This is a genomic window from Flaviaesturariibacter aridisoli, assembly GCF_004343705.1.
Classification (GTDB): Bacteria; Bacteroidota; Bacteroidia; order Chitinophagales; family Chitinophagaceae; genus Flavisolibacter; species Flavisolibacter aridisoli.
The window spans coordinates 57,672-169,802 of the sequence record NZ_SKFH01000002.1 but is presented as its reverse complement, the minus strand read 5'-3'; the positions used below and the strand labels follow the sequence as shown (position 1 = coordinate 169,802).

Sequence of the window (112,131 nt, the reverse complement as noted above, 5' to 3'; positions counted from 1 at the left end):
ACGAAGTCCACTGCCCGAAGCTCAATGCTCAAAGCTTATAACAATGGCTGAAACAGTAAATACCACCATCACAGAAGAAACCCGCAATCTTCGCAAGACCCGTATTGGTGTGGTGACTTCCAACAAAATGACCAAGACCATCACGGTGGCCGTGGAGCGTAAGGTGAAGCACCCCATCTATGGCAAATTCGTGAAGAAGACGTCCAAGTTCCACGCCCACGACGACAAGAACGAAGCTTCGATCGGCGACGTTGTGCGCATCATGGAAACCCGTCCCCTGAGCAAGACCAAGCGCTGGAGACTCGTGGAGATCGTAGAGAAGGTAAAATAAGCATCGTGGGTCACCGCTTTTGGCGGTGGCAGCCGGTACTACATTAATAATAATGTTTTTAAAATGGTCGCTCTCTTCCTTGCTGCCGAATGGCGGGAGGGTCGGGGAGGGGCTCAAAGCTTAAGAAAATGATCCAGCAAGAATCCCGCCTGAACGTAGCGGACAACAGCGGCGCCAAAGAAGTTCTTTGCATCCGTGTTCTGGGCAACAGTGGCCAGCGCTACGCCGGAGTAGGCGACAAGATCGTAGTGACCGTTAAGGACGCGATCCCCGCCGGCGGTATCAAGAAAGGCACCGTTGCCAAAGCCGTTATCGTGCGCACCAAGAACAAGCTGCGCCGCAAAGACGGTTCCTATATCCGCTTCGACGACAACGCCGTCGTGATCCTGAACGCTTCCGACGAGCCGCGCGGTACCCGCATCTTCGGGCCCGTTGCCCGCGAACTCCGCGACAAGGGCTACATGAAGATCATTTCGCTGGCCCCCGAGGTGCTCTAAGCCCTCCACGCCCGCCGAACGAATTGTAAACTGAGTTCCTGGCAGTATCAGGAACGAATAAACATCCCAAAGAGGAATAACAATGAAAACAAGATTTAAACCCAAGTACAACATCCGGAAAGGCGACCAGGTAGTTGTGATCGCTGGCGATGACAAAGACCTGACGAAGCCCCGCCTCGTGAAGGAAGTACTGGTGGAAGCCGGTAAGGTTATCGTGGAAGGTGTCGCTATCGTCACCAAGCACACCAAGCCTTCGGCCCAGAATACGAAAGGTGGTATCGTGAAGCAGGAAGCTGCCATCGCCATCTCCAACGTGATGCTGTGGGACGGCAAGCAAGGCACCCGCGTGAAGCGCCAAAAAGAAAACGGTAAAACACTGCGTATCTCTAAAAAATCTGGGGAGGGAATCAAGTAATGGCAACGACAAAAGCAACACCCCGTCTGAAGACGAAATATAAGGAAGAAGTGGCCAAGGCCCTGATGACCCGCTTCGGCTACAAGTCGAGCATGCAGGTGCCCCGCCTCGAGAAGATCTCCATCAACCGCGGCGTCAACGGCGCTGTGAACGACAAGAAGCTGGTGGATATCGCTATCGACGAGCTCACCACGATCTCCGGTCAGAAAGCCGTAGCAACCTTCTCCAAGAAGGACATCTCGAACTTCAAGCTCCGTAAGCACATGCCCATCGGCGCCCGCGTAACGCTGCGTGGCGAGAAGATGTACGAATTCCTCGATCGCCTCATCGCCGTTTCGCTGCCCCGTGTACGCGACTTCAAGGGCGTGAGCGAGAAGAGCTTCGACGGCCGTGGCAACTACACCATGGGTGTTACCGAGCAGATCATCTTCCCCGAGATCGACATCGACAAGGTGAGCAAGATCACGGGTATGGACATCACGTTCGTAACGACCGCGAAGAACGACGAAGAAGCCTACGAACTCCTTAAAGAGCTCGGTATGCCCTTCAAAAACATTAAGAAGTAATGTGCGATTGTGCTGCTCTGCTGATGTTCTGATCAGGAGCGCGGTGCTCAACGACAAACTACAAACAACAAACTACAAACAATTTACAATGGCTAAAGAATCCGTAAAGGCAAGACAGCGTAAGCGCGAAGTGCTGGTACAGAAGTTTGCTGAGAAGCGCGCTGCCCTGAAGGCTGCCGGCGACTATGCTGCCCTGGACCAACTGCCCCGCAACGCTTCCCCGGTTCGCCTGCGCAACCGTTGCCAGCTTACCGGCCGTCCCCGTGCCTACAGCCGCTACTTCGGCATTTCCCGTATCGCCCTGCGCGATATGGCGCTGAACGGTGCTATCCCGGGCCTGAAGAAGGCCAGCTGGTAAAGTAGTAAAGTCGGAAGGCGGAAGTGTGAAGTAAACCTTACTTCCGAGTTCCCACTTCGCACTTCCGACTTATTTCTCTACCTTTGCGCTCCCTTTCCGGAAGGAGAGGGTGCTCTGTAACTTAATTCTAACAATTTAACTTATCCCATTATCCCGCCCCGGCGGGATGTAGGAGGGCCTTAATATGGTAACAGATCCTATCGCAGACTTCCTGACCCGCATCCGTAACGCTCAGATGGCCGGTCACCGTATCGTGGAAATCCCCGCTTCGAACCTGAAGAAGCGCATGACGGAGATCCTGTACAACCAGGGTTATATCCTGAAGTACAAATTCGAAGACGACAACAAGCAGGGGCTGATCAAGATCGCCCTGAAGTACGACGCCGCTTCGAAAACTCCCGCGATCCAGAGCATGGAGCGCGTAAGCCGCCCCGGTCTGCGTCACTACGCCAAGCCGGCCGACTTCCGCCGTGTGAAGAACGGTCTCGGCGTCGCCATCATCTCCACCTCCAAAGGTGTAATGACCGACAAAGAAGCCAAGGCCCAGAACGTGGGTGGCGAAGTTCTTTGCTACATCTATTAATCAACGGTTACCGGTACATTAAGCCCCTTTACCTGGGCTGACCGGCCGGTAACTTTTCTTCATCTTTATAAATAACAGACTATGTCTCGTATAGGTAAAGCCCCCATCACCGTTCCTTCCGGCGTGACCATCACGGTCGGCAGCGACAACATCGTGACCGTAAAAGGTCCCAAGGGCACCCTCACGCAAGCCATCGACCGCGACATTACCGTTTCGGTTGCCGACGGCAGCATCAACATCACCCGTCCCACCGACCAGATCCGTCACCGCGCCCTGCACGGCCTGAGCCGCGCCCTGGTAGCCAACCTGGTTAAAGGCGTTACCGATGGCTACACCAAGAAGCTTGAGCTCGTTGGTGTAGGTTTCAAGGCTGCCAACACGGGCAACCTCCTCGACCTCGCCCTTGGTTATTCGCACAATATTGTGATTGAAGTTCCGAACGAACTGAAAGTCGCCACCCAGCAGGAAAAAGGCCAGAACCCGATCATCACGCTGGAAGGCATCGACCGCCAGCTGATCGGCCAGGTAGCCGCCAAGATCCGCAGCCTCCGCAAGCCCGAGCCGTACAAAGGCAAAGGTGTTCGCTATGTGGGCGAGATCGTGCGCAAGAAAGCCGGTAAAGCTGCTGGTAAGTAATCTTAAACTGTTAATTGCGGCCTTGGCAGTATCAAGGCCCAAAACTGAAATACAATGAGAACAAGTCAAAAGACGACCCGTAGACAAAACATCCGCTACCGCATCCGCCGCAAGGTGAGCGGTACGGCCCAGAAGCCCCGCCTGTCGGTATTCCGCTCCAACTCGGATATCTACGTGCAGCTGATCGACGACGATCACGGCGTAACACTGGCTGCCGCCTCCTCGCGCGATAAAGACATCGCAGCGCAGAGCGGTACCAAATCCGAGAAGAGCCGCCTGGTAGGCCAGGCCGTCGCCCGCAAGGCGAAGGAGCTGGGCCTGGAGACCGTTGTCTTCGATCGTGGCGGTAACCTGTACCATGGCCGTGTGAAAGCTGTAGCCGAAGGCGCCCGCGAAGGTGGCCTCCAATTCTAATCCCAATCAAAAACGAGCAATCGCTATAACTAAATAACAAATGGCAAAAGCAATCTTAAACCGAGTAAAAGCCGGCGACCTGGAACTGAAAGAGAAGGTTGTCGCCATCAACCGCGTTGTGAAGACCACCAAAGGTGGCCGTACCTTCAGCTTCTCGGCTCTGGTGGTGGTGGGCAACGAACAAGGTGTCGTTGGCCATGGCCTCGGTAAGGCAAAAGAAGTACAGGAAGCCATCACCAAGGGTATCGAAGATGCCAAGAAGAACCTCATCAAGGTTCCGGTGATGCACGGTACGATTCCCCACGACCAGCTCGCCCGCATTGGCGCCGCCAAGGTTCTGATCAAGCCCGCCGCTCACGGTACGGGTGTGATCGCAGGAGGCTCGATGCGCGCCGTGCTCGAGAGCGCCGGTATCACCGACGTTCTGGCCAAGTCGCTGGGTTCCGCCAACCCCCACAACGTGGTGAAAGCTACCTTCGAAGCCCTCGCCATGCTGCGTGAGCCCATCGGTGTAGCCCGCCAGCGCAACGTGAACCTGAAGAAAGTCTTTAACGGATAATCCGAGTTTGTAGTTTGTAGTTTGTGGTTTGTAGTTGGCTGACGCCGGAAACTGCAGAGGAACCACAAACGACAAACCACAGACCACAAACTTTTTGCAATGAAAAAGATCAAGATCACACTGGTGAAAAGCCCCATCGACCGCCCCGAGCGCCAGAAGCTGACGCTGCAGGCCCTGGGTCTGAACAAGATGAACGCTTCCCGTGAAGTGGAAGGTACCCCCCAGATCCTGGGTATGATCCGCAAGGTGGAGCACATGCTCTCCGTAGAAGAAGTAGCCTAATTCAGTCAGGAAGTCGGAAGTGGGAAGTCGGAATTGGTTCCGGCCTTTACTTCCGGCTTTCTACTTTCCGACTTTATTATTTATTAATGCGAGGGGCGATTCCCCGAAAGTAAAAATCAAACAGTATGAAACTGCACGAACTGAAGCCTGCAAAAGGCGCCGTACACAAGCAAAAGCGTTTAGGCCGTGGTGAAGCATCCGGTAAGGGTGGTACGTCCACGAAAGGTAACAAAGGTCAGCAGGCCAACGCCGGCTACACCCGTAAGTTTGCCCACGAAGGTGGCCAGATGCCCATCCAGCGCCGGGTGCCCAAGCGCGGTTTCAAGAACATCAACCGCATCGAATACAAAGTGTTCAACCTCGGCCAGATCGATCAGCTGGTGGAGAAATACGGTATCACCGAATTCAGCCTCGAGAACCTGTACATGAACGGACTGATCAGCCAGACTGATCGCGTGAAAGTACTGGGCAACGGCGAACTGAAAGCAAAGGTTACCTTCAAGATCAACGCAATCAGCGAGAAAGCAAAGGCAGCCATCGAAGGTGCCGGCGGTTCCGTAGAGGTCGTGAAGTAATTTTTCCTAAATTGCACAGGCGCATGTTTTCCATGCGCCCTTTTTTTCAATTCGGACCGTAAACATTTCCCGTGAAAAAGTTAACTCAAACGCTGAAGAATATCTGGAGTATCGAGGAGCTGCGCAGCAAGATCCTGGTTACCCTTCTTCTGATTTTCATCTACCGCATCGGCAGCCACATCGTGCTTCCGGGCATCGATCCCACCAAGCTCAATCTAGAGAAGAACAACGGTGGTATGCTGGGCCTGATCAACTCCTTCGCCGGTGGCGCCTTCAACCAGGCTTCCATCCTCGCGCTGGGTATCATGCCGTATATCTCCGCCTCCATCTTCATGCAGCTTATGACCGTGCTGGTGCCTTCCTTCGCGAAGCTTCAGAAGGAAGGGGAGAGCGGCCGCAAGAAGATCAACCAGTGGACGCGCTACCTCACCGTAGCCGTAACGCTCGTGCAGGCCTCTGCCTACGTGGGCTACCTCCATACCATGACCGGCTCCGGAGCCGGCGGCGCCATCCGCCCCGAATACGCGCCCTACTTCTGGACCTCCACCGTGGTTCTGCTCACCGCCGGCACCCTCTTCGTGATGTGGCTCGGTGAAAAGATCACCGACAAAGGGCTCGGCAACGGTACCTCGCTCATCATCATGGTGGGTATCCTCGGCCGCCTGCCGCGTAACTTCATGGAAGAACTCGCCCTTAAGTCGGAACGCACGGGCCAGATCCTGATCTTCATTATCGAGATCGCCATCCTCATCGCCATCATCATGGGTTGTATCCTGCTGGTGCAAGGCACACGCCGCATCGCGGTGAACTACGCCAAGCAAATCGTGGGCAACCGCCAGCTCGGTGGTGGCGCCCGCCAGTACCTGCCCATCAAGGTCAACAGTGCCGGTGTAATGCCGATCATCTTCGCCCAGGCGATCATGTTCCTGCCCACGCTGCTGTTCCTGAACAAGGCGACCACCAGCGGTGTTGCCGACGTGTTCTCCAACCACATGAACCTCGGTTACATGGCCATCTACTCGGCCGTGGTGATCGGTTTCACGTTCCTCTACACCGCGCTTATCTTCAACCCCAAGCAGATCGCTGATAACCTGAAGCAGAACAACGGCTTTGTGCCCGGCGTTAAGCCCGGCCAGCCCACGGCCGACTACATCGGCGCCATCATGGACAAGATCACCCTCCCGGGTGCTATCCTGCTGGCCCTCGTTGGTATCCTGCCCGGTATCGCCCAGCGCCTCGGCGTGTCGGCCGGCTTCTCGACCTTCTTCGGCGGCACCTCGCTGCTGATCCTGGTCGGTGTCGTCCTCGATACCCTGCAGCAGGTCGAAACCCAGCTGCTGATGCGCCAGTACGACGGCCTCATGAAAGGCGGTCGTATCCAGGGCCGTCAGACGGTTTCCCAGGCCCAGATCTGATTGCTCTACCCGCTATTTCGAAAACCCGGTCCGCAAAGACCGGGTTTTCTTTTTACCCCAAGTATCTTTGCACTCCCCATGATCTATTACAAGACAGACGAACAGGTGGAGCAGATGCGCGCCGCCGCCCTCCTGGTGAGCAGCACGCTGGCGGAAGTCGCCGCGCTCCTGAAGCCCGGTATCAGCACGCTTTCCATCGACAAGACCATCGGCAGCATTATCCGCGACAACGGTGCCGTTCCTTCCTTTCTCGGCTATAACGGCTACCCGTTCAATGCCTGCATCTCCGTCAACGACGTGGTGGTGCACGGCTTTCCGAACAGCCACCCGCTGAAGGAAGGCGACGTGGTGACGATCGACATCGGCGTGATCAGGAATGGCTGGCACGGCGACCACGCGTATACCTTCATGATCGGCGACCCCGGTGCGGAGGCGATAAAGCTGGTGAAGATCACCAAGGAGTCGCTGTATAAAGGCATCGAAAAGGCCATCGCCGGCAACCGCATCGGCGACATCGCCTTCGCCATCCAGGAGCATACGGAAAAAAAGAACGGCTACGGTGTCGTGCGCGAGCTCGTGGGCCACGGCCTCGGCAAGAGCCTCCACGAAGACCCGCAGGTGCCCAACTACGGCAAGCGCGGCTCGGGACCGGTGATGAAAGAAGGCCTGGTGATCGCCATCGAGCCTATGATCAACCTGGGCCGCAAAGAAGTGTATACCGACGACGACGGCTGGACCGTACGCACGAAAGACGGGAAGGTGTCCGTTCACTTCGAGCACGACGTGTGCGTGCGGAAGAATAAGGCCGACATCCTGTCGAACTACGCACCCATCGAAGCGGCGGAGAAGGCCAATCAGGAACTGTTCAGTAATTACTAACCCAATTCAGCGCGTCCGTGCGAACGCAGTAAAGCAATCCGTCCCATAGGGAACGGGTTGCTTCGCTTTCCCTTCGCTTCCCGTCGGACGCCTCGTAATGACGGTTTATGGAAGGAGCGCACAAACGACTAATAGTCATCGGCGGCGGCGCCGCGGGGTTCTTCTGCGCCATCAATGCGGCGCGTCTCCAACCGGGTCTGCAGGTGATCCTGCTCGAAAAGAGCAGCAAGCTTTTGTCGAAGGTGCGTGTATCGGGCGGGGGGCGCTGCAACGTGACGCACAGCCTCTTCGAGATCGGCGCATTCAGCCGGCGTTACCCGCGCGGGCAAAATTTCCTGAAGAAGACCCTGCACCAGTTCGATGCGGCCGCTACGGTGGCCTGGTTTGCGGAGCGGGGCGTGACGCTGAAGACCGAAGCGGACGGCCGCATGTTTCCCGAAACCGATTCTTCCGAAACGATCATCGCCTGCCTGCTGCGCGAGGCGGCGCGTTTTTCCGTAGAAATACGGATGAACGCCGATGTGCGCTCGGTGCGGAAAGACGAAGTATTCCACGTGGAATTAGCCGGCGGGCGGCTGCTGGAAGCTGATTTCCTGTGCATCGCCACCGGCGGTGCACCCAAAAGTGCCCAGTTTGACTGGTTGCGTGCACTTGGTCATCGTATCGTGGAGCCCCTTCCTTCGCTGTTCACTTTCAATATACCGGGGCATCCCATTACGTCGCTGATGGGGCTCAGCGTGGAGCGCGCGCGCGTTAAAGTGGAAGGGAGCAAGCTGGCCGAGGAAGGCCCGCTGCTGATCACCCACTGGGGCCTCAGCGGCCCGGCGGTGCTGCGCCTCAGTGCCTGGGGCGCCCGTGAGCTGGCCGAAAAACAATATCACTTTACCGTGCACGTGCACTGGACGCCCGACCTGAGCGAAAACGATCTGAAGGACTTGCTTGCCGATGCCCGTCGTATGCATCCGCAAAAGAAAGTAGCCAATGGAAACCCAACCGATATCCCGGTGCGGCTCTGGGAATTCCTGCTGCAGGCAGCCGGTATTTCTTTGGACCAACGCTTTGCCGACCTGCCGGCGAAGGCCGAGAACGCGCTGATCCGCGGCCTGACAGACTCGGTGTTTATGGTAACCGGCAAGACCACGTTCAAAGAAGAATTCGTGACCGCCGGCGGCGTGCAGCTTTCCGAGGTGGATCCGAATACGATGATGAGCCGCAAAATCCCAGGTCTCTATTTCGCCGGGGAGGTGCTCGACGTGGACGGCATCACGGGCGGTTTCAACTTCCAGCATGCGTGGACCAGCGGGTTCATTGCCGCGAAGCTCCCCTCCTTGCAAGACACTTCCGGCCCCCGGTAATGCGCTTCCGGGCCTGTTTTTCGACCTGGAGTTCCTGCAAATGAACTTGTATGTCCCCGCAGCGCCGCACAACGGCGCGACGACAGGCTTGTGAGCAGTCAATGGCTGGACCAGCGCTAAAAAGGCAGCAAGCGGCCCGTGCTGCGGTAATCCGGCGCCAGCAGGCGCGGACTTCCCCTGTAATACACATTTCCGGTTTGGTATACGATCGTGTGGAGCGATTCGGTGGCCCACACATAGGCGTCGCGGACGCCGGCGTAAGCAAGCGCCATCCGCTTTACCTGGAAGTTTCGGAAGTCGATCGTGCCGCGCGAGGAGCACCAGGCGTAGCAGGAGTCGCTGCGCCCCTCGAACCTGAGGTCGGTCACTTCATTGTTGACCTGCGCCAGCGTGAACAACGCCGCCAGCTTCAGGTGCACATTGCCTGCGCCCCGGTCGGCTTCCACGGAAATATAGTCGGTGTGGAGCGTGTCGGCGCAGGTAACGGTGCCCGAGCCCTGGTAGTCGATCCTTGTCAGGTGGGGCAGCGACACGTAGGCGGTGATCGATTCGCCCGGGCGGCGGATGACAGAACAGGAGGCATCGTTGCGCAGGAACAGCTGGCCGTTGCGCACCTCGGCGCCGACAACCGGCTGCAGGGCCTCGTCGGTTTCTACGGTCACCGAGCAGGGTCCTTCACTCAGTACCACGTTGATGTTGTCAAGGATCACCAGTTGCTCGAAGGAGCCGGTGCTGCGTACCGTGCGCGTGCTGGTTCCTTCTTTTTGTGCGCAACCCGGCTTGCTGCAGGAAGCGACGGCGGCAGCAGATAGTATAACTACGGTGCAGAGGAATGTTTTCATAGTCTTACCATTGGTAACCGATTCCGGCGTGGAAATAGTCGGCCTTGCCCATATGCGTTTTGAGGTGAATCCCGGCGAGCCAGTGCCGGGCGACGCGGTAGCGGACACCCAGTATTTGATACACGCGGTTGGCGTCGCGCGGGTTCCAGGCATAAACACCTGCTTGCAGCGGCACCTCCCAGCGGCCGATCACGACCGCGTAGTGCGCGCCGGCGCCGGCCTGCCAGCCGCCCGCTTCGGGTTGGTGAAACACCGTATCGTTGGGTGAGATGACCGTGGGGTCGTGGAAGACGTGCAGCACGGCGCCCCAGCGGCCATTGCCGGAAAGCTTCCGAGACCATTCGCCGCTGAATGCCTGGGTGACCGTGCGCGGGCTGTTGACCAGCGGCCATTGCTTCAGGCCCAGCGAAGCCCAGGCCGAAAATTGATCACGGCGGGCGGGGAAGGGGGGCGTCCTGGCCTGCAGCGGAGCGCCGGTGCGCCGGTAAACGAGCCCTGTATAGATACAGGGTATGTTGAGCCCGAGGTTGGGCAACGTGGAAAGCCCGTTGGAAAGGTGCAGGAACGAGAGGCCCGTATTCCAGCTCCAGTGGCGGCCAAGGCGCACCTGTTGGTAGAGTGATGCCTGGATGGCGGCGTTGAGGTGGGAGCCGAGCAGGGTGTTCTTGTGATTGGTCACCGGGTCGTAGGGCTTTTCGATCCAGCCAAGGCCAAGGGCAAGGCGCGCGCGGAGACGGTACCAGCCGCTGCCCGCGAGCGGGGCGTCACCGAAAGCGAAAGCGGCGGTAACGGTGCCGAGGTACTGGCGGCCACCCGAGGCGCCGTGCAGGAGGGACGCACCCAGGAAGGTGCCCGGGGCATAGCGCGAGCGGCGGCTCCAGTCGGCCTGCAGCAGGAAGCTGTACGCGTCCTTGGCCAGCTCGGCCTTGCTCATTTTGGTGATGAAGGAGCCCAGGTGAGCGGAAGCGCCGAAGCGGTCTTCCTGCAACGGGGCCTGCGCGGTGGCGGCGTGGCACAGGAGCAGGCATAACAGGAACAGGCAGGACGGTCGGCGCATCGGGGGCCAAACTTAGGCAAAAGGGCGGAGGCGCGGGGCGCGCGGCGGTGAACGGCCGTTTTGTACCGGTGAGAAAGTCCTTTCAAAGCGTAAAAAAACGCGAAAATGGGGTTCTCTGCGCCGGGTGTTTCGGGGCGGATTGGCTATATTTGCCCCCCCGAATAAACCCCTCGGGAAATTTTATGGAAGAAAATATTGTTAACCCAAACGCGGAAGGCCAGGAGCAGGCTGCGGCAACACCGGTTGCTGAAGCTGCTACCGCGACAACAAATGCCCCTGCCGCAACGGAAGCGCCGGCTGTAGAAGCTACTTCGAAGCCCGCTCCCGCGCCGAAAGTGGAAACCGCGCACGACGACTTCGACTGGAGCATCGACAAGCGCAACGTAGCCACCTACAGCAAAGAAGAGCAGGTGAAGTACGACAAGGTGTATGAAGGCACGTTCGTACAGCTCAACGACGGCGAGCTGATCAAAGGCACCGTAGTGGGCGTTACCAAAACCGACGTGGTGCTGAACATCGGCTTCAAATCGGATGGTCTCATCTCCCTCAACGAATTCCGCGACCTCCAGAGCCTCAATGTAGGTGATGAAGTAGAGGTGATGGTGGTTGAAAAGGAAGACCGGGACGGTAACCTGAATCTCTCGCGCAAGCAGGCCCGCATTACCCGCGCCTGGGAGCGGATCGTGGAAGTACACAAGACCGGCGAAATCGTTACCGGTACCGTTACCTCCAAGACGAAAGGCGGCCTGATCGTAGACGTATTCGGCATGGAAACCTTCCTGCCGGGTTCGCAGATCGACGTGAAGCCCGTTACCGACTACGACCAGTTCGTAGGCAAGACGATGGAGTTCAAAGTGGTGAAGATCAACGAAGCCATCAAGAATGCCGTTGTATCGCATAAAGCCCTCATCGAGAGCGATATCGAAGCGCAGCGCGCCCAGATCATCGGCCAGCTCGAGAAAGGCCAGGTGCTGGAAGGTACTGTGAAGAACATCACCGACTTCGGTGCGTTCATGGACCTCGGCGGCCTGGACGGTCTGCTCTACATCACCGACATCAGCTGGGGTCGTATCAACCACCCGAGCGAGGTGCTGAAGCTGGACCAGAAGCTGAACGTAGTGGTTCTCGACTTCGACGACGAGAAGAAGCGTATCTCCCTCGGCCTCAAGCAGCTCACCCCGCACCCCTGGGACGTGCTGCCTGAGAACATTCACGAAGGTGCTGTCGTTAAAGGCCGCGTCGTGAACATCGAAGATTACGGTGCATTCCTCGAGATCATGCCGGGCGTAGAAGGCCTCGTGCACGTTTCGGAGATCACCTGGGCCAACACCCCCATCAATGCCAAGGAGTTCTTCAAGCTCAACGACGAGCATGAAGCCAAGATCGTTACCCTCGACAAAGACAGCCGCAAGATGAGCCTCTCGATCAAGCAGCTGAGCCAGGATCCCTGGAACGACATCGAGGTGAACTTCCCCGAAGGCAGCCGCCACCAGGGCACGGTGAAGAACATCACTCCTTATGGCGTATTCGTAGAACTGAGCCAGGGCATCGGCGGTATGATCCACATCTCCGACCTGAGCTGGCTGAAGCGCTACAACCACCCCAGCGAGTTCACGAAAGTGGGCGAGAAGATCGACGTGGTGATCCTCGGCATCGACAAGGACAACCGCAAGCTCCAGCTCGGACACAAACAACTCGAAGAAGATCCCTGGAACACGCTCCAGGACACCTTCGCCATCGGCTCCGTGCATGAAGGCACTGTTATCCGCAAGGACGACAAAGGCGCTATCGTGCAGATGCCCTATGGCCTGGAAGGCTTCGCGCCCAACCGTCACCTGGCCAAGGAAGACGGCAAGAGCGTAGGCGCCGACGAGGTAGCTCCGTTCATGGTGATCGAATTCGATCGCAACGAGAAGCGCATCGTGGTATCGCACACCCGTACCTGGGAAGCTGCCAAGGCAGAAGAGAAGGACGCTGTTCGCAAGGAAGCCCGCGCCAACGCTGAGCAAACCAGCAAGGCCGTGAAGAACCTGCAGCAGAAAGTCGAGAAGCCGACCCTCGGCGACCTCGGCGCCCTCGCCCAGATCAAGGAGCGTCTCCAGAAAGAAGAGAAGAACCAGGGCGGTAACACGCCCGAAGCTTAATCGCTTCTTTAAATAGCAAAGCCCCTCGCGTGAAGCGAGGGGCTTTTTCTTTGCCCGGATTATCCGCGCGTTCTGCCGGCGTTATTTGAGCGCGAAGACCACCGTCACGTCGTATTTCAATTTGATCTTTTTGAAGTCAGGCTGGTTCGCATCGTCGGGCGATCCGGCTGCGTCTTTCATCACCACGTTGGAGGCCATCGCGGCGCGGTTGTAGATAATCGGCCCGCCGTACTCCACCGGCTCGTTGATGGTAACGGCTACGCTTACCTGCTCGCCGATCGACTGCGCAAGGTACTGTGCCTTTTCCTTGGCGGCCTGGGTGGCTTTTATTTTTAATTGTTTGCGGTAGTCGGCGAGGCGGCTGTGGTCCACGCGGCTGATGTAAAAGTTCTGCGTGGCGTTGTCGTCGAGCCGGGCCACGAGGTCATCCATCAGCTTGCTGCTTTTGAGCTTTACCTGGTAGGTGATGGAGGCGTACAGTTCCTCTTTCTTTTTCTTGCGCTGCCACCAGGGGTTGCCGTTGTTGCCGTCGTAGGCAGCGATGGTTACCAGCGAGTCGGGAATGCCCACGGCGCGGGCGCTGGCGAGAAAGTCGCGGCGGATGACGTCGAGGGCGATCTTGCCCTGGCCCTTTTTCTCGTACTCTTTCAGGTCTACGTTCACATAGATCTCGTCGGGGGTCACTTCTTCTTCCGCGGAGCCCGTTACGGTAATCGTGCGGGGATAGGGGTTGGGGTTCACGTTCTGTGCCGATGCGCCGATGCCGCCAAGGAGGAGTGCGCTGAGTAGTAAGATGTTCTTCATACGTTTCTGCATTTACTTAATAGGACGTACAAAGCATGCAAAAAGCATACGATGACCGGCAAACCCGGCCGATACTTAACAATTCCGAAACACCTAACTTTACCGCCCAATTGCTTACCCGATGGATATCTGGAAAAAACTGGCGGAGTGGACGCTGGTGCGCAAATTCGTTTACGCACTTGTCGGAATCTTCTCGTACCCTGGCCTTATGATCGTCAACCGGCTGCAGATCAGCGGCACGGAACACATTCAGGACCTGCCGAAGCGCAACGTCCTTTTCGTATCGAATCACCAGACCTATTTTGCCGACGTGATCACGTTCCTGCACATCTTCTGCGCGGTAAAATGGCGCAAGAAGAACAAGCTGGGCGTACCCTACTACCTGCTCAACCCGTTTACCCGCGTGTATTACGTGGCGGCCGAAGAAACGATGAAAAGCTCCTGGATCAGCCGGCTCTTTACGCTGGCCGGGGCGCTGACGGTGCGCCGCACCTGGCGCAAGGACGGTAATGAAACCCGCCGCGGCCTCGATCCTTCCGACACCCGCAAGATCCAGCGCGCCCTCGACCGGGCCTGGGTGATCACCTTCCCGCAGGGTACGACGAAGCCCTTTGCGCCGGGCCGCAAGGGCACCGCCTATATCATCAAGCAGATGAAACCCGTAGTGATCCCCGTGGTGATCGGCGGCTTCTGGCGTGCTTTCAATAAGAAGGGACTGCAGTTCAAGAAGAAGGGCACCCTGCTGTCGGTCCGGTTCAAGGAACCAATGCAGATCAACTACGACGATACCCCCGAAGCCATCCTCGAGCAGGTAATGGATGCGATCGAGCAGAGCAAGAAGTTTATGATGCAGGGCGCGCACCATTGGAAGACACCGGAGAAGCTGGCGTCTTGAGAAGTATGTAGTTTGTAGTTTGAAGTTTGTAGTTGCGCGATGCGCGGACTTCAAGGAACCAGATTAGTGCAATAAAGAAAGGTCGCCTCACGGCGACCTTTCTTACTAATATTTCAGTTTGTCTATCACCAGCATTCACCGAGATCAGGAGCAGAGTGGGTAGGTCCTGGTTACCAATAGACCATTAGACTACTAAACCAATTACTGCTAGTCTTTTACGAACAACGCTTTCAGCTCCGCGGCGTCATCGGGTTTCATTTTCCCGCCGAGGATGAGGCGCAGCTGGCGGCGGCGCAGGGCTCCTTCGAACAGCTTGCGCTCCTCGTCGGTCTCGGGCTGCAGCGCCGGCACGGGGCGCGGGTTGCGGTTCGGGTCGAGGGCCACGAAGGTGTAGTAGGCCTCATTGCTCTTGTATTTGAATTGCTGCGTAAAGTCTTCGCCCCACACGCGCAGGTGCACCTCCATCGACGTATTGAACGAGCGGGTCACCTTGGCTTCGATGTGCACGGTGTTGCCCAGCTTGATCGGGTTTTCAAACGAGATATTGTCTACCGAGGCCGTAACCACCGGCGCGTTGCAGTGGCGCTGGGCGGCAATGGCCGCGGCGATGTCCATCCAGTACATCAGGCGACCGCCCATCAGGTTGCCGAACACGTTGGTATCGTTGGGCAGCACCAGCTCGGTCATATTCGTGTAACTGTCGGAAGGTTTTCTGGTCAGCATGCAGGAAATTTTCGCAAAGATACCGGGAAAGGGTCTTGCTGGTTCCGGCGTTCTGAAGGTTCCCTGGCAACCGGCCTTACCGGCAACAGCACGCCGGGTATACTTTAACCAATAGAACCTGAAGAACCTGAAAAACCTTAAGAACCTTTGTATGTACCTTCGCGGTGCATATGAATTCCCCTTTATCCTTCGACAACACGACGATTGCTTTTGCCTCTAAAACCGACAAGGAACTGAAGCAGGCCCACTGGCTGTTCGGCCTCATGGGCAAGCCCTGGCTGGTGCAGATGGGTACGCGCCTTGCGCCCTGGAGCATCCGCGCCGGGCTACCGGTGAAAGGCATCATCCGGAAAACGATCTTCCGCCAGTTCGTAGGCGGCGAAACGCTGGCGCAAACCGCCGATGTGGCCCGCAAGCTGGCCGCTTCCAACGTGCAGGTGATCCTCGACTACGGCGTGGAAGGAAAGGAAGGGGAGGAGGCCTTTGAAGGCGCCTGCCAGGAGTTTATCCGGGTGATCGAATACGCCGCCACGCAGCCCAACATCCCCTACATGAGCATCAAGGTGACCGGCTTTGCCCGCTTCGCCCTGCTGGAACAGATCGACGACCTGATGGAGCGGACGCCCGCGGCATCGCTGGTGGCCCGCTACGAGGCGGCGCTGCCGCAGCTGCCCGCCGCAGCCCGGGAAGAATGGCGCCGCGTAGCGGAACGCATGCTGCGGATCAGCGAGGCGGCGGCCCGCGCCGGCATCGGGGTGCTCGTAGACGCCGAGGAAACCTGGATCCAGGACCCTGTCGACGCGCTGACGATGCTGATGATGGCGCGCTTCAACAAAGACGCCGTGGTGCTGTTCAACACGATCCAGCTGTACCGCCACGACCGCCTTGCTTTCCTGAAAGAATCCTTCGCCGACGCACAGGCGGGCGGCTTTACGCTCGGCGCCAAGCTGGTGCGCGGCGCTTATATGGAAAAGGAACGCCGGCGTGCGCAGGAGCGGGGCTATGCCTCGCCCATCCAACCGTCCAAAGAAGCGTCCGACCGCGACTACAACGATGCCGTGCACTTCTGCATTGAGCACCTCGACAGCATCTCCGTGATCATTGCCTCCCACAACGAGCGGAGCAATGCCCTCGGCGTGGAGCTGCTCCAGAAAAAGGGGCTGCCGCTGAACCACCCGCACGTACATTTCAGCCAGCTATACGGAATGAGCGACAACATTACCTTCAACCTGGCCGAAGCGGGCTGCAGCGTCAGCAAATACCTGCCTTTCGGGCCGATTAAGGATGTGGTGCCCTACCTGATGCGCCGCGCCCAGGAAAACACCTCCGTTGGCGGCCAGACGGGCCGCGAGCTGCTGCTGCTCAAACGGGAGCTGGAGCGGAGAGGGTTGTAGCGGGGAATCTGAAGTTTCCGGTTTCCGGTTTCGGGTTTCAAGTTTGTAATTCGCGTTGAACACCTTACTTTTACCGCCCCTTGGGACGTTAGCTCAGTTGGTTAGAGTACTTCCTTGACATGGAAGGGGTCACCGGTTCGAATCCTGTACGTCCCACAGCCGCCCGCCGAAGCACAAAAGTGCGATGGCGGGCTTTTTTGTGCAGGGTAAAAAAGCAAGAGAGCCCCAGGAATGGGGCTCTCGGTTGGTGTTGAACATAGGTTAGACTCTCATCTTACTATTGCTAAATGAAACGAGTTGACGGCTGGCTGCCGTTGTTCAGAAATGATTTTTTGGGGGAGCGGGTCGCCGCGTTGGCTCCTACCGTGAGCCCGGGTGCGCCGCTGTCGCCGGCCGCTTGCCGCAGCGTCTTGGTGGCGGAATAAAACCGCCCTCCGCTGCGTTCACGGGCCTGGATCCGGTAGTAATTGGTGGGACTTGCCAGTGCCGGACGGTTGTCGCGGAACTGGTAGGTATAGCGGCAATGGTTGCCGCTGCTTCGTACCTCGCCGATTGCTGTAAAGGCGGTGCCATCGGTGCTCCGCTCCACGGTATAACTGGCAATGTCCACTTCGTCGGTAATGTCCCAGAGCAGTTCCACCGTACCGCTGCGCAGCAGGCCGCGGAGGTGAATACGGTGCTGGGGTAGCCCTTGTGTGGCTGTGCAGGGCAACTGGTTTGTGCCGGGAAAAAGGCGGGAGCTGCTGTAGTTCGTCGGGCTGGTTGGCAGGTTGTTGTTGTCGTCATGTGATGCAGTTGCAGTTGGTAGGCTGATCAGGCCGCTGGCGGCCGGTAATATGCTGAGGCAGATCGCTGACGCTCCGATCCGGTGGCGTAGATTTCTGACCATTTTTTGTCGTTCGTTTTTACGGTTAGCAAAATCATTTTTCGCTGTCCGCTCAGGGCCGGCCACAGGCGAAGCCCGTAGCGCTGCCTCCGTGCGGGTGCAACGAGTACCATCGAACAATAGAAGGGTTGGGGAGATTGATGAGAGTGAAGCGACAGGAGCGTTTCGATCCGTGCGCCGCTATTCAATATGCACCAATTCGTATACCACAATTCCGTCCGTCGGTCCTTTTCCATCATTTATTTTTTAGACGATCGCACACGGCTATGCCGGGCCTGCATTCTGACTCCTGAGGTGCGCAGTTGATTTGGCTGCTCGTTGCTTACCGAGGTACACGCATCCCGGGGCGCGCTCCCCAGGACGCGGTCTATTTTTGTAGACCGTTTTTCCACATTCCTGCATGCACCTTCCGTATTAATACGGAGATCGGAAGGTGCCGGCCGAAAAAAAGAAACGCAAATTTTTTTTGGAATGTTGGATTGAATTTCTATCTTTAATGTACTCTCAATTCTCCCCCCACCCTTAATTCAATTGTAGCGCGTAACTCAGGCCTGTGGCGCATTTGAGCTGCGTAGTACAATCTCTACAAGACCCTTTTCCGGGATCGACAAAAGGGTTGCTGAAACTCTGTTTTTTGGTAGCGCCTGGCGCAAGTCATGACGTAAATCAAACTATATGAATAACCTAAACGTAGTGTGGGCCGACGACGACGACGACGACCTTAAGATGTTCAACGAAGCTGCTGAAGAGATCAACCATGAACTCAAAATCACGGGCGTGCATAATGGCCGTGAGCTGCTCAATTACCTCCACCAGGCGGCGCAGCACAACAAGCTTCCTTCGATGATCATCATGGACATGAACATGCCCCTCATGAGCGGGCGGGAAGCCCTGATCGCCATCAAAAACGACCAGGCCCTGCAAGCCATCCCGGTGGTCGTCTTCACCACGTCGAACAGCCCCGTCGACACGCATTTCTGCACCAAATTCCACGTGATGATGTTCACGAAACCCTGGCTTTTCTCCGCCGTAAAGGATATCGTCCGCGAGATCCTGAAGCACCGGGCCACCGCCTGATCTCCCCCTTTCCTTACCGTTCGATGCCGTTCCCTGCCGGGTTATGCCCCAACGGTTTGCGGAATTATGCAGGTATGTGCGTAAAAAAATGCGTTTTTGTTTGGAATCGCCGCTATTTTTGAAACGCCTTACACCCAAAACGAATGCTTAAGCGGGAACGACAGGAGTTTATCATCCATCAGTTACACCTGCACAACAAGGTGCTCTCTACCGACCTCAGCGTGAAAATGCAGGTGTCGGAGGATACCATCCGCCGCGACCTGCTCGAGCTGGCCGAAGCCGGCCGCATCATCAAGGTCCACGGCGGCGCCATCTCCCGCTCGTTCCGCCCCTCGCTTCAGAATTCAGAGATCTATTCGCTTGAAAAGAAAAAGGTGATCGCCCAGAAAGCCCTTACGCTCCTGCGCGACGGCATGTTCTTCTTTTCCACCGGCGGCACCACCATCACCGAGCTGGCCCGCTCTATCCCCGACAGCGTGCAGGCCACCGTCATCACCGGCTCGCTGCCCGCCGCCTTTGAATACATCCGCCATCCGCAGCTGGACGTCATCTTCATCGGTGATCGCGTGTCGCGCAGCGCACAGCTCACGGTGGGCCCCGACGCCATTGCCCGCATCGCCCAATTCAACGCCGATCTCTGCTTCCTGGGCACCAACGCGCTTTCCGACACGAAAGGACTCACCGACAACGACCTCGAAGTGGCACAGGTAAAGCAGGCGCTCATTGCCAATGCGGCCCGCGTAGTGGCGCTCACCATCTCCGAAAAAATCAATACGGTGCAGAAGATCCAGGTCTGCCCGCTCCACGCTATTCATACGATTATCACCGAGCTTCCGCCCGAGGACCCGCTGCTGCGGCCTTACCGCGATGCCGGTATCGAAGTGCTTTGATCCATAAAACCAATAATCACGCTTATGTCTTATTCATTGCTTGCAAACAAAACATGCTATAAGCGGCACGGGCTCCTGCTGCTGCTTATGGCTGCCTCCCTCGCCGGGATGGCACAGGTACAGATCCGCGGCCAGGTAACCGACGAGCGCGGCGAGCGCCGTCCGGGTATAACGGTAACCGTGCGCGGAACTTCCATTGGCGCGGCGACCGACGTGCAGGGCAACTACTCCCTGCAAACCGACCTGAAGCCGGGGCGCTATACGCTGCAGTTCACGGGTGTGAACCTGCGGGCGCAGGAGTCGGGCCTCGACGTCGTGGCCGGCACCAGTACGTATACGGTGAATGCCGTTCTGCGTCCCGACGCCCTTAATCTCGACGAAGTGGTGGTCACGGGTACGTCGGCAGGCACCACGCGCCGCCAGCTCGGTTCCTACGTGAGTACCGTCGGCGCCAAAGACCTTACCCGCGGCGCCACCGGCAACGTACTGGCTGCCCTCCAGGGCAAGTCGGCCGGTGCGCAGATCTCGCAAAACTCGGGCGATCCCGCGGGTGGTATGTCCGTGCGCCTGCGCGGCATCTCCTCGATCAATTCGTCGTCCGAGCCGCTCTACATCGTGGACGGCGTCATTGTGAGCAATGCCACCACGCGGGTGACCAACACGCAGAACAACTACGACGGCGCCGGCTTCGTGGGCACCATCGGGCAGAACCGCATGAGCGATATCAACCCAGATGATATCGAGCGCATCGAGGTGCTGAACGGTGCCGCCGCGGCCGCGATCTACGGCTCGCGCGCTAACGCGGGCGTGATCCAGATCTTCACCAAGCGCGGAAAAACCGGCAAGCCGCAGGTGTCTTTCTCTACCAGCGTGATGCTGTCGGAGCTGCGCAAAAAAGTCGGCGTGAACCAGTCGCCCCAGAAGTTCGGCGGCTCGGTAGATGCCCAGACGCAGGACATCCTGACGCCGGCGCTCACTACCACCACGCCCGTGCAGCGCTACGATTACCAGGATTTCATCTTCCATAAAGGTTACGGCACGGACAACAACGTGTCGGTTAGTGGCGGCACGGACATGACGAAGTACTACCTCTCGGGAGGCTTCTTCTTCAACCAGGGTATCATCAGGAACACGGATTTCCGGCGCTTTAACTTCCGCGCCAATGTTGACCAGACGATCAACAAGTACGTGACCCTGACGATGGGCCTGAACTACATCAATTCCAAGGCGAACGAAAAGCCCGATGGCAACTCGTTCTATTCGCCGATGAACTCGATCAATATCATCGGTAACTTCCACAACATCTTCGAGCGCGATGTAAACGGGAACCTGAAGGCCGTGGGCGAGCGGGGCCGCGTGAACCCCGTGTCGGTGATCGAAGACATCAAGCAGCAGCAGGAGACCAACCGCGTGCTGGCTTCCTTCGGTATCAAGACGAAGCCGATCCGCAACCTCACCGTGGATTATACGCTGGGTATCGACAACTACGGACAGGGCGGCACGACCTACATTCCGCCGTTTGCCTACAACGTGAGCACGGCCTTCTTCGGGGGCGGTGTATCGCTCGACCCCGCGCAGAATGGCTACACCTCGGTGGCCAATAACCAGTTCTTCCAGATCAACCACGACCTCAACGCCAACTATTCGTGGGACATCAACAAAAATATCGGCGCCACCACGCAGGCCGGTTACTCGGTGCAGTATGAGCGCAACCGCTTTGCCCTTGTGCACGGCCGCGGCCTGCCGCCCTTTGTGCAGACCGTACCGCTGGCCAGTACGCCGCAGCCTTCGGGCGACGAGCGTACCGAGCAGTCCATCTCCGGCCTTTACCTGCAGCAGAATTTCCGCCTGTACAACAAGCTGTTCGTAACAGGCGCGGTGCGTGTGGACGGATCTTCGGTTTTCGGCGAAGGCCAGCGCAACCAGACCTACCTGAAAGGAGCGCTGTCTTATGTACTTTCGGAAGAACGCTTTATCCGCGAAGGTGCCACCTGGATCAATGCCCTGAAGCTGCGCGCCGCCTACGGCCAGTCGGGTAACCTCACCGGCATCGGGCCCTATGCCCGCTTCAATTCCTATTCGGGTGCCGGCGGTGCTTTCCTGGGACGTTCGCAGTTTTCGGGCAGTGCCCGCCTCGCCAACGAGGACGTGAAACCCGAGCGCCAGGCTGAACTCGAGATCGGTACCGACCTGTCGCTGTTCAAAGACCGCATCGGTCTTACGTTCAACTGGTACAACAAGCGCGTGACCGACCTGCTGCTGCCCCGCGTGGTAGCGCCGTCGACGGGCTTCTCCAGCCTGCTGGACAACTTCGGCGAACTGGAAAACAAAGGCATCGAGCTCGTACTGCGCGGCACGCCGGTACGCAGCAAGGACCTTTCCTGGGATGCCACGCTGATCTTTAACCGCAACCGTAACAAGCTGGTCGACATCAACCCCTCGTTCAGCCTGCTGAGCACCAACGCCGGCGCACCGGTAGCGCTCCTGCAAGGCTACCCGGTAGGCGTCTTCTACGGTACTTTCTTCGCGACGGACGCCAACGGCAACCAGGTGCATTCCACCACCGGCATTCCGCAGATGGAGCGTGGCACGCAGGTGTCGCCCACCAGCTACGTTGTGGCCCGCGACGCCAATGGCCTGCCGCCGACCACCGGCGCCGGCAGCACACCGCTGCGCCGCGTTATCGGCGATCCGAACCCCGATTGGACCGGCTCGCTCGTTAATGAGCTACGTTACAAAAAGCTGAACCTTCGCATCCAGCTCGACGCTGTTCAGGGTGTTGATGTGTGGAACGCCGACTGGCGTACGCGCCAGGGGGTGGGCAACGGCCTCATCGCCGAGCAGGAACACAACGGCCAGTTGCCCCGCGGCTACATCGCCGGTGTGTACGGCATCGAAGAGTGGCGCGTCGACGACGGCTCCTTCGTGAAGCTTCGTGAGATCGCGCTTTCTTACAGCTTCGGCAAGGTCGGCTTCTTCAACGACCTCACGCTGAGCCTGAGCGGCCGCAACCTCATTTCGTGGGACAATTACAAAGGCTATGATCCCGAAGTGAACGGTGCCGGCCAGAGCACCATCCTGCGCGCCATCGATTTCGGCGCCGTGCCGATCCCGCGTACTTACCGTTTCGGTGTAAATGCCCGTTTCTAACTACAAACCTTGAAAGCAATGAAAAGTAATCTGCATAAATTCCTTTACGGGGCTGCCCTTGCCACGGTCGTGGCCGGCGGCACCTCCTGCAAAAAAGATTTCACCGATCCGTCCGCCATCAGCGCGGCGCAGGCCTTTACCACGCCGGCGAGCATTACCGGGGTAGCGGTCAGCCTCCAGCGGGTGTATACCGCCGGGCGCGCCTCCTCGCTCTACAACAAAGTGGTGATCGACGGCCTGCTGACCCGCCAGGACAGCATTCTCAACGCGGGCAACATTCCCGAAAACCAGCTCTGGCTGGGCGGCGGCAACGTAGATGCCACCAACACGATGCTCGCCGGGCTCTGGACCTCGAGCAACAAGATCGTGTTCGACGCCAACAATGTCATTGCCGGCGCCCGGAACCTGGGCGACCGCAACTACGGCAGCGGACTCATTGCCTACGCCACCCTGTTCAAGGCGCTGGCCGTGGGTGATATGGCCACTTTCTGGGAACAGGTGCCTACGGGTACGGGGCAGAGCATATCCTTCCAGACCCGAGCCGCGGCCCTTACCAGCATCCTATCCGAGATCGACGGGGCACTGGCGGCGATGACCGCTAACGCGCCTTCGGCGGCGGTGCTGGCCAACCTTCCGGCGGGCATCGACCTGCCCAACTCGCTCCAGGCGCTGAAAGCCCGCTACTCGCTCATGCTGGGCAACTACCAGGCGGCCCTTACCGCGGCCAACGCGGTGGACCTCACTAAAAAGTCGGTCTTCAGCTTCTCGCTCGTCAACCCGAACCCGATCTGGGAAACCGTGACTTCCACCAACAACGTGGTGGCGGCTACACCCTACCTCGGGCTGCCGGCTTCACTTCCCGCCGACCCGGCCGATAAGCGCCTGCCGTTCTACCTGCAGAACACGAGCATTTCGGCTACGGCCGGGTTTGCGGCCACGAACATCACTTCCTGGCCCATTTACCTGCCGGGGGAGATCACGCTGATCAAGGCGGAAGCGTATGCCCGCATGAACCCGCCCGACCTGAACAGCGCACTGACGGAGCTCAACAAAGTGATCACCAAGCAGCGCTCGGTAGACCCCTTCGGTGTGGGCGCTGAGCTGCCGGCCGTAAACCTGACCACGCAGCAGGCCATCCTGGATGAGATCTATCGCCAGCGCGCCATTGAACTCACCCAGTCGGGACTGCGCCTCGAAGACATGCGCCGCTTCAACCGCCCCCTGGCCGAACGCAAGCGCAACTTCCTGCCGTATCCCTTCCAGGAGCGCGACAACAACCCGAACACACCGCCCGACCCCCAGTTTTAAAATCCTCATTCAAACCCGGCAAAAGGGAGCCTTCCCGGCTCCCTTTTTGCTACGGGTCGTCCGTATTTATACGGGACCTCCGCATTATGAAAAAAAACCAACCTTCCGGGACGTTTGAAAAAGTAACCGAGTCGGCATCACCCTACCGACACCTGGAGCAGCGTCAGCCTGCCGAGCTGCTGGCGCTCATCAACCAGGAAGACCAAACAGTGCCCGCTGCCGTGGCCCGCGTGCTGCCGTCCATTACGGCCTTCGTGGAAGCTGCCGCCGACAAGATGCGGCTCGGCGGCCGCCTGTTTTATATCGGTGCCGGCACCAGTGGGCGCCTCGGCATTCTCGACGCAAGCGAATGCCCGCCTACGTTTGGCGTGCCCAAAGGCCTTGTGGTGGGCGTTATAGCCGGCGGCGAGCACGCTGTGCAAAATGCGGTGGAAGGAGCTGAAGACGATGCGGAGCAGGGCTGGAAGGACCTCGAATCCTACCACGTATCGCCGCTAGACGTGGTGCTGGGCATTGCCGCCAGCGGCACCACGCCCTACGTGATCGGGGCGCTCGAAGCCTGCCGCGCGCGCGGCATCCTCACCGGAAGCCTGTGCTGCAACCCCAACGCTCCGCTCAGCGCCGCCGCCGACTTCCCGATCGAAGCGGTAGTGGGCCCCGAAGTGGTGACGGGCAGCACCCGCATGAAAAGCGGCACCGCCCAGAAGCTCGTACTCAACATGATTTCCACTACCCTGATGATCCTGATGGGACGCGTGGAAGACAACCGGATGGTAAATATGATGCTGGCCAACAACAAGCTTGTGGACCGTGGCGTGCAAATGCTGATGGAACGCTCGGGCATCGACGACTACGGCCAGGCCCGCGACCTGCTGCTGGAGCACGGCTCGGTAAAGAAAGCGCTCGACGCGCTCGGGCGCTAACCGCCGAGGGCCCGGAGCACCTGCTGCCGGTACAGCTTCCCGATGGGCACTTCGGTATTGCCTATGTCGAGCAACTCGTGCGTATAGGCACGCACCTGTGCCTTCGACACGATGAAGGAGCGGTGGGTGCGCAGGAACTCCGATTCGGGGAGCATCGCCTCCATGGCGGTGATCGACTGCTTTGTTACCAGCACGCCGCTGCGGGTAGTGACTTTCACGTAATCCTTCATGCTTTCCACGTAAAAGATGTCGGCCAGCGGCACCTTCACCATCTTACGGTCTACGCGCAGGTACACGAAAGGCGTGTTGGCCTCAGGCCGCGTTGCGGCCGCCTCCGGTGCCGGCGTACCGTCGATCACCTTGCCTACGGCTTTCAGGAAGCGGTCGAACTGCACCGGCTTGAGCAGGAAATCGGTGATGTCGAGCTCGTAGCCTTCGAGGGCGTATTCCGGATGGGCCGTGGTAAAAATTACGGGCGGCGGGTTGCGCAGGATGCGCAGCAGCTCATTGCCTTTCAGCTGCGGCATGTGGATGTCGAGGAACAGCAGGTCGGTTCCTTCGGTCTGCAGGCGTTCGAGCGCCTCGAGAGCGTTGGCGCAGGTGCCCTGCAGTTCAAGTGCCGGCAGGGCCGCAATGTAGCGGCTCAGCACCTCCCGCGCTGGCGGCTCGTCGTCGACCACGAGACAGCGTATGGGCTTGCGTTCATTCATGGTGTGCAGTAGAAATACGGTTGCGGGCCGGCGCCGGTGCGCCGGGTTCCAGTTCGAGTTTCAGGTTGACAATGAACACTTCCTCGCCGGCCGTGATCGTCAGTTGATGGCGATCGGGGTACAGCAGCTGCAGGCGGCGGGCCACGTTGCTCATACCGATGCCTTCCCGCCGTCCGCCACCACGGGCTACGCAGGCGTTGAGCAGCTTCAGCTTCATCCAATTGCCGTCCAGGCGCACCTGCAGCGAGATCCACGGTTGGTCGAGCAGCTGGCTGGCACCGTGCTTGAAGCAGTTTTCTACGTACGGGAGCAACAACAGCGGTGCGATCTGCAGGCCGCGGGTGTCGCCGGGCAGGTCGATGCTGAGTTCGAGCTTGTTGCCGTAACGCTGTTGCTCCAGGTGCATGTAATCCTGCAGCAGCTTCAGCTCGCGGTCGAGCGGCACCAGCGGCTTATTGCCGTCGTAAAGCATGAAGCGGAGCAGGTCCGACAGTCGCAGCAGCATCGAGGCGGCTTCGGGGGCCGTCGTTTGCGTTTGCGCGTAAATGTTATTCAGCGTGTTGAACAGGAAATGGGGGTGCACCTGCGCTTTGAGCAACTGCAGCTGCGCCTCGCCGGCTTCTTTTTGCAACTGCAGGTTGCGTTGCTCCTTGGCATAGAGGTGCTTCATCAGCTTGATGGCGGCAGCAAGGCCGCCGATGGTGATGGCCCCGCGGAGCCCCGCCAGTAGTCCCAGGAAAAAGTGCGTTTCGTTCGGGTGCGCGTAATCGGGGTTACCGAACACCGAGTGCCGCAGCGGTACCACGATGTTGAGCGAGGTTGCCGCTGACAAGGCGCCTGTGGCGAGGAAGAGACCGGCAACGGCGAATGCGGTGGCGGCATAGCGTCCCTTCAGCAGCAGCCGGGGCACCACCGCGTACATCAGCGAATAGGCCAGGAACATATGCGAGGCCAGGAAAAGAAACGCTTCGGCGGCCGCGAGCGGGAGGCGCTGGGCGTAGGCATATGGACTGAAGCCGGCCACGAAGGAATAAAGGAAGCTTTGGAACGCCCACCAGCAGGCCCAGAAGAGGAGGTGCCGCTTCAGGCGGGTACGTCGTTCGTTGCTGAAGATGAAAGGGTAGGCTTCCATGTATGCTAAGGTAGCCATTGCCCGTGTAGGATACCGGGTACAGCGGGCCATCGTAGACGGAAAGCACCGTTTCGTCGACAAAAGAAAAGTTCCGCCCAGAAGAGGCGGAACGTCGGTTTAGCTCAGGAGAGATCGGTTAGCGTGCCATCTGTTGTGCCAGCAATCCTGTTTCCAGCGCCACCGGTGCCTGGCTTTCCCAGCCGGCAACGGCATGCTCCAGCACGCGGTTGAGGCGCAGCAGCGTCCGGCGCCGGTCGAGGTTGATGCGGCAGGTGACCGTTTCCTGGTACACAAGTACGTTTTGCCGGTTATAGAAATACACGACGGCTTTGCCGGGATTGTTGACGTTGTCTTCCACCACCCAATAACCCTTGGTGGGCACCCAGCGGGGCAGGCGGTCGTCGGGGAGGCTGCGGGCACCGGCCTGGCGGGCCAGCAGCAGGAATGCGCACAGCAGGAGGGCGGCGAGGAACATGCTTTTCATACGTGTTGTTTTTCGATGAACGATCGGTTGACGAAATGAAGCTACCGCGCCCGGCAGGCCTGCCGGGCCGCAAATAGACGCCTGCAGCCCCCGCGCATCCAGACGCCGGTTTGCCGCTGCCGGGCTGCGGGTGTGCCGACGAACGGCGTCCGTGCGCCGACGAACGACTTTTGTAGTGGGAAGGCGGAAAATGTCGTATCCTAGCGCCACAAAACTTATTGCTATGCGTATCATCAAAAGGATCCTGCTGTTTGTCGTGCTGCTGGTTGCGACCGCCCTGGTGGCGGCGGCCTTTATTTCGAAAGAGTTCCAGGTAGAGCGTTCGGTGCTCATTGAAAAGCCCGCCGACTCGGTATTTGCCTACGTCAAGTATTTAAAGAACCAGAACGACTTCAGCAAGTGGGCGCAGATGGACCCGGCGATGCGCAAGGAGTTCCGCGGCACCGATGCCCAGCCTGGCTTTGTGTCGGCGTGGGAAAGCGACAAAGACGACGTGGGCAAGGGCGAGCAAACCATCAAAAGCATCGACGCCGCCGCCCGCCGCATCGACTTTACCATTCATTTCATCAAACCCTACGAATCGAACGCCGCCGCTACCATGGTAGCCGAGCCGAAGAGCGCCGGCAGCAGCGAAGTGCGCTGGAGGTTTCAAACGCATATGGCCTGGCCGATCAACCTCATGAGCCTTTTCATGAAAGGCGCCGTGGGCAACGACCTGCAAACCGGCCTCAACAACCTGAAGACCCGCCTCGAGGCACAGCGCTAAAGCGTTCCCGCCGCATAAAAAAAAGCCCCCGCCACTGGCGGGGGCTTTTTCGTACGTCCCTGGTTACATCCGCACGAGCTGGGCATTGATGGTCACATCCACCGTTTCGGCGATCTTCTTGAACACCATTTTAGGGATCGCGATCTTATGCTCGGCCACTTTGATGGGAAACTTGCTGGAAACCGTTACCTGGCCATTACGCACCTTCAGCACGGCCGGGATGACCCGTTTTTGGGTAACGCCGTGCAGGGTGAGCTCTCCGCTGGTGGTGATTGGGTAGTCGCCGTCCTTAGTGAGGTCTACCGGGCCGGCAAAAATGCCGCGGTAAGTACAGTCGGGGTACCTATCGCTCTCGAGGTAATTTTCGTTGAAATGACTCTGCATGAGTCCTGAGCGAAACTCGAAACCTTTGATCGGGATGGACACGAGGAAGCTGCGTTTTTCCCAGTCCACGACCGCTTTGCTGCTCTTATTGGTCGCTTCGATGTCCTCCAGCGGTGCCGACGAGAAAAAGGTGACCGTGGAAGTGCTGAACTGGGAACGGGTCTGGGCGCCGGCCGGCAGGGCCGCCAGCAGGAGCAGGGCCAGCAGGATGCGAATTCGGCCCGGAAGCTTGTTTACCATGTGTTTTTCTTTTTACCGCGCTTCAGCACGAAGTCGCGTGAAATATTGAAGCCCAAATGTATCCCACCGTTGCCCCAACTTTCAGAAGTTTCTGTTATAAATCCCTTTTCCACCATGGCCAGGGAGTTGGTGAGATGCAGCTGGAATACGTGCCCGCCGGTTTCGATGTCGAAGCCTAGGGAAAACGAGTTGAAATACTTGTTGAAGGAGGGTGAGGAGTGCTCCGGCGGCACCCGGTCGATGTACTCGACATTGAAGGCGATGCGCTTCGTAAGCTTGACGCGCGCGCCCACGCCGATAGCGAACAGGTTGTTTGGATCGGCGTTATAGTCCACCTGGTTTTTGTGGATGAAGGTGGGTGCCAGCTCGATCGAGAAGCGCTCCGACAGCTTGCGGGCCAGCAGCAATTGGTGGGTGTAGGTGAGGCGGTGGTGGGGGCCGTTCTTTTCTCCGGGCAGGTCTTTGAGACCACGCAGCACCACCGAGCCGAAGTAGACGAGACTCACCGGCACGGGCTTGGCGCCGCGCGCCTGCTGCAGCAGGCTGACCTTGGCGTAGCCGTCAAAATTTTTTTCAAGGGTACTGCGGCCGATGCCCAGCGCGAGGTGGCGGTTCAGTCCGTATTCAAGGGCGAAGCGCATCGTGGCCTGGTCGAGGCCGAAGAACTCGTAGCCCCCACCGTTAACCGCGCCGAAGCGGTGCTGGATCAGCAACTGCAGGGTGCCGGGCGCGGCCTTTTCTACCGAATGGAGATGGATGATACGGGTGCCCTTGAACGTGCCCGTTACATAGGTAAGTTGCGGCGGATCGGTAGTCTTTTGCGCGGTCATCAGCGAATCGAGGTTGTCCTGCCCGCGGGCGGCGTGGGCGATCAACACGAAGGCAAACAGGGTTCGTAAGCGTGGATGCATGGGTGTGCTGCGATTTAGTTGTTGGGAGCGCCTGCATCGACCCAGGCCTGGAAGCGGGCGATCGTGCAGTCGTCGAGCATGGGTCCGTTTTTGGGCATGAACGAAGCGGGGGCTTCGTGGCGGATGGCGCTCATCAGGAGCCCGTTCTGTACGTAGATGAGGACGTTGGCGTGTCCTTCGAGAATGCGGCGACTGCCCTGTGCGTCGGCGTTGGCGGCGCTGTGGCAACTGTAGCAGCTATTCTGAAGCACCGGGAGGATATGCGCGCTGTACGAACTTCCGGACGCATTGCAAAGTCCGTTCAGAGCTTCCTTTTTTGAATGGGAGCAGGAAAAGGCGCCCGCCAGTACGGCGGCGGACAGGAACGTAAGGAGCAGCGTTTTTTTCATGTGCGTTTTGATTGGCCCGCGGATGGGAACGTAGCTATATACGGGGAAGGGAAAGGAGCGGTTGCTTGCCTGCACCAGTTCGCTTATTTTTAGGTCATGAAGCCAACCATCTGCATGATTCTTTTTTGCTGCCTGCTCTTTACTGCTCGCAGCCAGGACGCCGCATCGCGCTACATCAACGACGGCGTGGACCTCCACGACCGCGGCTACCTCGAGGAAGCGATTCTCAAATACGATTCGGCACTCCGGCTGGATCCGAAGCACTACCTGGCCAACTACGAAAAAGCCCTGACGCTGACCGAGCTTAAGCGCTACGCCGATGCCGCGGCCCTTTGCGACTTCGTGCTCCGGGAGCATCCCGATTCGGCGGCACGTCTCGTGTATGTGCTTTACGGCACCCTGCTCGACTACCAGGGCCAGGGCGATGAGGCGGTCCGTATTTATACAAAGGGCATCCGGAAAAATCCCGACTCCTATATATTGTATTTCAACCGGGCGGTGAGCTATGCACAGCAGAATAAGACCGATGATGCCGAAGCCGACCTCGCGCATGCCCTTGCGCGCAATCCTTACCATCCCGGCTCGCACAACCTGTTGGCCCGCCTCCAGGAGTCCGCCAACCCCGTATACAGCCTGCTGGCTACCGCCTTTTTCCTCGCCCTGGAGCAGCGCGGCGAGCGGGCCACCGCGGCCCTGCAGCGTCTCGATCGACTGTTGGGTGCGGGCGTGGAGCAGAAGGACGAAAAGAACATCAGTATCTCCGTATTCATGCCTTCGGAAAAAGACAAGAAAAAGAACAACGAGTTCAGCCGGGTGCACCTGCTGATGAGCCTGACAGCCGCCACTGTGATGAGCGGACACAAGAACGATGCGCATGCCGACCGGATCCGCCTGATCATGAGCGGCGCCATCGCGTCTCTGTCCGTACCCCGCAAGGAAGACCGCGGCTTCGGCTGGCGCTTTTACGCCCCGTTGCTGGCCGACCTCGAAAAGGCCGGTCACCTCGAAGCCTGGGCCCACCTGGCCTGCTCCTCCGAAAACGACAGCGCCAACGCCGCCTGGCTGAGCCAGCACAAAGAAGCCGTAACCGCCTTCCGCGACTGGCTGAACGGCTATAGCTGGCCGCGGAACGTGGATAAATGAGCCCTTTCCCGCTGCCGCCGAACGGGCAGCGGTGCTTAACTTGCGGCCATGCAGTCCTACCACGACCTTTTGCGGCATATCTTGGCCAACGGCGTTGCTAAAAGCGACCGCACCGGCACGGGCACCATCAGCACCTTTGGTTACCAGATGCGCTTCAACCTGCAGGAGGGCTTTCCGCTGGTGACCACCAAGAAAGTGCACCTCAAAAGCATCATCTATGAGCTGCTCTGGTTTTTGCAGGGAAGCACCAACACAGCGTACCTCAAGGAACATGGTGTGTCGATCTGGGACGAATGGGCCGCCCCCGACGGCGAGCTTGGTCCCGTTTACGGCAAGCAGTGGCGCAGCTGGGAAGGCGCCGACGGCACCGTGCACGACCAGGTCAAGGATGTGCTGCAGCAGATCCGGACCAACCCCGACAGCCGGCGCATGCTGGTGAGTGCCTGGAACGTGGCCGACCTGCCCAAAATGGCGCTGATGCCCTGCCACGCGCTGTTTCAATTTTATGTGAGCGAAGGAAAGTTGTCCTGCCAGCTCTACCAGCGCTCGGCCGACGTGTTCCTGGGCGTTCCGTTCAACATCGCTTCCTATGCGTTGCTTACGATGATGATGGCGCAGGTGACCGGCCTGCAACCCGGCGACTTCATCCATACCTTTGGCGACGTGCACATCTACCAGAATCACTTGGAGCAGGTACAGACACAGCTGCAGCGAGCGCCCTTCCCGCCGCCCGTGATGCGGCTCAACCCGGCGGTGACCGACCTGTTCGCCTTCCGCTACGAAGACTTCACGCTCGAAAATTACCAGAGCCATCCCGCCATCAAAGCCCCGGTTGCCGTATGACGCTGAGCCTGCTGGTGGCCGCCGACGAGGCCAACGTGATCGGGATCAACAACGAGCTGCCCTGGCGGCTTCCTGGCGACCTGAAATATTTCAAGAACCTCACCTGGGGCATGCCGATCCTCATGGGTCGTAAGACCTTCGAGTCGATCGGGAAACCGCTGCCGGGCCGCCACAGCATCGTCATCACCCGCAACCCGGAGTGGCGGCACGAAGGCGTAGAGACCGTGCATTCGCTCGGGGCCGCGCTGGAAGCGGCCCAGCGACGCTCCGTCAACGAGCTGTTTCTTATCGGTGGCGCGGAGATCTTTCGCAGCGCCCTGCCGCAGGCCGACCGTGTGTACCTGACCCGCATCTATAAGAGGTATGACGGCGATGCCTTCTTTCCCGAGCTCGGCCCCGAGTGGTACCTGGTAAACGAACACGTGGTGGAGGCGGAAGGCGACACGCCGCGCCATAGCTTCCAGCTGTGGGAGCGTGCTTCTCAATCCTCAGAACTATAAGAATCCCGGATGTACTCCGCTCCAATACTGGCCGTAAAATACCTGCGCTATTACCTGACTGCGATGAACGGTAAGGGGCACGGCATGCACTCGCCTTTTATCTACAGCTTTATCCGGAATGTGCTCAACGACTACAGCCGCTACGGCGTGCCGGCCGAAGTGGAGCACCTGCGCTACCAGCTGCGCAGCGACCGCACGGAACTGACGGTGGAAGACCTCGGCGCCGGTTCGCGCACGGGTGCCGCGAAGCAGCGCACCGTGGCCCAGCTCGCCCGTACGGCCGTCAAACCGTGTAAATACGGTCAGCTGCTCTACCGCCTTGTACGGCACTATCGTCCCGCTACCATTGTGGAGCTGGGTACGTCGCTGGGCGTTACCACAGCGTACCTCGTCAAGGGCGGAGCAAGTACCGTGCATTCCATCGAGGGCAGCAGCGAGATCCACCAGGTAGCGCGTCGCAACCTCGAGGCGCTGGGCGCACGCGCACAGCTGCACCAGGGCAACTTCGATACGGTGCTGCCCGCGCTGCTTTCGCGGCTGGAGCAGGTGGACCTGGCCTTTGTGGACGGCAACCACCGCTATGAGCCCACGATCCGTTACTTCACGCAGCTGCTGGAGCATTGCGGCAACGACAGCATCCTTGTGTTCGACGATATTCACTGGAGTGCCGATATGGAACGGGCCTGGGCCGAGATCAAGGCACATCCCCGCGTGCGCTGCACGGTGGACCTTTTCTTCCTCGGCTTTGTGTTCTTCCGCGATGAATTCAAGGTGCCCCGTCATTTCAGTATCCGCTATTAGACCGGGAACGATTTCGTAAACATAATCGGGCCGAAGTGCTGCGTTCCGGGAGGCGGGGCCAATTTTTCTTTACCTTACGCGGGCAACGAAAACAAAAACGCTATGACGATAGGTGTGTTGAAAGAACCGGCGCCGGAAACAAGGGTGTCGCTGCTGCCCGAGGCGGTGGCCGCCCTGGTGAAAAAAGGGATCACGGTGCTGGTGGAAACGGGCGCGGGCGCCGCCGCTTACGCTCCCGATGCCGACTACGAGGCCGCCGGTGCCCGTATTTCTACAATGGATGCTGTTGCTTCCGCATCGGATATTCTCCTGGCCATTCATCGCCCGGCATCGGTGCCGGCAAACGGCAAGGTGCTCATTGGTGTTTTCGGTCTCCTGGCCGATCCGGGCGGCGCCCGCGCATTGCAGGAGGCCGGTGTGACCACCTTCAGCCTCGACCTGCTGCCCCGCACTACGCGGGCGCAGAGCATGGACGTGCTGAGCTCGCAGGCCAACATCGCCGGTTATAAGGCCGTATTGCTGGCCGCCAACCTGTATCCCCGCTACTTCCCCATGTTCATGACGGCCGCTGGCTCCATTGCCCCGGCGAAGATCCTCATCCTCGGTGCCGGCGTGGCCGGGCTGCAGGCGATCGCTACCGCCCGCCGCCTCGGAGCCGTGGTGGAAGTGTTCGACACGCGCCCCGCGGTGAAGGAAGAAGTTATGAGCCTCGGCGCCAAGTTCGTGGAAGTGGAAGGCGCAGCCGATGCTTCGAAAGCCGGCGGCTACGCCGTAGAGCAAAGTGACGAATACAAGCAAAAGCAGCAACAGCGGATCGCCGACAGCGCTGCCAAAGCCGATATCATCATCACCACCGCGCAGATTCCGGGCCGCCGGGCGCCGGTGCTGATCACCGAAGAAACGCTGCAGCGCATGCGTCCCGGATCGGTCATCATCGACATTGCTGCGGCCACCGGCGGCAACACCCCCTTTACGAAAAACAACGCCACCGTCGACCATCGCGGCATCCGCATCGTGGGCGACAGCAACCTGCAGGCTTCGATGCCTTCGGATGCGAGCAAGCTGTACGGAAAGAACATCCTCAATTTCCTGCAGCTGATCACCACGGAAGAAGGTGCCCTGCACCTCAACTGGGAAGACGATCTCGTAAAGGGCAGCTGCGTCACCCACGAGGGGGAAGTGCTGCACGAGCGTGTGGCCGGTGCCCTGCAGGGTGTGTAGCGAGCGCATAGAAATCTGAATTCTGAAATCCGAAAATTGACATATGAACACAGTAGTGGAGTGGATCTCCAATAACCGCGAGCTTTTTTACATCGTCATCCTTATGATCTTCGTCGGCATCGAGATCATCGGCCGGGTGCCCAGCGTGCTGCACACCCCGCTGATGAGCGGCGCCAACGCCATCCACGGCGTGGTGATCATCGGCGCCATCATCGTGATGGGCCGCGCTGAAAGCGACAATTATTTCGCCCTCGTGCTCGGCTTCCTGGCCGTTGTGCTGGGCACGCTCAACGTTGTCGGCGGCTTTGTGGTCACCGACCGGATGCTGGAAATGTTCAAATCGAAAAAGAAGAAATAACACGCATGGAACCGAGCCTGCTTACGATAATCTACCTGATCGCCTCCGTCACCTTTGTCCTGGGCCTGAAGATGCTGTCGCACCCCGAGAGCGCCCGTAAGGGCAATCTCATTGCGGCGGGCGGCATGACCCTCGCTGTCTTCGGCACCATCTTTATTTACCACGACCGCTATACCGACGAAGGGCTGCACAACCTGCCCTGGATCTTCCTCGCCCTCGTGGTGGGTGGCATCCTCGGTGTGCTGATGGCACGCCGCGTAAAGATGACCGCCATGCCCGAAATGGTGAGTCTCTTCAACGGCATGGGCGGCGCCTGCGCGGCCCTCATTTCCATTCTCGAATTCAACCACTTTCTCGCCGAGCACTTCGTGATCCGCGTGCAGGATCCCGGCGACACTTCGGTGCTGTCGGAGGGGCTGCCGGTCAACTACGGCATGCTCGTGACGATCTTCCTCGGGCTCATCATCGGCTCCGTGTCCTTTGCCGGCTCGATGATCGCCTGGGGCAAGCTCAATGGCCGGATCAAGGACTTTTCGTTCCGCGGGCAGCACATCGTGAACATTGCGCTGCTGGCTGCCATCGTCGGTATCGCGGTCATCCTGCTCTCGAACATCAGCACCTCTTTTTCGATCGATGAGGGCGGCCTGACCAACACGGCCAACCGGGTGGTGATCCGGGGGCCGCTCAGTTTCCTCCGTATCAACACCAGCGTGTATGTATTGTTTTATACGCTGTTCTTTTTCTCGCTGGCCTACGGCGTGCTGTTCGTGCTGCCGATTGGTGGTGCCGACATGCCGGTGGTGATCTCGCTGCTCAACTCGTTTACGGGTGTGGCCGCGGCCTGCGGCGGCTTCCTGTATGATAATAAGGTGATGCTCACCGGAGGTATCCTCGTGGGTGCCGCGGGTACATTGCTCACGATCCTCATGTGCCGTGCCATGAACCGCTCGCTGAAGAACGTGCTGATCGGTTCTTTCGGCGGAGGCAACAATACAGCCGCTGGCGCAGGGTCCGGCAAGGACCAGGGACACGTCAAAGAGATCTCGCTCGCTGATGCGGCGGTTGTGATGGCCTATGCCAACAAGGTAATGATCGTACCCGGCTACGGCCTTGCAGTAGCGCAGGCGCAGCATGCCTGTCACGAGCTGGAAAAAATGCTGCAGGAGCGCGGCGTGGAGGTGAAGTACGCCATTCATCCCGTGGCCGGCCGCATGCCCGGGCATATGAACGTGCTGCTGGCCGAAGCTGACGTTTCGTACGAGAAGCTGCAGGAAATGGAGCAGGCCAACGAGGAGTTTCCGACCACCGACGTGGTGCTGGTGCTCGGCGCCAACGACGTAGTCAACCCCGCCGCCAAGCGGGACACGGCCTCGCCCATCTACGGGATGCCCATCCTGGAAGTGGAAGCGGCGAAAACGGTTATCGTCAACAAGCGCTCGATGAAGCCGGGCTACGCCGGCATCGAGAACGAGCTTTTCTTTGAGCCGAAAACGTCGATGCTGTTCGGCGATGCCAAGAAAGTGCTGCAGGACCTCATTGGTGAGATCAAGAACCTATAGCCTAGTGAACCGGAAACAAGGAATTCAGAATAGCGAAGGGCTGCCGCAAGGTGGCCCTTACTTTTGCACGTATGCAGCTTCCCGAACCCTTGCTTCAGTCGCTCGAGGGCGTTCCCGGCTTCGACCGGGACGCGTTCGTTTCGGTACACCAGTCCGGTGCACAGGTGACCTCGGTGCGCTTCAACCCGGCCAAGCCGGTATCCGGAACAGGGGGCCACGGCCTGCCGCTTGCCGGCGCCGTACCTTGGACGCAGCATGGCTACTACCTGGAGCACCGCCCTTCGTTTACGTTCGATCCGCTGTTTCACGCCGGCACCTACTACGTGCAGGAAGCTTCGAGCATGTTCCTGGAGCAGGCGCTGCTGCAACATGCCGAAGTGACACAGCCCCTGCGGGTGCTGGACCTTTGTGCAGCACCGGGTGGCAAAAGCACGCACCTGCAGTCGCTGATCTCGGAAGGGAGCCTGCTTGTGAGCAACGAGGTGATCAAGGCGCGCGCTGCGATCCTCACCGAAAACCTGACCAAATGGGGCGGCAGTAATGTGGTGGTCAGCAACAACGACCCGGCGCACTTCGCGCGGCTGGAAGGCTTTTTCGATGTGCTGGTGGTGGACGCTCCGTGCAGCGGCTCGGGCCTGTTCCGCCGCGATCCCGAAGCCATCGGCGAATGGAGCCCGTCGGCCGTGCAATTGTGCCAGGGCCGCCAGCAGCGCATTCTCGCCGACGCCTGGCCCGCGCTGAGGCAGGACGGGTTGCTCCTGTACTCCACCTGCTCCTATTCGCCCGAAGAAGACGAATCGATCCTCGACTGGCTGATGGAAACGTTCGATTGCGAATCCCTTCCCTTGCAGCGCCCCGATGCCGGTATTGTAGAAATACGGTCGCCGCGCGGCGCCTGGGGCTACCGGTTCTACCCGGATAAAATAAAAGGCGAGGGCTTTTTCCTGGCGGCCATTCGCAAGCGCGATGCCGCTACGGCGCCGCGGCACAAGGTGAAATCCCTGGAAATGCTGTCGCAAAAGGAATCCGCCGCCCTCCACCGCTGGATGGACGGGGACGGCCTGCGCTTCCTGCGCCACGGCCAGCGTGTGTTTGCCTTTCCGGAAGATGCAGTGTCCGACCTGGTCATCCTTCAATCGGCACTCTACCTGCAGAGCGCCGGAACGGTGCTGGGCGAACCGATCCGCGACAAGCTGGTGCCCGACCCCGCGCTGGCACTCAGCCCGCGCGTATCGGAGGAAGTGCTGCGCTGCCCCCTCGATTACGACAACGCCATCCGTTTTCTGCAGCGGCAGGACCTCTCGCTCGACGCCCCGAAGGGCTGGCAGCTGGCAACCTTTGCGGGTGTAGCGCTTGGATGGATGAATGTGCTGCCCAATCGCGTCAACAACTACTACCCGCGTGAATGGCGCATCCGCGCGCAGGCCCCATCCCCGGGCCCCGATCCGGCTGGAGCGCCCGAAGGGACTTTTGAAAAATAATCTTCATATTTGTACGGGCTGCCCGCAGCCCTTCGCCACCTGGAAGAACCCAACCCCGCCACCACCATGAAAAAACTCACACTCCTTTTTCTCAGCATCTGCTTTTCCATTGTTGCATTTTGCCAGGAACTCCTGGTTCAGAGCGGCGACAAAGGATTATATATCGTTCATACCGTAGTACCGAAAGAAAACTTCTATTCCGTCGGCCGCCTGTATGCCCTGTCGCCCAAGGAAATCGCCGCGTTCAACAACGTGGACATGACGCATGGGCTCAGCATCGGCCAGTCGATCCAGATCCCGCTAACAGCCGCCAATTTCTCACAGGCGTCGGCTGCACAGGGCCGCCCGGTGTATTACGTGGTGGGCGAGAAAGAGGGACTGTACCGCGTTAGCCTGAAAAACGGCAAGGTGCTGATGGCCGACCTGCGCAAATGGAACCACCTGAGCAGCGATGCGATCAGCACGGGCCAGAAGCTGATCGTGGGTTACCTGGGTGCGGCACAAGCAGCGCCCGCCACGGTGAGCGCTCCCGCGAGCCATCCCCCGGCTTCGACTCCCGTGACGCATGACCCCGCGCCGCGCCGCGATTCCACGGCGGTGAAGCCCGTTACCCCCGTAGAGCGGCCTATGGCCGACTCGGGTTCTGCCCGGCCGGTGCAGGTAGTACCTACACCCGCACCCAGCAGCCAGGCTCCGCGCACCGCCGTGAAAGACGGCCAGGGCGGCGCTTTCCGCGGCGCGTGGGAGCAGCAGGTGAAGAGTGGTACCTCGCGCGATGCCAGCGTGGTATCGGGGATCTTCAAGACCGCCAGCGGCTGGCAGGACACCAAGTATTACCTGCTGATCGACGGCGTTGAGCCCGGCAGCATCGTTAAGGTATCGAGCCCCTCTACAGGCAAATTCATTTACGCCAAAGTGTTGGGCGGCATGAGCGGCATCCGCCAGAACCAGGGCTACGACATCCGCATTTCCAACGCGGCGGCTTCCGTACTCGAAGCCGGTGACTCCGAAAAGTTCACCGTACGCATCCAGTATTAATACGATCCTGTTTTAACTCCTTACCATGAAAAGAATTTTGACCGCGCTGGCCCTTGCAACGGGCGGCGCACTCGCAGCGCAGAATACGCAGCCGGTGGTTGTTCCGGGCTTTACGCCGCTGACCTATACACCGTCCACGCCCGTCAAAAACCAAGGCGCCAGCGGCACCTGCTGGTGCTTCTCGGCAACGTCGATGCTGGAATCGCAGGCCCTGAGCAAAGGCGCCGGCGAGCTCGACCTCTCCGAAGCCTTCACCGTGCGCAACATCTATATGGAGAAAGCCCGCAACTACGTGCTGCGGCAGGGAAAGGCCCAATTCAGCGAGGGCGGGCTTGGCCACGACCTCGTGCGGGCCGTATCGCTTTATGGAGCCATGCCCGAAACCGCGTTCCCGGCCTACCGCGAACCGCAGAAAGGCATCGACCACCAGAAGCTCGTTGCCGTACTTACCCGCTATGTGGACAGCGTTGTGAAAGCACCGGTGCAGACCGCCTCCTGGGAGATGGGATTCGAAGCGCTGCTCGACCAGTACCTGGGTCATCCGCCTGCTTCCTTTCCTTATGAAGGCAAGACCTATACGCCGCAAAGCTTTGCCAAGGACGTACTGAAGTTCAATGCGAACGATTACGTTTGTCTCACGTCGTTCACGCACCAGCCCTACTATGCGCCGTTCGTGGTACAGGTGCCCGACAATTATTCCAACGGCGCGTACTACAACGTCCCGCTCGACGAGCTCACGGCCGCGGCCAAAGCAGCACTGCGCCAGAAATATTCCATCGTGTGGGATGCTGATGTCAGCAACGGGGGCTTCCGTCAGAAAGACGGACTTGCGCTGTACATTTCGCAAAACAGCAGCAAGCAGGCCTTTGGTCCGGAGATGACCGAAGAAGCCGCCACGCCCGAAGAGCGGCAGCGCCTCTACGAATCGCTCGTGACGCAGGACGATCACCTGATGCATATTGTAGGACTGGAGCGGAATGCTTCCGGCAAAGAATATTTCCTTGTGAAAAACTCCTGGGGCGCGGTCGGTCCTTACAAAGGATATGTCCTCGTATCGGAGCCTTATTTCCGGATCAATACGATCACGCTGGTAGTACCTAAGGCAGGCTTGCCGAAGGAACTGATAGCGAAACTGAAGTTGTAAGTTGACAAAGGGCTCGCACAGCGAGCCCTTTGTCATTGCGAGGGCCTACTGGCTTCAGGAAAAGCGGTATCCCCTCAAAAATTCTTCCACACCCATCCGTTTCTTTCCTTCGAGTTGTAGTTCTACAACCTGCAGCCAGCCGTCGGGACAGGCGAAGCGGAGCATCGATTTGCCATCTGTATCAAAATTTCCGGGCGCCACCGCCGGGGCGCTATTGTCGGTGCGGCTACGGTAGATCTTGAGCGTCTTTCCATTCAGCGTGGTGAAGGCGCCGGGGAAGGGGGCGAGCCCGCGCACGCGGTTGTGCACGTCGGCGAGGGGCTGGCTCCAGTCAATGCGGCAGGTGTCGGTAAAGATCTTGGGTGCGTGTTTGAGCGAGGCCGGGTTGAGGTGCGATTGCGGCGTTTCCGTAATGCTGCCTTCGGCGAGCCCGCGTACGGTGCGCACCAGCAGCGCGGCGCCGAGGTCCTTCATCCGGTCGTGCACGTCGCCGGCGGTATCGTTCGGACCGATCGCCATCCGCTCCTGCAGCAGGATGTCGCCGGTGTCAATTTCGTGTTTGAGACGAAAGGTGGTCACGCCCGTCTCGGGCTCGCCGTTGATGACGGCCCAATTGATCGGGGCAGCGCCGCGGTATTGCGGCAGCAGCGATCCGTGTACGTTGAGCGTGCCCATCGGCGGCATATTCCATACGATCTCCGGCAGCATGCGAAAGGCCACCACCACCTGCAGGTCGGCACGCAGCGCCCGCAGTTCGGCAATAAAGTCCGGGTTTTTCAGCTTTTCCGGTTGCAGCAGGTGCAGGCCCTTTTCCTGTGCGTATTTTTTCACCGCGCTGCCCTGCAGCTGCATGCCCCGCCCGGCGGGTTTGTCGGGCGCCGTAATCACACCTACTACGTTGCAGCCGGCTTCTACAAGGGCATTCAGCGAAGCCACGGCAAATTCGGGGGTGCCCATAAAGACGATTCGAAGATCCTGGAAATTCATGGGGCGAAGTTAGTGTGCCTTTCAAGTTTCAGCAGAATGCAACCAGTGAAAGGTGGCGAAGGGAAAGTGGTTTTTCACCGCGAAGAGAAAAAGAAAAGAAGTTGGCACGCGAAGAGAAAATTAAACAGATTCGCCACAGGCGGGCCATTTTCGTATTCTTTGCGAAACACCTTTTTCTCTTCTTTTCTTCGCGGTTCCGAACCCTATTTTTCTTTACTTTCTTCGTCACTCGAAGTCTTCATAAAGAAGGTACTTCTTGCGGATCGCCTTGAAGTTGCTCAATGCCGGTTCCCAGCTGGCGCGGATATCGTCTTCGGTCTTGCCGTCGCGGATTTGTTGCGCCAGGATCTCGTTGCCGGCAAGGCGCGTGAAGTTAGCCTTGAAGAAAGAGTCTTTCTGCGGGTAAAGGCGATAGGCTTCCAGGAGGTAGCGCAGCTGTAGGCGCCCGGCGTTTTGGGGATGTAGCTCCCTGCGCTCCGCGGAAAGGTCCCAGCCGTAGCAGGTCTGCCCGTTGTACCGCGGCTTCGGGGCACCCTCGGTAGGGCCGGGGGTAAAGGCAAACAGGTGCTTCGGCAGGAGCGGGGCGCCGATAGTAGCAAAGGGGCGTGCTGTGCCGCGGCCTTCGGTAACGGCCGTGCCCTCAAAAAGGCAGGTGGACGTATACCAATAGATCGCCGTCATGTCGGGGAGGTTGGGTGAGGGGCGCACGGGAAGTACGTAGCGGCTCTTATGGGTGTAGCCGGCACAGGGTATGACCTCCAGCCGGAAGTAGCGCGCGCCGGGCGCGTAGCGGGCCCGCTTTGTCACCTCGAATGCGCGGTTAGCGGCATCCGACAGCCAGCCTTCAAGGAGGAGCATCTGCGCATATTCGCCGGGCGTCATGCCATAGGCAATAGGAATCGGCTGCAGGCCCACGAAGGTCTTGAACTTCGGGTCGAGCACCGGGCCGTCGACATAAAAGCCATTCGGATTGGGTCGGTCCAGGATCATCAGCGGAATGCCGTTTTCCAGAGCGGCTTCCAGGTAATACTGCAGCGAGGAGATATAGGTATAGAAGCGCGCACCGACGTCCTGTATGTCGTACACCATGATGTCGATATCCTTCAGGTCTTCCGGTGCGGGCTTCAATTTTTTCCCGTACAGCGATACTACGGGCACGCCGGTGGCGGCGTCTACGTTGCTGCGGATCTCGGCGCCGTCGGGCGCGTTGCCGCGGAAGCCATGCTCGGGACCGAAGATCACCCGGAGGTCGATGCCGGAGTGCTTCAGGAAGTCGGCCAGGTGGCTGCCCTGGGCGCGCGAAGTCTGGTTAACCAGCAAGGCCACCTTCTTACCCCGCAGTTGCGGCAGGTAAGCGGTGGGCTGTTCGGCGGCGGGGAGGATGGCGGATACTTTCGGCGCGGCTACAACGGTGTGGGGCGAACGCTTTTGCCTGAGCTTCGTTTTGATCTTCGTCTTCTGGGCCATCGTGCTGCCCGCGAGCAGAAACAGGAGGGCGGCGGCCAGGGCGCTGCGTACAAACATGGTATTCGTTTTGTGCGCTTCAAATTACCTCATTTTTCACGGGCGAAGCGGTAAAGACTTACCTTGCCGGACTTTGCCCACTCAAAACTCTACTATGCAACAAGTACAAAACGGCGACAAGGTTCGCGTACATTATCACGGCAAGCTGCGCAGCGGCGAAACTTTTGACAGCTCCGAAGGCCGCGAGCCGCTGGAATTTACGGTGGGCAGTGGCCAGGTGATCCCGGGCTTCGACGAAGGCGTGCGCGGCATGCAGGCAGGAGAGAAGAAGACCGTTGAGATCCCTGTAGACCAGGCCTATGGTCAGAAAAGCCAGGAGATGATCATCGAGTTTCCGACGAACCAGTTTCCTTCCGATATGAAGCCCGAAGTAGGCATGCAGCTGATGATGAACAACGGCCAGGGCCAACAGTTCCCCGTCACCATCGCCGAAGTGCGTGAAGATTCCGTGCTTCTTGACGCCAACCATCCCCTCGCCGGTCAGGATCTCATTTTCGACCTGGAGCTGGTGGAGATCGTGCCCACGAGCCGCATCATCATGCCGTAGTTTATTGAATATTGAATAATGTTTATTGAATAGTTCTGTTGAGGCCCCGCATCCGTGGGGCTTTTTCATTAGTACTATTTATCCCCCCATTCTCCCATTCTCCCATTACCCCGTTATTTTTGGCCTATGTTCCAGGATTACTCGTTCACCGCCTCCGAGCGCTTTATGCGCTATGTGCAGGTAGATACGCAAAGCAACCCGCAGTCGCAGAGCCAGCCCAGCACCGAAAAGCAAAAGAATCTTTCCCGCATCCTTGTGGAGGAGCTCAATGCCATGGGCGCGGCCGATGTGGAGCTCGATGAGCACGGCTATGTGTATGCAACGATCCCGTCCAATACGGACAAGGACGTGCCGGTGATCTGCTTCTGCTCGCACGTGGATACGGCGCCCGACGCCAGCGGCACCGGGGTGAAGCCGCTGCTGCACCGTAATTATACGGGTGCCGATATCGTGCTTCCCGACGACAACGCGATCGTCATCAGCCCGAAGGATTTTCCTTACCTGGAACAATTGAAAGGCCACGACCTCATCACGGCTTCCGGCACCACGCTGCTCGGCGCCGACGACAAAGCCGGGGTGGCCGAGATCATGGACGCGGCGCACTACCTGCTGACGCACCCCGGGGTGAAGCACGGCGCCATCCGCATCCTGTTCACCCCCGATGAAGAGGTGGGCCGCGGCACCGCGAAGGTGGATATGCAAAAGCTCGGCGCCCGCTTCGGCTACACGCTCGATGGCGGCGAGGCCGGCTCGCTCGAAGACGAGACCTTCAGCGCCGATGCGGTCAGTATCGTCATCAATGGCGTGATCACCCATCCCGGCTATGCCAAAGACAAGCTGGTAAACGCATTGAAGATCGGTGGCGAAGTCCTGGCCCGCCTGCCCAAAACCGAGCTGTCGCCCGAAACGACCGACGGCAAGCAGGGCTTTGTGCACCCCGTGCGCTTCGAAGGAATCGCCGAGCGCTGCACGCTCGAGTTCATCATCCGCGACTTCGATACGGCGCTGCTGAAGGCGAAGGAAGACTTCCTGCAGGAGCTGACCGCCCTTGTGGTGCAAAGCTATCCCGGCGCCTCCTTTGAGTTCGTGGTGACGGAGCAATACCGCAACATGAAAGAGGTGCTGGACCAGCATCCCGAAGTGGTGGCCAACGCCAAAGAGGCCATCCGCCGCGCCGGCCTGGAGCTGCGCATGGAGAGCATCCGCGGCGGCACCGACGGCTCGCGCCTGTCGTTCATGGGCCTGCCCTGCCCGAACCTGTTCGCCGGCATGCAAGGCATCCATTCGATGAAGGAATTCGTAAGCGTGCAGGACATGAACAAGGCCGTGGAAACCATCGTACATTTATGCAGCATCTGGGCGGAGGCGTGAATCGTGAATCGTCAACCGTGACACGTTGATGAGGCAGTCAGGATACGAAAAGGTTTGCCCGGTTCGTTTTGAAATATGCGGCTAGTTTTCCTGCTCGGTTTGTTGGGTGTGATGATGGCGGCGCCAGCGCAAAGCCTGCTGCTGAACGGCGACTTCGAAGAGGAGAATCTCTGCACAGAATACCAGCAGAATTGCGCGCCCGAAGCCTGGCTTACTACCGTGCCGGCCTATCCCTACTTTTTCGAGGATGCGGAACATGCCTTTCACGGCACCCGCTATATCGGCTTTGTGTCGGGCAACGAGCGCCTGCGCGTGCAGCGCGCCTACGTGCGCAGCCGGCTTGTATGCGGCATGCGCCCCGGCGCCCGCTACCGGTTGCAGCTGCTGGTGCGCGCCGATTATCCCGGGCTGCTTGATAGTTCGGGGGTGCAGTTTTCTTCCTACGACATCCTTTGTAATAAGAAGCGGCCGGGGGAGCTGGCGGCCGACCTGTTTTTCCGCAATGGCGAGCAGCGGCCCGCACGCGACGGGTGGACGCGCATCGCCTTTGAGTATACCGCCCGCGGCGACGAAGGCTATGTTTCCTTCGGCAACTTCCGCCGCGCCGATTGGAGCGCGTCGCTGGGGGGCAAGGCGGAACGCTACCAGGTGTACCTCGACAGCGTGTCGCTGCTGCCCCTCGATCCGTACGAGCGCCTTTGCCCCGACTGGAGGAAGCAGCGCGATACAATCTACAGCGAAGACTACCGGCACAATTACCAGATCCGCTTTATGTACGGCTGCAGCAAGGTGCCTCCGCGCCCGGTTGTATTGCCACCGAGTGTGCAGATACGCGTCGACACGATCATTGTGCCCGACGTGCTCTTTGCCACCGCCCGCGCCGACCTCGACAAAAAAGCACTGCTCCTGCTCGACAGCCTGATGCGGCGCCTGCCGCCCGACGCGCTCGACTCGATCCTGGTGGAAGGCCACACCGACAACGTGGGTAAGCCCGAAGCCAACCAGCAGCTTTCGGAGGCACGTGCGCAGGCCGTGGGCCACTATCTTGAATATGGTCAGAATGTGCCGGTGCAAACGCGCGGCTGGGGTGCCACAAGGCCCATTGCCGACAACCGCGTGCCCGCGGGACGCCGCAGCAACCGGCGCGTGGAGATTTACCTGTACCTGCGCAACCATCCGTAGCTACCGGGAAATGGGTAGGCGCGGATGTGATTGAAGACGCTATCTTTATTCCGTTCAAAAACCACTACTATGTTTTTTCTGCAAACCGACACCGGGGGCATCGCCACCTTTCTGATACACTATTGGTGGCTGCTCGTGTTGCTCTTCATCGTCTTCAGCGGCATTTTCACCATCAACCAGGCACACGTGGGCGTCATCACCATGTTTGGCCGCTACCAGCGCATGGTGCGCCCAGGTCTTAACTTCAAAATCCCGATGCTGGAGCAGCTATACAAGAAGATCTCCATCCAGAACCGCTCCGTGGAAATGGAGTTCCAGGCGGTGACGCAGGACCAGGCCAACGTGTATTTCAAGAGCATGCTGCTCTACGCCGTGCAGAATGCCGATGATGAAACGATCAAGAAAGTGGCGTTCAAATTTATCTCCGACCGCGACCTGATGCAGGCGCTGGTGCGCACCATCGAAGGCAACATCCGCTCCTTCGTGGCCACCAAGAAGCAGGCGGAAGTGCTCGGGCTGCGTAAGGATATCGTGGAGTATGTGAAAGTGGAGATCGACCACGTGCTTGAAGATTGGGGCTATCACCTGCTCGACCTGCAGATCAACGACATCACCTTCGACAAGGCCATCCTTGATTCGATGAGCAAGGTCGTTGCGTCCAATAACCTGAAGGCCGCGGCGGAGAACGAAGGCCAGGCGCTGCTGATCACCAAGACAAAGTCGGCTGAAGCCGAGGGTAATGCCATCAAGATCGCCGCCGAGGCCGAACGCGAGGCCGCGCGCCTGCGGGGCCAGGGCGTGGCGCTCTTCCGCCAGGAAGTGGCCCGCGGTATGACCGAGGCCGCCGAGCAAATGAAGCAGGCTAACCTGGACACCAACGTCATTCTCTTCAGCATGTGGACCGAAGCGATCAAGAACTTCGCCGAATACGGCAAGGGCAACGTGATCTTCCTCGATGGCTCGTCGCAGGGAATGGAAACGACCATGAAGCAGATCCAGGCCCTGATGGTGAAGCACGCGGGGCAATGAGTGATAAATAATGAGTAATCAGTAAGGAGTAAACGCCCAAGGCGTCGCGCAAGCGACGCCTTGGGCGTCTTTGCGATCTACCCCACAGCATTTGTTAAAACGTATCGTTACCGGCACGCCCGCCCTTCATTTTCCGCTTACTTTGGAAAATAAGCAGCGGGCTATCCCGTTAATACGCCATACACTACATTTACGCCCCAAAGAAGAACCTATGTTTCTGCTCCAGACGACCCTCGACACGGCCGCGCACGCAGCGGCGGCCACCGACGCCAACCACGACGGCAGCATCAGCCTGTATGAGCTCCTGACGCTGGGGGGCTGGCTGATGATCCCGCTGGCGGTGCTTTTCCTGCTGACGATCTACGTATTCTTCGAGCGCCTGTCGGCCATCCGCAAGGCTTCGAAGATCGATGACAATTTCATGAACATCATCCGCGACCACATCGTTAACGGTAATGTGTCGGCGGCCCGCAGCTTCGCCAAAAACACCAACAACCCCGTGGCCCGCATCATCGACAAGGGCATACAGCGCCTCGGCAAGCCGATCGATTCCATCGAAAAAAGTATGGAGAACGTGGGCAAGCTCGAGTTGTACCATATGGAGAAGAACCTGTCGGTGCTGTCGCTCATCGCCGGCATTGCGCCGATGTTCGGCTTCCTCGGTACTATCTTCGGTATGTTCAAGCTGTTTTACAACCTTGCTTCCACCGGCGACTTCACTATCCAGACGATGGCCGGTGGTATCTACACGAAGATGATCACGTCGGCATCCGGCCTCATCATCGGCTTGCTGGCCTACATTGCGCACAACTTCCTGTCGACGCAAGTAGACAAGACGGCTAACCGCATGGAAGCCGCCAGCGCCGAATTCCTCGACATCCTGCAGGAACCCACCCGTTAATCCCAGGCGCCATGAACATTCGCAGAAAGCTCAAAGCACATACGGAGATTCACACCGGCCCGCTGAACGACATCTTGTTCATCCTGCTGCTGTTCTTTCTCATCGCCGCCACGCTGGCGAATCCCAACCTGGTGCGGGTAAACAACCCGCGCGCTTCGAAGGATACGAAAGCCAAGCAGGATATCGTAGTGACCATCAATAAAGAACAGCAATTCTACCTCGGCACGTCGCCCGTGCCCGCCGGCCAGATCGACTCCCTGCTGAAGCTGCAGATCGAAGCAGCCCGCAAAAACACCGACACACCCACCGTGGTGGTCAACGCCGATACTTCGGCCTACTACGGCGAAGTATTCCGCGTGATGACCATCGCCAAGCGCAACAACGCCAAAGTTTCCGCACTTGTTAAATGATCAGGCTGACTGAGCCGTTTGAGCAGTTGACCGATTGGTCTGTAATGGATTACCCGCCTGATAACAGCAACGCCCCAGCCGTAGGCCGGGGCGTTGCTGTTTATGATTAACCGGTCAACTGATTAACCGGTCACCTTCACCATGCGGTCCTTCCCCTGCATGTCTTTCCGTACTTCTACGGTACCGAAACCTTCACTCCGGAACAGTTCTTCCACTGCACCACCGAGCTCTTCGTGGATCTCGAGATAGATCGTGCCCTTGCTGTGAAGCCGCTTGTGGGCGAATCGGGCGATCGCGCGGTAGAAAATAAGTGCGTCGTCGTTGGGCACGAAAAGCGCGCTGTGCGGCTCGTAGCGGACTACATTGCCGTGCATGTTTTCCTTGTCGCTCCAGGGAATATAGGGCGGGTTGGATACGAGCACGTCCACCGAAGGAAGCTGCTTCCGCTGCGCTTCGTCGAGGAAGTCGATGCCCTGGAAGTCGACACGGATGCCGGTGTCGGAACCATTGCGGCGCGCGACGTTGAGGGCGATCTCGCTCACATCGCAGCCCCATACTTCGGCCCGCGGTATCGCCGACTTAAGGGCCAGAGCGATGCAGCCGCTGCCCGTGCCTACGTCGAGGATCTTGAGCAGGTCGGTGCGGTCGGCGTCCTCCGGTCCTTTCTCTACCAGGGCGGGATAAGCGCTCCGCAGGTCGCGCACGATCCAGTCCACCAGTTCCTCTGTTTCGGGGCGGGGGATAAGCACTGCGCGGTCCACGTACAAGCGCAGGCCGTAAAACCAGGCTTCACCAAGCACATATTGCACCGGTTCTTCGGCGGCCAGTCGCTCGGCGTGCGCCAGCACCAGCACCTGCTGCTCGGGCGTCAGCTGGCGGTCGGCGTGCAGGCCCAGCACGCCGCGATCGTCGCCGGTAACGGCTTCGAGCACGAGTGTCGCGATGGCGGACGCTTCCGAAGGTTCGTAGCTGCCTGCCAGGCGTTCGCGCAGGGTCATCAGGGCCGATCCGTAATTCATCCGTCAAACATAATCCTTTCTTTATTTTTGGCGCCCGATGAGCACCCCGATCACCCATGAAACCTGGATGGACCGCTGCCTGCAGCTGGCCGCGCTCGGCGAGGCCACGGTTGCGCCCAACCCGATGGTGGGAGCGGTGCTGGTGCATGGCGACCGCATCATCGGGGAAGGCTGGCACCAGGCCTATGGCGGGCCGCACGCCGAAGTGCATTGCTTCGGGTCGGTTGCCGACGACGACCGCCAGCTCATCCCGGAATCTACCCTGTATGTGTCGCTGGAGCCCTGCGCCCATTGGGGCAAGACGCCTCCCTGTGCCGACCGCATCGTTGCCGAGCGTGTGACCCGCGTGGTGGTCGGCTGCCGCGACCCTTTTCCCGCCGTCGACGGCAAGGGCATCGAAAAGCTGCGCGCCGCCGGCGTTGATGTGACCGTAGGAATACGGGAAGCCGAGTGCCTGCGTATCAATGAAGTGTTCTTCACCTTTCACAGCCGCAAGCGACCCTTCATCACGCTCAAGTGGGCGCAAAGCGCCGACGGCTTTATTGCCGGGCCGAGATCGCGCCGTGTGGCCATCAGCAATGCCGCCTCCGCCCGGATCGTCCACCGCCTCCGGGCCGGTCATGGCGCCATTTTGGTCGGCACGAATACGGCGCTCTTCGACGACCCCGAGCTCAGTACGCGCCATTGGCCGGGTCGCCACCCGCTCCGGTTGGTGGTGGATCGACAACTGCGCCTGCCGGCGCAACTAAAGCTGTTCAACGGCGAGCAACCTACGCTGGTGCTCAACGCCCTGCAAAAAAGCGCCCACCACAACCTCGAATACCTGCGGCTTGATTTTTCGCAGGACGACCTTGCTGCCCAGGTGTGCGAGCTCCTGTATGTGCGCGGTATCACCGGCCTGCTCGTGGAAGGCGGCGCGCGTCTGCTGCAGCACTTTATCGACAGCGGCCTCTGGGACCGGGTGTACCGCATTACCGCGCCCTCTTTGCGGCTTGGATCGGGCATCGCGGCGCCGCTGCTTGCCGGCGGGATCGCAACTGGTCGCAGCGGCATTGCCGGCGACTGGTGGGACGAATACCGCGCATCACCCGAAGTTTTGGTAGGTTTGCAGCCCCGATGACGCATTATCACTCGATCGAAAAAGAGGCGCTGGCCGAATTCCGCGACCGCGGAAGCACCTTCCTGGCTTATGCTTTTCCCATCAGCACGACGGATGATTTCAAAAAGCGCCTGAAGGAACTCAAAGAGGAACATCCCAAGGCTGCGCATCATTGCTTTGCCTACCGCATCGGCACCGATGGCAACAACTTCCGTGCTTCCGACGACGGCGAGCCGTCGGGTTCTGCCGGTAAGCCCATTCTCGGCCAGCTCGACTCCAAAGGGGTGACCAACGCAGCCATCGTGGTGGTCCGCTATTTCGGTGGTACGCTGCTCGGCGTACCTGGTCTGATCAATGCTTACAAAACCGTTGCGTCGTATGCGCTCCAGCTGACCCCGCTTATTCAAAAGCCGATGCTGGTCAGGTACGAGCTGCATTTTGATTACACCCTGATGAACGATGTGATGATGGTGGTGAAACGCTTCGGCTGCACCGTGATTGAAAATGAGGCGCAGCTTTTCTGCCGCATGGTTGTCGGCGTTCCTAAGAAAGACGAAGAAGCCTGCCTGCAAAAACTCCGGGACATGCATACGCTGGAGGTACGCGGGCCCCTGTCCCCAAAGGGGGGCACTTAGGTTGATCTTTACTGCTGGTTGGGATCATTCCTAATGTTGTTTATACAAAAGCCCTGAAGATACCGTCAGGGCTTTCTATTCCCCTTCCCTTCGGGAAAGGGTTAGGGGATGGGCTGCGCCCCCCTTTGGGGGACAGGGGGCTTACCATTTCCGTGCGATCCAGGCCAGCAGCAGCGCTCCGGCAATGAACAGCAGGATGTTGATGAGGAAGTCGACGCGCGAAGAGGGCGGCTCGTATTCGGGGTATTCGATGTTCCAGAACCCGGCATTGGCCATCTGCCAAAGGTCTTCGGCGGTGATGATGATGCGGCTCACGCGCTCGTGGGGCGGCTTGTACAGAAGTGCCCCGACGCTGTGGTCTTCTTCGTTGGTGTGGTAATACCATTTATACGCGCTGATGTCCGCACCAAAGCGCATGCTGAAACCTTCCACCAATTTCGTGAAATCCTTTCCCCGGCATTGCAGGTCTTCAAAGATGTCGTCCTGCGCCTCCGCATCCGGCCGGCCGGTCCTGCGGCGCACAAAGGCCAGTACATCCGCAAGCGGGATCCGGATTTCCGGCTCTTCCGGGTTATTTACGGAATCCGGCACTGACCACGAGTTCTTTGGATCCGGGCGTATAGGTGTAGAAGCCTTCACCGCTCTTGGCGCCGAGTTTCTTTGCCGTCACCATGTTCACCAGCAGCGGGCAGGGCGCGTATTTGGGGTTGCCGAAGCCGTCGTAGAGCACGCGCAGGATGCTGAGGCATACGTCGAGGCCAATGAAGTCGGCGAGCTGCAGCGGTCCCATCGGGTGGGCCATGCCGAGCTTCATCACCGTATCGATCTCTTCCACGCCGGCCACGCCCTCGTACAGGCTGTAGATGGCTTCGTTGATCATCGGCATCAGGATGCGGTTGGCGATGAAGCCGGGATAGTCGTTCACTACGCAGGGCACTTTGCCGAGTTGCTTGCTGAGGGCTACGATCTGTTCGGTCACTTCCGCTTTTGTTGCATAGCCGTTGATGATCTCCACGAGCTTCATCACCGGCACGGGGTTCATGAAGTGCATGCCGATCACCAGCTCGGGGCGCGCTGTGACGGCCGCGATGCGCGTGATGGAAATGGAGGAAGTATTGGTGGCCAGGATACAGCCTGCGGGGGCCGCCGCATCGAGCTGGCGGAAAATCTGGAGTTTGAGGTCTACGTTCTCAGTGGCCGCTTCCACCACCAGCTCCACGCCTTCGAGTCCGCCGGTCATTTCAGTGAACGTGCGGATGTTGGCCAGCGACGCGCCTTTCTGTTCTTCGGTCAGCGCGCCCTTGGACACCTGGCGGTCCATGTTCCTGGAGATCGTGCCGATGGCTTTGTCCAGCTGCGCCTGCGAAACGTCGATGAGGGCGACAGAGAATCCGGCCTGGGCAAATACGTGGGCGATGCCATTGCCCATGGTGCCGGCACCGATAACAGCGACTTTTTTCATATAGCGGTTTTGTCTGGGCGCAAATATAGGCGGCAGAAAAGGTTTTGGAAGGATTTGGGAGGTTTTGCCGGGTTTTGGAGGGTCCGTTGAACCGGTATCGGCAGGTAACCGGTTACCAATAAACCAATCGACCAATAAACCAATAAACTACCTTCGCCCGTCCATGGAAAACACCAAAACAGCCGCTGCCTACGTACTGCGCCTGGAAGCCCGTCGGCCGGGCCAGCCGGGGCCGATCTTCGAATGCATGAAGCCCGACCCGGCGCAGAAAATGGCCTTTCTTCCACCCGAAAAAATCACTACACGGATCATCCAGCAGCACTTCGGCAGTGTGCAGCAGGCAGCGCAGAAGGCACTGGTGGCGTTTTCCGAAGAGGCTTTCAAAGCGCGCCGCGACGAGCTGGCCAAAAAACACCGTGCGGGGCGCAGCAGCCAGCTGCTGGCCGACTTTACACGCGAGGGTGTACTGCGCTACCAGCAGGAATGTTTCGCCGCCTTGCGCACCGTGGGCGCCGCGCTCCGCATTCTCCACGCCGTACGCGGCGAAGGTGGACGCCTGCGCCTGCAGGCCTGCCGCTTCCTGCCCGATATCCCCAGGCTTTTCTTTTCCGTGGACCGCAACGGGAGCGTACTGTCGCTTTCCGTAGAAATACAGGTCGGTGCAGAGCGCGGGCCGATCGCGGACTGGACGCGCACGCACTTCCTGCTGGAACGCAACAACGAGTACGCCGTGCTGACGCAGCGCGACTTTGCCACGCTCCGCTGGCTCGAGCGCGCCGACCCGGCGCAGTGGGCCGCCGACCCGGCCGCATTTGCCGCCCAGGTGCTCGACGTGCTCGAGAAAGACTACCCCGTGGCACGCAACCACCTGTTTGGAGAGGAAGTGATTGAATGTGTACCCGATTGCCGCGTCTACCTGAGCGAGATGAACGGGCGCTACCTCGTATTTACGCCAGCCTGGAACTACGAAGGCCTCGAGGTGGACGGCAACTGGGCCACCGAGCAGCGCCGCAAGGGCGGTGGGAAGGAATGGCTGATCCGCCGCCACCGCGCCACCGAAGAAGCGTTCGTGGCACAGCTGCGCGCCCTGCATCCGCGCTTCGACAACCAGCTCAATGGGTACTTCTATCTTTCGTTCGACGAAGCCCAGCACAAGCGCTGGTTTCTCAATACGTTTTACAGCCTCCTGGAGTCGAACGTACAGGTGCTCGGCCTGAGCATGCTCCAGCACTTCCGCTGCTCGCCGCACAAGCCCGAAACCATCACCGAACTGCTGTCGGCGCCCGACGAGCCGCAGATGCGCCTGCGTTTCCAGCTACGTTTTGGCGAAGAAACGGTGCCGCTCATTGCGCTGCAGCGTTCCATCTTTTCGGGCCAGCGAATCGTGCTGCTCCGCGACGGCGCGATGGGTGTATTGCCGGCCGAATGGTTCGACAGCTGGGCCACCCTGCTGCGCCACGCCAAAATTGAAAAAGAGGTGCTGACGGTGCCCCGCTGGCTGGCGCTGACGGGTGAGGGCAGCAGCTGCGAGGGCGATGTGCTCCGCCCCGTGATCCATGCCGGCTGGTGGCGCCGCTGGCAGCAGTGGCAGCGCTCCGACGAGGCCGTGCTACCCCTGCCGAAAGGCCTGCGCGCGCAGCTGCGTCCCTACCAGCAGAAAGGCTACGAGTGGCTCCACCTGCTGCAGGAAGCCGGCGCGGGCGCCTGCCTGGCCGACGACATGGGCCTGGGCAAAACCCTGCAAACGATCGCCTTCCTGTGCAGCCGCCTCGAGGCGGCGCCCGGCGAACGGCACCTGATCGTATGCCCGGCCTCGCTCGTTTACAACTGGAAGCAGGAGTGGATCCGATTTGCACCGGACGTCGCGGTGGCCTTTTTTCAACGCGAGGAAGTGCAAGGCGCTGCCGTTCTGATCGCTACCTACCACCAGGTGCGCGCCTCGGCCGATGCGCTGGCGGAACCCATGTTCGATACCATTGTGCTCGACGAAAGTCACCAGATTAAAAACCCGTCGGCACAGATTACCCGTGCCGTGGGCAGCCTGCAGGGACGATTCCGCATGGCCCTCAGCGGCACGCCCGTGCTCAACAACACCTTCGACCTGTATGCGCAGCTGAACTTCCTGCTGCCCGGCATGTTTGGCAGCCGTGAATTCTTCCGTCAGCAATATGCCGACGCCATCGACCGCAACGGCGACGCCGAGAAAATTGCCGCCCTGCGTCGCCTGACGGCCCCGTTCCTGCTGCGCCGCACGAAGGAGCAGGTAGCCACCGACCTGCCCGAAAAAACGGAGCAGGTGCTGTGGTGCACGCTCGGAACCGAACAGCGCATGGCTTACGAAAGTATCCGCGACAAGGTCCGGAGCAACGTGCTGCTCGATATCGAAGCGAAAGGCATCGAGCAGGGCCGTCTCAGCGTACTGGCCGGCATCACGAAACTGAAGCAGGTATGCTGCTCGCCGGAACTGGTGGCAGACGAAGACGTGTTCACCAGTGAATCCGTAAAAATACGGGTGCTGCTGGAGGAGCTCGAAGGCCTGGTGGCCACGCACAAGGTGCTCGTTTTTTCCCAATATACCGGCGCGCTGGACCTGCTGGGCAATGCGTTGAAAGACGCGCGGTTGCCCTTCCTGCGCCTCGACGGCAGCACGCCGACAGAGCAACGGCAGGCGCTTTGCAACCGTTTCAACGAAGCGGAATCCGAAGAACGGGTATTCCTCCTGAGCCTCAAAGCCGGGAACGCCGGGCTCAACCTGATGGCGGCCGACTACGTGTTCCTGTTCGACAACTGGTGGAATGCCGCCGTGGAGCAGCAGGCCATCGACCGTTCGCACCGCATCGGGCAAACGCGGCCCGTGTTCGCCTACCGCATGATCTGCAAAGACACGATCGAGGAGAAGATCTGGCAGCTGCAGCAGCGCAAGGCGAAGTTGTCGAGCGAGCTCATCCAGGCGGAGGAAGGGTTTGTGAAAAGCCTGACGCTGGCCGATGTGCAGTTCCTGCTGGGGTAAGCGGCTGTATCGGGTATTGGCACTTCCCAAAAAGCGGGATGACGGCCGCACGGGGCCTTGAAGCTGCACGGCGCTTAACGCGGCTTGCCGGGCCTATCCCCGGACCAAAACAGGTTCTAAGGACAACCGAGGGCTGACTCAAGCTCCCGGTTCCCACAGCCCGGCTGAAGGGTTGTGGCACTATGTTTTCTGCAAATCAGAAAAACACGGAATGGAACAGCGAAACGAGGAAAGCAACCACGCGCGCATCCGGACAGTGAGCCATGGAGAGGCTCGTCTACCGGAAAGTGGCCGCCCGGGATTGGGGCAGCAGGGTCCATCGCAGGGCTCCCAAAGCCAGGCGTACCCGGAGCGGGGCCGCCAGACCCGGGAACCAGACCAGCGGCCGGAGTGGAACCCGGAAGATGAGATCTTTTAAGTAGGAAAAATAGCCCTAGTCCGTCTTGCGCTTGAAATCGCCGCGCTTCCAGGCTTTGATGAATTCGGCCCAGGCGGCCGGGTTAAAGAGGTTTTGCGGCGGCAGTTGTCCCGAATAAACAGCGCGGTTGGCAATGTTGCGGAACTGGAGGCTGGTAGCCTCGCGGCCGTCGGCGGGCAGGGTCTGCATCAGCACCCGGCGCTTGGCCACATCGTTGTTGCGGCGGGCTACTTCAATATCGTCGTCGGGAACTTTCAGCTTGACGAAGTCGCGCCCGAACTGTTCGGCCGTAGGACGCTGGCGGATGATGGTTGCGGGGAGGTATACGGTGTCTTCCACCATCAGCTGTACGACGCTGTATTGATTGCCTTTAATATCCCGGGGAACGGTCACCAGTTTGGGTTTATAGGTAACGTGGGTGAACTCCACCTCGTCGCCCTTCAGCACCACGATCGAAAAAACGCCCTGGTTGTTGGTGATGGTACCGCGGTTCTGGCCCTTCACCATTACGCTTACGGCCGGAATGCCCACGAGGCTATCGGCCGTCATCACCACGCCGTACAGCTGCACCACGGAGTCTTTCACCGACTCGAACTGGGCGGAGGCTTTCTGGCCGAAAAAGAGGATAAGCAGTACGGGTAGCCATTTCTTCATCCCTTCAAAAATAAAACGCCCGGGCGTACCCGGCGGTTCAGGCCCGCCGCTTTGTCCTAACTTTGCGCATCATTTAACAAAAACGCCGACGATGACCCGTGAAGAAGTGTTGAAAGCCCTCAGCAACGTGCAGGAGCCCGACCTGGGCAAAGACCTCGTAACCCTCAACATGATCCGCGACCTGGAGATCAGCGGCAACGACGTGTCGTTCACGATCGTGCTCACCACGCCGGCCTGCCCCATGAAAGACATGATGCAGAAGGCCTCGGTGAATGCCATTAAGCTGCTGGTGAACAAGGAAGCCAACGTTACGGTCAACTTTACGTCGAGCACCACCACGGTGCGGGCGGACAAAAGCAACGTGCTGCCGGGCGTCAAGAACATCATCGCCGTGGTAAGCGGCAAGGGCGGCGTGGGCAAAAGCACCGTGTCGGCCAACCTGGCCCTCGCGCTGGCGAGCGGCGGTGCTTCCGTAGGCCTGCTCGACGCCGACATCTACGGCCCGAGCGTGCCCATCATGTTCGGCGTGCGCGGCGAGCGCCCGATGATGACCCAGATCGGCGAGAAAGCCTTTATTGTTCCGCTGGAGCGCTACGGCATCAAGTTGCTCTCCATCGGATTGCTGGTAGATGAAAAGAACGCGGTCGTATGGCGCGGCCCGATGGCATCAAGCGCCATCCGTCAGTTCGTGACCGACGTGCACTGGGGCGAACTCGACTACCTCGTGATCGATATGCCCCCCGGCACCGGCGACATCCACCTGACGATGATGCAAACGGCCCCCGTGACCGGCGTGGTGGTGGTGACCACGCCGCAGGACGTGGCCCTAGCCGACGCCAAGAAAGGTATCGCCATGTTCAGCCAGGCGCAGATGAACGTACCCATCATCGGCCTCGTGGAAAACATGAGCTACTTCACGCCGGCCGAACTGCCCGACCATAAATATTTCATCTTCGGAAAAGAAGGCGGCAAGCGCCTTGCCGACGAATACGAGCTGCCTTTCCTCGGCCAGATCCCGCTGGTGCAAAGCATCCGCGAGGGCGGTGACATCGGTGTGCCCATCATGATGAGCGACGATGCCATCACGAAAGCCGCATTCGAGGAATTCGCCGGGCTCGTGGCGCGCAGCATCTCGATGCGCAACGCGCATTTCAATCCCGAGCAGATCGCGGAAGTGGTGGATTAACCAGTACTAGCTGTTGTGAAAAATCTCCGGGAAACGTAAGATCTAAAACCTGAAACGTTCCATGTACGATCTCCCCGAATTCAAAGAACAAAACCCAGCGCTGGTGCTGCAATTCATGCGGGAACATCCCTTTGCCATGGTCATCGGCGCCACCACAGGCGGCCTTCCTGTGGCGACACAAATCCCCGTACTGATCGAAGAGCGCGATGGGCAACTGTTCTTCAGCGGGCATATGATGCGCAAGACCGACCATCATCTTGCCTTTGAAGAAAATCCGCAGGTGCTGTTCGTGTTCAGCGGCGCGCACAGTTATGTGAGCGCGTCCTGGTACAGCAATCCTTCCATGGGTTCTACATGGAACTACCAGTCGGTGCAGGCGCGTGGCCGGATGACCTTTCTGAACGACGCAGGGCTGGTCGACGTGATGCGCCGTACCTCGCTGCACTTTGAGGAGGGCAACGCGACTTCCCCAACGGTGTACGACAACCTTCCGGCCGACTACACGGGTCGCATGCTGAAGGCGATCGTGGGCTTCGAGGTGCTGGTTGAAGACCTTCAGCACGTATTCAAACTGAGCCAGAACCGCGACCAGGAAAGCTACCGCAACATTATCGGTAAGCTCGAACAACGGGGAGCTGACGCGCAGGAAGTGGCGCAGAAGATGCGGGGGCGGGAGCAAAACCTATTTCCTGACCTATGAGTGTCGTTCATTGTATCCGCAGGGCAACGGCGGCCGACGCGACGGCGCTCGGCGCCTTGTACCGCGACACGATCACCAGTGTCAACAGCCGCGACTACAGCGCGGAGCAGGTAGCGGTGTGGGCCGGCCGCTCGCAGCGTACCGAAAGCCTGCTGCAGCGGATCGAATCCCAATACTTCCTGGTGGCGGAAGAAGACGGGCAGCCAACGGGTTTCGGTTCCATTACCGCCGGCGGCTTTCTCGATATGCTGTTCGTGCATAAAGACCACCAGGGCAAGGGTATCGCCAATGCGCTGGTGGATATGCTGGAATCTTACGCGGTGCGCCACGACGCGTTGCTGCTAACAGCCGAAGTAAGCATCACGGCACGTCCCTTTTTCGAAAAGAAAGGATTTGAAATCGTGCAGGAGCAGCAGGTCGCCATCGACGGCGTGCCGCTCACGAATTTCAAAATGCGGAAGTTCCTTTCCTGACCTACTTACTGACGAGGCCGAGGGTGGCGCCATCGGGGTCGACGAGCTCGAGGGTGTCGGCGGTCACGCGGAGCAGGGTGAGCACGCCCACATCGTCACCACCGGACTTCGCCTTGGCGCGCGTCGTGAGCTTTTTCGATCCTTCGTCATAGCTCCAGCTGCCCTTTTCCGTAACGCCGTCCATCGTTTGCTGGTAGCTCCTGTCTTTGCCGAACAGCACCCAGGGGCGTTTTTCTGCAGCAACCTTCAGCGGCAGTTCCAAAACGCGCCCTTCGTTGCGCACGAAGCTGAAGAACCACTTTTTGCCGAGCAGCTCCGCGGGCGGATCGCCCGCACCGAAGAGGAAAAGCGCGCAGAGCACTGTTGCCAATAGTTTCATGATGCGGTAGTTAGGCCCAGCCAGTGGCGGGCGTTTTTGAATAACATTTTGTTGCGTGCGGCCTCATCGCTCACCAGGCGCTCCACGAGCTCGCCCGGCACGTGCTCACCGAGCGGGAAGGGATAGTCGCTGCCCACGCAGATGCGGTCGTCGCCCACGGCGCCGCGCAGCAGGTTAAAGGCGGCTTCGTCGTGCACGAGACTGTCCACCCAAAAGCGACCCAGGTAGTCGCGCGGGTTGACCGTGTTGTCGATCTGCACGAGGTCGGGACGAACGGCGTAGCCGTGCTCGATGCGGCCGATGGTGTAGGGAAAGGAACCGCCGCCGTGCGCAAAGGCAATGCGCAGATTCGGGAGTTTTTCGAGCACGCCCCCAAAGATCAGCGAGCAGATGGCGCGCGTGGTTTCGGCGGGCATGCCCACCAGCCAGGGCAGCCAGTATTTCTGGATGTCTTTTTCACCCATCATCTCCCAGGGATGCACGAACAGCGCGCAACCGAGGCGGTCGGCGGCTTCGAAAAAGGGGAGGAGCGCAGGATCGCCCAGGTTGACGCCGTTGATGTTGGTGCCGATCTCGATGCCGGGCATGCCGAGCTCGCGCACGCAACGTTTCATCTCGCCGATGGCCAGCGCCACGTCCTGCAGCGGCACCGTGCCGAGGCCGATAAAGCGCTGCGGGTCTTTGGCCACCGTATCGGCAATATGGTCGTTGAAAAAGCGGGAGGTTTCGAGCCCGTCCTGCGGCTTCGCCCAGTAATTGAACAGCACCGGGATGGTCGACAGCACTTGTGTGCTGACACCGGTGTCGTCCATGTCGTGGCGGCGCGATTCGGCGTCGAAGCAATTAGGTTCCACCTCGCGGAATAACTTGTCGCCCTTCATCATGCAGGCGGTGCAGTTGCGGTGCTCGAGGTGAATGAATTCGCCGTACCCGAACTTTTGCACCCAGTTGGGCATCCGGTCGGGCATAATATGGGTGTGAATGTCAATCTTCATGTAGGATGTCTGATGTCGGATGTCTGATGTGGCGCAAATCTCAATAGTATCAGAGATCAGACATCAGAGATCGGCGATTATTTCTTTACGGGTGGTTCCATCACGTGGCCGCATTTCTTGCAGGTGCGGAGGTCGGGGTTGGAGTAAAAGCGTTCCATGATCGGGGGGAGCTGCCTGACGATGTCGGTGATGAAGGCATATTCCTCATACAGCTTGATGCCGCATTTTTCGCAGAACCACATAAAGGCGTCCTCTTCATTAGCCGCTTCGTCGCGGATCTTTTCGATGACAAGACCCACCGTATTCGGTCCGCGTTGCGGGGAGTGCGGTGTGTTGGGCGGCAGCAAGAACAAGTCGCCTTCGTTGATGGGAATGTCTTTGGGCGCGCCGTCGTCGATGATCTTCAGCACGATGTTGCCTTCCACCTGGTAGTAGAGTTCTTCGCTTTTGTTGTAGTGGTAATCCTTGCGCGCATTGGGCCCGCCCACCACCATCACGATGAAGTTCTCGGCGTTCTTATATACGCACTGGTTACCGACGGGCGGCTTGAGCAGGTCGCGGTGCTCGTCGATCCAATGCTTCAGGTTGAAGGGCGCTGTTACAGCCATGGCAAATCGTTTATGGTGGCTAAGCTACTTCAAAAGTCAAAATTCAAAAGTCAAAACCTTTGCCCTATCGGTTTCCTGTTGCTCCGACAGCCACGGCGGCAAGCGCGTTTTGGGAATTTTGACTTTTTACTTTCGACTTCAACTAAGTTTGACCTATGAATTTATCTCTTGAAGGCCGCACGGCGCTGGTGTGCGGCAGCAGCCAGGGCATCGGACTGGCCATCGCCGAAGAGCTCGCGCTGATGGGTGCGGAATGCATCCTGCTGGCCCGAAACGAGGCGCGCCTTACGGAGGCCGTACGCCGCCTCGACAGCACGCTGCAGCAGGTGCACCGCACCTATGCCATTGACTTCAACGATGCGGCTGCCACCGACGCGCTCATTGCCTCCATCGTAGCCGGGCGCCCGGTGCACATCCTGGTCAACAACTCGGGCGGCCCTGCCGCCGGCCCCGTGGTGGACGCCACGGAGGAGCAATTTATCCAGGCCTTCCAGCAGCACCTCCTCACCAACCACCGGCTGACGAAAGCCGTCATCGGGCGGATGAAGGAAGAAGGCTACGGCCGCATTATCAACATCATCTCGACGTCGGTGAAGATCCCGCTGAAAAACCTTGGCGTATCGAATACGATCCGCGGCGCCGTGGCATCCTGGGCCAAGACGATGGCCAACGAGCTCGGAGCATTCGGGATCACGGTCAACAATGTGCTGCCCGGCGCCACGCGCACGCAGCGCCTCGAGGCGATCGTGGGCAACACGGCGCAGAAGAAAGGCCTGGACCGGGAAGAAGTGGAAGCCGAAATGATCGCCGAGATCCCGGCACGCCGTTTCGGCGAAGCGGCGGAAGTGGCCGCAATGGCCGCTTTCCTGTGCACACCCGCAGCCGCCTACGTCAACGGGACCAGCATCCCGGTGGATGGCGGAAGAACAGGATCCATCTAAAATAATTAAGCCGATGCTTCGGCTACGCTCAGCATAACAGTTGTCAGCCTGAGCCTGCCGAAGGCCCACTTCCGACTTTCAAACTTATTGTACGATGCTTGACTTTTCGATACCCAGTCATCTTGAGAATTATATCGGTGGTTACCTGATCGGGCCGCTGAGCGGAAAGTTTATCGATAATGTGAACCCGACTACCGGCGAAGTATATTGCCAGATCCCTGACAGCGGCGACCGCGATGTGGAGCTGGCCGTAACCGAGGCGCGCAAGGCGTTCCCGGCATGGAGCACCACGCCTGCCGAGGAGCGCTTTCTCATCCTCAACCGGATCGCGCAACTCATCGACGAACACCGCGATGCGCTGGCCGAAGCCGAAACACGTGACAATGGCAAGCCGCTCTGGCTGTCGAAGCGCGTAGACATTCCGCGGGCCTCTGCCAACTTCCGCTTTTTCGCCACCGGCATCCTGCATTTTTCAGCGGAAAGCCATACGATGGAAAACACAGCGGTCAACTACACGCTGCGGCAGCCGGTAGGTATCGTGGGCTGCATCTCGCCCTGGAACCTCCCGCTCTACCTGTTTACCTGGAAGATCGCGCCGGCGCTGGCCGCGGGCAACTGCGTCATCGCCAAGCCTTCGGAGGTGACACCGCTTACCGCATTTCTACTGTCGCGCATCTGCAAGGATGCAGGGCTGCCTGCCGGCGTGCTCAACATCGTGCACGGGACCGGCCCGACTACGGGTGAAGCCATCGTGCGGCACCCTGCCATCAAGGCCATCTCGTTTACCGGCTCCACGCGTGCCGGTGCCCACATCGCCTCCGTGGCCGCGCCGATGTTCAAGAAGCTGTCCCTCGAGCTGGGTGGGAAAAACCCGAACATCATCTTCGCCGATTGCGATTTCGACAAGATGCTGAAAACCACGGTGCAGTCTTCGTTCAGCAACCAGGGACAAATCTGTCTCTGCGGCTCGCGCATACTGGTGGAAGAATCGATCTACGAAAAATTCAAGACGGCTTTTCTCGAAGAGGTGCGGAAGCTGAAAGTCGGCGACCCGATGGACGTAGGCTCCAAACAGGGCGCCGTGGTGAGCAAGGTGCATTACGACAAGGTGCTGGCCTGCATCGAGATCGCGAAGCAGGAGGGTGGAACCATCCTTATCGGCGGCAACGCTGTTACGCCCGAAGGCCGCTGTGCCGGCGGTTACTTCATTGAGCCCACCGTGATCGAGGGGCTCGGCCCGCAGTGCGCCACCAACCTGGAGGAGATCTTCGGGCCCGTGGTGACGCTGCAATCCTTTAAAACGGAGGAAGAAGCCCTGGAGCTCGCCAATGCCTGCCACTACGGGCTTTCCGCCACCATCTGGACGAGCAACATTTCGCGGGCCAACCGCGTGGCGATGAAGGTCGAGGCCGGCATCATCTGGGTCAACTGCTGGCTGCTGCGCGACCTGCGCACACCCTTCGGCGGGATCAAGAATTCAGGCGTCGGCCGCGAAGGCGGCTGGGAAGCGCTCCGCTTTTTCACCGAAGCGAAGAACGTCTGCGTGCAGCTTTAGGGAATGAGTAATGAAATTTGCGGAAACAACTACAAACTACAAACAACAAACTACAAACTTTCTCATGTCTGATATCATCAAAACCGACACTGCTGCCAAACCTTTGGGTGCTTACCCGCATGCGCGGAAGGTGGGCAACCTCCTTTTTCTTTCGGGCATTGGTCCGCGGAGTGCGCAGGATAATTCCATCCCCGGGCTGGTGCAGGACGCCGACGGCACTATCGTGTCGTACGACATTGAGGCCGAATGCCGCTCTGTCTTTGCCAACGTAAAGGCGGTGCTCGAGGCCAGCGGCAGCAGCTGGGACAAGATCGTGGACGTGACCGTTTTTCTTACCAACATGAAAAAGGACTTCCCCCTCTACAACCGCATTTACGGCGAATATTTCGCCGGCATCGAAGCCTGCCGCACGACCGTAGAAGTACGGAGCCTGCCGACGCCGATCGCCATCGAGCTCAAAGTGATCGCAACAGTGGAGGGATGACCCTTCCAGCTTCGCGAAAGCCACTTCGGTCCGTCACATCAATCACTACCTTTAGCCCCGCCATGCAATACGAGAACACGTTAGAATTCGCCCGGCAGCTCGACGCGCAGGACCCGCTGCGCGCTTTCCGCGAGCGCTTTTTTATTCCCCGACACAACGGGCAGGACACGGTGTACTTTACCGGCAACTCGCTGGGCCTGCAGCCGAAGGCCACGCGCGACTACATCGGGCAGGAGCTCGACGACTGGGCCAGCCTGGGCGTTGAAGGCCACTTCCAGGCCCGCAATCCCTGGCTGCACTACCACGAACAGTTTCCCGCGCTGCTGGCCCCATTGCTTGGGGCAAAGCCCGAAGAGGTAGTGGCCATGAACCAGCTGACGGTGAACCTGCACCTGCTGATGGCTACGTTTTACCGGCCCACGAAGGGTCGCTATAAAATTCTTTGCGAAGCGAAGGCGTTTCCTTCCGACCAATACGCGCTCGAATCGCAGGCCCGCCTGCACGGCTTCGATCCGGCCGACGCCATCGTGGAGGTGCACCCCCGCCCCGGCGAGCACTACCTGCGCGAAGACGACATCCTCGAAGCCATCAACCAGCACGGAGCGCAGCTGGCCCTCGTGCTCTTCGGCGGCGTCAACTATTACAGCGGACAGGTGCTGCCGATGAAAGTGATCACCGATGTGGCCCACAACGTAGGCGCCTACGCCGGCTTCGACCTGGCGCATGCCGCCGGCAACGTGGCGTTGAAGCTGCACGAATGGGACGTCGACTTTGCTTGCTGGTGCAGCTATAAGTATCTCAACAGCGGCCCGGGTTCGGTAGCCGGCGCCTTCATTCATGAGCGGCACTGCCGGAATACGGAGCTGCCACGTATGGCGGGCTGGTGGGGCTACGAGAAAGAAACGCGGTTCCAGATGAAGCCGCTGTTCAAGGCCATCCCCAGCGCCGAAGGCTGGCAGCTGAGCAACGCGCCGGTGCTGTCGATGGCGGCCCACCACGCTGCCCTCGACCTCTTTGCCGAGGCCGGGTTTGAGTCGCTTTGCGCGAAGAGCCGGCAACTAACGGGCTACCTGTTTCATGTGCTCGACGCGATCAACGCGGCACAGGAAGTGCGTGTGATCGAGGTCATCACCCCGCGGGAGGAAGATGCCCGCGGCTGCCAGGTGTCGATGCTGATGCTGCAGAAAGGACGCGACGTATTCCGTGCGCTCACCGACCGCGGCGTCGTCGCCGACTGGCGCGAGCCCAACGTGATCCGCGTAGCGCCGGTGCCGCTGTACAACAGCTTCGAGGACGTGTGGCGCTTCGGGGAGATCATCCGGGAAATTCTGTGAGGAAAACAACAGGATCACCAGGGGATTTTAACGGGAAAGCACGCGGATTTTCTAGGATTTATATGATCAGCGCAGATGTACTTTTAGTGAAATCGCTGATCGATGCCTGTGTATGAAAATTTTAAACATCGCGAGCTCACTTCAAAAATTCTAAAAGCATTCTATACGGTATATAACCGATTAGGATACGGTTTTTTGGAGAAGGTGTATGAGAATGCACTGGTAATTGAACTGCGCAAAATGGGCCTTCGCTGCGAACAGCAAGTGCCGATTACAGTTTATTATGAAGGCGAAGTTGTAGGAAATTTTCGGGCCGATGTCTTGGTGGAGGGAATCGTAATCGTTGAGCTGAAGGCTGCGGTAAATTTATGTGCTGGCGATGAAGCACAACTGGTCCACTACTTGCGCGCGACTGAAATCGAAGTTGGATTGCTGCTCGGCTTTTGCGAAAAGCCGGATACAAAGCGGCGCGTTTTTGAGAATTTTCGCAAAAAGTTGCCCGATCGTATCAACTAATCATATCTAAAGCGACTTTTGGAAGTGAACGGTACTTGAAACCCAAGGCAACCACGACCAATCATTTATCATCGTATTCATCGTACAAAATCTGCGTTCTTTCTCTATGTCCAGCAGCTCCAGAAATATCCTGATTACCGGCGCCGGCCTTGTCGGTTCCTTGTTGTCCATCTACCTGAAACGACGCGGGTACGACGTTTCGATCTACGAACGCCGCGGCGACATGCGCAAGGAAGCCGTGGAAGCCGGCCGCTCGATCAACCTCGCCCTCAGCGACCGCGGCATCAAGGCGCTCCGCGAGGTAGGCATCGCCGACGAAGTGCTGCAGATCGCCATCCCCATGCACGGGCGGCACATTCACCAGCCCGACGGGTCGCACGCGTTCCAGCCTTATGGCAAGGAAGGACAATACATCAACTCGGTATCGCGGCGCGAGCTGAACGCCAAGCTCATGGACCTTGCCGAGCGCGAGGGCGTGCAGATCTTTTTCGACCACGCCTGCCAGGATGTGGACTGGAACGCCTGCCAGCTGCAGCTGCGCCACGGCAGCGACACCGTCACACGCCCCTTCGACCTGCTCTTCGGCGCAGACGGGGCCTATTCGGCCACCCGCCTCGCCCACATGCTCAAGCACCCGAAGTTCGAATACCAGCAATACTATATCGACTGCGGCTATAAGGAGCTGTCGATCCCGGCCGGAGCAAACGGCACCTTCCTGCTCGAAAAGAATGCCCTCCACATCTGGCCGCGCAAGGAATACATGCTCATCGCGCTGCCCAACCTGGACGGCACCTTCACCGGCACGCTGTTCTTTCCCTTTGAAGGCGAAACGTCCTTTGAAAAGCTGACTACCAAAGAATCCGTTACGGCCTTTTTTGCGGAGCACTTCCCCGACGTGGTCCCGCTGATTCCCGACCTGGAGGAACAGTTCTTCCGCAACCCCACGGCCTCCCTGGTGACGGTAAAGTGCGCCCCCTGGATCCGCGGGGATCACTTCGCGCTCATCGGCGACGCGGCGCACGCTATCGTGCCGTTTTTCGGGCAGGGCATGAACGCCGGCTTCGAGGACTGCAGCGTGCTCCACGAGCTGCTGGAGCGGCACGGCGAAGACTGGGGCCGCATCCTGCACGACTTCCAGGAGCTGCGCAAGCCCGACGCCGATGCCATCGCCGACCTCGCCGTGAACAACTTCACGGAAATGCGCGCCCGCACCGCCGACCCGAAATTCCTGCTGCAGAAAAAGGTCGAAGCCTGGGTGCATGAGCAGCATCCCGACAAATGGATCCCGGCCTATTCACAGGTGACCTTCAGCCCGCAGATCCGCTACAGCGAAGCCCTGCGCAACAGCCAGCGCCAGGAAGCCATCATGCAACAGGTCATGCAGCAGCCGGGCATCGAAGAAAACTGGAAAACGGATGCCGTGAAGGATCGGATATTAAAGGGGCTTGAGCAGGGGATAATGGGATGATGGGGTAACCGGGTGATGAGTTCAAGAGTTCAAAAAGTGGGTAGGTACGTGTTACCAATTAACCAATAGACCAATTAACCAATAAACTTCTTCATGACGCGGCAACAACTCATCGACCAGATCTTTGCCAAAGGCACCTATCTCTGCGTGGGGCTTGATACCGATCCCGACAAGATCCCCGACCACCTGAAGGGGCAGCCCGACGCGGTTTTCGAATTCAATAAGGCCATCATCGATGCGACGAAAGACTATTGCGTGGCCTACAAGATCAATACCGCCTTTTACGAGGCGCAGGGCCTGAAAGGCTGGGAGGTCATGGACCGCACCGTGCGCTACATTCCAGCAACGCATTTCACCATCGCCGATGCCAAGCGCGGCGACATCGGCAACACCTCCACGCAATATGCGAAGGCCTTTTTCGAGGCGCTGCCTTTCGACGCCATCACCGTGGCCCCCTACATGGGCGCCGATTCGGTGCGTCCCTTCCTCGAATATGAAGACAAATGGGCCATTATGCTCGGGCTGACCTCCAACCCCGGCGCGCGCGACTTCGAGCTGCTTGACTGCAGCCGCCGCCAGGATGTGCTGGTAGACGGCGTCCACACACAGCCCCGCGCCGAAGGAAAGCTCTTCGAGTTCGTGCTGCAAAAAGGAGTTGAGTGGGGGAGCAGCGGCAACCTGATGTTCGTGGTAGGCGCTACGCAGGCCGCCGCTTTTGCCCAAATCCGCGCCTCGACACCCGACCATTTTTACCTCGTACCCGGCGTAGGCGCACAGGGCGGCAGCCTGAAGGATATCTCTGAAGCCGCGCTCACCGCCGATTGCGGGCTCCTCGTAAATGCCAGCCGCGCCATCATCTATGCTTCGGAAGGGGAGGACTTCGCGCAGGAAGCAGCGGCCATTGCCCAGCAGTATGCGTTTGAGATGAAAGGTTACCTCGACGGGATCCGACGTATCTAAGGTGCTCGCCATGGGCGAAACAGGCTCTGAAAAGTTGCGGTATGCGGCGTTTTTTCTCATAAACCGTGCAGGTTGCTGTAGCGCTGTTAATTTTTGCGAAAAGCTGTATTGGCGTTCGTTGCTCGTGTACCTTTTCAGAAATGATTTTATGCGCGCCGTAGCCGTTTTCCTGATGAGTCTTGTGACCATGGGTTCTATTGCACAATCACCGGGCACGCGGGCCGATACGACGCGCGTCATTGCGTCGGCGGATCTGCTGGTTGGAGAGGCGCGGAAGCAGGCCTTGAAAGAACACAAGAACGTCCTGGTGTTGTTTCATGCTTCCTGGTGCGGCTGGTGTAAAAAAATGGAAAAAGCCCTGGACGAGCCTGCGCTGAAGCCACTGTTCGACAAGAGCTTCGTGACCGTCTGGCTTACGGTTGACGAAACTCCCGAGCGCCGGCTTGACGAAAACCCCGGCGCAAAGGAACTCCTCGGAAAATACGGGGGCTCCGATCTTGGCATTCCCTATTTCATTGTTTTCGATCCGAAAGGGAACCGGCTTTCCGACTCGCAACGGGAACCCGGGCAGAACATCGGCTGCCCCGCCGAGCCCGAAGAAGTGGCGTATTTTGTAGAGGTCCTCAAAAAGACGACAAACCTTACGGAGCGCGAGCTCCAGGCCATCGCAGAACGTTTCCGGAAGAATAAAAGCTGATCTGCGCAAATCATCCCAATCACAGAAATCTGCATTCTTTTTCTTCGCCTACGTTGGACTCCGCGCCAAAGGCTTTTGCCGACGGCATGCGGGCCATCATGTTCCCCGATTCCCCTACATTTGCCCGCATGGCTACCGATCAATTCACTTCCCCCGACTATTTCCTGGTGGACGAGCTGCTCACCGACGAGCATAAGCTGATCCGCGAAACAGTGCGCAACTACGTGAAAAAAGAGATCTCCCCGATCATCGAAGACTATGCGCAACGCGCAGAGTTCCCGGAGCAGATCGTGAAGCAGATGGGCGAGCTGGGCTGCTTTGGCCCGACCGTGCCGGCCGAATACGGCGGTGGTGGCCTCGACTACATTTCTTACGGCCTGATGATGCAGGAGCTCGAGCGCGGCGACAGCGGCGTCCGTTCCACTGCCTCCGTGCAGGGCTCACTGGTGATGTACCCGATCTATGCCTACGGCTCGGAAGAGCAGAAGCGCAAATACCTTCCGAAGCTCGGCTCGGGCGAGTGGCTCGGTTGTTTCGGCCTCACGGAGCCCGACCACGGTTCCAATCCCGCCGGCATGATCACCAACATCAAAGACGCCGGCGACCACGTGATTCTTAACGGCGCCAAGATGTGGATCTCCAACGCACCCTTTGCCCAGGTGGCGGTGGTGTGGGCGAAAGACGAGGCGGGCGACATCCGCGGCCTTGTTGTGGAGCGCGGCATGGAAGGCTTCAGCACGCCCACCACACACGGTAAATGGAGCCTCCGCGCTTCGGCTACGGGCGAGCTCGTGTTCGACAACGTAAAAGTTCCGAAGGAAAATATCTTCCCCAACGTCAAAGGCCTGAAAGGCCCCCTGGGCTGCCTCACGAAGGCCCGCTACGGCATTGCCTGGGGCGCGCTGGGCGCGGCGATGGACTGCTACGATACGGCCCTTCGCTACTCGAAAGAGCGCATCCAGTTTGACCGTCCCATCGGCGGCTTCCAGCTGCAGCAGAAAAAGCTGGCTGAAATGATCACCGAGATCACCAAGGCGCAACTGCTCGTGTGGCGCCTCGGCACCCTCATGAACGAAGGCCGCGCTACGCCGCAGCAGGTGTCGATGGCCAAGCGCAACTCCTGCGAGATCGCCACCAACATCGCCCGCGACGCCCGCCAGATGCTCGGCGGCATGGGCATCACCGGCGAATATTCCATCATGCGCCACATGATGAACCTCGAAAGCGTGATCACCTACGAAGGCACCCACGACGTGCACCTGCTCATTACGGGCATGGACGTGACGGGGCTGAACGCGTTCAAATAAGGCGGGTCCGGCCCCTGCGCCCCGACGGGGGCACTCAGGATGCCGGCAGTTGTTTTTTAAATACTTCCTAAAGCAATTAATAAGGATGGCCCGCGCAGCGGGCCATCCTTATTTTTGAGAACTACGTACTTATGAAAGTGGAAACGGGAAAAGACAGTTTAAATCTAAGTGCCCCCTTCGGGCAGGCGAGCGCGGCGAAGGCCGGGGGCGAAGCCCGGGGGGCTGGCCGCCTTTTCCTGGTCGGGTTCATGGGCTGCGGCAAGAGCTACTGGGGCCGGCAGCTCGGGCCGGCGCTCGGCGTGCCCTTCATCGACCTCGATGAGCGCATCGAGGAGCATGCCGGCAAATCCATCAACGAAATTTTTGCCGAAGAAGGAGAGGAGTACTTCCGCCAGCTGGAAAAGGAAACGCTGCACCTGCTTACGGAAAGCCATTCCGAATTCGTGATGGCCACCGGCGGCGGCACCCCCTGTTTCTACAAGAACATCGACTACATGAAAGAAAAGGGCCGCACGCTTTGGATCAACTGCTCCGTGGAGTGCCTCCACGCGCGCCTGCTGACGGAGCGCGACCGCCGACCCCTCGTGCGTGACCTCGGCGAGGAGCAGCTGCGCGCCTACATCTTCCGCAAATTCGGCGACCGCCGCATCTTTTACCAGCAGGCCGACATAACCGTGGAAACGGACAGCCTGAAGCTGGCGCATCTGCTCGATAAGATCGCGCACGCGTGAACACCCCTTTGTTACCGTCCTGGCGAGCGTAACGAAGGGAAGAAATGACGGCCGGTTGTTACCTTTGCCACCATGCAGAAAACCTTTCTTTCGCTCGGTGCCATCCTCGCCTGCCTGGGCGTGATCCTGGGGGCCTTCGGCGCGCACGGGCTGAAAAAGTACGTGGGCCCCGACGTGGTGGCCACCTACCAGACCGGTGTGCAGTACCAGATGTACCATGCCTTCGCGCTGCTGCTCACGGGGATCCTGTGGGAGAAATTCGGCGGCTCGACTCTCAGCACGGCGGGCTGGTGTTTCCTGGTGGGCATCGTGCTGTTTTCGGGCTCGCTGTACCTGCTGGCGTCGCTGAAGGCGATGGACAATGTGGGCCTCCGCGGCATCGGGGTCATCACGCCCATCGGTGGCCTCTTTTTCATCGCCGGCTGGATCGCGCTGCTGATCGGAATGCTGCGCCGATAATTTTAATATATTAGCCGAAAACCGCCACCCATCCCGACCGGGCGATTATCTTTGCTTTATGGCGAACCGGCTGAAAACCCCACCACCCCCGCCTGCAGCGGTTGAACCAGAAGTGCCTGCAGAAATCACCGACATACTGGAGCAGGAGGCCGCGCCGGCCCCTGCCAAACCCGCCCGCAAACCCCGCAGCAAAGCGGCCAAAGAAGGCGTAAAAGAAACGGCCAAAGAATCCGGCAAATTCAAGAAGGACCGCGAAGAGTCCATCGACTTTAAAAAGCTGGCCCGCGACGAACGCACCTGGAAGATCATCGGCACGCTGTCGCTGCTGCTTTCGGTATTCCTCTTCATTGCCTTTGTTTCCTATTTCTTCACGTGGAAAGAAGACCAGGACAAAGTGCTGCAAAACAGCGCTTCCTTCCTCGTCGACGACGAGCTGAAGGTATCCAACCTCCTCGGCCGCCTCGGTGCCTGGACGGCTCACTTTTTCATCTACCGCGGCTTCGGCGTTGCATCGCTGCTGTTCTGCACCTTCTTTTTCGTGGTCGGCATCAACCTGCTGTTCGAGCGCAAGGTGTTTTCCATCTGGCGCAACCTCAAATACATCACCTTCGGCCTGCTCATCGCTTCTGTGGCAATGGCCTTTGTGCTTCCGGCGCATTACGAGGGCGGCGTCGACTTTCCCTGGGGCGGCCGAGTGGGTAATATGGTTTCCGACTGGCTGGGCCGCTTTATCGGCACCGCCGGCACCGCTTCGCTGCTGCTGGTGGTCGGCGCTTCCTACCTGATCTGGCAGTTCAACCCCACCTTCAAGCTGCCCGAACGCAAGCCGAAGCCGGCTCTGGCCGCAGCAGCTGTACCGGAGGTAGCGGACAGCCCCTTCCTGGAAGAAACGCCGGATACCGATGAGGACGTGACCGAAGAACCTACCGGCGCGCGCCTGACCATCGCCGGCCCCTTCGTGGAAAAGGCCACCGGGCCCGCCGAAGAGCCGCTCGCAGAGCGTCCCAACCTGCTCAAGGGCGAGAGCGAAATGCAGTTTGTGCCCACCGTCAATGATCAATACGCCGGCGTTGCTTTCGAGATCATCGAAAAGGCCGACGAGCCCGGTGACGAGGAAGAAGTTCCGGAAGAAGAGGAAGTTGAAACACCGATGGAGGAGGAGCTGCCGCAGGAAAAAGAGATCGTGGCCGACATCCTGCATACCCACGACCTCGACATCGAGCCGGCCCGCCCTTCGGTAGTGGTGCTGCCCCCCAAGGCCGCTCCTGCGCCCGACCCGGAGCCCGAGCCGCCCGCACCCGAAGAAAAGGCGGTCATCATGCCTTCCGACAATTTTCAGCTCGAGATCAAGGAAGCCGAGGCAGAGCCCGAAGTGGACCACGACGTGGTGCAGGTCGGCAAAGGCTACGGCGACCTGCCGCCCTACGACCCGATCCTCGACCTCCGCGACTACAAATACCCCGGCATCGACCTGCTGGAGGTGCACGGCTCCGAGCGCGTGGACCACGATCCCGCCGAACTGGAAGCGAACAAGAACCAGATCATCAACACGCTGAGCAACTACGACATCAGTATCCAGAAGATCTCCGCCACTATCGGGCCCACCGTAACGCTGTACGAGATCGTGCCGTCGCCGGGTGTCCGCATCTCGCGCATCAAGAACCTCGAAGACGATATTGCCCTGTCGCTGGCGGCCCTCGGCATCCGCATCATTGCGCCCATCCCCGGCCGCGGCACCATCGGTATCGAAGTGCCCAACGTGAAGAAATCGGTGGTGAGCATGCGCACCATGCTGGGCTCCGAGGAGTTTCGCAACTCATCGCTGCAGCTGCCCATCGCTATCGGTAAAAAGATCGACAACAAACTCTTTGTGGCCGACCTCGCCACGATGCCCCACCTGCTGATGGCGGGTGCTACCGGCCAGGGTAAATCGGTTGGTCTCAATGCCATCCTCGTGTCGCTGCTGTACAAAAAGCACCCGTCGCAACTGAAGTTCGTGCTGGTGGACCCGAAGAAGGTGGAACTTTCCATTTACCGCCACATCGAGCACCACTTCCTGGCCAAGCTGCCGGGCGAAGAGGAAGCCATCATTACCGATACCAAGAAGGTGATCGCCACGCTCAATGCACTTTGTATCGAGATGGACAACCGTTACGACCTGCTCAAGGAAGCCGGCGCGCGGAACATCAAGGAATACAATGAGAAATTTACCAAGCGCCGCCTCAACCCGCAAAAGGGGCACCAGTACCTGCCCTTTATCGTGCTGGTGATCGACGAATTTGCTGATCTTATCATGACCGCCGGCAAGGAGGTGGAAATGCCCATCGCCCGCCTGGCACAGCTGGCCCGCGCGATCGGTATTCACCTCATCATCGCCACGCAGCGACCTTCGGTAAACATCATCACGGGTACCATCAAGGCCAACTTCCCCGCACGTATCGCCTTTAAGGTGTCTTCCAAGATCGACTCGCGCACTATCCTCGACACGGGCGGCGCCGAGCAGCTCATCGGCAAGGGCGACATGCTCATTTCCTACAACGGGGAGCTCGTGCGCCTGCAGTGCGCTTTTGTAGATACACCCGAGGTGGAACGCATCAACGACTTCATCGCCGACCAGCGCGGCTACCCGCAGGCCTTCCTGCTGCCCGAATACGTGGATGAGAAGGAGCTCGAAAAGGGCGGCGACTTCGACTCCGGCGACAAAGACCCGCTGTTTGAAGACGCGGCCAAGATCATTGTGCAAAACCAGCTTGGCTCCACCTCGTTGCTGCAGCGTCGCATGAAGCTGGGCTACAACCGCGCCGGCCGCCTTATGGACCAGCTCGAGCGAGCCGGTATCGTGGGCCCGAACGTGGGGTCGAAGGCGCGGGAAGTGCTGTTCAAGACGGAAACGGACCTGATGGAACACCTTTCGCTGCTGGGGTAGGAAGCTGGATTACAGGAGTACATGAGTACACGAGGAAAGAAATGGTCGCTCGCTTCTCAAATCATGTACGCATGTACGTACACCTCATTTCCCCGCCCCTCTGTTAATTAGCGTTAATACCTCCGTTACAGCGCTGTTAATCCCTGCTTTTTCACCCATGATCGGTATGTTCCTTGCCCTTGCGGGGGCGTTAATGGGGCTATATTTGCCCCGCATTCCTTAAGCATGTACACGATACCCGTATGAAAAAAATGGTTACCCTGATGCTGGGCCTGGCGACGATCAGCGCCGTCAATGCCCAGAAAGTTTCGTCCAGCAACCCGGTGAGCAACGACCCCGCGGCGAAGAAGATCCTCGACGCCGTGAGCACCAAGTTCCGCACGTTCCGCGCCCCCAGCGCCGCTTTTACCTACAAGATCGAAAACGCCCAGGGCAAGGCCCTCTCTACCAAGAAAGGCACCGTGATCATGAAGGGCACGAAATACCACGTGACCATTCCCGGTATGGAGCTGTTCTCGGACGGCAAGACGAGCTGGAGCTACGACCGCAGCGCCAACGAAGTAACGGTGAAGGACGTGGACGCCGTAACGGGCGAGATCACCCCGCAAAAGCTATTCACCAACTTCTACGACAAGGACTTTCTTTACAAGCTCAATGGTGAAAAGAAAGAAGGCGGTAAGACCCTCCAGGAGATCGAGCTGACCCCCACCAATAAAACGCGTCCCTACCACAAGGTGTACCTGTGGGTAGACAAGTCGAACAAAGTATTTTACAGCGCCAAGATCCTCAACAAAGACGGCAACCGCTTTTCCTACACGGTGAGCAGCCTGAAGCCCGACGCCGGTGTGACTGATGCCGAGTTTGTTTTCAACAAGACGAAGTTCCCCGGTGTTGAGGTTGTCGATCTGCGTTGACGAGCGGATAGAATATCGAACAAGGAACTCAGCATAACGAAGGGAAGTCCGCACCGGCTTCCCTTTTTCATTGGACGCCGCCGCGCCTGGTCTGCGGTTCCAAAAAAATCCCTTTGCCTGTTGGCAAAGGGATTTTTTTAGAGAGCGCCTTCCTGAAACCCTATTCAACACACACACAGAAAGTGGAAGGCTGCGAACACAAAACGTTTATTCTTCGGGACCGCTGCGCCCTTTGCGCTCGCGGAGGCTTTCTTCACGGGAGTAGCTGACGCCGGCGCCATCGCTGTTCTTATAAGAACCCCGCTGCTCCTCGAAATTCATTCCTTCGAACCCGGTGGGGGCTCCGTGGCGATCGTGCTGGCGCTGGCCGTTGTGGCTGGGACCGTTCTGGCCCTGGTTGATATGTTCCATACGTTAGCGGTTTACCTCCAATACCTTCCGAAAAACGTGCCTTTTTTCGCCCGCTTAAAGCACGGCCTTAGTGCGGAATTTTGGGTGCACCTTGGGGACAAGGCTTTGTTAAGGCTGGGCTTTTCGCGCCCCAACCCCTAAACTCGAAACGGCAAAATGCGAACTCAAGTGTACCTTCGCGCCCCAGTTATGAAGTATCAATCCGAGATCCAGAAGCGCCGCACCTTTGCGATCATTTCGCACCCGGATGCGGGCAAAACGACCCTGACGGAGAAATTTCTCCTCTTCGGCGGCGCCATCCAGGTGGCCGGGGCGGTAAAGAGCAACAAGATCAAAAAGGCTGCGACTTCCGACTTTATGGAGATCGAGCGGCAGCGCGGTATCTCCGTGGCCACCTCGGTGATGAGCTTCGAATACCGCAACACACTCATCAACCTGCTCGATACGCCCGGTCACAAGGACTTCGCGGAAGATACGTTCCGTACGCTGACGGCGGTCGACTCCGTGATCCTGGTGGTGGACTCTGTAAATGGTGTGGAAGACCAAACCCGCCGCCTCATGCAGGTGTGCCGGATGCGGAAGACGCCCGTGATCGTGTTCATCAACAAGCTCGACCGCGACGGCAAGAACCGCTTCGACCTCCTCGAGGAGATCGAGAACGAGTTGTCCATCTCGCTGCACCCCATGACCTGGCCCATCAACCAGGGAAAGGACTTCAAAGGCGTTTACGACCTCCACAACAAGAGCCTGCGCCTGTTTACGGCCAATACAAAGGCTACTGAAGACGAAACGATCTCCATCGACAACCTCGCCGACCCCGTGCTCGAAGGCCACCTCGGTGAACGCGACGCGGAGGCCCTCCGCGAAGACGTGGAGCTGATCGACGGCGTTTACGGCGAGCTCGACCCCGAAAGCTACCGCGGCGGCGACGTGGCGCCCGTGTTCTTCGGTTCGGCGGTGAACAATTTCGGCGTTAAGGAAATGCTCGACACGTTCATCCGTATCGCTCCCGAGCCGCAGGACCGCGAAACGTCTACCCGCCACCTCGCGGTGGGTGAGGACAAGTTCAGCGGCTTCATCTTTAAGATCCACGCCAACCTCGACCCCAAGCACCGCGACCGCATCGCCTTCCTGCGCGTATGCTCGGGCCGCTTCGAGCGCAATAAGTATTTTCACCACGTGCGCCTCAACAAAGACGTGCGCTTTTCCAACCCCTATACCTTCCTTGCCCGTGAAAAAAGCGTGGTGGACGATGCCTACCCCGGCGACGTGGTCGGCCTCTTCGATACCGGCAACTTCAAGATAGGCGACACGCTCACGGAGGGGGAAGACTTTTACTTTACCGGCATTCCGACCTTCTCGCCCGAGATTTTCAAGGAAGTGGTGAACAAGGACCCGATGAAAACAAAGCAGCTGGAAAAGGGCCTGCTGCAGCTCACCGACGAAGGCGTGGCGCAGCTGTTCACCCAGTATGGCGGCAACAAGAAGATCATCGGCTGCGTGGGCGAACTGCAGTTTGAAGTGATCCAATACCGCCTGCTGCACGAATACGGCGCCTCGGTGGTGTTCAACTCGCTGCCCTTCTACAAAGCCTGCTGGCTTACAAGCAACGATGCTAAAAAGCTCGAAGACTTTGTGCGCTTCAAAAGCAACAACGTGGCCGAAGACAAGGACGGGCAGCTCGTATACCTGGCGCAAAGCGAATGGTTCCTGAATACTGAGCGAACCAATAACCCCGATATCGGGTTTCATTTTACAAGCGAAGTGCATAAGGCGTAGCCGGGAATCGGCAATCGCTAATCGCTAATAAAAAAGCAGTCCTTAGGGCTGCTTTTTTATTCACTACAGACATTGCCGATTCCCGATACCGATCACCACTCCGGGTTCACACCCGTATAGTTTTCGGGGCTGATCTTCTTGAGCTCCTTTTTCAGTGTGGCCGGTACGCTGAGCCCGTCGATAAAGCGGTGCATCGTTTCGCGGTTGATGCCGCCTTTGCCGCGGGTGAGCTCCTTCAGTGCCTCGTAGGGATTCGGATAATTTTCGCGGCGCAGGATCGTTTGTACGGCTTCTGCCACCACGGCCCAGTTGTCATCGAGGTCGCGGCGGATCTTGTCGTTGTTCAGCACCAGTTTGCCCAGGCCCTTTTCGATGGAGCGGAAAGCCAGTATGGTATGGGCGAAGGGAACACCGAGGTTGCGCAGCACCGTGCTGTCGGTGAGGTCGCGCTGCAGGCGCGACACGGGCAGCTTCGCCGCCAGGTGCTCGAACAGCGCATTGGCGATGCCCAGGTTGCCTTCGGCGTTTTCAAAGTCGATAGGGTTCACCTTGTGCGGCATGGCCGAAGAGCCGACTTCGCCCTTTTTCGTTTTCTGTTTGAAATAGTCGTGCGAGATATAGCTCCACAGGTCGCGGCAGAGGTCGAGCAGGATCGTGTTGATGCGGCGCATCGCGTCGAACTGGGCGGCGAGGTTGTCGTAGTGCTCGATCTGGGTGGTGAACTGCTGGCGCTGCAGGCCGAGGCTGCTTTCGAGGAATTCGTCGGCGAGCGCGGGCCAGTTCTTCTTCGGGAAGGCCACCACGTGGGCATTGAAGTTGCCTGTGGCGCCGCCGAACTTGCCGGTGAAGGGCACCTGCAACAGGAGGTCGATCGCGTTGTAGAGACGCTCTACGAACACCATCAGCTCCTTGCCGAGGCGTGTGGGCGAAGCGGGCTGTCCGTGGGTGCGGGCCAGCATCGGGATGCCCTTCCAGGTGCTGGCCAGCAGGCGTAATTCCTGGTTCAGGTTGAGCAAGGCCGGCAGGTATTCAAACTCGAGCGCCTCCTTCCAGGAGAGGGGAACGGCGGTGTTGTTGACGTCCTGCGAGGTAAGTCCGAAGTGCACCCACTCTTTCGCGGCGGCGCCGCCGGCTTTTTCGAGTTCTTCTTTCAGAAAATACTCCACCGCCTTCACATCGTGGTTGGTGGTGGCTTCGATGGCCTTGATACGGGCCGCTTCGTCCGGACCGAAATCCGCTTCGAGGGCCTGCAGGTGCCGCGCGGTGGCGGCGGGCAGACGGAAGAACCGCTTTTGCGCCAGAAACAGCAGGTAGGCGATCTCCACGCGCACGCGGTATTTCATCAGCGCGTATTCGGAAAAATAGTCGGCCAGGCCCTGCACCTGGCGGCGGTAGCGGCCGTCGATGGGAGACAGGGCGGTAAGGGTGCTCAGTTCCATTGCGCGAAGGTACGCTTCGGCTGCGCTCAGCGTGACAGTGAGCAGGTTGTCGTGCATCTGCAACGCCAAACTACAAACAACAAACTCCAAACTGCCTCTATCTTTGCGGCGGCATGAAAAATGACGACAAGATCCGGGTGGCCGCCGTTAGCTACCTCAACACACGTCCGCTGCTCTGGGGCGTGCACCGGCACCCGGTACGCGAAGAGATGATCCTGAACGAAGACTACCCCGCGCGGATCGCGCAGCAACTTATCGACGGTGAGGTCGACCTGGGCCTGATTCCCGTGGCCGTCATTCCGCGCCTTGCGGAGCATCATATTTATACCGACTTCTGCATCGGCGCCACCGGCGAAGTATCCTCGGTGTGTCTGTTCAGCGAAGTGCCGATCGAAGAGGTGGACCGCGTGTTTCTCGATTACCAGTCGCGCACTTCGGTAATGCTGGCCACGATCCTGCTGAAGGAATACTGGAAAAGCGGCGCCGAGCTCGTGCGCGCCACCGGCGAGGATTACCGCGCGCAGATCAAGGGGCGCACGGCCGGCCTCGTGATCGGCGACCGTGCTTTTGAGCAGCGCCTCGTGTCCCCGTATATCTACGACCTCGGCGAGGCGTGGATGGCCCATACCGGGCTGCCCTTCGTGTTCGCCGCCTGGATCGCCAACAAGGAGCTGCCCGCGGGCTTCGTGGCGCGGTTCAACGAGGCCAATGCCCTTGGCCTGCAGCACATCGACGAGGTGGTGGCTGAAAATCCGTACCCCCACTTCTCCCTCCACGATTATTACACGAAGTACATCGATTACCGGCTGGACGAAAAAAAGAGGGAAGCCCTGTCCCTGTTTATCGAAAAAGTAAAGCAGTACACCTAGCGTACGGCCACGATGGCCGCTGCGCCGCGGTTCGTCCGGGCAAGGGATTCGATCTCTTCGGCCGAAAGCAGCCGTGTATAGATGCGTATGTTGTCGAGAAGTCCGTCGAAGCTGCGTCGGTCAAGGTCCCACCATTTGCCGAAATAAAACGGCGCGTCGGGGCAAACCGAAAAGTCGGCGGTGCCGATGTGCTGTTGCGTGCTGAGCACCCCGTCGATATATACGCTTTGAACATTTTGTCCCGCCTGTACGACTACATCGTGCCATTCATCCGCCGGTATTTCCTTTTTGGAAAGTAAAGCGTTTGTGTTGTACAGGTCGGAATAGGCATCGCACACATTGCGCTCGCTGCTGACGCCGAAGCACAGGCGCTTGCCGAAGACCGGCTCGAAGCCCAGCGTAAGCGAGGCCCCTTTTGCCGTACCGTAGTTGGCGCGGTTGAAGATGCGCCCCTGCAAGGTGTTGTGCGCCTGTATTGAAAATGAAATAGCGAACGATCCCGGCGGGAATACCCGGCCGCTGTCGATAACGGCGAAAGCGGTCTTGCCGTCGAGCGCGAGCGACTGCCCGTTGCAGTGGGCCGTGGTAATAAGCGCCGCGCCTTCGGCGAGGCGGAGGTCATGCCCCTGGCCCGTTTCGTCGCGGCCATCCCGGTCGAAGGAAAATGAGGCCCAGAGGCCATCTGGCTGTAAGGAGGCAGCCGTCCGGGGCTTCGGCGCGGGCACCGGCCTGGAAGGAGCGGGCAAGTTGCCGGTGAGACTGAACGCGCTGCTGATACCGGTCAGGGCCAGCAACGATGCCATCAGCACGGCGGGTTTACAGAACAATGATCTGGTCGGATGCATATGCGGCCGTTTAGGTGTTCGTAAAGATAGGAAATGCACATGGCCAGACTGACGTACCTATTTTCCATAGAATAGCAGCATCACCGGATCAGCAGCACAGATCCTTTCTGGAATTGCTCCGGAGCCGCCGCGTTTTTACGGTAGCGGGCATACCACACAAAGTGGTTGCTGTCTTGCTGTTTGCCGCCAAGGCTGCCGTCCCAACCCTCTTCTAGCCGGTTGGTCCGGAACACCAACTCGCCCCAGCGGTTGTATACGTTCAGCTCGTAGGCAAACACGGTGACGCCCGGCAGGTGGGCTGCCTTGAAGCGGTCGTTTTTGCCATCGCCGTTAGGCGTGAAGGCAGCCGGGAAATACAGGTCATCGTTGCAGGGCAGTACCAGGATGTCGGCCTCATCGCGGGCGGTGCCGCAGCTGTTGCGCACATCGATCGAATAGGTGCCGGTTGTAGAAATACGGATGGAAGGATCCGTGCTTCCGGTGCTCCAAACGAAAGAAGCGATGTTTCGTCCCTGGAAGCTGAGGAAAAAGTTGTTGTAGACGCAGATGTCGCGGTCGGGACCGAGGCTGACGGCCGGCAGTCCCAGTGTATCCACAAATATCGAATCACGGATCGGGTTGTGGCAGCCTGTTACCAGCGTGTGCACCCAGTATATGCCGGGCGTGTCGATGAGGAAGGTCGGCGCCGTGCTGCCGTTTTGCCACAGCCAGGACGTACTTCCCGGAAGCGCCGCCGCATTCACCAGGTAAGTTTTTCCGGGGCACAGCACTGTGTCGTGCTGCTGGAACAGCAGCGGCAGCCGGAATACGTTCACCTGTGTGAACGCCGAATCGATGCATCCCGCGGCATTGCGCACTAATACGATGTACCGTGTTGTGTCTTGCGGGAAGGCAAGCGGCGTGGCCGTGCCGGCATTGAGCAGGGAAGAAGCGGGCGCCCACTGGTAGGCTGTGCCACCGCTTGCGTTCAGCAATAACGTATCTCCGTTACACAGGCGCGAAGTGGGCGTGACCGTGATAAACGGCTTGTCGTTAACGGTCAGGGTCATCGATTTCGAATTCTGGCAGCCGGCAGCGTTGGTTACAAGCACACTGTAGGTGGTTGTGGCGGCCGGCGCGGCTTTCGGTGCGGCAATGCCGGCATTGCTCAGCCCCGTTGCCGGCGACCATTGGTAGGTGCCGCCGCCACCCGCATTGAGTTGCACGGAATCGCCACGGCAACTGCTGCTGTTGGCCGTCAGTGTCAGCACTGGCTTTGGATTAACCAGGACATAGATGGTGGCCGAGTCCTTACAGCTGTTGGCGCCGGTAACCAGCACCTGGTAGGTAACCGGTGCGACCGGGCCCGCCATCGGGTTCGGCAGCGACCCATCGCTGAGCGAGGCCGCCGGCGACCATGCATACGTAGCGCCGCCGCTGGCATTGAGCTGGAGCGAGTCGCCTTCGCAAATCGTGCTGTTGGGCGTATGCGTGATGAGCGGCTTCGGTCGCACCGTAAGGGTCATCATTGCCGAATCCACGCAACCCTCCGGGCTGGTGACGATCACCTCGTAATCCGTGGTTGCGGCGGGCGCCGCTTTCGGGTTGGAAATGCTGGCGTTGCTCAGGCCTGCGGCAGGATTCCAGGCATAGGTGCCACCACCCTGGGCGGACAGTTGCAGCGAATCGCCGGGGCAGATCGATGCCGAGGGTGTGAGGTTGATGAGCGGCTTCGCTCGAACCGTAACGGGGTAGTCTGTAGCGTCTTTGCAGCCGTTGGCGCCCATGACTACAAGGTGGTAGGACGTGCTGGCTTGCGGGCCGGCCTTCGGGTTGGCGATGTCGTTGTAATCGAGACCGGTGGCGGGGCTCCAGAGATAGGTGCTTCCACCAGTCGCCTGAAGCTGGAGTGAATCGCCGAGGCATAGCGTGGCAACTGCCGGTGCGATACTGATGACCGGCTTTGGGTGCACCAATACGGTTACCTGAGTGGAATCCTTGCAGCCTACGGCATTAGTCACCACTACCTGATAGGTCGTGTTGGCCGCAGGGCCGGCTTTCGGGTTGGAGACGGTGGCGCTGCCCAGGCTTCCTGCCGGCGACCAGAGATACTGGATGCCGCCACTGGCGCTGAGCTGCGCTGAGTCACCGGCGCAGATCGGGCCGCCGGCGGTAACTGTAGGCACCGGGGCGTTTTTGCGCGTAACCGTGATGGAGGAAGTACTCTGGCAGCCGTCGGCGCTCGTAACGGTCACGGAGTAACCAGTGGTAGCCGCGGGCGCGGCCTTCGGATTGGCCAGCGCTGCATTGCTCAAGCCGGCGGCGGGGCTCCATGCATAAGTGGCGCCGCCCGTGGCACTAAGTTGAACGGAATCACCCGGGCAGAACGAAGCTGCGGCCGGCGTGACCAGCACGACGGGTTTTGCATACACCGTTACGGTAATGGTTGCCGAATCCTTACAGCCGGCGGCATTGGTGACCACCACCTTGTAAGCAGTCGTAGTAGCAGGCGAAGCCTTTGGGTTGGCGATGACCGGGTTGCTCAGGCCGGCGGCGGGGCTCCATTGGTAGGTGCTCCCTCCCGAAACGGAGAGCTGCACCGAGTCGAAACGGCAGATGGCGGGCGCGGAGGGGGCAACGCCGAGGACCGGGCGGGCGTTAACCGTTACGGTAAGATGGGCGGTATCGGTGCACCCGTTGGCGGCGGTGGCGATGGCCTGGTATTGCGTGGTGCTTTGGGGTCCCGCCTTCGGGTTGGCGCTCGTAGCGCTGCTGAGGGTGGCCGCCGGGCTCCAGAGGTAGGAGGCGCCACCGCTGGCGGTGAACTGTGCTGAGTCGCCGGTACAGATGGTGCTACCACCACTTACAATGAGGTCGGGCGCCGGCTTCCGGGTTACCGTGATGGTCGTGGAATCCTTACAGCCCAGCGCGGTGCTGCCGACCACCTCGTAGAGCGTAGTCGCCGTAGGCGCCGCTTTGGGGTTCGCCACATTGGTGGCCGACAGGCCGGCTGCCGGAAACCAGAGGTAGGTGGCGGCCCCCGAGGCGGTCAGTTGTGCGGAGTCGCCGGGGCAAAAGGACGGGGCGGAGGGGAGAAGGGTTAGGGTGGGCTTGGGATTGACTGTGAGGGTGATGAGCGCAGAGTCTTTACACCCCTGCGCATTTGCCGTCACTACTTTATAGGTGGTCGTTGCCGCCGGTGAGGCTTTCGGGTTGGCGATACCTGCCTGGCTCAAACCAGAGGCCGGGCTCCATTGGTAATTGTTGCCTCCTGATGCTGATAATTGTATGGAGTCGCCGCGGCAAACGGTTGCTGTTGCCGGGATCAAAGAGAGTGTCGGCCGTGGATGTACAGTCACCGACAGGCTCGCGGAGTCTTTGCATCCGGCGGCGTTAGTGACCACAACCTGGTAGCTGGTGTTCGCAAGGGGCCCGGCTTTGGGGTTGGCGATGGATACATTGGTCAATGAGGCGGTTGGTGACCAGGCGTATTGGGTGCCGCCACTTGCCGAAAATTGCAGGGAATCGCCAGCGCAGATCGTTCCACCGCCATTCAATACAATTACCGGTTTGGCGAGCTGCGTAACATGGAACGTATCGGTAGAAGTACAAGCACCATTGGTGTATCGTACCCAGTAGGTGCCCGGCGTGGTAGCGTATATTATCGACCCATTTCCTCCGGTGCTCCAGGTATTGCCGGAAGCCATGGGCGATTCAAGCCGGGCGCTGTCTCCGGCGCAAAAGCTTTTTGCATAGGTATGTATCTGGCCGCTCACCACAACGATCTGCTTGCAGAAGGTTGACTGGGTGGGCCGGCCTTCGTCTGTTGTCAGATTGATGCTATAGGTGCCGGGAGCATTGTAGCTGAATGGGGGAGGTGTCGCCAAAGTGGAGTTGGCGATACTGGCATTGCTGCATCCCTCGAAACGCAGGCGCGTCAACGAGTTGGAATTGACATTCAGTACAAAGCTGTACAGATCGCTGCCGGCGCGGAAAAGCCGGGAAATACTGTGCGGAAAGCTAAGCGTACCCACGTTTCCCAGTGAGGTCAGGGTCGGCACACTGGTTATCGAATTGCGAAAATCGATTTTTACGATATCGTTGGTGCCCGAATAATTCACAGCATACCCGACGATCTCGGAGCAGGAGGTGTAAATAGATAAGTCACGTGCGCTCTGCAGCATGTTCCCCGGGTTGCCGAGGTTAACGCCCGTTGGGGTATTGAGCAACGAGTTGCCAAAGTTCAAACGGGTCAGGGATGCGGCAGTAGAACCGGAGAATATGCTTCCTGCATTGGAGACAAACGCATACCAGTTGCCGCTGTTGGCTACAGCGTAAATACCGGTGGGGACGTTCAGTCCCCCGATATTTCCGAGGTTAACACCGGTCGGAGCATTATTAAAGGATGTCCCGAAATCAAAGCGCGTGATCGTACTGCTTTGGGCGTTGAGCGTGAGGCCATACCAGTTGGCGCCGCTTTGAAAAATGTGCAGGTCGGTAGGGTATTGCAGGTTGCCGACGTTGCCCCAATTGGTGGCCACAGGCGTGTTAGCGAGCGATGTGCCGAAATCAAGCCGCAGTATCCGGCTGTTGGCCCCGGAACCGCCAACAATAATGGCATACCACCGGTTTTCGTTGAACACGAGTTGGATTCCTTCCGCCTGGTAAGGCACAATTCCACCGAAGGTGCCCAGATTGGCTGGCGTTGGTGTATTCAGCAAGCTGTTGCCAAAATCAAGGCGTACCACGGAGGCCGGATCGTTGTTGGTAACGAAAGCATAGTAATTGTTGCCTTCTTTCGCGTAATCCATGAATACCGGCAGCGAGTAGCCCTGGTTGCCGAGGTTGCTGCCCAACGGCGTGGATGTAGAGTTGGCCACGCAGAAATTCCACAGGTAGGTGCTAGCGTTTATGGAAGTATTGGTAAGCGTGATGGGTGTATTTACGCATACGGTGTCCGGCCCGGCGAAGGACGCGATGCTGGGTGGTGGCGGGGTCACGGTTATGGTGGCATTTGCCGAATCTTTACAACCCTGCGCATCGGTCACCACTACTTGGTACACCGTGCTGGTTGCCGGTGTTGCCACCGGGTTGGCGATCGCCGGGTTGCTTAGGCCCGCCGTCGGTGTCCATAGGTAGCTGTTGCCGCCCGCGGCCGTTAACGGTACTGATGTGCCCGATACCACTGAGGCTGATTGCGGCGTTACAGAGATCAACGGCCTTGGCAACACGGTTACGGTTACGCCGGCCGTGCTGAACCCGCTGCTTCGCTCGCAACTCGTCGCGTCTTTGATACTCACGACAGTATAGGTGGTCGTTGCTGTTGGACTGACCATGATCTGGCCGCTGTTGCCGGCAATGCTTTGCGTGAAAGAAGTTGTGCCATCGCTCAATTGCACGGTAAAGGGAGCGGTTCCCGCTGTCGCCTGAAAAGGGATTGCCACGGGCCGGCCTGCACAGGTGCTGGCAGCGTTGAGCGTTGCTTGCGGAAGGATACAGGTGGGACAATTGGGTTGCGGTGGAGGCGGTAGCGGACTTTGGTAAAGCGCCTGGACTTCAGCATCGGAAAGAGACCGGTTGTACCAACGTATGTCGTCGATCTTACCCTGGAACCAGTTGGGGTCGCCACTCCACCAGACGCCGAACCTTAGCTGGCTGAGGCAATTGGAGCGCTGGAGAAAGCTGGCGGTAGCAGTATTGAGCAGTTGTCCGTCCACATAGATCTTTTCCACACCATTGCTAAAGCTGACGACTACGTGGTACCATTTGAACTTGCAAAAGGTGGCGTAGGGAATGGCTGTCGACTGGAAATCGGAATTGCCCACCGGGTCGGCGCAAGGCCTGTTATTGCGCACGATAAAGGTGCGAACGGCGGGGCCGGCCTGAACGTTCAGTCCAAATTCCGATACGTTGCTGGCATCGAAGGCTCTTTTTGCCACAGCCATTTGCAGGCGGTCGTCCCGTTCCGTATAAAACCAGAGTGACACCGACATAGCCGGTGTGGAAAAGGTGCCGTCATCCGTAATTGCCAGGTAGTCGTTGACGCCGTCGAACACGTAGGCGCTGTTGGGATTGCCAAAGCGGTCAGGCCCCAGCACCGCCCCGCCAAAAACCACTGCGTGGTGGCCACCTCCCGATGCATCGCTGGCATTGCCGTTGAACGGGTAGCTGGCCACCAGGCCCGCATTCAGGTTAACCTGCCCTAATGCGGGTAGCAAACCCGCCGAGGACAGAAGCAGGATAAGGCAAAAACGAAGCAAAGCGGCAGAAGATGCAGATTGGTTACGAGTATTCCGAAGCATGGGGAACAAAAATATTATTATTAGTTTGCACCTGTCCCGCATCCCCCCTTTATACCGAACGCGCGTTGGCCGCCAAAAAAGAAAAATCCGTCCGCGTTTAGCCGGAAATGTTTCGCTACTAAAAGCGGGCGGACAATAAACGTTTTTCTTTTCCCTTCGAATGCCTACCGGATTTGCACGAAGGTGCCTTTCTTATTTATCAGCGGGCTGTTGGGTGTGCGCCGATACTCTACGTAATACACAAAGGTATTGAGCCCCTGTCGTTCCCCTTCTATCGTACCGCCCCAAGCCGCTTCTAAATAGTAGGTCTGGAATACCCGGTTGCCCCAGCGATTGTATATTCTCAGGTGGTAATAGGCCATCGTAACGCCTGCCGCATGTATGGCCTTAAAACCGTCATTCTTCCCGTCATGGTTGGGGGTAAAAGCCGACGGGAAATAGAGGTCATCGTTGCAAATCTCGGTCTGCACATCTACGCTATCAGCAGCTGCACCGCAGCTGTTTTGCACGCGAATCCAGTACTGGCCCGCAGTATTGATGCTGATCGTAGGTGATGCGCTGCCGGTGCTCCACACAAAAGAGGTGTAATTCGTCCCGTTGAAACCGAGTTGCAGGTTGTCGGTAGAGCAGATCTTACGATCAGCGCCTAGTGTGACCGTAGGCACCGTAGCTTGCGAAACGACAACGGTGTCACGCGCGGGGGTGATGCAACCATTTACCTGTACAGCTACCGAATACGTGCCGGGTGCGTTCACGGAAGTGCTGGCAGCGGTGCTGCCGTTGCTCCAATTATATTGGGTGGCACCGGCAATCGTTGCATTGAACGCGAGTGTATTGCTTCCGCAAAGCAAAGTGTCCGGTCCCAGGTTTACTACAGGCTTGGGGTTAACCGTCAGGACGATGAGCGCGGAGTCGCGGCAGCCGGTATTGTTGGTCACCACTACTTTATAGCTCGTTGTGGCCAGCGGGAAGGCGAGGGGCGCCGTTATGGATGCGTTGCTGAGCGTTGCCGAGGGCGACCACGCATAACTGACACCGCCGGTGGCCGTTAGTTGGGTAGTATCGCCCTGGCAAAAAACAGGGTTGGTGGCCGAAACAGTAGCCACTGCCGCAGGGTGCCGCGTTACCGTCACCGAGGCCGAATCCTTGCAACCTTGTGCATTGGTGACCAATACTTTGTAAGAAGTAGTGGCCAGCGGAGCAGCTTTGGGGCTTGCGATTGAAGCGGAGGATAGCCCGGTAGTCGGCACCCAGTTATAAGTAGTGCCGCCGCCAGAAACCAATTGAACAGAGTCTCCCGGGCAAAAGGCGGGGTTGGCAGGTGTCAGTGTAACAGTGGGTGCTGTTTTGCGCGTGACGGTGACATTCAACGAGTCTTTGCAGCCAGCTGCGGTCGTCACAACCAGCTTGTAGGTCGTAGTGGCTGCCGGCGCCGCTTTCGGATTGGCAATGGTAGGATTGGAAAGCCCGGTAGCCGGAGACCACGCATAGGTACTGCCGCCTGTCGCACTCAATTGTACTGAATCGCCCGGACAGAAGCTTGGATTAGCCGGTGTTGTGGCGATAATGGGCAGTGGGTTGAAGTTTACTGTAGCGCTTCCGCTGGTGAAGCCGGTGCCTCGTTCGCAGCCTGTGGCATCCTTCACAGAAATAAGCGTGTAAGTCGTCGTGGTAACGGCTGCTACCGGGATTGTTGCGCTGTTGGTGGTAATCAGCTGTGTAAAGCTATTGCTGCCGTCGCTGATTGTAACCGTGTAGGGCGCCGTGCCGGCAGTAGCGCTAAATGTCAGGAAGCCGGTTCCATTGCCGCAGACAACTGCACCGCTTATCCCAGCCTGCGGAAGCTGCAGGCAACTGGCGCAGTTGGCCTGCACGGCAGGCGCTACCGGGCTGCTGTACAGTGCCAGGGCTTCAGCTGCATTGATCTCACGACTATACCAACGGATATCGTCCAACTTACCCCGGAACCAACTGGGGTCGCCGCCCCACCACATACCGAAGCGTAAGTCGGTCTGGCAAGTAGATTTAGCGGTAAACGGCGCGGTCGAGCTGCTTTTCAACTGTCCGTCCAGGTAGATTTTTTGGATTCCGTTCGAAAAGGTAACCACTACATGGTACCAGCGTACCGTGCAATAGTTAGCAGGGAATGCATCGTAGACGTAGTAATCGTTCGGGGCGCCGAAAACGGAGCATGGCTTCGCGTTCGAAACCAGGAACGTTTGAAGGTGTGAGCCCGATGCAGCCGGCATCAGGTTGATCCCAAACTCTGAATTATTAGTAGGCCCGAAGTCGCGCTTTCCGACAGGTACCTGCACCAGGTTGTTCCGGTCAGTTGAAAACCAGAAAGAAAGGGAAAAACTGGTTGTTGAAAAAGCTCCATTGTCTACGATCCGGAGGTAATCGTCAATACCATCAAAGGACATGGCGCTGGAGACGTTGCCAAAGCGGTCGGTACTAAAAACAGCGCCGCCTTGTACTGCTGCATTGTGGCCATTGCCCGTTGCATCGTTTGCCGTACCGTTAAAAGGATAGTTGGCTACGAGCCCTTGATTAAGATTGACCTGAGCCGATGCGAAAAAGGAAACCACCGTAAGCAGGAATAGTGATAATAACGTTCTCATAAATGTCAGTTGGCGTTGATCCGCAAATGGGCGCAGTTACACCCGTATTGGAAGGCAAATATATTTATTCTTCGCCAACTGTACCTGCTAGCTGCCTTTGCAGCATTGTGAAAGAAGGAGGGTAGCGAGCGTTTCTCCCGGCCGGGGATCATATTGCGCGGCAGCATCCGCATATGCCTGTTGGCCCATCATGGCCCAATCGCTGCGACGCGACCAGGCGCGTTCCAGGGTTCGCTGCAGGGACAGCGTATTCGCACCTTCCGCCAGGAAGCCATTCTCCCCATCGCGCACCCACTCGGCATGGCCGCCCACGTCGGTCATCAGCACCGGGCGTCCGCACAGCATGGCTTCCACCATGGCCAGCGGGGTGCCTTCGAGGCGCGAGGGCATTACCAACAGGTGGTTGGCGCGCCAAACAGCGCGGATGTCTGCCACCCTTCCATGAAAGGTGACGCGTTCGCTTAGGCCATAGTAAGTGCAAAGCCGCTTCAGGTACGCCTTGTCGATACCCTCCCCGTACAGGTTCAGGTGCCAGGCGCGTTCCTGCCATTGCGGCTGACGTAAAACATCAAACAGAAGATCTTGTCCTTTGTGGTTCACCAGCAGATTGGCAACGGTGCCCAATTGCACGGGTTCTTCGGCCGGCATCGGTAGGACACCGGTCTCAGAGAGGTTGATCGGGTTACGTACGACTTGGGCATTGGGTATAGAGGCTGCCAAAAAACGCTCGAGTACGTGCAGGTTGCGGGCCGATACAAACAGGTTCTTATCTGCCCTGCGGTGGCCCTCCAGAATCAGTTCCGCTTCAAAGTCATCGAAGGTGCGCAGGTATTCCCAGTTGACCTGGTTGATATTAACGAGTGGCACTTTTGAAGCGGCAATGGCCTTTAGAAAGTTGCGGTCATTCTTGAACGAATCGCAAGCGCCGGTGTAAACAAGCACATCAAACGGTAATGCCAGGAACGATTGGTAGGGATTGCGAACCTGCTCCGAGAAAAAGTTCCAGACCTTGCGGGGAGCGCGTTGCTTGAAGGGCAAACCCGGTTTAATGAAGCCTTTGCGGTAAACAATTTGTGCCCCTGCTTCGCGGAGTTGCAGGAGGCGCGGCGCAGTTCGGTCATGGCGCAGAATGGAAATATACACTTCGTGGCCTTTTTTAAGAAGCGCCAGTGCGGCCTCGGCCCAAAGTTCTTCGCTGCCGCCCCAGGGCTCGCGTACAATCGATATAAAGCCGATCTTCATGGCTTCTTGTTTTTCAGCACCAACACATTATTGAGGTACAAATTTTTGTTTCGCGGGAAAAGCCGGCTGAACAACAGAGCCAGTGGGTTGAGCGTGCAATACACCAAAGCGCGTATCGCCGAGCGTACCACAGGAATTTTCCGCACGCGGTGCAGCATGCCCTGGTCGAGCCAGATGATCCAAAGCTGGAAAAGCGCCTCGATAAAATTGCCGGTCTTTTCATAATGCACGACCTCGAACCCGTTGCGTCGGAAAAGGTCCTGGACTGCAAACGAGGTGTAGCGTGCATAGTCGGCCGGCACTTCGTGTTCCGGCATCGCAAACGGGCAGGTAAGGAGCAACTCGCCACCTGGCTTGAGTACACGCCGTAATTCCGGAACAATGCTTTCGAGGTTGAAAATGTGCTCCACGACCTCAGTCGTAAAAATGCCATCGAAATAGTTGTCGGCGAATGGCAGCGTTTTGCCGTCGTAAAGGAAGTCGGCCTTTTCTTTGGTATACGTTTCGCCTTCTCCGGCATAGTCGACGCCGATGTATTCGGCTACAGAAAAAAGGGATTCATAGGGCTTGATGCCGCAACCGAAATCGAGCAGCCGACCATTAAAGCGCGTCGCCTGTTTGCGGATCGCATTCAAAAGCCGGTTGCGGATAAGGAAGAGCGAATAATTGACCGACGGGTCGAATTGAGGTAATAGCTTTACTTTTGGCGGCATTTAGGCGTTATGAATCTGATCGACAAAGTAATAGAAAAACTAGGATACGTCCGGAAGGATGCTAAACGGGGTCCTGAGAAGGATATGGCTGCCGATCCGGATTTCATGCGTTCGCTGGCGAGCTGCCAACCTTTCACTATGACCTCGCCAGAGCGGATGTTTGCGCTAAGCCAGGCGGTGCGCTATGTGCTGCGTAACCGAATCGCTGGCGACTTTGTCGAATGCGGAGTCTGGCGCGGCGGAAGCTCTATGATGATGGCGCTCGAACTGATAGCCGCCAACGAGACACGCGATTTGTATTTATACGATACCTACGAGGGTATGTCGGAGCCGGGCGCGGAGGACGTGGACCTGAACCAGAATTCCGCAGACAAACTGCTCCTGCATTCCAAAAAATCCAATGAGAGCATTATCTGGGCCTACGCAACGCTCGCCGACGTTCGCCAGAACCTAGGAGCAACCGGCTATGATGCCAGGCATATCCATTACGTTGAGGGAAAGGTAGAAGAGACGATTCCCGCCACATTACCTGGCCCCATAGCATTGCTCCGCCTCGATACCGATTGGTACGAGTCTACCCGCCACGAGTTGCTGCACCTGTTTCCGCTGGTTGTGCCTGGCGGTGTGGTGATCATTGATGATTACGGGCACTGGCAGGGCGCGCGCAAAGCGGTAGACGAATACTTCATTCAGCATGGCTTGTTCCCGCTGCTGCACCGCATTGATTATACCGGGCGGATCTTTGTGAAACGTTAATACCAAAGCCGCGCGCCGAGGGCATCGAGGTGCAGCAGCGTGTCCTTTGAAACGGTACGGCGCTTTTCCTGCCGCATCATACGGAATATAGCGCGCCAGCCGCTAAAGAACCCACCAATTTTACTACCCGATTTTACCAGGTATTCAACCGACCAGAGCAGTGCGGTTGTCCAGAAAAAGCGCAGGGGCAGGTAACGCCAGGCCACCTTCGATTTGTTCACCCACATCATCTGGACCTTTTCCGCCTTGGGCTTCCGGCCCAGGGGCGACTCTTTATGGAGCATGATGATGGCATCGCTGTAGACGATAGAAAAACCCGCATCGAGCAATCGATAGCTCAAATCATATTCCTCCATTCCATAAAAAAAGTCTTCCGGGTAATCGCCAACGACATCCAATGCAGACCGCCTGATGGCATGCGCACCGCCCGCATAGAAGTATGTTTCAAAGAAAGACTTGTTTTTGTAGCGGTCAAATTGCTTGTGCGGAAGGGTATTGCGTTGCAGCTCGCGCGTATCGTAGTACAGCACCTTGAACGACACGATAGCCTTTGGGCGCTCGCTGCGTTGGCGCTCAAATTCTTCCAGCAGCCGGTAGAGGCAATCGCTGTTGCCCATTTCGGCGTCGTCGTCGATCATTACCAGTATGGGCGCCGTTGCGAAGCGCAGGGCATAATTACGTCCGCGGGCTACGCCGAGGTTCTCCGGTGCATCTTCATAGTGGATCGGTGCCGGGTGCTGTTCGCGGCAATAGGCCTGGACTGAACTATAGTCGCTCGTCGACGCATTGTTGACCAGTACCACTTCCTGCAGTAGACTGCCCGCGCCATCAAGGCTCATGATGTTGCGCAGCAGCGCCAGCGTGTCGTCGGGTCGGTTATATGTAATGATGATAAAGCTGATCGGCTTCAAGCGTATGTTTCGTTTGGAGTTTGTAATAGGTGGCGGTAAGTGCTGTTAAACACTTCGATGGAAAAATGTGTTTCCGCATAAGAGCGGTTCGCCAGCGCCATCCGGGCCCGCAAATCTGCGTCCTTAAGGAGATGCGCAATAGCGGCAATAGCTTCGGTTACAATCCGGCCTTCGTTGTGTGTGTCTGAAAAAATGAATCCATTGATGCCTGGTTGCACGTGCAACGGCAAGTCGCCGACTGGAGTGGACAGGATGGCGCAACCGTTGGCCATCGCCTCGATCACTACAAGTGGAAATCCTTCTGTGCTGGAGGTTAGGAGGAGTGCTGAGCTTTGAAAAAACAAATCATGGATCTGCTTCGGATCGTTGAGCGAGCCCATGCAAGCCACAACTGCTGCTGCCTGCGCGCCAGCCTCTTCGGCGCTGACGCCGATGGCGCAAAAGCGGACAGGCCATCCCAATGCTTTAACCTCCGTTGCCACCCGCACAAAGAGCGGGAACCGCTTCTCCGGACTGAAACGTCCGTTGAAAAGCACCGTGAATGGCTCGCTCGGTTTGTTCGCTACGTTTCGGTCCGGGAAGGGCACCGCGTTCGGAATATAGAAAAGCCGATCGATCAGGCTTTGGGGGATAGCGAGCTTCCGGTACAGCACGCGATGCGCTTCCAGTTTGACCTCGCTGATCTGAACGCTTTTTTCGTAGAAGGATAGGTAAGGTATGCGAATGCGTGAAAAACTGTTCAGCGAATGTACCAGGTCGATCTGTCGTATATCACTGCGCAGCCAGGAGGACAACTTGTAGGCAAAGTTGGAATGCCCGTTAAAAATAACCGGCTTGGGCCGCATGCGGTTGATCTGGGCCGCAATAAATCCGCGCATGAAAAAATTAACCGGGTATAGCCACTTGGAACCCGTGTATCGATTAAGGTCAAGGATCTGGCATCCGCTGGCTACAAAAGCATCTCGAAAGCGTTTGTCTACCGAGCAACGGGTAAACACAATGAGGCAATCGCTTCCTCCTGCTGCCGCAGCGATTTGCGCGTGTACTTTTTCAGCACCGCCTGTATGATAAAAAGGAAAGAAGAAGACGATCCGGTAAGAGGTTTTCCACGGGGCACACAATGCAGTCAACCTGCCCAGGGATACCAAGGGCCACATCAGCACGCTTTCAAGCCGTCGCTTCCAAACAAGTAAGGTATACATCAGCGCCCCTTGATTTTTCGCTTAAGTTCCTTACCCATCGCCATCAGGTAATCGAAGTACATCCGACGCCGCAGGTGGCGATCGAAGTCGTTCAGCGGTCGCTTGGACTGCACACGATGGAGGTACATTTTCTTCGTTTCGTAATTGATCAGGTACGGATTAATCCGGCGCAGGTGCTTGCTGGTGGCGGATTGCTGGTGCACCCTGTAGTACAAAAGGGTGCGCTCGATCTTGCCGAAAGCATAGCCATCGCTTAGCAACTCAAGCCAGAGTCCGTAGTCTTCAACGGCGAAACCTTTTTTCTGTTGACCTGCATCGTAGCCATATCGGCGCAGCACTTCGCCCCTCATTAAAACGGAAGAATGAGCAATGCAATTTTCAACCAGCATATGGCTGCGTATGGCAGCCGTTCCGGTTACCGACCGATCAAGAGACCAGGTGCCGCAGGGCGTGCCGCTTTCATCGATCATTTCGATAAATGCTGCCACTACGGCATGCTCCGGGTGCGCATCCAGCCAGGCAACTTCTGAAGCCAGGCGTTCGGGATGGGATATGTCGTCGGCATGCATGATTGCTATGTATTCCCCCCTGGCAGCATGCAATCCATCGTTGGTGGCTGCTACTACTCCGCCGTTCAGAGCTCGGTACAGCGGCCGTATCCGCTCGTCGGAATACGACTCGACGATCTGCCGCGAGTTGTCTGTACTGCAGTCGTCCACCAGGATCAGTTCCCAATCTGTGAAGGTTTGCCGCACGACGCTGTCGATCGCTTCTCGCAGAAAAGCGGATGCGTTGTATACGGGCATAACGACACTTACTCGGGGCATAATGGAACGGCTTCAGCGCCGGCGGGCAAAAATACGGTTTCGGAAGCGCTTCAGGGATCGAGATGCCGGAATGCTTCCAGGGTGCGGGTGGCTATGCCCTCCCAGGAAAGGCGGGTTAGAAAAGCTTTCGGAATCTCCGGACCTTTTTGCGCCAGTTCGAGTGCTTTTCCCGTAAATAACGCCCAATTGCCATCCGCCACCGTCAGAAACGCCTCCCCGCACAACCCGCGGTCAATTCCCTGCGCACCAAAGGCAAAGGAAAGCACCGGGCAACGATGCGCCAGCGCGTCGATCACCTTGGTTTGTACGCCGCCGCCGCCCAGCACGGGGTTGAGAAAAGCGTCGGTTGCGGCGTAATACGGGGCGAGTTCGGGTACTTCGCCAGCGCGGATGATGGCGGGGTGTTGCAAGGCTTCCAGGTCCTGGAAAGCCGCCGACCGGTTGCGCCCGCACACGATGATGCGGTAGGGGGTGCCGGCCGCATCGAGCCGCGGCGCAACCTCCCGGTATAAAGCCCGCAGCGCGTCGGCGTTCGGCAGGTAATCGAGCGTGGCGGCGAACAAAAACACGCGGGCGCCGCCGGGGATGTTCCAGCGCTGGCGAAGCGCCGCCACCTCTTCGGGAGCCACCGCGCGGGGCGCGTCGATGCCGTAGGGTACGATCATCGTACGCGTCTCGGTAAGGCCAAACGTTTCGAGCGCATGCCGGCGGTCGGCTTCGGTTTTGAACAGCACGAGGTCGGCCTGGCGACAGGCCCAGCGCTCGTAGGCTTTCAGCAGGCGCCAGGCGGGATGGCGCAGTCCGCGAAAGCGGCGGTATTCGATGTTGTGCTCGTGGAGCACGAGCTTTAGTCCAAAACGTTTGGCGGCGCGCACAGCGGCATAGGCGTGGTAGGGATATTCGAGCAGCAGGTGTGTTGGTGCCTCTTCCTGCACCACCCGGGCGATGTGCCGCCACACGGGCGGTCGAACCACGCTGCGCCTGCCCGGCGGCAGCTCTGGGCGCAGCCGGTAGGGAAGGGGACCATCGGGCTCGTTATCGGACGCGCAGAGGCACACCAGGGGCACTTGCTCCGCGAGGGCACGTGTGAACAGCGCCGTCCCTTTCTGCCCGCCGAAGCGGGCCGGCAAAACCTTGAACCAGACGAGGCTCAGGATCTTCATGCCGGCAGGCTTTCGCGATGGCGCGCGCGCCATTCGAGGAAGATGCCCGCCAGCAGCAGTACGATCAGCAGCACCTGGCAGATCGTGGTGATCTGGTGGCCGCGGATAAAGCCCTGCGGCTCGAAGCGGAACTCGATCTTATGGGTGCCGGCCGCGATCGGCAGGCCGCGCAGCGCATAGTCCACTTTCACGATCGGCGTTTCCTTGCCGTCCACGAAGGCCTTCCAGCCCGCTGCATAATAAATCTCGCTGAACACTGCGAACTGCGCAGCGGGTGAATTGCTGTTATAGGTGATGGCGTCGTTGTCGTTCTTTTCCAGCACGATCGTGCCCTCGCCGCTGAATTGCGTGGCCGGGCCCGCCGCATTTCGGTACGACTCCCGTATAAATGCGGTATCGCGCGGGTTGAAATGATCGAGTGCACTCATTTCCGTCTTCGCATCTTTTACAAAAGCAAGGTTCCTGACAAACCACACGGGGCCCAGGGCGCCGGTGTTTTGCTGCAGGTTGGTGGTATTGCCCGCCTGGTCTTTCTGGATGAAATACTTCACATTGAGCATGTTCACCACGGCCATGTTGCCCTTCGCCAGCTGGTTCTCGATCAGGTCCTGGTAGAGCCGCAGCTTCACAGCGTGGTAGCCGCCCACCGAGTTGTAGTGATAGGAAGCGCGGGCGTCGGCAAAGGCGTTGCCCGATACGTCGAACACACGGAAGTAGCTTTTGTCGGCCAGGATCTGTTTGTCGGCATCAGTAGTGCTGAAGGTCACTTCGCCGGCGCTGTCTTCAATGAACGAATCGCCGTTGATGTATTTGTGGTCGATGGGCAGCAGGTCGACCAGGGTCAGCAGCGCGAAGCCCGCGAACACCAGCACCGGCTGAAGGGTGCGCTTGATGAGCAGCCATACGAGCGCCGCCGCGGCGATGCCGAAGCCCAGGGCGCGGAAGATGTCGCCGAGAAAGAGCGACTGGCGGTCGGCTTTCAGCGCGGCGAAATACTGGCGGACGCCTTCGGCCTGCTGCGGGTTTTGCAGCGCCGAAGCCATTTCGCTCTTGTCGTTTTCACCCATGAAGTCGACCCCGAAATAAATAAGGAAGAACAAGACGAAGAGTGCGCCGATACCGATCAGTCCCTGCTTCAGCCGGGGCTTCAGCACCGCGAAGTCGGTGGTTGCCAGCTTGTCGAGCGTCAGCACGGCCATAAAGGGGAAGAGCAGCTGCGGGATCACCAGGATCATCGACGGCGCCCGGAACTTGTTGTACATCGGCAGGTGCTCGTACAGAAAGGTGTTGAAGCCGAGGAAGCTCGAACCCCAGGACATCAGGATGGCGATCACCGTGGCTGCGAGCACCCACCAGCGATGGCGGTTGTCGAGGATGAAGAAGCCAAGCAGGGCGAGCAGGCTGACCACGATGCCCACGTAGGGAGGGCCCGAGGTGACGCCCAGGTTGCCCCAGTAGTAGGAAATGCCCTGTGCCGCCTGGCCGCGTTCGCTGAGGAACTCCGCGGTCTTGGATTTTTCTTCGTCCATCACCGGCCGTGCGCCGGGGCTGCCGCTCGGCGTGTTGGCGCCAAAGGCGTGCGGCAGGAACATCGTTACCGGCTCTGCGAGGCCCAAGCTGTACGAAAAGGCATAGTCCTTGGTCAGGCCTTCGGCGGCATCGCCCTGCTTGGTGCCGGTGATCTCGGACGCCGTGCCGCGGATCGTTTCTTTCTGGTATTCGTAGGTGGACAGGATCATCACCGCGTTGACGAGCAGGCCGATGCCGCCGGCCACCAGCGTAAGGCCCAGCGCTTTGAAGAGATGGATGTATTGCTTTTCGAGGATCCAGCGAACGGCAAAAAACAGGGTCATGATGCCGAGCGTGAGGAACAGGTAGTAGTCGATCTGCGGGTGGTTCATGGCCACCAGCACCGAGGTGAAAAGCGCGGTCAGTCCGGCCCCGAGCCAGTAGCGCCGGTTGAAGATGAGCAGGATGCTGCCCAGCAGCGCGGGCATATAGGCGATGGACCACATCTTGGTGTCATGGCCCACACTGATGATCACCGGGTTATAGGTAGCATAGGCGAAGGAAAGGGAACCGAAGATCCCGATCCAGGGGTTGATGCGCAGGCAAAGGCAAAGAATGTAAAAGCACAGGCAGGCGAGGAAGAAGAACTGGATCGGTGCCGGCAGGTAAAGGGTCAGGATGCCGTGTACGAGCCAGGGCACGAAGTTGTTGCCCGGCGAGCCGATCTGGAAGGCGGGCATCCCGCTGAACATGCTGTTGGTCCACAGCGGCAGCTTGCCGTGCGTTTCTTTATAGAGCTCGCTTTGATGGATCGAACCTTTCCACTGGGTGACGTCGTGCTGGCTCAGCACCATTCCCTGGAGGGCCGGCTTGCAATAGAGAACAGCCACGATCAGGAAAACAACAACGGCAACCAGGTGGGGAAGGAGTTTGGACAGGAGCCCTTTCTTCATAGCTATGGTTTAAAATCTGGGCAAATTAAGATTATTTTACACCAAATCCCGGTATGCGTCTGACGCTTTTTTTGAGCCGTGTGGCCTTTATCTGCAACGTTTTTTTCCTGCTGATGCTCTTGCTGCGCCTCGGTCTTCCGGCCCGCAGCGAAGCACTCGCATCGACCATCGCGATTGCCGGTTACTTCCTCGTGCTGCTGTTCAACCCGCTGGCCAACCTGCTTTGCGGCCTGTTGCTGCTGCGGCGACGGCTGCTCCCGGCGGTGCCGCGCTGGCTGGCGCTCAGTAACTTCATCTTCCTTCTATTACAAGTACAATACATCCTTTACATCAATGGGACCTTCACTGCTTAAAGACAAACCCACGCGGCTGCTGCTCGGCATGGCCGCCTTTTTCGTAGCCAACGCGCTCATCGCCGAAAGCATCGGCACGAAGATCTTTTCCCTCGAAAAGCTGCTGGGCATTCCGCCGGCCAACTTCACGCTCTTCGGGCAAAGCGGCATGGCCTTCAACCTCACCTGCGGCGTGCTGCTGTGGCCGCTTGAGTTCGTCATGACCGATATCGTGAACGAATACTACGGCCCGCGCGCGGTGCGGCGGATCTCCTATACGGCCGTGGCCCTCATAGCGTACGCCTTCCTGATGTATTTCCTCGCCATCGGCGTGCCGCCGGCCGACTTCTGGATCGGCACCGGCAAAACGATGGGCATCGACAACATGCAAAACGCGTTCAACGGCGTCTTCGGCCAGGGCATGCGCATCATACTCGGCTCGATCGTGGCTTTCCTCGTCAGCCAGCTGGTGGATGTATACGTATTCCACCGCATCAAGAAGATCACCGGCGGCAAGCACATCTGGCTGAGGGCCACGGGCTCCACGATCGTGTCGCAGCTCATCGACTCTTACATCGTGCTTTTCATTGCATTCAGTGGCGTATTCAGCTGGCAGATGATCCTGGCCATCGGCATGATGAACTACTGCTACAAGTTCCTGATGGCGCTTGTGCTCACCCCCGTAATAATACTGGTGGAGAAACGCATCGACCGCTATTTCGGAAAGGAAACCTCAGAACGCATGAAGCGCATGGCCGCGGGCGAATCCGAGGATAATATAGAGTTTCCTGTAGCCGGGTAATAACCGGTTGATCAGAGAAGCGGGTAATGAATTGATGCGATTCGCTCCGAGTGAGTCGCATCGATCGGCACGACGTTCTTCGATTATTGTATTCACCTATTAATGTATTAACCGGTTAACTGGTTAACTGATTCCGGAACACCTCCGCCGCCACTTTATCGATGGGCAGGGTAACGCTTTCTTCGGAAAACTCGTGGAAGGGTATAAAGCGAAAGGATTCGCATTGCTGCTCGGCGGCATAGCGCGCCAGCTGGCTCTCATCGAAGTCGAAGGGTTTTGTGTTGAGGCGCACGCGGATCGGCTCCAGCGCTTCGGCGAGGTAGTAAATGGAAATGATCTGGTGCCCGGGGTGGTAGGCCGATTGCTGGTAAAAGTCGGTGGTATAGAGGTGTGCGCCCACTTCCACGCGGAGGTTCATCTCCTCGAGAAACTCGCGGGCGAGGCAATCGCGCGTGCCCTCGCCGAACTCGAGGCCGCCGCCGGGAAACTTGGTGATCCGCATGCCGCGGATCCACTCGTCGGTTACCAGCACCTCGCGGGCCTCGTTCAAAAGTAGACCGTATACACGGACGTTGAAACTACCCATAGGGAAAATTTAGATTTCAGATTCCGGATCTCAGATTCCAGGTCCGTACATTATCGGGATACCGCTTAACTGAATCTGAAATCAAAGATCTGAAATCAGACATCCATTTCGATGGTTCCCTCAAACACGCGCTGCGCAGGGCCGATGAGCCAGATTTCGGTATAGTGGTTGCCGTTCTTGTCGTACTCCACGGCGAGGTGGCCGCCCTTGGTACGCACTTCCACGCGGTTGAAGCCGTTCTCGTTGTGAGCGCATACGAGGGCCGCGGCCGTTACGCCGGTGCCGCAGGAAAGGGTCTCGTCTTCCACGCCGCGCTCGTAGGTGCGCACGATGATCTCGTCGTCCTGGTTCGTTTGCTCCACGAAGTTGACGTTGATGCCTTCCTTTACATACGCAGGACTATTGCGGATCTCGCGGCCGATGCGCACCATGTCTTTATGCATTACGTCGGTAGTGAGGTGCACGAAGTGGGGCGAGCCGGTGTCAAGTACGAAATCGTTGCCCTCGTGCTGAATCTGCGTAACATCCTGCATCTTCAGGGCTACCAGCCCGTCGAGCTCGATGGAGGCTTCGTGAGGACCGTCTGCTGCCAGAAAGCGGTAGTCGGTCTGCACGAGGCCCATGTCGGCGGCGAACTTCACCAGGCAACGGCCGCCGTTGCCGCACATGGAGGAGGGGCGACCGTCGGCGTTGAAGTAGATCATTTCGAAGTCGTAGTCGGGGTGCTTGCTGAGCAGCATGAGCCCGTCGCCCCCGACGCCGAAGCGGCGGTCGCAGAGGCGGCGCACCGTTTCCTCCGACTCGCGGCTGCCGTCCGCGAGCTTGTTATAGCGGCCGTCGCGGTTGTCGAACAGCACAAAGTCGTTTCCGGTGCCCTGGTATTTGTAAAAGGTTTGTTTCATGTTCGTCAGGCGTGAAGCGTCAAGCGTGCGGCGGTTGCGAAAAGCAGGGTTTGTTAACGGTTCACGCCTCACGCCACACGATATCAGGGCAAGTTACTGAGAATCCCGAGTCCATTCACGATCAGTCGTTCCACGAGCGCGCCGCCGTCCTGGGAAAATTGCTTGTCCACACGGTTGGCCACGATGGCGCTCAGCGACAGGCAGTGGTGGCCCAGCAGGCGGCCGAGGCCGTAGATCGCCGAGGTTTCCATCTCGAAGTTGGAGATGAAGTGGTTGCCGAAGCGGAACTCCGTCAGGCGGTCGATAAGCGACGGGTTGCGGATGCCGAGGCGCAGCACGCGTCCCTGCGGACCGTAGAAACCCGGGCAGGTTACGGTGATGCCTGAGTACCAGCCTTCGCCGGCAAAATGCTTGAGCAGGGAAGGGGCGGCGGCACTGATATAGGGGTTGGTCGTATTGCTGTTGAGTCCCGTATGCGTGATAAAGGATTGCAGCAGCTGGTTTTCCTCGGGGTTTTGCTCGAGGCGGTAATAGTTGAGCAGGTTATCGAGGCCGAGGGCGTGGGTGGAGGCCACGAACGTGTCAACGGGGATGTGGCGCTGCAGCGAGCCCGAGGTGCCCATCCGCACGATGTTCAGCGCGGTGAGTTGCGGCTTGATCGTCCGGGTGGCGAAGTCGATGTTCACCAGCGCGTCGAGCTCGTTGAAAACGATGTCGATATTGTCGGGGCCGATGCCCGTGGATACCACCGAGAGGCGCTTGTTGCCGATGTAGCCGGTATGCGTAACAAACTCGCGGTGCTCGGCGCGGTACTCGATGCGGTCGAAGTGCTTGCTCACCTCTTTTACTCGGAAGGGGTCGCCCACGGTGATGATCGTTTCGGCCAGCTCTTCGGGGCGCAGGTCGAGGTGATAAATGGCGCCGCGGCTGTTGATAATGAGTTCGGATTCGGCAATGGGCTGCATGGATGGTCCTTTTTTAAAAAATTGATTCTGTAGGTATTAATTGGGTAAAAATATCTATTTTCGCGGCCTGCCCAACGGTAATCTTTACCGCTGTAACCGGTACCATGGCCGAGTGGCTAGGCTCAGCTCTGCAAAAGCTGCTACAGCAGTTCGAATCTGCTTGGTACCTCTCAAAAAAATCCGGTTTTGCCGGATTTTTTGCTGTCATGTATATGCTGACACCGGAAGAAAAAGCCTTTGTAGACTACTGGGCGGTGCAACGCCTTCGCCGCAAGTCGATCGCCTCGCGTATTTCGTCGGGGCTGCCCCTGAGCGTGCTCATCGTGGTGGTGCTCTTCGTGAGCATCTTCACCGGCTGGTACGAGCGGGCCACGGCGGTATTACGCACCCATTCCTCGGTGATCCTCGTGGTCATCCTCGCCGCCATCGGCATCGTTCTGTTTATGAGCTATTTCACGGCGCAGCACGAGTGGGACCAGAACGAAGAACGCTACCAGGTGCTGCGCGCCCGCGACGGGCAGGGCTCCGACATCAAATCTTAAAACACGTGTACAACGATCAATTGGTTCCTATGAAAAAAATGACCGGCGCCTTCCTGGCGCTCCTGCTGCTGGCCACCGCCTGTAAGAAGAAAGACGACGGCTGCAGCTACGATGCCTGCGCCACCGTGGCCCCGCAGGCGGAAATCAGCGCGGTGCAGTCCTACATCTCGCAGAACAGCATCACCGGCGCGGCGCGCCATTGCAGCGGCGCCTGGTACAAGATCCTCGACCCCGGCACCGGCGCTTCCGCCAACTCCTGCTCCACTGTGACGGCCACCTACCGCGGCACCTTCACCAACGGCAACCAGTTCGACGCCGGCACCGCCACCTTCTCGCTCAGCCAGGTGATCAAGGGCTGGACCAACCTGGTGCCCCTCGTCAAGACCGGCGGCCGCATCCAGATGTTCATCCCGCCGTCGCTCGCCTACGGAGCCGCCGACTACAACGGCATCCCGGGCGGATCGATCCTGGTGTTCGACGTAACCCTCGACGCCGTACAATAACGCAAAAGCCGTGCAACGGCACCCCCGCAAAAGTTGTCCTTTCCAAAAGTGCACCATATGAAAAAGACCCTGGCCGCCGGCGCGGCGGTAGTGCTCCTCGCCACCACGTCCTGCCTCAAAGCCAAAGACACCGGCTGCAATTACGACGAGTGCCGCTCGGCCTACGCACCGCAGAGCGAGCTCGACTTCCTCGATACCTTACTTACCAACCAGGGGATCCAGGCCACTGAACACTGCACGGGCGGCTTCTTCCAGGTGGTGAACCCCGGCACCGGCGCTTCGATCGACCCCTGCTCCAACGTCAACGTAGTGTCGCAAGGCTGGGTCATCGGCGGCAACCGCTTCGACAGCACGCAATACGGCAATATCGACCTCAAGGAGGTGATCGCCGGCTGGCGCGCGCTGCTGCCCAAGATCAAGGTGGGCGGCGAGATCAACATCTACCTGCCACCGACCATGGCCTATGGCGCTTCCGGCTACCAGAACGTTCCCGCGAACTCGTACTTGCATTTTAACATCCGGCTTACAGGCGTAAATCTGTAAACAGGGCAATGCGACGCGCTTTGCAATACCTTTGACAAAAGGAGAAGGACCTGTGGCACACGAAGCGATTTCGGTATTCGATATGTTCAAGATCGGCATCGGCCCGTCGAGCTCGCATACGCTGGGCCCCTGGCGGGCTGCGCAGCGGTTCACCGACGCGCTGCGGGCACAGGGCCGCCTTGAAGCGGTGCGCAGCCTCCGTGTGCTGCTGTACGGCTCGCTGGCCAAGACCGGTAAGGGCCATGGCACCGATGTGGCCGTGCTCCTCGGCCTCGCGGGCGAAGACCCCGTCACGGTCCCGGTGGCCTCGCTCGACGGCAAGATCGCCGACATCGGGGCGGCCCGCCGGCTGACGCTGGCCGGCACCTTTGCCATCGACTTCGACCCGGCTACCGACATCGAGTTCCTCATGACCGAGTCGCTACCCTTTCACCCCAACGCCCTTTCGTTCCTCGCCACCTTCGCCGACGGTACCGCGCTGTCGGATACCTACTATTCCATCGGAGGCGGCTTCGTGGTGAAAGAAGGCGAAACGCAAGGCAAGGCGGCGGTACAGCTGCCCTTCCCGATCAACACGGCCGACGACCTGCTGCACTGGTGCCGCAAGACCGGCCTGACCATCAACGAGGTGGTAGCCGAAAACGAAAGCGCCTGGCGCCCCGAGGCCGACACCCGTGCCGGCGTGCTGCGCATCTGGCAGGTGATGCAGGAATGCGTGTACCGCGGCTGCCAGACCGAGGGAACGCTGCCCGGCGGCCTCAATGTAAAACGCCGTGCCGCCGGACTTGCCGGCCGCCTCCTGCACGGACAAACCTTCGACTCTTACGACGCCTGGATCGAAGCGATCCGGGGCGGCGGGAATCATTTTCAATACATCCTCGACTGGGTGAGCTGCTTCGCACTTGCCGTCAACGAGGAAAATGCCTCTTTCAGCCGCGTGGTGACGGCGCCCACGAACGGCGCTGCCGGCGTAATCCCCGCCGTGTTGCATTATTACAGAGTATTCTTCCCCGACGTTACCGACGACAAGGTCGTACAGTTCCTGCTGACGGCCTCCGAGATCGGTTCCATCTTCAAAAAAGGTGCGACCATCTCCGCAGCGATGGGCGGCTGCCAGGCCGAGATCGGCGTGTCGAGTTCGATGGCCGCCGGAGCGCTTACGGAGGCCCTCGGCGGATCGCAGCGGCAGGCGCTGATGGCTGCGGAGATCGCCATGGAGCACCACCTGGGCATGACCTGCGACCCCATTGCGGGCCTCGTGCAGGTGCCCTGCATCGAGCGCAACACGATGGGCGCCATCAAGGCAATCACGGCGTCGCAGCTGGCACTGCAAAGCGCCCCCGACTACGCCAAGGTATCGCTCGACGCCGTCGTGGACACCATGTGGGCCACCGCGCTCGACATGAACAGCAAATACAAGGAAACTGCCGAAGGCGGACTCGCCATCAACATCCCGCTGAGCCTCAGCGAATGCTAGGAACTGCGAGGTTGGTAAATTGGTTTATTAGTTTATTGGTTAATTGGTATGCGTGCGCGCTGCCAACGAAAAACCCTCCGGGTGGAGGGTTTCACTTTTTCGTCCCAATGAGACATCCAATAGCAGACATCAGACTTCTTTTTTATTGTTCCCGCAGGGTGCCCGTGATGCTGGTGGTCCAGGACTGGCCGTTGTTACCCGACATCGCGATGTTGCAGAACTGCGCCTGCAGCTTGCCGTTAACGTGGCTGATGTAAATGTTCTGGCCATCGGTGTTGCCCTGGAAATAAATGCTCTGGGCGATGGCGCTGATGTGAATGCGGTCGGTGTAGGGATCGTTCTGCACCTGGTCGGTGGTCACTTTGTAGATGCCGTCCACCGGCTCTCTGTCGCGCCAGTAGGGGTTGAACTGAAGCTCGACGCTGCCGCTCGACGAATTGGCATTCAGTACTTTCAGGCTGAGCGAATTGAGCGTCTTGCGCACGCTGGTGATCGGCGACGTGCCCATATTGCTGTAGCTGATGCTGTTGAGGGCTTGGTTGCAGGGTGCCGTGCCCTGGGGCAACGTCACGTTTACATAAATACTATCAACCTTCTCGCAGCCCTGGTTCATGGACTGCAGGCGCACGTAATACCAGCCGGCGCTGCCCAGGTTGACGTTGGTGCGGTCGATCGACGTATGTCCCTGGTCGGAAAAGTTGCCGGGACCCCACCAGGTGATGTACACGAAGTCGTTGTCGAACTGCTGGTCGCGGATGCGCAGCGACAGGTCGCCGCCGGCCACCACGGTTGCATTGCCGCTGATGCGGTTGGCCCGCAGGCTGTCGCACACGCTGCGACCGTCGCCATCGCCGCCGAGGTCGATGGTGTGTTCACACGAAGCAAAGAGCGCCATCAGGGGCAGCGCCAGGAGAAGCCATTTTTTGTTCATACGGTTGGTTTTTGATTATTTCTTTTTCTCGAAGAGGATCTTCTTGTTGTTGAATGCATACACGGCGTCCAGCAGGCCGAGGAGGTTCGGCCAGTTGGCTGCCGGCTCGAAGGCTTTGTTGAAGCTGCGCGTGACGCTGATCTTCACGTTCTTTTCGTCGGTGCTGGCCCTGGCCACGAAAGAACCCGATTCGTTGGTTACATTGGTGGCGAGCTCCTCCACACCTTTGGCCGTGTAGCCCTCGGGAATGGCGATATTGATGTCGAACGTGAAGGTACGGGCGCTGAACATATACACGTCCAGGCTGCGGCTGCGCTCCTTTTCATCCACCTTTGTAAACTTCCCGATCAGCTTGCCGGCGTCTACGATATAGTTGTTGCCGGCCTTTTTCACGAAGTTGTCCATCGTGAACGAAGAGCGGTACACGAAAGAAGGAGAAGAGTTGAGCAGGCCATGGTCGCCGATCTCGTAGCTCGTTACTTCCTTCGGCTCTTCCTCGTATTGCTCCTTGATCTCCGCCTTGAAATATTTTTTCCAGTCGTTACGCTCCTTGGTGAAGGCCGCCGTGAAGTCTGGAACGAGCTTCGCGCTCGTTTTGTTGGCGCTCAGGCTTTCCATATGCGTCTTTTCCGACAGGGCTTTCGAAAGCACTTTGTCGATGTCTTCGGACAGCAGCAGGCGCTTTTGCTCGCTGCCGCGGTAAGCGCCGGTGAGCGAGCAGCTGCGGTCGATCTGCAGCAATTGCCCGTTCGAAGGAGCCAGTTGCACGCGGATAGTTTCAGTGGTGGTATTGTCTGCCGCGGTCGTTACCGGAAGGCTGCCGGCGGTTCCGTCGGTGAAAGAAAACGCGCGGCGGCCCTTCTCGGCGCGGATCGCAATGTATTCCTCGCCCTGGAAGCGCACCGGGATCTCGTTGAAACGCGTCGTGACGTCATCGAAGGCCATGTAATAGTTTTTGCCGTCGATGGCTACCCGGATGACGGCATCCATGTCGCCGAGCTTGAGCACATTCTGCAGGCTCTGCTCATTGCGCGAGCACAGCAGCAACAGGTCGTGGTCGAGGTCGAGGTCCTGCAGGTAGTAGCTCATATAGAGGGCGTTCTGCAGGCTGTTGGCGCGGCTGTATTTCACGTCCTGGCTCACGTCGATGGTCTGGCGGTTGAAGACGTCCAGCTTCTGCCAGCGCCAGTAGTCGAACAGCACTTTCACCACGGAGTCTTTCGGAAGGTCGCGCATTTTTTTCTTGCCGCCCAGGTACTCGTAGGCGAGGCGCTGCGGCGTAAAGTCGGCGCTGACGCGCATCTGCGCGATCGCGCCACGGTAGAAGTCGGCCAGCTTGAAGGCCATCGTTCCCTTGTGCAGCGTACCGGCCTTGTAATCCGAATAAGGGCTTTCATACCGGCCCACGATCTTGTATTGCAGGATCACGTAGGGCCACTGGCGGTACGGAGAGGTCCACATGCTGCTCTTGAACTTGGCGAGGTTGCGGGCCTCGAGCTTCAGCACGAGGTCGCCGTCGTCGGTGGTACTGTGCTTCAGTTCGGGTGCGCCGTTTGCTGAAATGTATTGCACACCGGCCTTCTCATCGAGCTGCAGGCGCACGTTGATGTACAGCATCGGGTAGTCGCCGCCCATCACAAACGTAAAAGGACCCTGCTCGTCGTCGTTGTTTTCTTTCATCTCCTCCACGTCGATGTAATAGTCGAGGATGTCGCCGACCTGCAGGTCGGAAATGGCGAGCTTGCCCTCCTGGCGGGTCTTCTCGTCTTTGGTCAGCACCTCTTCGGCGGTGTTTACGATCACCTCTTTGCCGTCGCCTTTGATGATCTTGGCGCCGATATAGGTTTCCATCGTGTTGTACAACTTGGAGAAGCCGAAACGCGTGGAGTTGTCCAGCTTTTTGCGGTACTCGATTGTGGAGAATTCGTTGAGCGCGTTCTTATCGTTGATCTTCACGCGCTCGTGGTACACGGTGCGGTACAGGTTGCGGCGCGCTACGTTGAAGCCGATGCCTACCCACTTGAAGCGTGACTTGGAGGAGTTCGTGATGTCGAAGGCGCGGGCGATGATCACGGCGCTCTCGTTGCTCATGTCGGCCGGCAAGTTGGTGACCTTGAACTCGGCGGTGGCTTTGCCCCAGATATCCTGGCGCACTTCTTCGGCGCGCGCTTTATAGCGTTCGGCGTCTTTTTGTCCGTGGGCGCAAAGTGCCAGTCCGGAAAGGACCAGGCAGGCGATGAATTGTTTCATTGGGTATTATTTGGCGGTAAGTACGATCTGTTCGTTGTAGGCCTTGGCCAGCTGCTCGATGTCGGCGTTCCACTGCGAAAAGCGCACGCGTGCCAGGCGGGGATTCTTGATGATGATGTTTTTGCGGTACAGCACCTTGCCGGGCTGCTGCTGGTAAGAGATCTCGAAATCGTAATCGGCATTCTTCACCGAAAGGTTCGCCGGCACCGACGTTACCGTGTAACCGGCCGGTACGTTCAGCGTCACTTCGCGGAGTGTCTGCCCCTTGAAGTCGAACCAGTAGTCGTATACGCGCTCGGGTGTGAACGTAAAGGCACCGTACTCCTTGCGGAAGTCGAGTGCGACGTAATACTCCTTTCCGAAGTTGCTGACGGCGTTGCGGAAGCTGAGGTCGTAGCTGACGCTCAGCTTGCCGTCGAATTGCTCGAGGCCCGAGCTGTTCAGGTTCTGGATGCTGTATTCCTTGTTGTTGTCGGAAAGGAAACGCATGAAAGCCTCCTTCGACTGGTCTTTTTTGATGTTGTGCAGCTGCGACAGGATCCCTTCACGCTCTTCGCCCGACCAGGACTGCGATACTTTTCCCGACAGATCGGTGCCCGAGAGGGTCAGCTCGCTCTTCGAGGCGTCGATGTTTTGCTGCCAGCTGGTGGCGGGAATGCGGGTCAGGAGGTAGTCGTCGCCGGCCTCCACCAGCACCTGGCGGCCCTGGATGCGCTCGGCGTATTCGTCAAAGGCGCTGTAGGTTTCAGTGGCGTCGAGGAAGACCATCTTGCCGTTCCAGTTGAGCGCGCAGATCATGTGGTTGTCTACGCTCATGCTGGGTGTGGAATAATCGTAGGCAATGTGGTTGGTGCCGATCCAGCAAAGGCGTGCGTCGTAGCCAAGGCTGCGCAGCAACTCCTTGGTGAGGTGGGCCATGCCCTTGCAGTCGCCGTATTTGCGGCGCAGCACTTCGTGCGCTTTTTCGGGACGAAAGCCGGCGATGCCGTCTTCGAAGGCGATGTAGCGGATGTTGTTCTGCACCCAATAGTACACCGCCCGGATCTTGTCGGCGTCGCTCGTTTTGCCGGCGATGATCTCACGGGCCTTCGCACCGACCACGGCGGTGTCGTTCTGCACCGACTGTACGAGGCTGCGGTACCAACCATACTGGTCCTTCACCGTGCTGAAATAGGTGATCGGCGTTTCGGCCGGCGCCGCCGACTTGGCCAGCACCAGCAGGTGCGGGTAGAGGTACGAAGGGCCGGGGCTATTGGACTCATGCTCCTGCGCGGGCGCGTTGCTGAGCGTATATAGGTAAATGTCGGCGTCGCTCTTGCTGTCGTATTCGGTCCGGGTGGTCACCGAGAAGCCGGCAAAATTCAGGGGCTTCAACTCCACCTTCATCCAGCGGGGCACCTTTACAAACACTTGTTTGGTGCCGACCGTATAGCGGTCGGTGAGGTAAATGGAGGTGAAGTAGCGCGGATCGGTGATGGTCTTTTGAACGCGCACTTCGGCCAGGGCGCCCTGCTTTTGGAGCGGCAATTCAAAATAACAGGTGCGTGCGTCGGAGTAAAAGATGTCGTCTACCGAATAGTAGCCGTAGGCCGGGCTCAGGTTCTTCTGGGCCTTGCCGTCCACCCAGGCTTCCACGTTGTCGATGGAGGTTTCGTTGTCGTACAGTTCCATCACCGGCACCGTGGTGCGGAAGGAGTTGCAGCGATAGGTGGTCTGCAGGTCCTGGCGGATCTCCACGCGCCCGGCTTTTTTGTTGTATACAAATTCGTAGACCTCGCGCGCCGACTGGATCACGATGTTGGAGTCGCTCTTTTCGGATGCCTGGCAGGCGCTTGCGGCCAGCAGAAGCACCGGGAGCAGTAGTAGCCCGTTCCTCATGCAGTAAGTGTGGTTATGGTCGCAAATATAAAGACATTTTGGCATGTATCTCCGCCCTCCCGGCAGCTGCCTTTTGTGTCTTAGCCGGCGGCCAGCGTCATGGTCGTCCGCGCATTGGCGAGTGCCGCCGCTTCGGCGGTATTATTGAAATAAAGGTAGGCTTTACGGGCCAGCGGGTCGGTTTTGATCAACTCCACGATCCGCGCGATGTACGCATCATCGTACCCGGAGAAATACAGTTTCGGAACACCGTGAAAGCGGTAATAGATCAGCGGCGCGTTGGAGATGAGGTCGGGCGAGAGGCCCGGATAGGAAACGCCGCAAAAGGTGACGCCTTCGCGGTACAGGCGGTCATAAACCGATGGTTTCCACCAGCTCGGGTGGCGGAATTCGATGACGTTGTTGAACTCGGTGGATAGCTGCGCCAGCATGGCGTTGAGCAGCTCCGGGTCGTAAGCCAGGGAGGGCGGCAGCTGGAAGAGCAGGCAGCCCAGTTTTTCCTGCAGGCCATCGGCGGCAGCCGTGTAAAAGGCGTGCAGCAGGTCGGCGGTGTCGGCAAAACGCTGCACGTGCGTGATCTGTTGCCACACCTTCAGCGTAATCTGGAAGCCGGGCGGCGTGCGGGCGTACCAGCCCTCGAGGGTGCGCAGCCCGGGCGGCCGGTAAAAAGTATTGTTGATCTCGATCGTGTTGAAGTGCTGGCTGTAGTACTCCAGCCAGCGGCTCTTCGCAAGGCCCTTCGGGTAAAAGACCTCTTTCCAGCTGTCGTAGTGAAAGCCGGAGCAACCAATGTACCATTGCAACGCCCCCTGTCCCCCGAAGGGGTCGATGGGGTTCATTTGTCCTTCTTTAGCTGGCATTTCGCTTTTCAAACTGCAAAACAAAGGCCCGGATCACCAGGCAATCCGGGCCTTTGTTTTTATCATTTGTTTCCGCGGTTGTTGTGCCCCCTTCGGGGGTTAGGGGGCAGGCAGCCAGAGGTTCTGCACATGCCCCGCCAGCTCCACCAGCTTTTTGAACGTATCGGGCTTCGTAACGAAGCAGTTGGCGCCGAGGTTATAGCAATGGCTTTTATCGCGGTCGGACGAGGAGGTGGTGAACACAACGATAGGGATGCGGTGAAATTCGTCGTGCATCTTTATTTCGCGCAGGGCCTCGCGGCCGTCTTTGCCCGGCATATTGAGGTCGAGCATGATCAGCGAAGGCAGGTTGTCGGCCTTGCGGGCGGCCAGGGCGTCGATCAGGGCGTCGCCGTTTTCCTGGAAGCCGTATTCGTCGCCGTCGCGGCTGGCGGCAAAAGCGTCTCGCAGGATCTCACGGTCATCGGCATCATCGTCTACGATCCAGATCTCGTAGGGTTTCCTCATACGGGTAAAATTAAGGTAAAGACAGCTCCCTCTTCGGGAGTGCCGGTTGCATAGATCGTGCCGCCGTGGTGTTCGGCGATTTTTTTCACGATGGCGAGCCCGATGCCGTTGCCTTCATACTCGCTGCGGCCGTGCAGGCGCTGGAAGATCTGGAAGATCTTGCTGGCGTACTCGGGTTCGAAGCCAATGCCGTTGTCGGTGAATTCGAGCTCCAGGTACGAGTGCGCCTTGGCCACGCCCGCGGGCACCTCGTCGGGGCGGCGGTAGCGGTAACGGATACGGATGACCGGGGGCACGTCTTCGCGGGCAAACTTGATCGAATTGCTCAGCAGGTTCTGAAACAACTGCCGGAACTGCGAAGGCACCACGTTGGCCACGGGCAGGGGCTCTTCCACTTCAATACGGGCGCCCCGCTGCTCGATCTTATGCTCGAGGGCGGCGAGGGCGTCGCTGAGCAGGCTTTGCAGGCTCGTTTCCTCGAAAGAACGGTTGCCCGAGATCCGCGATACCGAAAGCAGGTCGTCGATCATGGCCTGCATCCGCTGCGAGGCGTCTACCACTTTACGCAGGTAGATCATTCCGTCTTCGG

The 112,131-nt window shown here is 58.7% G+C and carries 108 protein-coding genes and 2 tRNA genes (1 of these 110 cut by a window edge); 69 read left to right on the top strand and 41 right to left on the bottom strand.

The window, feature by feature from the left end:
* Window positions 1-43: 43 nt before the first annotated feature.
* The 14 genes from rpsQ to E0486_RS02365 all read left to right on the top strand — a co-directional run bounded on the left by rpsQ (window position 44) and on the right by E0486_RS02365 (window position 8,865).
* A complete protein-coding gene (gene rpsQ, locus E0486_RS02430) occupies window positions 44-331 on the top strand; it encodes a 30S ribosomal protein S17 (RefSeq protein WP_131850548.1) in 288 nt (95 codons plus the stop codon).
* 128 nt (window positions 332-459) lie between these two features.
* Window positions 460-828 (top strand): 50S ribosomal protein L14, encoded by a 369-nt coding sequence (rplN, locus tag E0486_RS02425; RefSeq protein ID WP_131850547.1) that lies wholly within the window; start codon window positions 460-462, stop codon window positions 826-828.
* Window positions 829-910: 82 nt separating this feature from the next.
* Window positions 911-1,243 (top strand): 50S ribosomal protein L24, encoded by a 333-nt coding sequence (gene rplX / locus E0486_RS02420; RefSeq protein ID WP_131850546.1) that lies wholly within the window; start codon window positions 911-913, stop codon window positions 1,241-1,243.
* Window positions 1,243-1,809: a 50S ribosomal protein L5 gene (rplE, locus tag E0486_RS02415; RefSeq protein WP_131850545.1), complete on the top strand. Its 567-nt coding sequence runs from the start codon at window positions 1,243-1,245 to the stop codon at window positions 1,807-1,809. The genes rplX and rplE overlap by 1 nt, the downstream gene beginning before the upstream one ends.
* An 88-nt stretch (window positions 1,810-1,897) precedes the next feature.
* Window positions 1,898-2,167, top strand: a complete 270-nt coding sequence (rpsN, locus tag E0486_RS02410; RefSeq protein ID WP_131850544.1) for a 30S ribosomal protein S14 — start codon at window positions 1,898-1,900, stop codon at window positions 2,165-2,167.
* 184 nt (window positions 2,168-2,351) lie between these two features.
* Complete coding sequence (rpsH, locus tag E0486_RS02405) at window positions 2,352-2,750, top strand: 30S ribosomal protein S8 (protein WP_131850543.1); 399 nt, start codon at window positions 2,352-2,354, stop codon at window positions 2,748-2,750.
* 81 nt (window positions 2,751-2,831) lie between these two features.
* The gene (gene rplF / locus E0486_RS02400) at window positions 2,832-3,386 is read left to right on the top strand and encodes a 50S ribosomal protein L6 (protein ID WP_131850542.1); all 555 of its coding nucleotides are present in this window, start codon (window positions 2,832-2,834) and stop codon (window positions 3,384-3,386) included.
* 54 nt (window positions 3,387-3,440) lie between these two features.
* Entirely contained in the window at window positions 3,441-3,800 is a 360-nt protein-coding gene (gene rplR, locus E0486_RS02395) for a 50S ribosomal protein L18 (RefSeq protein WP_131850541.1), read from the top strand.
* A gap of 40 nt (window positions 3,801-3,840) precedes the next feature.
* Window positions 3,841-4,359 (top strand): 30S ribosomal protein S5, encoded by a 519-nt coding sequence (gene rpsE / locus E0486_RS02390; RefSeq protein ID WP_131850540.1) that lies wholly within the window; start codon window positions 3,841-3,843, stop codon window positions 4,357-4,359.
* A gap of 99 nt (window positions 4,360-4,458) precedes the next feature.
* The gene (gene rpmD / locus E0486_RS02385; RefSeq protein WP_131850539.1) at window positions 4,459-4,641 is read left to right on the top strand and encodes a 50S ribosomal protein L30; all 183 of its coding nucleotides are present in this window, start codon (window positions 4,459-4,461) and stop codon (window positions 4,639-4,641) included.
* 125 nt (window positions 4,642-4,766) lie between these two features.
* Window positions 4,767-5,216 (top strand): 50S ribosomal protein L15, encoded by a 450-nt coding sequence (gene rplO, locus E0486_RS02380; protein WP_131850538.1) that lies wholly within the window; start codon window positions 4,767-4,769, stop codon window positions 5,214-5,216.
* A gap of 71 nt (window positions 5,217-5,287) precedes the next feature.
* Window positions 5,288-6,631 (top strand): preprotein translocase subunit SecY, encoded by a 1,344-nt coding sequence (secY, locus tag E0486_RS02375; protein WP_131850537.1) that lies wholly within the window; start codon window positions 5,288-5,290, stop codon window positions 6,629-6,631.
* Between the two features lie 78 nt (window positions 6,632-6,709).
* A complete protein-coding gene (gene map, locus E0486_RS02370) occupies window positions 6,710-7,510 on the top strand; it encodes a type I methionyl aminopeptidase (RefSeq protein ID WP_131850536.1) in 801 nt (266 codons plus the stop codon).
* A 107-nt stretch (window positions 7,511-7,617) separates the two neighbouring features.
* Entirely contained in the window at window positions 7,618-8,865 is a 1,248-nt protein-coding gene (locus tag E0486_RS02365) for a BaiN/RdsA family NAD(P)/FAD-dependent oxidoreductase (protein WP_131850535.1), read from the top strand.
* A gap of 116 nt (window positions 8,866-8,981) precedes the next feature.
* Here E0486_RS02365 and E0486_RS02360 read toward each other — a convergent pair whose 3' ends face one another.
* Complete coding sequence (locus tag E0486_RS02360; protein WP_165917161.1) at window positions 8,982-9,707, bottom strand: GIN domain-containing protein; 726 nt, start codon at window positions 9,705-9,707, stop codon at window positions 8,982-8,984.
* 4 nt (window positions 9,708-9,711) lie between these two features.
* Window positions 9,712-10,764, bottom strand: coding sequence for an acyloxyacyl hydrolase (locus E0486_RS02355; protein WP_131850533.1), 1,053 nt, complete (start codon window positions 10,762-10,764; stop codon window positions 9,712-9,714).
* 182 nt (window positions 10,765-10,946) lie between these two features.
* Here E0486_RS02355 and rpsA point away from each other — a divergent pair, with 182 nt between their 5' ends.
* Window positions 10,947-12,908 (top strand): 30S ribosomal protein S1, encoded by a 1,962-nt coding sequence (gene rpsA / locus E0486_RS02350; RefSeq protein WP_131850532.1) that lies wholly within the window; start codon window positions 10,947-10,949, stop codon window positions 12,906-12,908.
* An 81-nt stretch (window positions 12,909-12,989) separates the two neighbouring features.
* Here the strand turns inward: rpsA and E0486_RS02345 are convergent, their stop codons facing one another.
* Entirely contained in the window at window positions 12,990-13,712 is a 723-nt protein-coding gene (locus E0486_RS02345; protein ID WP_165917160.1) for an SIMPL domain-containing protein, read from the bottom strand.
* A 121-nt stretch (window positions 13,713-13,833) separates the two neighbouring features.
* Here E0486_RS02345 and E0486_RS02340 point away from each other — a divergent pair, with 121 nt between their 5' ends.
* On the top strand, window positions 13,834-14,607 hold the full coding sequence (locus tag E0486_RS02340) for a lysophospholipid acyltransferase family protein (RefSeq protein WP_131850530.1): 774 nt from the start codon (window positions 13,834-13,836) through the stop codon (window positions 14,605-14,607).
* A 207-nt stretch (window positions 14,608-14,814) separates the two neighbouring features.
* Here the strand turns inward: E0486_RS02340 and E0486_RS02335 are convergent, their stop codons facing one another.
* Entirely contained in the window at window positions 14,815-15,330 is a 516-nt protein-coding gene (locus E0486_RS02335) for an acyl-CoA thioesterase (RefSeq protein ID WP_131850529.1), read from the bottom strand.
* A gap of 170 nt (window positions 15,331-15,500) precedes the next feature.
* Here E0486_RS02335 and E0486_RS02330 point away from each other — a divergent pair, with 170 nt between their 5' ends.
* Together E0486_RS02330 and E0486_RS02325 are read left to right on the top strand one after the other, a co-directional pair.
* On the top strand, window positions 15,501-16,724 hold the full coding sequence (locus E0486_RS02330; protein WP_131850528.1) for a proline dehydrogenase family protein: 1,224 nt from the start codon (window positions 15,501-15,503) through the stop codon (window positions 16,722-16,724).
* A gap of 82 nt (window positions 16,725-16,806) precedes the next feature.
* A tRNA-Val gene (locus E0486_RS02325) sits at window positions 16,807-16,880 on the top strand.
* A 127-nt stretch (window positions 16,881-17,007) separates the two neighbouring features.
* On the opposite strand, the gene E0486_RS02320 is transcribed toward E0486_RS02325, so the two are convergent.
* The gene (locus E0486_RS02320) at window positions 17,008-17,613 is read right to left on the bottom strand and encodes a hypothetical protein (RefSeq protein ID WP_131850527.1); all 606 of its coding nucleotides are present in this window, start codon (window positions 17,611-17,613) and stop codon (window positions 17,008-17,010) included.
* Between the two features lie 672 nt (window positions 17,614-18,285).
* Here E0486_RS02320 and E0486_RS02315 point away from each other — a divergent pair.
* The 5 genes from E0486_RS02315 to murQ all read left to right on the top strand — a co-directional run bounded on the left by E0486_RS02315 (window position 18,286) and on the right by murQ (window position 24,958).
* Complete coding sequence (locus tag E0486_RS02315; protein ID WP_131850526.1) at window positions 18,286-18,687, top strand: response regulator; 402 nt, start codon at window positions 18,286-18,288, stop codon at window positions 18,685-18,687.
* 143 nt (window positions 18,688-18,830) lie between these two features.
* On the top strand, window positions 18,831-19,577 hold the full coding sequence (locus E0486_RS02310; RefSeq protein ID WP_131850525.1) for a DeoR/GlpR family DNA-binding transcription regulator: 747 nt from the start codon (window positions 18,831-18,833) through the stop codon (window positions 19,575-19,577).
* Window positions 19,578-19,601: 24 nt separating this feature from the next.
* Entirely contained in the window at window positions 19,602-22,727 is a 3,126-nt protein-coding gene (locus E0486_RS02305) for a SusC/RagA family TonB-linked outer membrane protein (protein ID WP_131850524.1), read from the top strand.
* Between the two features lie 18 nt (window positions 22,728-22,745).
* Window positions 22,746-24,035 (top strand): RagB/SusD family nutrient uptake outer membrane protein, encoded by a 1,290-nt coding sequence (locus E0486_RS02300; RefSeq protein ID WP_207906184.1) that lies wholly within the window; start codon window positions 22,746-22,748, stop codon window positions 24,033-24,035.
* 86 nt (window positions 24,036-24,121) lie between these two features.
* Entirely contained in the window at window positions 24,122-24,958 is an 837-nt protein-coding gene (murQ, locus tag E0486_RS02295) for an N-acetylmuramic acid 6-phosphate etherase (protein ID WP_131850522.1), read from the top strand.
* Here the strand turns inward: murQ and E0486_RS02290 are convergent.
* The 3 genes from E0486_RS02290 to E0486_RS02280 all read right to left on the bottom strand — a co-directional run bounded on the left by E0486_RS02290 (window position 24,955) and on the right by E0486_RS02280 (window position 27,284).
* Window positions 24,955-25,668, bottom strand: a complete 714-nt coding sequence (locus tag E0486_RS02290) for a LytR/AlgR family response regulator transcription factor (RefSeq protein ID WP_131850521.1) — start codon at window positions 25,666-25,668, stop codon at window positions 24,955-24,957. The genes murQ and E0486_RS02290 overlap by 4 nt on opposite strands.
* The gene (locus tag E0486_RS19055; RefSeq protein WP_207906183.1) at window positions 25,661-26,800 is read right to left on the bottom strand and encodes a sensor histidine kinase; all 1,140 of its coding nucleotides are present in this window, start codon (window positions 26,798-26,800) and stop codon (window positions 25,661-25,663) included. The genes E0486_RS02290 and E0486_RS19055 overlap by 8 nt, the downstream gene beginning before the upstream one ends.
* Before the next feature lie 136 nt (window positions 26,801-26,936).
* The gene (locus tag E0486_RS02280; RefSeq protein WP_131850520.1) at window positions 26,937-27,284 is read right to left on the bottom strand and encodes a hypothetical protein; all 348 of its coding nucleotides are present in this window, start codon (window positions 27,282-27,284) and stop codon (window positions 26,937-26,939) included.
* 223 nt (window positions 27,285-27,507) lie between these two features.
* On the opposite strand from E0486_RS02280, the gene E0486_RS02275 reads away from it, so the two are divergent.
* Entirely contained in the window at window positions 27,508-28,050 is a 543-nt protein-coding gene (locus E0486_RS02275) for an SRPBCC family protein (protein ID WP_131850519.1), read from the top strand.
* Between the two features lie 63 nt (window positions 28,051-28,113).
* On the opposite strand, the gene E0486_RS02270 is transcribed toward E0486_RS02275, so the two are convergent.
* Genes E0486_RS02270 through E0486_RS02260 form a run of 3 tightly spaced genes read right to left on the bottom strand, consistent with a single transcriptional unit; the run spans window position 28,114 to window position 29,974 of the window.
* Window positions 28,114-28,674 (bottom strand): YceI family protein, encoded by a 561-nt coding sequence (locus tag E0486_RS02270; protein WP_131850518.1) that lies wholly within the window; start codon window positions 28,672-28,674, stop codon window positions 28,114-28,116.
* Window positions 28,668-29,585, bottom strand: a complete 918-nt coding sequence (locus tag E0486_RS02265) for a DUF5777 family beta-barrel protein (protein WP_131850517.1) — start codon at window positions 29,583-29,585, stop codon at window positions 28,668-28,670. Before E0486_RS02265 ends, E0486_RS02270 begins: the two co-directional genes overlap by 7 nt.
* 14 nt (window positions 29,586-29,599) lie before the next feature.
* Complete coding sequence (locus E0486_RS02260) at window positions 29,600-29,974, bottom strand: hypothetical protein (protein ID WP_131850516.1); 375 nt, start codon at window positions 29,972-29,974, stop codon at window positions 29,600-29,602.
* Window positions 29,975-30,070: 96 nt separating this feature from the next.
* On the opposite strand from E0486_RS02260, the gene E0486_RS02255 reads away from it, so the two are divergent.
* The 10 genes from E0486_RS02255 to E0486_RS02210 all read left to right on the top strand — a co-directional run bounded on the left by E0486_RS02255 (window position 30,071) and on the right by E0486_RS02210 (window position 40,062).
* On the top strand, window positions 30,071-31,117 hold the full coding sequence (locus tag E0486_RS02255; RefSeq protein ID WP_131850515.1) for a tetratricopeptide repeat protein: 1,047 nt from the start codon (window positions 30,071-30,073) through the stop codon (window positions 31,115-31,117).
* Window positions 31,118-31,165: 48 nt separating this feature from the next.
* Window positions 31,166-31,960 (top strand): thymidylate synthase, encoded by a 795-nt coding sequence (locus tag E0486_RS02250; RefSeq protein WP_131850514.1) that lies wholly within the window; start codon window positions 31,166-31,168, stop codon window positions 31,958-31,960.
* Window positions 31,957-32,460, top strand: a complete 504-nt coding sequence (locus tag E0486_RS02245) for a dihydrofolate reductase (protein ID WP_131850513.1) — start codon at window positions 31,957-31,959, stop codon at window positions 32,458-32,460. Before E0486_RS02250 ends, E0486_RS02245 begins: the two co-directional genes overlap by 4 nt.
* A gap of 9 nt (window positions 32,461-32,469) precedes the next feature.
* The gene (locus E0486_RS02240; protein WP_131850512.1) at window positions 32,470-33,261 is read left to right on the top strand and encodes an O-methyltransferase; all 792 of its coding nucleotides are present in this window, start codon (window positions 32,470-32,472) and stop codon (window positions 33,259-33,261) included.
* A 102-nt stretch (window positions 33,262-33,363) separates the two neighbouring features.
* On the top strand, window positions 33,364-34,482 hold the full coding sequence (locus E0486_RS02235) for an NAD(P) transhydrogenase subunit alpha (RefSeq protein ID WP_131850511.1): 1,119 nt from the start codon (window positions 33,364-33,366) through the stop codon (window positions 34,480-34,482).
* Window positions 34,483-34,525: 43 nt separating this feature from the next.
* Window positions 34,526-34,840, top strand: a complete 315-nt coding sequence (locus tag E0486_RS02230) for an NAD(P) transhydrogenase subunit alpha part 2 (RefSeq protein WP_131850510.1) — start codon at window positions 34,526-34,528, stop codon at window positions 34,838-34,840.
* 5 nt (window positions 34,841-34,845) lie between these two features.
* Window positions 34,846-36,399, top strand: coding sequence for an NAD(P)(+) transhydrogenase (Re/Si-specific) subunit beta (locus E0486_RS02225; protein WP_131850509.1), 1,554 nt, complete (start codon window positions 34,846-34,848; stop codon window positions 36,397-36,399).
* Window positions 36,400-36,470: 71 nt separating this feature from the next.
* On the top strand, window positions 36,471-37,880 hold the full coding sequence (locus E0486_RS02220) for a methyltransferase RsmF C-terminal domain-like protein (RefSeq protein WP_131850508.1): 1,410 nt from the start codon (window positions 36,471-36,473) through the stop codon (window positions 37,878-37,880).
* A 66-nt stretch (window positions 37,881-37,946) separates the two neighbouring features.
* Window positions 37,947-38,918 (top strand): LysM peptidoglycan-binding domain-containing protein, encoded by a 972-nt coding sequence (locus E0486_RS02215; protein WP_131850507.1) that lies wholly within the window; start codon window positions 37,947-37,949, stop codon window positions 38,916-38,918.
* 25 nt (window positions 38,919-38,943) lie between these two features.
* Window positions 38,944-40,062: a C1 family peptidase gene (locus E0486_RS02210; protein ID WP_131850506.1), complete on the top strand. Its 1,119-nt coding sequence runs from the start codon at window positions 38,944-38,946 to the stop codon at window positions 40,060-40,062.
* Between the two features lie 54 nt (window positions 40,063-40,116).
* Here the strand turns inward: E0486_RS02210 and fmt are convergent, their stop codons facing one another.
* Together fmt and E0486_RS02200 are read right to left on the bottom strand one after the other, a co-directional pair.
* Window positions 40,117-41,049, bottom strand: coding sequence for a methionyl-tRNA formyltransferase (gene fmt, locus E0486_RS02205; protein WP_243697357.1), 933 nt, complete (start codon window positions 41,047-41,049; stop codon window positions 40,117-40,119).
* Window positions 41,050-41,274: 225 nt separating this feature from the next.
* Entirely contained in the window at window positions 41,275-42,573 is a 1,299-nt protein-coding gene (locus tag E0486_RS02200) for an exo-beta-N-acetylmuramidase NamZ family protein (protein ID WP_207906182.1), read from the bottom strand.
* A 94-nt stretch (window positions 42,574-42,667) separates the two neighbouring features.
* On the opposite strand from E0486_RS02200, the gene E0486_RS02195 reads away from it, so the two are divergent.
* The 6 genes from E0486_RS02195 to E0486_RS02170 all read left to right on the top strand — a co-directional run bounded on the left by E0486_RS02195 (window position 42,668) and on the right by E0486_RS02170 (window position 48,013).
* On the top strand, window positions 42,668-43,120 hold the full coding sequence (locus E0486_RS02195; protein WP_131850505.1) for an FKBP-type peptidyl-prolyl cis-trans isomerase: 453 nt from the start codon (window positions 42,668-42,670) through the stop codon (window positions 43,118-43,120).
* Between the two features lie 126 nt (window positions 43,121-43,246).
* Complete coding sequence (pepT, locus tag E0486_RS02190; protein ID WP_131850504.1) at window positions 43,247-44,491, top strand: peptidase T; 1,245 nt, start codon at window positions 43,247-43,249, stop codon at window positions 44,489-44,491.
* Window positions 44,492-44,566: 75 nt separating this feature from the next.
* Window positions 44,567-45,673: an OmpA family protein gene (locus E0486_RS02185; protein WP_131850503.1), complete on the top strand. Its 1,107-nt coding sequence runs from the start codon at window positions 44,567-44,569 to the stop codon at window positions 45,671-45,673.
* A gap of 69 nt (window positions 45,674-45,742) precedes the next feature.
* The gene (locus E0486_RS02180; RefSeq protein ID WP_131850502.1) at window positions 45,743-46,702 is read left to right on the top strand and encodes an SPFH domain-containing protein; all 960 of its coding nucleotides are present in this window, start codon (window positions 45,743-45,745) and stop codon (window positions 46,700-46,702) included.
* Window positions 46,703-46,913: 211 nt separating this feature from the next.
* Window positions 46,914-47,603: a MotA/TolQ/ExbB proton channel family protein gene (locus tag E0486_RS02175; RefSeq protein WP_131850501.1), complete on the top strand. Its 690-nt coding sequence runs from the start codon at window positions 46,914-46,916 to the stop codon at window positions 47,601-47,603.
* An 11-nt stretch (window positions 47,604-47,614) separates the two neighbouring features.
* On the top strand, window positions 47,615-48,013 hold the full coding sequence (locus E0486_RS02170) for an ExbD/TolR family protein (RefSeq protein WP_131850500.1): 399 nt from the start codon (window positions 47,615-47,617) through the stop codon (window positions 48,011-48,013).
* Window positions 48,014-48,135: 122 nt separating this feature from the next.
* Here the strand turns inward: E0486_RS02170 and prmC are convergent, their stop codons facing one another.
* Entirely contained in the window at window positions 48,136-49,032 is an 897-nt protein-coding gene (gene prmC / locus E0486_RS02165) for a peptide chain release factor N(5)-glutamine methyltransferase (protein WP_131850499.1), read from the bottom strand.
* Window positions 49,033-49,069: 37 nt separating this feature from the next.
* On the opposite strand from prmC, the gene ribD reads away from it, so the two are divergent.
* Complete coding sequence (gene ribD / locus E0486_RS02160) at window positions 49,070-50,152, top strand: bifunctional diaminohydroxyphosphoribosylaminopyrimidine deaminase/5-amino-6-(5-phosphoribosylamino)uracil reductase RibD (RefSeq protein WP_131850498.1); 1,083 nt, start codon at window positions 49,070-49,072, stop codon at window positions 50,150-50,152.
* Window positions 50,149-50,766: an IMPACT family protein gene (locus E0486_RS02155; protein WP_131850497.1), complete on the top strand. Its 618-nt coding sequence runs from the start codon at window positions 50,149-50,151 to the stop codon at window positions 50,764-50,766. The genes ribD and E0486_RS02155 overlap by 4 nt, the downstream gene beginning before the upstream one ends.
* A gap of 141 nt (window positions 50,767-50,907) precedes the next feature.
* On the opposite strand, the gene E0486_RS02150 is transcribed toward E0486_RS02155, so the two are convergent.
* Both E0486_RS02150 and E0486_RS02145 read right to left on the bottom strand, forming a co-directional pair.
* A complete protein-coding gene (locus E0486_RS02150) occupies window positions 50,908-51,357 on the bottom strand; it encodes a hypothetical protein (RefSeq protein ID WP_131850496.1) in 450 nt (149 codons plus the stop codon).
* Window positions 51,338-52,228 carry a 3-hydroxyacyl-CoA dehydrogenase family protein gene (locus E0486_RS02145; protein WP_131850495.1) on the bottom strand — a complete coding sequence of 297 codons (891 nt, stop codon included), beginning with the start codon at window positions 52,226-52,228 and terminating at the stop codon, window positions 51,338-51,340. Before E0486_RS02145 ends, E0486_RS02150 begins: the two co-directional genes overlap by 20 nt.
* 163 nt (window positions 52,229-52,391) lie before the next feature.
* Between E0486_RS02145 and E0486_RS02140 the strand changes: the two genes are divergently transcribed.
* Window positions 52,392-55,238 (top strand): DEAD/DEAH box helicase, encoded by a 2,847-nt coding sequence (locus E0486_RS02140; RefSeq protein ID WP_131850494.1) that lies wholly within the window; start codon window positions 52,392-52,394, stop codon window positions 55,236-55,238.
* Between the two features lie 433 nt (window positions 55,239-55,671).
* On the opposite strand, the gene E0486_RS02135 is transcribed toward E0486_RS02140, so the two are convergent.
* On the bottom strand, window positions 55,672-56,310 hold the full coding sequence (locus E0486_RS02135) for a carboxypeptidase-like regulatory domain-containing protein (protein WP_131850493.1): 639 nt from the start codon (window positions 56,308-56,310) through the stop codon (window positions 55,672-55,674).
* Window positions 56,311-56,401: 91 nt separating this feature from the next.
* Here E0486_RS02135 and E0486_RS02130 point away from each other — a divergent pair, with 91 nt between their 5' ends.
* The 3 genes from E0486_RS02130 to E0486_RS02120 all read left to right on the top strand — a co-directional run bounded on the left by E0486_RS02130 (window position 56,402) and on the right by E0486_RS02120 (window position 58,669).
* A complete protein-coding gene (locus E0486_RS02130) occupies window positions 56,402-57,496 on the top strand; it encodes an Mrp/NBP35 family ATP-binding protein (RefSeq protein WP_131850492.1) in 1,095 nt (364 codons plus the stop codon).
* A 61-nt stretch (window positions 57,497-57,557) separates the two neighbouring features.
* Complete coding sequence (locus tag E0486_RS02125) at window positions 57,558-58,196, top strand: FMN-binding negative transcriptional regulator (protein ID WP_131850491.1); 639 nt, start codon at window positions 57,558-57,560, stop codon at window positions 58,194-58,196.
* Entirely contained in the window at window positions 58,193-58,669 is a 477-nt protein-coding gene (locus tag E0486_RS02120; protein WP_131850490.1) for a GNAT family N-acetyltransferase, read from the top strand. The genes E0486_RS02125 and E0486_RS02120 overlap by 4 nt, the downstream gene beginning before the upstream one ends.
* A gap of 1 nt (window position 58,670) precedes the next feature.
* Here the strand turns inward: E0486_RS02120 and E0486_RS02115 are convergent, their stop codons facing one another.
* The 3 genes from E0486_RS02115 to E0486_RS02105 form a co-directional block, all read right to left on the bottom strand.
* Entirely contained in the window at window positions 58,671-59,048 is a 378-nt protein-coding gene (locus E0486_RS02115; RefSeq protein ID WP_131850489.1) for a hypothetical protein, read from the bottom strand.
* Window positions 59,045-60,043 carry an amidohydrolase family protein gene (locus E0486_RS02110; RefSeq protein ID WP_131850488.1) on the bottom strand — a complete coding sequence of 333 codons (999 nt, stop codon included), beginning with the start codon at window positions 60,041-60,043 and terminating at the stop codon, window positions 59,045-59,047. The genes E0486_RS02115 and E0486_RS02110 overlap by 4 nt, the downstream gene beginning before the upstream one ends.
* 77 nt (window positions 60,044-60,120) lie before the next feature.
* Window positions 60,121-60,651 (bottom strand): 3-hydroxyanthranilate 3,4-dioxygenase, encoded by a 531-nt coding sequence (locus tag E0486_RS02105; RefSeq protein ID WP_131850487.1) that lies wholly within the window; start codon window positions 60,649-60,651, stop codon window positions 60,121-60,123.
* Window positions 60,652-60,806: 155 nt separating this feature from the next.
* On the opposite strand from E0486_RS02105, the gene E0486_RS02100 reads away from it, so the two are divergent.
* The 13 genes from E0486_RS02100 (at window position 60,807) to lolA1 (ending at window position 74,943) form a co-directional block, all read left to right on the top strand.
* Window positions 60,807-61,592: an SDR family oxidoreductase gene (locus E0486_RS02100; RefSeq protein WP_131850486.1), complete on the top strand. Its 786-nt coding sequence runs from the start codon at window positions 60,807-60,809 to the stop codon at window positions 61,590-61,592.
* Window positions 61,593-61,686: 94 nt separating this feature from the next.
* The gene (locus tag E0486_RS02095; protein ID WP_131850485.1) at window positions 61,687-63,147 is read left to right on the top strand and encodes an aldehyde dehydrogenase; all 1,461 of its coding nucleotides are present in this window, start codon (window positions 61,687-61,689) and stop codon (window positions 63,145-63,147) included.
* A gap of 64 nt (window positions 63,148-63,211) precedes the next feature.
* On the top strand, window positions 63,212-63,631 hold the full coding sequence (locus tag E0486_RS02090; protein WP_131850484.1) for a RidA family protein: 420 nt from the start codon (window positions 63,212-63,214) through the stop codon (window positions 63,629-63,631).
* A 62-nt stretch (window positions 63,632-63,693) separates the two neighbouring features.
* The gene (kynU, locus tag E0486_RS02085) at window positions 63,694-64,965 is read left to right on the top strand and encodes a kynureninase (RefSeq protein WP_131850483.1); all 1,272 of its coding nucleotides are present in this window, start codon (window positions 63,694-63,696) and stop codon (window positions 64,963-64,965) included.
* A 102-nt stretch (window positions 64,966-65,067) separates the two neighbouring features.
* On the top strand, window positions 65,068-65,481 hold the full coding sequence (locus tag E0486_RS02080) for a GxxExxY protein (RefSeq protein WP_131850482.1): 414 nt from the start codon (window positions 65,068-65,070) through the stop codon (window positions 65,479-65,481).
* 106 nt (window positions 65,482-65,587) lie between these two features.
* Entirely contained in the window at window positions 65,588-66,949 is a 1,362-nt protein-coding gene (locus E0486_RS02075; RefSeq protein WP_131850481.1) for an FAD-dependent oxidoreductase, read from the top strand.
* Between the two features lie 93 nt (window positions 66,950-67,042).
* A complete protein-coding gene (gene pyrF, locus E0486_RS02070) occupies window positions 67,043-67,909 on the top strand; it encodes an orotidine-5'-phosphate decarboxylase (RefSeq protein ID WP_131850480.1) in 867 nt (288 codons plus the stop codon).
* 10 nt (window positions 67,910-67,919) lie between these two features.
* Window positions 67,920-68,606, top strand: a complete 687-nt coding sequence (locus E0486_RS02065; RefSeq protein WP_131850479.1) for a thioredoxin family protein — start codon at window positions 67,920-67,922, stop codon at window positions 68,604-68,606.
* A 128-nt stretch (window positions 68,607-68,734) separates the two neighbouring features.
* Complete coding sequence (locus tag E0486_RS02060) at window positions 68,735-69,913, top strand: acyl-CoA dehydrogenase family protein (RefSeq protein ID WP_131850478.1); 1,179 nt, start codon at window positions 68,735-68,737, stop codon at window positions 69,911-69,913.
* Window positions 69,914-70,044: 131 nt separating this feature from the next.
* The gene (locus tag E0486_RS02055; RefSeq protein WP_131850477.1) at window positions 70,045-70,644 is read left to right on the top strand and encodes a shikimate kinase; all 600 of its coding nucleotides are present in this window, start codon (window positions 70,045-70,047) and stop codon (window positions 70,642-70,644) included.
* Window positions 70,645-70,716: 72 nt separating this feature from the next.
* Window positions 70,717-71,103 carry a DUF423 domain-containing protein gene (locus E0486_RS02050; RefSeq protein ID WP_131850476.1) on the top strand — a complete coding sequence of 129 codons (387 nt, stop codon included), beginning with the start codon at window positions 70,717-70,719 and terminating at the stop codon, window positions 71,101-71,103.
* A gap of 58 nt (window positions 71,104-71,161) precedes the next feature.
* Window positions 71,162-74,029: an FtsK/SpoIIIE family DNA translocase gene (locus tag E0486_RS02045; RefSeq protein WP_243697356.1), complete on the top strand. Its 2,868-nt coding sequence runs from the start codon at window positions 71,162-71,164 to the stop codon at window positions 74,027-74,029.
* Between the two features lie 242 nt (window positions 74,030-74,271).
* Window positions 74,272-74,943, top strand: a complete 672-nt coding sequence (gene lolA1, locus E0486_RS02040) for an outer membrane lipoprotein periplasmic chaperone LolA1 (protein WP_131850475.1) — start codon at window positions 74,272-74,274, stop codon at window positions 74,941-74,943.
* 207 nt (window positions 74,944-75,150) lie between these two features.
* Here the strand turns inward: lolA1 and E0486_RS02035 are convergent, their stop codons facing one another.
* Window positions 75,151-75,354: a hypothetical protein gene (locus E0486_RS02035; RefSeq protein WP_131850474.1), complete on the bottom strand. Its 204-nt coding sequence runs from the start codon at window positions 75,352-75,354 to the stop codon at window positions 75,151-75,153.
* Between the two features lie 189 nt (window positions 75,355-75,543).
* Here E0486_RS02035 and E0486_RS02030 point away from each other — a divergent pair, with 189 nt between their 5' ends.
* Window positions 75,544-77,133 (top strand): peptide chain release factor 3, encoded by a 1,590-nt coding sequence (locus tag E0486_RS02030; RefSeq protein WP_131850473.1) that lies wholly within the window; start codon window positions 75,544-75,546, stop codon window positions 77,131-77,133.
* 92 nt (window positions 77,134-77,225) lie between these two features.
* On the opposite strand, the gene purB is transcribed toward E0486_RS02030, so the two are convergent.
* On the bottom strand, window positions 77,226-78,572 hold the full coding sequence (gene purB / locus E0486_RS02025; RefSeq protein ID WP_131850472.1) for an adenylosuccinate lyase: 1,347 nt from the start codon (window positions 78,570-78,572) through the stop codon (window positions 77,226-77,228).
* A gap of 113 nt (window positions 78,573-78,685) precedes the next feature.
* On the opposite strand from purB, the gene E0486_RS02020 reads away from it, so the two are divergent.
* Window positions 78,686-79,441, top strand: a complete 756-nt coding sequence (locus E0486_RS02020; RefSeq protein ID WP_131850471.1) for a menaquinone biosynthetic enzyme MqnA/MqnD family protein — start codon at window positions 78,686-78,688, stop codon at window positions 79,439-79,441.
* Here E0486_RS02020 and E0486_RS02015 read toward each other — a convergent pair.
* The 5 genes from E0486_RS02015 to E0486_RS01995 form a co-directional block, all read right to left on the bottom strand.
* The gene (locus E0486_RS02015) at window positions 79,438-80,286 is read right to left on the bottom strand and encodes a LamG domain-containing protein (RefSeq protein WP_131850470.1); all 849 of its coding nucleotides are present in this window, start codon (window positions 80,284-80,286) and stop codon (window positions 79,438-79,440) included. The two genes, E0486_RS02020 and E0486_RS02015, sit on opposite strands and share 4 nt — an antisense overlap.
* A gap of 80 nt (window positions 80,287-80,366) precedes the next feature.
* A complete protein-coding gene (locus tag E0486_RS02010) occupies window positions 80,367-86,483 on the bottom strand; it encodes a LamG-like jellyroll fold domain-containing protein (protein WP_165917159.1) in 6,117 nt (2,038 codons plus the stop codon).
* Between the two features lie 248 nt (window positions 86,484-86,731).
* Complete coding sequence (locus E0486_RS02005; RefSeq protein ID WP_131850468.1) at window positions 86,732-89,188, bottom strand: LamG-like jellyroll fold domain-containing protein; 2,457 nt, start codon at window positions 89,186-89,188, stop codon at window positions 86,732-86,734.
* Window positions 89,189-89,275: 87 nt separating this feature from the next.
* Window positions 89,276-90,430, bottom strand: a complete 1,155-nt coding sequence (locus E0486_RS02000) for a glycosyltransferase family 4 protein (protein ID WP_131850467.1) — start codon at window positions 90,428-90,430, stop codon at window positions 89,276-89,278.
* A complete protein-coding gene (locus tag E0486_RS01995) occupies window positions 90,427-91,065 on the bottom strand; it encodes a class I SAM-dependent methyltransferase (protein WP_165917158.1) in 639 nt (212 codons plus the stop codon). The genes E0486_RS02000 and E0486_RS01995 overlap by 4 nt, the downstream gene beginning before the upstream one ends.
* Before the next feature lie 87 nt (window positions 91,066-91,152).
* On the opposite strand from E0486_RS01995, the gene E0486_RS01990 reads away from it, so the two are divergent.
* Window positions 91,153-91,899 (top strand): TylF/MycF/NovP-related O-methyltransferase, encoded by a 747-nt coding sequence (locus E0486_RS01990; protein ID WP_131850465.1) that lies wholly within the window; start codon window positions 91,153-91,155, stop codon window positions 91,897-91,899.
* On the opposite strand, the gene E0486_RS01985 is transcribed toward E0486_RS01990, so the two are convergent.
* From E0486_RS01985 to E0486_RS01965, 5 genes are read right to left on the bottom strand one after another with little or no spacing between them, the layout of a single operon-like run.
* Window positions 91,896-92,810, bottom strand: a complete 915-nt coding sequence (locus E0486_RS01985) for a glycosyltransferase family 2 protein (protein ID WP_165917157.1) — start codon at window positions 92,808-92,810, stop codon at window positions 91,896-91,898. The genes E0486_RS01990 and E0486_RS01985 overlap by 4 nt on opposite strands.
* The gene (locus tag E0486_RS01980; RefSeq protein ID WP_131850463.1) at window positions 92,807-94,012 is read right to left on the bottom strand and encodes a glycosyltransferase family 4 protein; all 1,206 of its coding nucleotides are present in this window, start codon (window positions 94,010-94,012) and stop codon (window positions 92,807-92,809) included. The genes E0486_RS01985 and E0486_RS01980 overlap by 4 nt, the downstream gene beginning before the upstream one ends.
* Window positions 94,012-94,839, bottom strand: a complete 828-nt coding sequence (locus E0486_RS01975) for a glycosyltransferase family 2 protein (protein WP_131850462.1) — start codon at window positions 94,837-94,839, stop codon at window positions 94,012-94,014. Before E0486_RS01975 ends, E0486_RS01980 begins: the two co-directional genes overlap by 1 nt.
* Before the next feature lie 50 nt (window positions 94,840-94,889).
* Entirely contained in the window at window positions 94,890-96,002 is a 1,113-nt protein-coding gene (locus tag E0486_RS01970; RefSeq protein WP_165917155.1) for a glycosyltransferase family 4 protein, read from the bottom strand.
* Window positions 95,999-98,464 carry a YfhO family protein gene (locus tag E0486_RS01965; RefSeq protein ID WP_131850460.1) on the bottom strand — a complete coding sequence of 822 codons (2,466 nt, stop codon included), beginning with the start codon at window positions 98,462-98,464 and terminating at the stop codon, window positions 95,999-96,001. Before E0486_RS01965 ends, E0486_RS01970 begins: the two co-directional genes overlap by 4 nt.
* A 53-nt stretch (window positions 98,465-98,517) precedes the next feature.
* Here E0486_RS01965 and E0486_RS01960 point away from each other — a divergent pair, with 53 nt between their 5' ends.
* Window positions 98,518-98,817: a hypothetical protein gene (locus tag E0486_RS01960; protein ID WP_131850459.1), complete on the top strand. Its 300-nt coding sequence runs from the start codon at window positions 98,518-98,520 to the stop codon at window positions 98,815-98,817.
* Entirely contained in the window at window positions 98,798-99,598 is an 801-nt protein-coding gene (locus tag E0486_RS01955; RefSeq protein ID WP_131850458.1) for a queuosine precursor transporter, read from the top strand. Before E0486_RS01960 ends, E0486_RS01955 begins: the two co-directional genes overlap by 20 nt.
* Window positions 99,599-99,713: 115 nt before the next feature.
* On the opposite strand, the gene E0486_RS01950 is transcribed toward E0486_RS01955, so the two are convergent.
* The 3 genes from E0486_RS01950 to E0486_RS01940 form a co-directional block, all read right to left on the bottom strand.
* Window positions 99,714-100,184, bottom strand: a complete 471-nt coding sequence (locus tag E0486_RS01950; RefSeq protein WP_131850457.1) for an NUDIX hydrolase — start codon at window positions 100,182-100,184, stop codon at window positions 99,714-99,716.
* 95 nt (window positions 100,185-100,279) lie between these two features.
* Window positions 100,280-101,086 carry a diaminopimelate epimerase gene (gene dapF / locus E0486_RS01945; protein ID WP_131850456.1) on the bottom strand — a complete coding sequence of 269 codons (807 nt, stop codon included), beginning with the start codon at window positions 101,084-101,086 and terminating at the stop codon, window positions 100,280-100,282.
* A gap of 83 nt (window positions 101,087-101,169) precedes the next feature.
* The gene (locus E0486_RS01940) at window positions 101,170-102,051 is read right to left on the bottom strand and encodes a nucleoside phosphorylase (protein WP_131850455.1); all 882 of its coding nucleotides are present in this window, start codon (window positions 102,049-102,051) and stop codon (window positions 101,170-101,172) included.
* Between the two features lie 98 nt (window positions 102,052-102,149).
* Between E0486_RS01940 and E0486_RS01935 the strand changes: the two genes are divergently transcribed.
* From E0486_RS01935 to E0486_RS01915, 5 genes are all read left to right on the top strand, one after another.
* Window positions 102,150-102,220, top strand: a tRNA-Cys gene (locus tag E0486_RS01935).
* Between the two features lie 37 nt (window positions 102,221-102,257).
* Window positions 102,258-102,593: a hypothetical protein gene (locus E0486_RS01930; protein WP_131850454.1), complete on the top strand. Its 336-nt coding sequence runs from the start codon at window positions 102,258-102,260 to the stop codon at window positions 102,591-102,593.
* Window positions 102,594-102,622: 29 nt separating this feature from the next.
* On the top strand, window positions 102,623-103,096 hold the full coding sequence (locus tag E0486_RS01925; protein ID WP_131850453.1) for an FKBP-type peptidyl-prolyl cis-trans isomerase: 474 nt from the start codon (window positions 102,623-102,625) through the stop codon (window positions 103,094-103,096).
* Window positions 103,097-103,153: 57 nt separating this feature from the next.
* Complete coding sequence (locus E0486_RS01920) at window positions 103,154-103,639, top strand: FKBP-type peptidyl-prolyl cis-trans isomerase (protein WP_131850452.1); 486 nt, start codon at window positions 103,154-103,156, stop codon at window positions 103,637-103,639.
* Window positions 103,640-103,691: 52 nt separating this feature from the next.
* On the top strand, window positions 103,692-105,116 hold the full coding sequence (locus tag E0486_RS01915; RefSeq protein ID WP_131850451.1) for an L-serine ammonia-lyase: 1,425 nt from the start codon (window positions 103,692-103,694) through the stop codon (window positions 105,114-105,116).
* A 142-nt stretch (window positions 105,117-105,258) separates the two neighbouring features.
* Here E0486_RS01915 and E0486_RS01910 read toward each other — a convergent pair whose 3' ends face one another.
* The 6 genes from E0486_RS01910 to E0486_RS01885 all read right to left on the bottom strand — a co-directional run.
* A complete protein-coding gene (locus E0486_RS01910; protein WP_131850450.1) occupies window positions 105,259-106,047 on the bottom strand; it encodes a hypothetical protein in 789 nt (262 codons plus the stop codon).
* A 15-nt stretch (window positions 106,048-106,062) separates the two neighbouring features.
* Complete coding sequence (locus E0486_RS01905; RefSeq protein WP_131850449.1) at window positions 106,063-108,297, bottom strand: DUF3857 domain-containing protein; 2,235 nt, start codon at window positions 108,295-108,297, stop codon at window positions 106,063-106,065.
* 6 nt (window positions 108,298-108,303) lie between these two features.
* Window positions 108,304-110,175: a transglutaminase-like domain-containing protein gene (locus tag E0486_RS01900; protein ID WP_165917154.1), complete on the bottom strand. Its 1,872-nt coding sequence runs from the start codon at window positions 110,173-110,175 to the stop codon at window positions 108,304-108,306.
* An 80-nt stretch (window positions 110,176-110,255) separates the two neighbouring features.
* Window positions 110,256-111,014, bottom strand: a complete 759-nt coding sequence (locus E0486_RS01895; protein ID WP_165917153.1) for a DUF72 domain-containing protein — start codon at window positions 111,012-111,014, stop codon at window positions 110,256-110,258.
* Between the two features lie 120 nt (window positions 111,015-111,134).
* Entirely contained in the window at window positions 111,135-111,542 is a 408-nt protein-coding gene (locus tag E0486_RS01890) for a response regulator (RefSeq protein WP_131850446.1), read from the bottom strand.
* Window positions 111,539-112,131, bottom strand: the 3' portion of a protein-coding gene (locus E0486_RS01885; RefSeq protein ID WP_131850445.1) for a PAS domain-containing protein. The gene runs 2,185 nt beyond the window's last position; only the last 593 of its 2,778 coding nucleotides appear in the window; the start codon falls outside the window, past its right edge — the gene reads right to left on this strand; the stop codon is at window positions 111,539-111,541. Before E0486_RS01885 ends, E0486_RS01890 begins: the two co-directional genes overlap by 4 nt.

Coding starts and splice junctions, on each gene's coding strand:
- rpsQ (WP_131850548.1), top strand. CDS start 44: ATGGCTGAAACAGTAAATACCACCATCACAGAAGAAACCCGCAATCTT.
- rplN (WP_131850547.1), top strand. CDS start 460: ATGATCCAGCAAGAATCCCGCCTGAACGTAGCGGACAACAGCGGCGCC.
- rplX (WP_131850546.1), top strand. CDS start 911: ATGAAAACAAGATTTAAACCCAAGTACAACATCCGGAAAGGCGACCAG.
- rplE (WP_131850545.1), top strand. CDS start 1,243: ATGGCAACGACAAAAGCAACACCCCGTCTGAAGACGAAATATAAGGAA.
- rpsN (WP_131850544.1), top strand. CDS start 1,898: ATGGCTAAAGAATCCGTAAAGGCAAGACAGCGTAAGCGCGAAGTGCTG.
- rpsH (WP_131850543.1), top strand. CDS start 2,352: ATGGTAACAGATCCTATCGCAGACTTCCTGACCCGCATCCGTAACGCT.
- rplF (WP_131850542.1), top strand. CDS start 2,832: ATGTCTCGTATAGGTAAAGCCCCCATCACCGTTCCTTCCGGCGTGACC.
- rplR (WP_131850541.1), top strand. CDS start 3,441: ATGAGAACAAGTCAAAAGACGACCCGTAGACAAAACATCCGCTACCGC.
- rpsE (WP_131850540.1), top strand. CDS start 3,841: ATGGCAAAAGCAATCTTAAACCGAGTAAAAGCCGGCGACCTGGAACTG.
- rpmD (WP_131850539.1), top strand. CDS start 4,459: ATGAAAAAGATCAAGATCACACTGGTGAAAAGCCCCATCGACCGCCCC.
- rplO (WP_131850538.1), top strand. CDS start 4,767: ATGAAACTGCACGAACTGAAGCCTGCAAAAGGCGCCGTACACAAGCAA.
- map (WP_131850536.1), top strand. CDS start 6,710: ATGATCTATTACAAGACAGACGAACAGGTGGAGCAGATGCGCGCCGCC.
- E0486_RS02365 (WP_131850535.1), top strand. CDS start 7,618: ATGGAAGGAGCGCACAAACGACTAATAGTCATCGGCGGCGGCGCCGCG.
- E0486_RS02360 (WP_165917161.1), bottom strand. CDS start 9,707: ATGAAAACATTCCTCTGCACCGTAGTTATACTATCTGCTGCCGCCGTC.
- E0486_RS02355 (WP_131850533.1), bottom strand. CDS start 10,764: ATGCGCCGACCGTCCTGCCTGTTCCTGTTATGCCTGCTCCTGTGCCAC.
- rpsA (WP_131850532.1), top strand. CDS start 10,947: ATGGAAGAAAATATTGTTAACCCAAACGCGGAAGGCCAGGAGCAGGCT.
- E0486_RS02345 (WP_165917160.1), bottom strand. CDS start 13,712: ATGAAGAACATCTTACTACTCAGCGCACTCCTCCTTGGCGGCATCGGC.
- E0486_RS02340 (WP_131850530.1), top strand. CDS start 13,834: ATGGATATCTGGAAAAAACTGGCGGAGTGGACGCTGGTGCGCAAATTC.
- E0486_RS02335 (WP_131850529.1), bottom strand. CDS start 15,330: ATGCTGACCAGAAAACCTTCCGACAGTTACACGAATATGACCGAGCTG.
- E0486_RS02330 (WP_131850528.1), top strand. CDS start 15,501: ATGAATTCCCCTTTATCCTTCGACAACACGACGATTGCTTTTGCCTCT.
- E0486_RS02320 (WP_131850527.1), bottom strand. CDS start 17,613: ATGGTCAGAAATCTACGCCACCGGATCGGAGCGTCAGCGATCTGCCTC.
- E0486_RS02315 (WP_131850526.1), top strand. CDS start 18,286: ATGAATAACCTAAACGTAGTGTGGGCCGACGACGACGACGACGACCTT.
- E0486_RS02310 (WP_131850525.1), top strand. CDS start 18,831: ATGCTTAAGCGGGAACGACAGGAGTTTATCATCCATCAGTTACACCTG.
- E0486_RS02305 (WP_131850524.1), top strand. CDS start 19,602: ATGTCTTATTCATTGCTTGCAAACAAAACATGCTATAAGCGGCACGGG.
- E0486_RS02300 (WP_207906184.1), top strand. CDS start 22,746: ATGAAAAGTAATCTGCATAAATTCCTTTACGGGGCTGCCCTTGCCACG.
- murQ (WP_131850522.1), top strand. CDS start 24,122: ATGAAAAAAAACCAACCTTCCGGGACGTTTGAAAAAGTAACCGAGTCG.
- E0486_RS02290 (WP_131850521.1), bottom strand. CDS start 25,668: ATGAATGAACGCAAGCCCATACGCTGTCTCGTGGTCGACGACGAGCCG.
- E0486_RS19055 (WP_207906183.1), bottom strand. CDS start 26,800: ATGGAAGCCTACCCTTTCATCTTCAGCAACGAACGACGTACCCGCCTG.
- E0486_RS02280 (WP_131850520.1), bottom strand. CDS start 27,284: ATGAAAAGCATGTTCCTCGCCGCCCTCCTGCTGTGCGCATTCCTGCTG.
- E0486_RS02275 (WP_131850519.1), top strand. CDS start 27,508: ATGCGTATCATCAAAAGGATCCTGCTGTTTGTCGTGCTGCTGGTTGCG.
- E0486_RS02270 (WP_131850518.1), bottom strand. CDS start 28,674: ATGGTAAACAAGCTTCCGGGCCGAATTCGCATCCTGCTGGCCCTGCTC.
- E0486_RS02265 (WP_131850517.1), bottom strand. CDS start 29,585: ATGCATCCACGCTTACGAACCCTGTTTGCCTTCGTGTTGATCGCCCAC.
- E0486_RS02260 (WP_131850516.1), bottom strand. CDS start 29,974: ATGAAAAAAACGCTGCTCCTTACGTTCCTGTCCGCCGCCGTACTGGCG.
- E0486_RS02255 (WP_131850515.1), top strand. CDS start 30,071: ATGAAGCCAACCATCTGCATGATTCTTTTTTGCTGCCTGCTCTTTACT.
- E0486_RS02250 (WP_131850514.1), top strand. CDS start 31,166: ATGCAGTCCTACCACGACCTTTTGCGGCATATCTTGGCCAACGGCGTT.
- E0486_RS02245 (WP_131850513.1), top strand. CDS start 31,957: ATGACGCTGAGCCTGCTGGTGGCCGCCGACGAGGCCAACGTGATCGGG.
- E0486_RS02240 (WP_131850512.1), top strand. CDS start 32,470: ATGTACTCCGCTCCAATACTGGCCGTAAAATACCTGCGCTATTACCTG.
- E0486_RS02235 (WP_131850511.1), top strand. CDS start 33,364: ATGACGATAGGTGTGTTGAAAGAACCGGCGCCGGAAACAAGGGTGTCG.
- E0486_RS02230 (WP_131850510.1), top strand. CDS start 34,526: ATGAACACAGTAGTGGAGTGGATCTCCAATAACCGCGAGCTTTTTTAC.
- E0486_RS02225 (WP_131850509.1), top strand. CDS start 34,846: ATGGAACCGAGCCTGCTTACGATAATCTACCTGATCGCCTCCGTCACC.
- E0486_RS02220 (WP_131850508.1), top strand. CDS start 36,471: ATGCAGCTTCCCGAACCCTTGCTTCAGTCGCTCGAGGGCGTTCCCGGC.
- E0486_RS02215 (WP_131850507.1), top strand. CDS start 37,947: ATGAAAAAACTCACACTCCTTTTTCTCAGCATCTGCTTTTCCATTGTT.
- E0486_RS02210 (WP_131850506.1), top strand. CDS start 38,944: ATGAAAAGAATTTTGACCGCGCTGGCCCTTGCAACGGGCGGCGCACTC.
- fmt (WP_243697357.1), bottom strand. CDS start 41,049: ATGAATTTCCAGGATCTTCGAATCGTCTTTATGGGCACCCCCGAATTT.
- E0486_RS02200 (WP_207906182.1), bottom strand. CDS start 42,573: ATGTTTGTACGCAGCGCCCTGGCCGCCGCCCTCCTGTTTCTGCTCGCG.
- E0486_RS02195 (WP_131850505.1), top strand. CDS start 42,668: ATGCAACAAGTACAAAACGGCGACAAGGTTCGCGTACATTATCACGGC.
- pepT (WP_131850504.1), top strand. CDS start 43,247: ATGTTCCAGGATTACTCGTTCACCGCCTCCGAGCGCTTTATGCGCTAT.
- E0486_RS02185 (WP_131850503.1), top strand. CDS start 44,567: ATGCGGCTAGTTTTCCTGCTCGGTTTGTTGGGTGTGATGATGGCGGCG.
- E0486_RS02180 (WP_131850502.1), top strand. CDS start 45,743: ATGTTTTTTCTGCAAACCGACACCGGGGGCATCGCCACCTTTCTGATA.
- E0486_RS02175 (WP_131850501.1), top strand. CDS start 46,914: ATGTTTCTGCTCCAGACGACCCTCGACACGGCCGCGCACGCAGCGGCG.
- E0486_RS02170 (WP_131850500.1), top strand. CDS start 47,615: ATGAACATTCGCAGAAAGCTCAAAGCACATACGGAGATTCACACCGGC.
- prmC (WP_131850499.1), bottom strand. CDS start 49,032: ATGAATTACGGATCGGCCCTGATGACCCTGCGCGAACGCCTGGCAGGC.
- ribD (WP_131850498.1), top strand. CDS start 49,070: ATGAGCACCCCGATCACCCATGAAACCTGGATGGACCGCTGCCTGCAG.
- E0486_RS02155 (WP_131850497.1), top strand. CDS start 50,149: ATGACGCATTATCACTCGATCGAAAAAGAGGCGCTGGCCGAATTCCGC.
- E0486_RS02145 (WP_131850495.1), bottom strand. CDS start 52,228: ATGAAAAAAGTCGCTGTTATCGGTGCCGGCACCATGGGCAATGGCATC.
- E0486_RS02140 (WP_131850494.1), top strand. CDS start 52,392: ATGGAAAACACCAAAACAGCCGCTGCCTACGTACTGCGCCTGGAAGCC.
- E0486_RS02135 (WP_131850493.1), bottom strand. CDS start 56,310: ATGAAGAAATGGCTACCCGTACTGCTTATCCTCTTTTTCGGCCAGAAA.
- E0486_RS02130 (WP_131850492.1), top strand. CDS start 56,402: ATGACCCGTGAAGAAGTGTTGAAAGCCCTCAGCAACGTGCAGGAGCCC.
- E0486_RS02125 (WP_131850491.1), top strand. CDS start 57,558: ATGTACGATCTCCCCGAATTCAAAGAACAAAACCCAGCGCTGGTGCTG.
- E0486_RS02120 (WP_131850490.1), top strand. CDS start 58,193: ATGAGTGTCGTTCATTGTATCCGCAGGGCAACGGCGGCCGACGCGACG.
- E0486_RS02115 (WP_131850489.1), bottom strand. CDS start 59,048: ATGAAACTATTGGCAACAGTGCTCTGCGCGCTTTTCCTCTTCGGTGCG.
- E0486_RS02110 (WP_131850488.1), bottom strand. CDS start 60,043: ATGAAGATTGACATTCACACCCATATTATGCCCGACCGGATGCCCAAC.
- E0486_RS02105 (WP_131850487.1), bottom strand. CDS start 60,651: ATGGCTGTAACAGCGCCCTTCAACCTGAAGCATTGGATCGACGAGCAC.
- E0486_RS02100 (WP_131850486.1), top strand. CDS start 60,807: ATGAATTTATCTCTTGAAGGCCGCACGGCGCTGGTGTGCGGCAGCAGC.
- E0486_RS02095 (WP_131850485.1), top strand. CDS start 61,687: ATGCTTGACTTTTCGATACCCAGTCATCTTGAGAATTATATCGGTGGT.
- E0486_RS02090 (WP_131850484.1), top strand. CDS start 63,212: ATGTCTGATATCATCAAAACCGACACTGCTGCCAAACCTTTGGGTGCT.
- kynU (WP_131850483.1), top strand. CDS start 63,694: ATGCAATACGAGAACACGTTAGAATTCGCCCGGCAGCTCGACGCGCAG.
- E0486_RS02080 (WP_131850482.1), top strand. CDS start 65,068: ATGCCTGTGTATGAAAATTTTAAACATCGCGAGCTCACTTCAAAAATT.
- E0486_RS02075 (WP_131850481.1), top strand. CDS start 65,588: ATGTCCAGCAGCTCCAGAAATATCCTGATTACCGGCGCCGGCCTTGTC.
- pyrF (WP_131850480.1), top strand. CDS start 67,043: ATGACGCGGCAACAACTCATCGACCAGATCTTTGCCAAAGGCACCTAT.
- E0486_RS02065 (WP_131850479.1), top strand. CDS start 67,920: ATGGGCGAAACAGGCTCTGAAAAGTTGCGGTATGCGGCGTTTTTTCTC.
- E0486_RS02060 (WP_131850478.1), top strand. CDS start 68,735: ATGGCTACCGATCAATTCACTTCCCCCGACTATTTCCTGGTGGACGAG.
- E0486_RS02055 (WP_131850477.1), top strand. CDS start 70,045: ATGAAAGTGGAAACGGGAAAAGACAGTTTAAATCTAAGTGCCCCCTTC.
- E0486_RS02050 (WP_131850476.1), top strand. CDS start 70,717: ATGCAGAAAACCTTTCTTTCGCTCGGTGCCATCCTCGCCTGCCTGGGC.
- E0486_RS02045 (WP_243697356.1), top strand. CDS start 71,162: ATGGCGAACCGGCTGAAAACCCCACCACCCCCGCCTGCAGCGGTTGAA.
- lolA1 (WP_131850475.1), top strand. CDS start 74,272: ATGAAAAAAATGGTTACCCTGATGCTGGGCCTGGCGACGATCAGCGCC.
- E0486_RS02035 (WP_131850474.1), bottom strand. CDS start 75,354: ATGGAACATATCAACCAGGGCCAGAACGGTCCCAGCCACAACGGCCAG.
- E0486_RS02030 (WP_131850473.1), top strand. CDS start 75,544: ATGAAGTATCAATCCGAGATCCAGAAGCGCCGCACCTTTGCGATCATT.
- purB (WP_131850472.1), bottom strand. CDS start 78,572: ATGGAACTGAGCACCCTTACCGCCCTGTCTCCCATCGACGGCCGCTAC.
- E0486_RS02020 (WP_131850471.1), top strand. CDS start 78,686: ATGAAAAATGACGACAAGATCCGGGTGGCCGCCGTTAGCTACCTCAAC.
- E0486_RS02015 (WP_131850470.1), bottom strand. CDS start 80,286: ATGCATCCGACCAGATCATTGTTCTGTAAACCCGCCGTGCTGATGGCA.
- E0486_RS02005 (WP_131850468.1), bottom strand. CDS start 89,188: ATGAGAACGTTATTATCACTATTCCTGCTTACGGTGGTTTCCTTTTTC.
- E0486_RS02000 (WP_131850467.1), bottom strand. CDS start 90,430: ATGAAGATCGGCTTTATATCGATTGTACGCGAGCCCTGGGGCGGCAGC.
- E0486_RS01990 (WP_131850465.1), top strand. CDS start 91,153: ATGAATCTGATCGACAAAGTAATAGAAAAACTAGGATACGTCCGGAAG.
- E0486_RS01980 (WP_131850463.1), bottom strand. CDS start 94,012: ATGTATACCTTACTTGTTTGGAAGCGACGGCTTGAAAGCGTGCTGATG.
- E0486_RS01975 (WP_131850462.1), bottom strand. CDS start 94,839: ATGCCCCGAGTAAGTGTCGTTATGCCCGTATACAACGCATCCGCTTTT.
- E0486_RS01970 (WP_165917155.1), bottom strand. CDS start 96,002: ATGAAGATCCTGAGCCTCGTCTGGTTCAAGGTTTTGCCGGCCCGCTTC.
- E0486_RS01965 (WP_131850460.1), bottom strand. CDS start 98,464: ATGAAGAAAGGGCTCCTGTCCAAACTCCTTCCCCACCTGGTTGCCGTT.
- E0486_RS01960 (WP_131850459.1), top strand. CDS start 98,518: ATGCGTCTGACGCTTTTTTTGAGCCGTGTGGCCTTTATCTGCAACGTT.
- E0486_RS01955 (WP_131850458.1), top strand. CDS start 98,798: ATGGGACCTTCACTGCTTAAAGACAAACCCACGCGGCTGCTGCTCGGC.
- E0486_RS01950 (WP_131850457.1), bottom strand. CDS start 100,184: ATGGGTAGTTTCAACGTCCGTGTATACGGTCTACTTTTGAACGAGGCC.
- dapF (WP_131850456.1), bottom strand. CDS start 101,086: ATGAAACAAACCTTTTACAAATACCAGGGCACCGGAAACGACTTTGTG.
- E0486_RS01940 (WP_131850455.1), bottom strand. CDS start 102,051: ATGCAGCCCATTGCCGAATCCGAACTCATTATCAACAGCCGCGGCGCC.
- E0486_RS01930 (WP_131850454.1), top strand. CDS start 102,258: ATGTATATGCTGACACCGGAAGAAAAAGCCTTTGTAGACTACTGGGCG.
- E0486_RS01925 (WP_131850453.1), top strand. CDS start 102,623: ATGAAAAAAATGACCGGCGCCTTCCTGGCGCTCCTGCTGCTGGCCACC.
- E0486_RS01920 (WP_131850452.1), top strand. CDS start 103,154: ATGAAAAAGACCCTGGCCGCCGGCGCGGCGGTAGTGCTCCTCGCCACC.
- E0486_RS01910 (WP_131850450.1), bottom strand. CDS start 106,047: ATGAACAAAAAATGGCTTCTCCTGGCGCTGCCCCTGATGGCGCTCTTT.
- E0486_RS01905 (WP_131850449.1), bottom strand. CDS start 108,297: ATGAAACAATTCATCGCCTGCCTGGTCCTTTCCGGACTGGCACTTTGC.
- E0486_RS01900 (WP_165917154.1), bottom strand. CDS start 110,175: ATGAGGAACGGGCTACTACTGCTCCCGGTGCTTCTGCTGGCCGCAAGC.
- E0486_RS01895 (WP_165917153.1), bottom strand. CDS start 111,014: ATGAACCCCATCGACCCCTTCGGGGGACAGGGGGCGTTGCAATGGTAC.
- E0486_RS01890 (WP_131850446.1), bottom strand. CDS start 111,542: ATGAGGAAACCCTACGAGATCTGGATCGTAGACGATGATGCCGATGAC.